We start from the raw sequence: 111,726 nt of genomic DNA on the forward strand, positions 1-111,726 counted from the left end.
TGCGGTCCTCGTCCTTGCCCTCGTCCCGCACGTCAGTCATTCCACCGCCCTGGCCCGACTGCCAGGCCTCCTCGGGGCTGCCCCAGTCCTTGCGGTCCTGGTCCTTGCGGTCCTGGTCCTTGCCTTCGTGGTCCTTGCGGTCCTGGTCCTTGCCTTCGTGGTCCTTGCGGTCTTCGTCCTTGCCTTCGTGGTCCTTGCGGTCCTGGTCCTTGCCTTCGTGGTCCTTGCGGTCTTCGTCCTTGCCCTCGTGGTCCTTGCGGTCCTGGTCCTTGCCTTCGTGGTCCTTGCGGTCCTGGTCCTTGCCCTCGTGGTCCTTGCGGTCCTCGTCCTTGCGGTCCTCGTCCTTGCGGTCCCAGTCCTTGCCGTTCCAGCCCTTGTCGTCCTGGCAGAAGTCAAGGAGATTGACCTGCGGCTTGTCGACGACCTTGCCCACGTACTCAGCCTGTCCGCTGGCGTACGCCGCCCCCGGCGAGAACAGCAGCAGGGTCGCGCCGCCGAGAGCGGCTCCCGCGACGATCTTTCCGAGCATCTTCTTTGCCATGACCTGCGTCACTCCATCCCCTGTTGTCCTTTGAGCCCGACAGCCGAGCTACGCCCGACGTTAGACGGTTTCGCGAACTATACGAGGAAAGATTCGTGTTTAAGAGTTTTTCGGCCTTGGGGCGACTAGAAGTGCTAAGCGGCGTATAGAGGGATTAGAGACCTTCAGTCCATCTATGGCCCGGGCCGGGCTCGGAAGAGGTGTCAGGCCCTTCTGGTGCCATCCTCGGCCGACCTCCGCTGATCTGCCCGGTCCGAGCCGTCTTGCGCCGCTCAAGGGCGAACGAGGCGGTTCATCGCCTGCGACCACCTTGGCGGATATATCGAGACATTGCTATGGAAGCGCTTCCATGAAAGATCGTTCACGCCGCTCGGGAGCACACGGACGCAGGCAGACGTCGAGGGCAACCGGTCCGACCGGACGGCGGGCGGACGGCCACCCGCCGCGGCGGGAGTGCGGCACTTCCGCGGCGGGGTCCCCACGAGCCCCTGGCCCGACCGGTCATCCGGTCGGGCCAGGGGCCTCCGCCGTACCCGACGGCGGCGCTCGTCGGCCGGAAGCCTGCCCGGCCGACGGCGCGGTCAGGGGACCGTCTTCTCGACTGCGGCCCGGCCCTGCTCGGTCAGGTCGCGGCGGGCCCGCTCGAGGTTCTCCGGGGTCAGGTCCTGCCCGCGGGCCATCACCAGGTCCTCCGGCTCCCAGGGCTGTTCGGCCCCGGTGCGGATGTTGTCCCCGCCGGCCCCCGTGCCGGTCCCGGTGGCCCCGGTGCCGGCCGCGTACGGATCGCCGAGCAGGTCCTCGGTCGACGTGTCGCCGGCCGCCCGGCCACCGGGCTCGGTGAAGGACGGGTTGTCCCGGTCGGCCCCGCCCCCGGTGGCCAACTGCGGCACGGTGGTCTCGTCGTCGACCGCGGCGGCCACCTCCGGGCTCTCCTCCAGCGGTCGGCGGTTCGGGTCACGATCCGTCATGGTGCTGACCTCCTGTCCCAGGCGCGTTCCCTGATCTCGCGTACCCCGCCGGGACCGGCCCATGCCGGCGAGGTGGGCCTCGTCGACGGGTGGCGGTGCGGCCGGGCGCCGCCCCTGCCAGGCCGGCGTGAGCGGCACGGGCGCCCCGGCCGGAGGTCCGTGCCGGGGCGCCGGCGGAGGCGTCAGCGACCGAGGACCCGGTCCAGGAAGTCGCGGTACTGCCGCACGGCCACCCGCAGCTGCTCGGTGTCCGCCGAGCCGGCGGACTGCCAGCCGCCGAGCCTCTCCTTCTGCGCGGCGAGCGCGTCCGAGAGCGCCTGGATCGCCTCCTCGACCAGCGACTGGGCCTCGCCGACGGCCGCGCGGGGGTCGTCCACGAAGCGGAGCTGCACCTCCCGCCAGCGGTCCCGGAAGCCCTGGGCCGCGTCCGCCTCGAAGAGCGTCGCCGCGTGGGTGGGGACGTTCGCGCCGGACGGCCGGGCCGCCTCGGCGACCCCGGCCGCCCCGGCCGCCGCGCCACCCTCCGGCGCCTCGGCGTCCGGGTCGACCATGGTCGGTTCGGCGCTGCCGTACCCGGCCGCCCCGGCCGCCGCCGCGTCGCCGTCGCGCCGTACCCCGGTCGGGGTGCCCCCGGCGTGCGCCTCCTCCCACCGCTCGGGGTCGTGGATCCGGTCGGCGGCGGTCGGGTCGGCCCGCTCGTCGTCGAAGGGCCCGGTCTGCCCGGGCGCGCCGTCACCCGGCATCGCGGTGTCCTCCAGCCGGGCGTCCCGTTCGTCCTCCGGACGACCGCCGGCCAGCGCCGACGCGGCGACCGCGTCGGCCACGGAGGCCGCCCCGAAGGCGGTCGGCAGCGGGGCCGGTTCGTGGAACTCCGGCCGCTCGTCGCCGGTCGTCGCGTCGGCGCGGTCGCGCACCTCGTACGGGCGGGTGTCGTCGGGGTCGTCGGCGGGCCGGCCGGCGGTCACCCGGGGGTCGTCGAAGGTGCCCCGGTCGTCCAGCACGTCGTCGGGGATGTCGGCCCGGCCGTTCCGATCGTCCCGGGCCGACCCGGGTGCGGCGTCCCGCGGCGGGACCGGCACCGGGGCGGAGCGGATCGCCTCCGGGTGGTCGGTGCTGCCCTGCTGCTGTTCCTGGCGCATCGCGGCTCTCCTCAGCGGCTCGTCACATCGTGCGAACTGTCCGGTTGGCGCTGCTCCGGCGGCCGGTGCCCGACCGGCTCCGCGCCGAGCAGATCGGCGAAGAGGGCCCGGTAGTGCACGACGGCCCGGCGGAGCTCCTCGGTACTGGCCTCACCACGCTCGTTGCGCAGCCGGATCTCGTGCGCGTCGCGGTAGTGGGTGAGGGTGCGGGCGTGGTCGACGGAGAGCTGGGCGATCTGGTCCGAGAAGTCCCCGGTGGGGTAGCCCCGCTCGGCGATCAGCCGGCTGACCAGCTCGTCGGCGTCGCCCATGGTCTCGCCGGGGGAGTCGACGAAGCGGACCTGGAGCTCCTCCCAGGCGGCGGCGTACCGGGCCCGGGACCCGGGGTCCAGCGGGGTGATGTCGAGCTCCGCGTGCCGGCGTTCCCGGTCGCGCAGCTCCCGTTCGGCGGCCCCCCGGCTGTCCTGCTCCGCGACGACCCGGTCGTACTCGGGGCCGAAGCGGTGCCTGAGCGCGCGTCGGCGGCCGGCCAGGACGGCCGCGGCGACCAGCGCGGCGACCACCAGTACGACGAGCACCACAACGATTACCTGCGTGGGCGACATGGCTCCTCCTTCGTCACCTGGTATTCCCTCCACGCGCTGGCCACCAATCCCGATCCCACGGACTTTCCTGGCTGATTTCCCGTCCGGGCATGGTGCGGCCCACAGGAGGAACCGCCACCAAAACTTGACTCGTTCCAGAAAGCGCGCTTGGGTGGGGTGATGCCGGTCCACTCCGACGCGGAACGCCTCCGGGTGGCCGGGCTGCGCGTCACGCGGCCCCGCCTCGCGGTGCTGGCGATCACCGACACCGACCGGAGGCAGGCTCCCGGGCCCTGCCTCGACCGCTCGGCCGCCGCCTTCGCGGTGGAGTTCGCCGAGGTCACGTACTGGGGGCGCTGCCCCGACTGCCAGAACCGATCAGGAGGAGAGCGATGAGACACCAGGCCGACAAGCCGATCCTCACGACCCGTCAGGGCCACCCCGTGCACAACAACCAGCAGCAGCGGACGGTCGGTTCGCGCGGCCCGGCGACGCTGGAGAACTACCACTTCCTGGAGAAGATCAGCCACTTCGACCGGGAGCGGATCCCGGAGCGGGTGGTGCACGCCCGCGGCTTCGTCGCCCACGGCGAGTTCGAGGCGTACGGGACGATCGGCGACCAGCCGGCGTCGAAGTACACCCGGGCCAAGCTCTTCCAGGCCAAGGGCAGGAAGACCCCCGTCACCATCCGGTTCTCCACCGTCATCGGCGGTCGGGACTCCTCTGAGGCGGCCCGCGACCCGCGTGGCTTCGCGGTCAAGTTCCGCACCGAGGACGGCAACTGGGACATGGTCGGCAACAACCTCCAGGTCTTCTTCATCCGCGACGCGATCAAGTTCCCGGACGTGATCCACTCGCTGAAGCCGGACCCGGTAACCTTCCGTCAGGAGCCGAACCGGATCTTCGACTTCATGTCGGACACGCCCGAGTCCATGCACATGCTGACCTGGCTCTTCTCCCCGTACGGCATCCCGAAGAACTACCGGACGATGCGCGGCTCCGGGGTGAACACCTACCGCCTCGTCAACGCCGAGGGCGAGGGCGTGCTGGTCAAGTTCCACTGGCTGACCCAGCAGGGCGAGCACAACCTGACCGAGGCGCAGGCCGCGGAGATCCAGGCCGCCGACCTCGGGCACGCCTCCAAGGACCTCTACGAGGCGATCGAGCGCGGCGAGTACCCCAGGTGGGAGCTGAACGTCCAGATCATGAGCGACGACGAGCACCCGGAGCTGGACTTCGACCCGCTCGACGACACCAAGATCTGGCCGGAGGAGGACTTCCCCTACCTGCCGGTCGGCATGATGACGCTCAACCGCAACATCACCGACCACCACAACGAGAACGAGCAGATCGCCTTCGGCACCGGCGTGCTGGTCGACGGCATCGACTTCTCCGACGACAAGATGCTGGTCGGCCGGACGTTCTCCTACTCGGACACCCAGCGGTACCGGGTCGGCCCGAACTACCTCCAGCTGCCGATCAACCGGCCGCGCGAGGACGTGCTGGTCAGCACCAACCAGGGCGGCGGCCAGATGTCGTACGGCGTCGACAACCGGGGCGGCAACCCGCACATCAACTTCGAGCCGTCCTCGCTCGCCGGTCTGCGCGAGGCCGACGAGTCCTACCGGGAGTACCGCCCGTTCGTCTCGGGGCAGATCATGAAGGCCCCGATCGAGCGGCAGAACAACTACGCCCAGGCCGGCCGGCGCTACCGCGAGATGGCCGACTGGGAGCGGGACGACCTGATCCTCAACCTGGTCAACAACCTGGCCCAGTGCGACAAGCACATCCAGGAGAGGATGGTCTGGCACTTCAGCCAGTGCGACGAGGACTACGGCCATCGGGTCGCGGAGGGCCTCGGCATCTCCGCCGACAACTGACCGTACCGTCCAACATGACGCCCCGCCGGATCTCCCGGCGGGGCGTCCGTCGTCTCGACGGTCCACAACGGAGTGGTGGACGTGGCGAGACGGACGGTAGTGCTGCGGGCCGGGATTACGTATCCTGCCCAAGGCGCCCGAGCCGGTGCCCGGCGCGGCCGGGACGCTGCCCGGTCGGTGCTGGCGCCACCGCTGCCACCCCTTCGGGCGAGGACTCATGGACACCCGCGACTGGCCGATCCGCGCCAAGCTGACCGCCCTGGTCGTCACCCCGGTGGCCGCCCTGCTCGCGCTCTGGATCTTCGCCACCACGCTGACCTACGGCCCCGCGCTGGACCTGCTCTCCGCGCGGACCCTTCTCTACGACCTGGGCCGCCCCGGCGAGGCGGTCGTCACCGAGCTGCAACGCGAGCGTCGCCTCTCGGTGGTGCAGCTCGCCGGCCCGGCAGCCCTGCCGGCCCTGGCCGACCAGCGCCGCCGCACCGACGTGGCGGTCGCCGAGCTGCGTCGGCGGATCGGCGGGGAGAAGCTGCGCGACGCCGCCGACGACCTGCTCGACGCCCGGGTCGACGAGCTGGTCGCCGCCCTCGACGCGCTGCCGGCCGGACGTGGCTTCATCGACCGCAGGCAGGTGGACCGGGCCGGGGCCGTCGGGCTCTACAGTGGCATGATCTCCTTCGCCTTCAAGGCCTTCGCGGGGATGGCGGCCCTGCCCGACCCGAAACTCAACCGGGAAACGCTGGCGCTCACCGCGCTCGGCCGCTCCCGAGACCTGCTCGGCCAGACCGACGCGCTGGTGGCCGGCGGGCTCGCCGGTGGGCGCTTCGTGGACGGCGAGCACCTGCTCCTGACGCAGACCATCGGCAACGAGCGGTTCCTGGTCGACACGGCCGTGGCCGACCTGCCGGCGGAGGCCCGCAGCGCCTACCAGCGGCTGACGGAGGACCCGGCCTTCGTCAAGCTGCGCGCCATGCAGGAGGGGCTGCTGCGGGCGGACCCGGCCGCCCGCCCGCCGCTGGACGCCCGCACCTGGCAGACCAGCCACGACACCGTCCAGCAGGCACTGCGCGACTTCGAGCGGAACCAGGCCGACGGGCTGGCCGAGCGGTCCGTGCCGGTGGCGGTCGGCATCCTGGTCCGGCTCGCCGTCGCCGGGGTGCTCGGGCTGGCCGCGGTCGTGGTGTCGCTGCTGGTCGCGGTCCGGGTCGGGCGTACGCTGGCCCGCCGGCTGACCGGAGTGCGCAGCGCCGCGCTGGAGATGGCCGAGCAGCGGCTGCCCGACGTGGTGGCCCGGCTGCGCCGGGGCGAACAGGTGGACGTGGCCCGGGAGGCGCCGCCGCTGGAGTACGGCGCCGACGAGATCGGCGAGGTCGGGCGCGCCTTCAACGAGGTCCGGCGGACCGCCGTCCGGGCGGCGGTCGACGAGGTCACCCTGCGCCGTGGCCTCAACGAGGTGTTCCTCAACATCGCCCGGCGCAGCCAGGGCCTGGTGCACCGCCAGCTGGCGCTGCTCGACCGGATGGAACGGCGCGCCGAGGACCCGGACGAGCTGGCCGAGCTGTTCCGCGTCGACCACCTGGCCACCCGGCTGCGGCGGCACGCCGAGGACCTGGTCATCCTCGCCGGGGCGAACCCCGGGCGGGGCTGGCGGCAGCCGGTGGCCGCGCTGGACGTGGTGCGCGGCGCGGTCTCCGAGGTCGAGGCGTACGACCGGGTGGACATCGGGGCGGTGCAGCCCGCCGGGGTGGTCGGCCGGGCCGTCGCGGACGTCATCCACCTGCTCGCCGAGCTGATCGAGAACGCCACCGCCTTCTCCGCGCCGGAGACCCGGGTCGAGGTCGCCGGCCAGCAGGTGCCCCGGGGCTACGTCGTGGAGATCACCGACCACGGCCTGGGCATGAAACCGCAGGCGGTGGAGAACGCCAACCGCCGGCTCGCCCGACCGCCCGAGTTCGACCCGGCCGACAGCGCCCGGCTCGGCCTGTTCGTGGTGTCCCGGCTCGCCGCCCGGCACGGCATCACGGTCACCCTGCGCTCCGAGGTCCCGGGCGGGGTGACCGCCGTGGTCCTCGTACCCGCCGACCTGGTCACCGCCGAGCCGCCGCCCGCGCCGGTCGCCGCGGGGCGGCCCGCCGCGTCGGTCAACCGGCTGGCCACCCTGCCCCGGCCCCGCTCGGCCCGCGCTGGGCGGGACCGGCCCGAGCAGACCGTGCTGCCGTTCGCCCCGGCCCGCACCTCGTCGGTGGAGGCCGCCCCCGATGGCGACGGTTTGCCCCGCCGGGTCCGCCGGCGCGGGTCCGCCGCCCGCCCCCGCCCGCCGGTCGGCGAGGCCCTGACCCTCCGCTCCCCGGAGGAGGCACGCCGGCAGATGTCCGCGCTCCAGGCCGGTACGGCCCGGGGCCGGCGCGAGGGCGCCGTCCGTTCCGTGCCGCCGGGGCGGTCCGACGACGCGGTGGCCGGGCCCACCCCGACCGGCGGCCTCTCCGAGGGGCGGGGCGGGGAGCCCGCGCCACTCCCGCCGCCGGGTGACCCGGCGACGACCCCCGATTCCCCGACCACGACTGAGAGGGACGCCTAGTGGTGGACACGACGAGGCAGGACGTCGACCTCGGCTGGTTGCTCGACGAGTTGGTCGACCGCGTACCGGCTGCCCGTGAGGCCGTGGTGCTCTCCGCCGACGGCCTGCTGCTCGGCGCCTCCGCCGAGCTGGACCGCGCCGACGCCGAGCACCTGTGTGCCCTGGCCTCCGGCTTCTCCAGCCTGGCGAAGGGCGCCAGCCGGCACCTGGCCGGCGGCGGGGTGCGGCAGACCGTGGTGGAGATGGAGTCCGTGTACCTGTTCGTGACGGCCGCCGGGCAGGGCGCGTGCCTGGCGGTGGTCTGCCAGGCCGACGCGGACATCGGCCTGGTGGCGTACGAGATGGCGATGCTGGTCATCCGGGTCGGCGAGTACCTGACCGCGTCCGCGCGGGCGACGGTGGGGGCCGTCGATGCGGGCTGAACCGCCGGGCGCCCAGCCCGAGTGGCTGGACGGCGCGGCCGGCCCGGTGGTCCGTCCGTACACCCTCACCGGCGGCCGGGTGCGGCCGGCCGTCGACGGCTTCGACCTGGTCGCGTTCGTGCTGACCCGCGCGGACGCGGACCCGTCCGGCCGGCCGGGGCTGCAGCCTGAGCACCGGCGGCTGGTCGAGCTGGCCCGGCGCCCCGCCGCGGTGGCGGACCTCGCCGCCGACCTGGACCTCGCCGTGGGCGTGGTCCGGGTCCTCCTCGGCGACCTGCTCGCCCGGGGCCTGGTCTCGGTGCACGAGCCGCCGGCCGCCGGTCTTCCCGACAACGACATCCTCAAGGCGGTGGTCAATGGACTACGCGCGCTCTGACCGGGACTCCTCCGGGGCCCGGTTGCCGCTGGCTCTCAAGATCCTGATCGCCGGGGGCTTCGGCGCGGGCAAGACGACGCTGGTCGGCGCGTTGAGCGAGGTCCGGCCGTTGCAGACCGAGGAGGTGCTGACCGGGGCCGGCATCGGCACCGACGACCTCTCCGGGGTGGAGGGGAAGTCGACCACCACGGTGGCGATGGACTTCGGCCGGATCACGATCAACGAGGACCTCCAGGTCTACCTCTTCGGCACGCCCGGACAGGACCGCTTCTGGTTCCTCTGGGACGAGCTGGCCTTCGGCGCGCTCGGGGCGGTGGTGCTCGCCGACACCCGGCGGCTGGCCGACTGCTTCCCGTCGATCGACTACTTCGAGCAGCGGGGCATCCCGTTCGTGGTCGGGGTGAACTGCTTCGACGGGTCCCGCCGGTTCGGCATCGAGTCGGTGCGCCAGGCGCTGGACATCGACCCGGACGTGCCGATGGTGCTCTGCGACGCCCGGGACCGCCAGTCCGCCAAGCTGTTGCTGATCTCGCTGGTCGAGCACGTCGCCCGGCAGCGGGGTGAGCCGGTCCCGGTCGCCTGACCTGCGCACGGCGGGGTGGCGAGCGGCGACCCCGCCGCCCCGCCGTCGGCGTTCCGCCCGGAAATCCGGGAAAACAGGGCTAACGCCCGGGCCGACCGGGAAGCCTCTGGTTGGATCGACGACAGGATCGGCGGAGGGTGCATCGGTGACGAACGCGATCGTCCACATCGGCGGCTACACGGCGGCCAGCGGCGGGCGGGGGGACGGCATCGTCGCCGCCCGCCGGGATCCCGACTCGGGGGAACTCACCCCGCTCGGCACGACCGCGGTGACCGATTCGCCCTCCTTCCTCGTCCGGCATCCCGTGCTGCCGGTCCTGTACGCGGTGAACGAGCTGCCGGAGGGGCGGATCAGCGCCTTCCGGGTGGGCCGGGACGGCGAGCTGACCGCGCTGGGCGTCCGGCCGACCGGCGGCGCCGACCCCTGCCACCTGGCCGTCGCGCCGGACGGGCGGCACCTCTTCGTGGCCAACTACGGCGGCGGCAGCGTGGCGGTTCTCCCGCTGGACGCGCAGGGCGTGCCGGGCGAGCGCAGCGACCTGGTCGTGCACCAGGGGCACGGGCCCGATCCGGAGCGCCAGGACCGGGCGCACTGCCACATGGTCTCCCCGGACCCGGGGGCCGGGCCGCTGCTCGCCGTCGACCTCGGCACCGACTCGATCTACCGGTACGACCTGGACGCCGACTCGGGCCGGCTGGTGCCGCGCGCGCCCCGGATCCGTACCGCAGCCGGGACCGGGCCCCGCCACCTCGCCCGCCACCCGGACGGGCGGCGCTGCTGGGTGGCCGGCGAGCTGGACGCCACGGTCACCGCGTACGAGTCGACCCCGGAGGGGGCGCTGCACCAGCGGGGGCGGGTGGACGCCAGCGGGCGGGCGGGGCACGTCCAACCGTCCGAGATCGCCGTGGGGCCGGACGGCCGTTTCCTCTACGTCGGCAACCGGGGCACGGGCACGGTCTCCGTCTTCGCGCTGGACGGGGAGCTGCCACGGCTGGTCGCCGAGGTCGACACCGGGGGCGAGTGGCCCCGGCACTTCGTGCTGACCGGCGCCCACCTCTACGTCGCCGACGAGCGGGCCGACATGGTCCGGGTGTTCCGGGTCGATCCCGGCTCGGGCGTGCCGGAACCGGTCGGCGAGCCGGTGCCGGTGCCGAACCCGACCTGTGTCCTGCCCTGAACGGGACCGCCCGGTGTGGACCGCAGGGACGGCGGGAGACTGACTGATCACTCACTGTGGCGAAAATGCGATCAGCGGTTGCTCCTGCGTAACTTTCGTCCGAACGGTTGTGGCACTAACCGAACGAGATACGCAAGATGGTCACCGTGTCTGGCCGCCATCGCATGCGTTCAAGTATCCGTGGAGCAGGAGCCGCAGCCGCGGCCACCGCGCTCGTCGTCGTGGTCGCGGGTTCCTGGTTCGGTTACCAGCAGTTGGCCGGGCCGTCCTGCTCCGGTGAGGTCCAGCTCTCCGTGGCCGCCGCCCCCGAGCTCGCCCCGGCGGTGCAGAAGGCCTCGGCGCAGTGGGTCGAGGACGGCGCGGCGGTGGGCGGCACCTGCATCGCCGTGAACGTCAGCGCCTCCGAGTCGGTGGACGTGGCGGCCGCGGTCGCCAGCAAGCACGGTGTCACCCTCGCGGGCGTCGGCCAGGCCAGCGGCACGGTGGTCACGCCCGACATCTGGATCCCGGACTCCTCCACCTGGCTGCTGCGCCTGAAGAACAACGGCGCGGCCGCCTTCGCGCCGGGCAACGGGGCCTCGATCGCCCGCAGCCCGGTGGTGGTGGCGATGCCGGAGCCGGTCGCCTCCCGGTTCGGCTGGCCGGAGAAGAAGCTCGGCTGGTCCGACCTGCTGAAGGCGGTCAGCACCGGCAAGGGCCTGCGCGCCGGGATCGTCGAGCCGACCCAGGACGCGGCCGGCCTCTCCGGTCTGCTCTCCCTCACCGCTGCGGCGAGCGCCTCCGGCGGCGACAGTCAGAAGGAAACCACCGGTGCGCTGCGGGCGCTGGCCACCGGCCGCTCCGCGCTGCGGCAGGACCTGCTCGCCCGCTTCCCGCGGGCCAACGACCCGACGTCCATCGCCAGCGGGCTCGGCGCCGCCGCGCTCTCCGAGAAGGACGTCATCGCGTACAACAACACCAAGCCGCCGATCCGGCTGGCCGCGCTCTACCTGGTGGAGCCGTCGCCGATGCCGCTGGACTACCCGTACGCGGTGCTGCCCGGCATCGAGCCGGCCAAGCAGTCCGCCGCCAAGGTGCTCTACGAGCTGCTCACCACCCAGGGCTTCAAGAACCGGCTGGCCGCCCAGTCGCTGCGGGCCCCGGACGGCAACTGGGGTGACGGCTTCAAGGCGCCGCAGGGTGCGCCCAGCCCGGCCGGCGGTCAGGCGAGCGGCCCGCCGGCGGGGGTCGGCGCCGCCGGTGGCCTGGACCCCGTCGCGATAGACCGTGCGCTCTCCGGCTGGTCCATCGCCACCCAGTCCGGTCGGATGCTCGCCGTCGTCGACGTCTCCGGCTCCATGAAGACGAAGGTCCCCTCCGCCGGCGGCGCCACCCGGGAGCAGGTGACGGTGGCGGCCGCCACCCGGGGCCTGGGCCTCTTTGACGACTCCTGGTCGATCGGCCTCTGGACCTTCTCCACGGAACTGGTGGGCTCGCGGGACTGGCGGGAGGTGGTGCCGATCAAACCCCTCTCCAGCAACCGTGGCCGCCTGGAGCAGGGCCTCGCCGGAATCCGTCCGTCCAGCGGCAACACCGGCCTGTACGACACCATGCTCGAGGCGTACAAGACGGTGCAGCAGGACTGGGAGCCGGGCCGGGTGAACTCGGTGGTGCTCTTCACCGACGGCAAGAACGACGACAAGAACGGCATCTCGCAGGCCTCGCTGATCAGCCAGCTCAAGCAGCTGAACGACGTGGAGCGCCCGGTGCAGGTGGTCATCATCGGCATCGGCAACGAGGTCTCCAAGGCCGAGCTCGAGTCGATCACCAAGGTCACCGGCGGCGGCACCTTCGTCACCGAGGACCCGAGCAAGATCGGTGACATCTTCCTGAAGGCGATCGCGCTGCGCCCGAACGCGCCGCGCTGAGCCCTCGCACAGCGCAGGCCAACCGCCGCACCGGGAGTTCCCGGTGCGGCGGTTCGCTTTTCCGGCCTCCCGCCCAGGATGCAAAGTGACGGCAACACGTCCGAATCAATCGGCGAGCATCATTGTCAGGGCAGGATGTCCGGTACGCTTCGGCGTCGCGTTCCCGCCGGGGCGGTCGTCGACCGGAGCCGACGCGCGCGATGTGGGGGAGGCTGGGTGACCTCGGCGACGCTGCCCACGTCGGTACGGATCCCGCCGGCCCCGAACGGCCGGCCCACGGGCCCGGTCGCCCGGGCCGGCCAGCGGGCGTACGTGCGGATCCTGGTGGTGCTCGACACCACCGTGCTCTCCCTCGCCGTCCTGGCCGGGTACGCCGCCCGCTTCGGTGACCGGGTGCCGGTCGGCTCCGAGATCCCGTACGTGCTGGTGGCCCCCGGCCTGGTGCTCGCCTGGCTGCTCTCGCTGCGGATGCTGCGCTGCTACGACGACCGGGTGCTCGGCTACGGCGCCGACGAGTACCGGCGGGTGAGCGCGGCCAGCGTGCGGCTGGCCGGCGCCGTCGCCATCGTCGGCTACGTCGCCGACGCCGACGTGTCCCGGGGGTTCCTGGCCATCTCCTTCGCCGTCGGCACGGTGGCGCTGGAGGTGAACCGGTTCGTCGCGCGCAAGCGGCTGCACCGGGCCCGGTACCGGGGCGCCGGCTGGTCCCGTCGGGTGCTGGTGGTCGGGGACACCGCCCACGTGCTGGAACTCGTGCACACCCTGCGCCGCGAGCCGTACGCCGGCTACCACGTGGTCGGCGCCTGCATCCCGGACGCGCTGCTCGCACCGGCGCCGCAACGGCTCAGCGACGTGCCGGTGGTCGGTTCGCTGCGTGACGTCGCCGAGGCGGCCACCGCGATCGGCGCGGACACCGTCGCCGTCACCGCCTCCGGCGAGCTGACCGCGGCCCGGCTGCGCCGGCTCGGCTGGCAACTGGAGGAAACGGGGATCGACCTGGTCGTCGCGCCGGCGCTCACCGACGTGGCCGGCCCCCGGATCCACACCCGGCCGGTCGCCGGCCTGCCGCTGATCCATGTGGAGGCGCCCGAGTTCCGGGGCGCCCGCAAGCTGGTCAAGGAGTTCGTCGACCGGGCCGCCGCCGCGCTGGCGCTGCTGCTCCTGCTGCCGCTGGCGGCGGCGGTCGCGCTGGCCGTCCGGCTGGACAGCCGGGGCCCGGTGCTGTTCCGGCAGACCCGGGTCGGGCGGGGCGGCCGCGAGTTCGGCGTGCTCAAGTTCCGGACCATGGTGGTCAACGCCGACGCTCTGCTGGACGAGCTGGCCGTGCGCAACGAGACCGACGGCCTGTTGTTCAAGATGCGCGACGACCCCCGGGTGACCCGGGTCGGGCGGCTGTTGCGCAAGTGGTCCCTCGACGAGCTGCCGCAGCTGGTCAACGTGCTGCTCGGGCAGATGAGCCTGGTCGGCCCCCGGCCGCCGCTGCCCGCCGAGGTGGCCCGCTACGACGGCGACGTCGCGCGGCGGCTGCTGGTCAAGCCGGGGATGACCGGGCTCTGGCAGGTCAGCGGCCGCTCCGACCTGAGCTGGGAGGACGGCATCCGGCTCGACCTCTACTACGTCGAGAACTGGTCGCTCGCCGCCGACCTGACCATCCTCTGGAAGACCTTCGGCGCGGTGCTGCGGGGGCGCGGGGCGTACTGACCGGGCGGGCGGTCAAGGCTGCGGGCCGGTCCAGGCAGACCACCACCGCGTCGTCGACCAGGTCGCCGGCGACGAACGCCCGCAGGTCGCCGTTGAGCGACCGGACGGCGTCCAGCGGCTCCATCGGGCCGGTGCGGCGATCATCCGGTCCGCTCATCGTCACTCCTCCTGACCGGGGCCGACCACCAGGTACTCCGGGTAGTCTCGGCCCCACCATGGCCGAGGAACGTGGTCCACGCGGACCAGAAACGAGTATGGCCGCCGAGCTCGACGCCGCGGCGGGTGCCCTCCTGTCCGTGTGGGAGGCGGCGCGGGAAGGCACGGCCAGCCGCCTCTCCGCCGCCCAGTTGCGCGCGGTCATGGTGGTGGAGCGGCACGACGGGATCAACCTCCGCCGGCTCGCCACGCTGCTCGACATGCTGCTCTCCTCGGCCAGCCGACTCTGCGACCGGCTGGTGGCGGCCGGCATGCTGGAGCGGGAGCCGGGTCGCCTCGACCGGCGGGAGATCTCCCTGCACCTGACCCCGGAGGCCCGCGGGCTCCTCAGCGAGCTGCGCCGGGACCGCCGGCGGCGGCTGGCCGAGGTGCTGGCCGGGATGAGCGGCGAGGGCCGCCAGGCCCTGCTGCGCGGGCTCCGCGAGTTCGACCGGGTCGCCCGTGACCTGGAGGAACTGGCCCCGCCGGCGGTGCCGTGGCAGGGAACCGGCACCCCGCCCCCCGACGCGTCCCTCGGCGACCCGTCGGCGGTCCGCTCCGCCTGACCATCCGTCGACTCGGACGGCTGTCGCCGACGCGTCCACCAGTTGGGCGACCGCCTCGACCGTCGTCGCCGCGACCCGTGCGCCGGGCCGCCGCCGGTCACGCCGCGCAGACGGCGAGCATGGCGGGCAGGGGTACCGAGGTGGAACGGCGATCGCCCGTTCAGGAAAGCGGGCTCACTGCCGGCCGGGCGAGCCAACCGGACGGCCGGGCGATGATCCGGCGGACCACCGAACCGGCCCCGCCGACCGCCGCCGATGCCGGGCCGAGCGCCGCCGCGCGCACCGTGACCGGTGACCAGGCGGCGGTGAGCACCCGGTCGGTCAGCTCGGCGACGACCGGCGGGCGCAGCCAGGGCGCGAGGGTGGCGTATCCGCCCCCGAGGACCACGGTGTCCAGGTCCAGCAGGTTGACCACGCCGGCGACGGTCACCCCGAGGGCGGTGCCGGCCGCGCGTAGCGCGGCGAGGGTGGCGGGGTCGCCGGCGGCGGCGAGGTCGGCCAGCCGGCGCGCCGCCGTGTCCGCCGGCAGGTCCGCGCCGGAGAGTCCGGCCGCGGCGAGGACGGCCTCCTGACCGGCGTACGTCTCCAGGCAGCCCCGCGCGCCGCAGCGGCACCGCGGCCCGTCCGGGTCGACCGGTACGTGGCCCAGCTCGCCGCTCCAGCCCCGGGCGCCCCGGAACAGCGTGCCGTCGAGCACGATCCCGGCGCCGATGCCGATCTCGCCCGAGACGTGCAGGAAGCTGGCCGTGCCGGGCCCGGCGTGCAGCTCGCCGAGGGCAGCCAGGTTGGCCTCGTTGTCGACCACCAGCGCCGGCACCCCGTCGACCGGCCCGGCCAACGGGGGATGCCCGGCGAGCAGCGCGGGGACGTCGACGTCGCGCCAGCCGAGGTTCGGCGCGAGCCGGACCAGGCCGTGGGCGTCGACCAGCCCCGGCACGGCCAGCGTCGCCCCGGCCAGGGTCAGCCCCTGCCGTTCGGCGGCGGCCCGGGCCCGCCCGGCCAGCTCGACGAGCCGGGCGAGCGCGTCGGCGGGGGCGACCGGGCGCAGGTCGGCCCGGCGTACCTCGTGGTGCCGGACGGCGCCGGCGAGGTCGACCACACAGGCGGCCAGGTAGTCGACGTTGACCTCCAGCCCCAGCCCGCCGGGCCCGTCGGTGGCGAGCCGCAGCCCCCGGGCGGGGCGGCCGGCCCCGCCGCGTGGCGCGGGGTCGGCCTCGGCGACCAGGCGGCCGGTGATCAGGTCGTCCACCACGGCCGAGACGGTGGCCCGGGTGAGGCCGGTCTCGCCGGCGATGCCGGCCCGCGACGGCGGGTGGTCGGCGGCGGCGATCCGCCCGAGCACCACGGCGAGGTTGAGCTCGCGCAGGCTGCCCTGCCGGACGGCGCCGGCGGCGCTGGTGCTGGTCACCCCTTGACAGTGCCACAGCCCGGTCATTTAATCCATCCACTGAACAAATTGCGGACGACACCACCGGAGGTCTGCCATGGCACCCCGTCCCACCCCCGCCGACAAGTTCTCCTTCGGGCTCTGGACGGTGGGCTGGCAGGCCCGCGACCCGTTCGGTGACGCCACCCGTCCGGCACTGGACCCGGTGGAGGCGGTGCACCGCCTCGCCGAGCTGGGCGCGTACGGGATCACCTTCCACGACGACGACCTGGTCCCCTTCGGCGCGGACGCCGCCACCCGCGACGCCCACCTGGCCCGGTTCCGCAAGGCGCTCGACGAGACCGGCCTGGTCGTCCCGATGGTCACCACCAACCTCTTCACCCACCCCGTCTTCAAGGACGGCGGCTTCACCAGCAACGACCGGGACGTGCGCCGGTACGCGCTGCGCAAGGTGCTGCGCAACGTCGACCTCGCCGCGGAGCTGGGTGCCCACACCTTCGTGATGTGGGGCGGCCGGGAGGGCGCCGAGTACGACCTGGCCAAGGACGTCCGGGCCGCGCTGGACCGCTACCGCGAGGCGGTCGACCTGCTCTGCCAGTACGTCGTGGACCGCGGCTACGACCTGCGCTTCGCCATCGAGCCCAAGCCCAACGAGCCGCGCGGCGACATCCTGCTGCCCACCATCGGGCACGCGCTGGCGTTCATCTCCACCCTGGCCCACCCGGAGCTGGTCGGCCTCAACCCGGAGGTCGGGCACGAGCAGATGGCCGGGCTCAACTTCGCGCACGGCATCGCCCAGGCGCTCTGGCAGGGCAAGCTGTTCCACATCGACCTCAACGGCCAGCGGAGCATCAAGTACGACCAGGACCTGGTCTTCGGCCACGGCGACCTGCTCAACGCCTTCGCCCTGGTCGACCTGCTGGAGCACGGCGGCCCGGACGGCGGCCCCGCGTACGAGGGGCCACGCCACTTCGACTACAAGCCCTCCCGCACCGAGGACCTGGCCGGCGTCTGGGCCTCGGCCGAGGCGAACATGCGCACGTACCTGCTGCTCAAGGAGCGGGTCGCGGCGTTCCGGGCGGACCCGGAGGTGGCCGGGGCCCTCGCGGCCAGCAAGGTCGCCGAGCTCGGCACGCCGACGCTGGGCCCGGGGGAGGGGTACGCCGACCTGCTCGCCGACCGGTCCGCGTTCGAGGACGTCGACGTCGACGCGGTCGCGGCGCGCGGCTTCGGCTTCGTCCGGCTCAACCAGCTCGCCGTCGAGCACCTGCTCGGCGCGCGCTGAGGCGGGCCGCCATGCCGCTCGTCGCCGGGGTCGACTCGTCCACCCAGTCCTGCAAGATCGTCGTCCGCGACGCGGCGACCGGCGCCCTGGTCCGGCAGGGTCGGGCGCCGCACCCGGACGGCACCGAGGTCGACCCGCGGGCCTGGTGGGACGCGCTGCGGGTCGCCGTCGACGCCGCCGGCGGGCTGGCCGACGTGGTGGCCGTCTCGGTCGCCGGCCAGCAGCACGGCATGGTCTGCCTGGACGAGGCGGGCGAGGTGGTCCGGCCCGCCCTGCTCTGGAACGACACCCGGTCCGCCGACGCGGCCCGCGACCTCGTCGCCGAGGCAGGCGGCGGGGCGGCGGGCCGCCGGTTCTGGGCCGAGGCGGTGGGCAGCGTGCCGGTGGCGAGCTTCACCGGCACCAAGCTGCGCTGGCTGGCCCGGCACGAGCCGGAACACGCGGCCCGGGTCGCGGCGGTCTGCCTGCCGCACGACTGGCTCACCTGGCGGCTGGCCGGCGCGCCCGGCCTGGCCGCGCTGCGCACCGACCGGGGTGACGCCAGCGGCACCGGCTACTGGTCCCCGCAGACCGGGGAGTACCGCCTCGACCTGCTGGAACGAGCCTTCGGCCGGGTGGTCCGGGTGCCCGCCGTGCTCGGCCCGGCCGAGCCGGCCGGCGTCCTGGACCCGGTCGCGCTCGGCGGCGCGTCGTCGGGTGCCGCGTCCGGCGTGGGGTCGGGCTCCGGTGCCGGGACGCCGGGGTCCGCGCCCGGCGGGATCATGCTCGGCCCGGGCACGGGAGACAACGCCGGCGCCGCCCTCGGCGTCGGCGCCGCTCCCGGCGACGTGGTCGTCTCGATCGGCACTTCCGGCACGGTGTTCGCGGTCGCCGACGCCCCCGCCGCCGACCCGGCCGGCGCCGTCGCCGGTTTCGCCGACGCCACCGGCCGGTACCTGCCGCTGGTCTGCACGCTCAACGCCGCCCGGGTGCTGGACGCCGCCGCCGCGATGCTCGGGGTCGGGCTCGACGGACTGACCGACCTGGCGCTGGCCGCCCCGCCCGGCGCGGACGGGCTGGTGATGGTCCCCTACCTGGAGGGGGAGCGTACCCCCGACCGGCCGCTGTCGACCGGCGCGCTGCACGGGCTCACCCTGCGCACGGCCACCCCGGCGCACCTGGCCCGGGCCGCCGTCGAGGGGATGCTCTGCGCGCTCGCCGACGGGCTGGACGCGCTGACCGCCCAGGGCGCGAGCGTCCAGCGGGTGATCATGGTCGGTGGCGGGGCCCGGTCCGCGGCGGTGCGCCGGATCGCCCCCCAGGTCTTCGGCCGGCCGGTGGTGGTGCCGCCGCCCGGGGAGTACGTCGCCGACGGAGCGGCCCGCCAGGCCGCCTGGGTCGCCCTGGGCGGCGCGGCGCCACCGCAGTGGGCGGTCGCCGGCACGCGGGAGTACGACGGTGAGCCCGTCCCCGCCGTCCGCGAGCGGTACGCCCAGTCCCGGGACCGGACCGTCGACCGGGCGGCGCCGCAGCGCTGACCGGCGGGCCGGCCCCCCCGGTGATCCGTTCGTTACCTGGTCCTGATTGGCTGCCGGACATGACCTTGACCAGGGGTGGGGTGGCGCGGACCTGGGGCGGCGGCGCGGCGCACCGGTTCTACAGCGTCGTGGTCTTCGTGGTGCTCGCCTCGCTGGACAACGTGGCGATCGGCCTGGTCCCGCCGCTGTACGGGCCGATCTCCGGGGCGCTGGGCGTGCCGCAGCGGCTGCTGGGCCTGGTCACCGCGGTGAGCTTCCTGGTCAGCGCGGTGGCGGCGGTGGCCTGGGCGTACGTCGGCGACCGGACGAACCGCAAGCCGCTGCTCGTGGTCGGCACCCTGATCTGGGCGGCCGGCACCGGCGGCAGCGCCCTCGCCCAGGGCTACCCGACGTTCCTGGCCGCGCAGCTGCTGGCCGCGGTCGGGCTCGGCGCGGTCGGCTCGGTCGGGTTCTCCGTGGTCACCGACCTGATCTCGCCCCGTCGCCGGGGGCTGGTGATGAGCTTCTGGGGACTGTCGCAGGGGGTGGGCACGCTGGCCGGCACGCTCGCCGGCGGCATTCTCGGCGCCACCGACTGGCGGCGTCCGTTCCTGGCGCTCACCGTGGTCGGGCTGGCGGCCACCCTGGCCTACCTCATCACGTACGACATCCGGCGCGGGCAGAGCGAGCCCGAGCTGGCCGGGGCGCTCGACGCCGGGGCCGAGTACGACTACCGGATCACCCGGGCCGACCTGCCCCGGATCCTGGCCCGGCGGACCAACCGCTGGCTGATCCTGCAGGGCCTGACCGCGCAGGCGGCGTTCGGTTCGCTGGTCTGGCTGCCGGTGCTCTTCGCCGAACGGGCCCAGGCCCAGGGCTACTCGGCGGCGACCGCCGTCGTGGTGGGCAGCGTCTTCGCCACCCTGTTCCAGCTCGGCGGGGTGCTCTCCATCGTCGGCGGGCTGGCCGGCGACGCGCTGCAACGGCGTACCCCGAGGGGCCGGGCCCTGGTCGCGGCGGTGGGCATCCTCGCGGCCCTGCCGTTCTACCTGGTCCTCTTCTTCGTGCCGGTACGCATCGTGGTGCCCGACGGCGCCGGCGGCGGCGCGGTGGTCCGGGCGGTGCTGGCCAGCGTGGTGACCGAGCCGACGGTCGGCCTGAGCCTGCTCACCGCCGTCGTCGCGCTGGCCCTGACCTCGGCGAACTCGCCGAACTGGTTCGCCCTGATCGCCGACGTCAACCCGCCCGAGCACCGCGGCACCGTCTACAGCCTGGGCAACCTGGTCAACGGGGTGGGTCGGGCGGCCGGGAACGGCCTGGTCGGGGTGGCCTTCCACGGCCTGCGGGCGGCCTTCCCGCCGCCGCTGAACTTCGCCGTCGGGCTGGCCGCCTTCCAGCTCTTCTTCATCCCCACCGGGCTGATGTACTGGCGCGCCGCACGTTCCTCGCCCGGAGACATCGAGGCGGTGCACGACCTGCTGCACGCCCGCGCCGACCGCCTCTGACCGCCCGCCGCGTCGTTCCGGTCGCTCCGGTCGCTCCGGTCGTGGCGTGGACCCGGCCAGGCCGGGGTCGGGTGTGAGGTCCTTTGGAGCTGATTACGTAAACGAATCACCTGTGCTCCGGCCACCGGGAGGCGCGGCGCGGGACCGGCGGCGCCGTACCACCCGCCCCGGACGGCGAAGCCCGTCGATCGGACCGGGCCGATTCGGCGAGCGGGCCGCTCCGACGGAGTCGGGCGATCCGCCGGGCGATCCGCCGGGCGGGCCGGCCGGGCGGGCCGAGAGGACCGGCCGCACAGGAGGTGGCGGGAGCGGCGCGGTGTGCGCCCCGCTACCCGGGCAGGCATCTGACGTCCTGGCAAACCGGCGCAGTGAACCGTCGCCGATCCGTTTACGACATCAGCTCCAAAGGACTCGCACGGCAGATGTCGTCCGCCGTCCGTTCCACCCGGGTGCCGGCCGCGGCGAGCGGGTTGCCGTCAGGTGGCCGGATCGGCGGCCGGGGGCAGACGCGCGGGTCCGCCCGCCGGCCGCCTGCGCTCACGCAGGGGGCCGGCGGGACGCGACGCGGATCAGGCGCGGGCCCAGACCGTCACGTCGGTGGGGACCCGGCCGTCGGCGTCCAGCGGGGCGCTGCTGTGCAGCAGCTCACCGGCCGGCGGCGGGACGGCCGCCGCGCCGAAGTTGGTCAGCACGGTGAGCCCGCCGTTGCGGAAGGCCAGCACCTCGTCGCCGGAGGAGAGCCATTCCAGCGGCCCCCGGGCCAGCCCGTGCTCGCGGCGCAGCCGCAGCGCCGTGCGGTACGTCTCGTACGTCGAGCCGGAAACCCCGCGCTGCCGGTCGAGGGCGTACTCGGCCCACAGCGGCGGCTGGGGCAGCCAGCTGGCGTCGGTCGGCCCGAAGCCGTACGACGGGGCGTCGGCCTCCCACGGGATCGGCACCCGGCAGCCGTCCCGGCCCCGCTGAGTGTGGCCGCTGCGCTCCCAGGTCGGGTCCTGCCGGACCTCGTCCGGCAGCGTGGTGTGCTCGGGCAGGCCCAGCTCCTCGCCCTGGTAGAGGTAGGCGGAGCCGGGCAGGGCCAGCATCAGCAGGGTGGCGGCGCGGGCTCGCCGCAGGCCCAGCGCGGCGTCCGGCTGCGGGTCGCCGATGCCGATGCCGTTGGGCCGGACCGTGCCGACCGGCCGGCCCAGCCGGGAGGCGTGCCGCACCACGTCGTGGTTGGAGAGCACCCAGGTGGTCGGCGCGCCGACCGTGTCGGTGGCCTCCAGCGAGCGGGTGATCACCGCGTACTGGGCGGTCGCGGTCCACGCGGCGAGCAGGTACTCGAAGTTGAACGCCTGGTGCATCTCGTCCGGGCGGACGTAGCGGGCCAGCCGCTCGGCCGGCTCCACCCACGCCTCGGCGACCAGGATCCGCTCACCCGGGTACGAGTCGAGCAGCCGGCGCCAGTCCCGGTAGATCTCGTGCACGCCGTCCTGGTCCCACATCGGGGGCTGCGGCTTCGCCACCTCGTTGCCGGAGAGGATCTCCTGCGGCTCCTGCCAGTCGGCCAGGTCGGCCTGCTTGATCAGGCCGTGCGCCACGTCCACCCGGAAGCCGTCGACACCCCGGTCCAGCCAGAACCGCAGCACGTCCAGGAACTCCTCCCGGACCTCCGGGTTGTCCCAGTTCAGGTCGGGCTGGCCGGTGTCGAACAGGTGCAGGTACCACTGGCCGGGCCGGCCGTCCGGGTCGGTCACCCGGGTCCAGGCCGGGCCGCCGAAGACGCTCTGCCAGTCGTTCGGGGGCTGGTCGCCGTCCGGGCCGAGGCCGTCGCGGAAGACGTACCGGGCCCGCTCGGGGCTGGCCGGGGCGGCGGCCAGGGCCGCGGTGAACCACCGGTGCGCGGAGGAGGTGTGGTTGGGCACCAGGTCGACGATCACCTTCAGCCCCTTGGCGCGGGCCTCGGCGATCAGCCTGTCGGCGTCCTCCAGCCGGCCGAAGAGCGGGTCGACGTCCCGGTAGTCGGCCACGTCGTACCCGGCGTCGGCCTGCGGCGACGGGTAGAACGGCGACAGCCAGACGGCGTCGACGCCCAGCTCGGCGAGGTGGCCGAGCCGGGCGGTGATGCCCGGCAGGTCACCGATTCCGTCGCCGTCGGAGTCGGCGAAGGAGCGCGGGTAGATCTGGTAGATGACGGCCTCGGTCCACCACCCGGTGGCCGGGCCACCGGACTGTTCCTGCTGCGTCGCGTCGGTGTTCAGAGCCTTCTCCCTGTGTCGAGCCGTGGTGCGGTCGAGTGCGTTCAGTGTGCCCGCGGCGGCGCGGTCGATTCACGCACGACCAGCCGAGTGGGCAGGATCACCGGGGGTGCGGGTGTGTCGCCGTGACCGCCGGGCACGCGCTGGTCCTGGAGCTGGCCGGCGTACGGGTCGGTGGTGCGGGTGCCGAGCGGGTCGAGCAGCAGCCGGGCGGCGAGCCGGCCCTGTTCGGCGGCGGGCTGGGCGATGGTGCTGAGCCCGAGCACGCTGGCCAGGTCGTGGTCGTCGACGCCGATCACGCTGACGTCCTGCGGCACCCGCAGCCCCGCGTCGCGCAGCGCGGTGATCGCGCCCATCGCCATCTCGTCGCAGGCGGCGAAGATCGCGGTCGGCGGCTCACCCCGGGAGAGCAGCTCGGCGGTGGCCCGGTTGCCACCGTCGATGGTGAACTGCGATTCGACGTCCAGGCTGGGGTCGGGGCGGACGCCGGCGGCCCGCAGCGCCTCCCGGTAGCCGCGGCGCCGGTCCAGGTGGGTGGTGAAGGCCAGTTCGTCGTCCGGGTCGCCGGAGATGTGGGCGATCCGGCGGTGCCCCAGGTCCAGCAGGTGCCGGGTGGCGGTGCGGGCGGCGGCGACGTCGTCGATCCGGACGCAGGGCCAGCCGGGCACCACGGTGCCGGAGCTGATGGTGATCCCGGGCAGGTCCAGCGAGGCCAGCGCGGTCAGGTCGGCCGGTCGCAGCGGGGTGGCGACCAGCATGATGGCGTCGACGCGCTTGTGCAGGTCGGCGGTGCGCAGCACCCGCTGCCGGATCTGCTCGCGCCCGCCCAGGTTGTACAGGAGCAGGTCGTACCCGGCCTGGTGGAGGACCTCCTCGACCGCCTCGACGACGGTGCCGAAGAACCAGCGGGTGATCCGCGGGACCACCACGGCCACCGTCCCGGTCCGGCCGCCGGCCAGCCGCGAGGCGCTCGGCGAGACGGCGTACTGCAACTGCTCGGCGGCGGCGAGCACCCGGCGGCGCGTCGCGGCCGAGACCGTCGGCAGACCGCGCAACGCCCGGGAGACGGTGGCGGTCGAGACCCCGGCGAGCCGGGCGACGTCATCAATCCTGGTCATGGTGTTCCCCTGCTCCGTGGCCGGCACCGCCGCCGCCCGGCGCGGGCGGCGGCGGTACCAGGCCTCAGCCCTTGACGCTGCCGGCGAGCAGGCCGCGCACGAAGTAGCGCTGCAGGGACAGGAACACGATCAGCGGTACGACGATCGAGACGAACGCGCCCGCGGTCAGCCGCTGCCACTCGTTGCCCCGGGTGCCGGCCATCTCGGCCAGCCGGACGGTCAGCGGGGCGGTCTCGTTGCCGCCCCCGGCGAAGATCAGCGCGACCAGCAGGTCGTTCCAGACCCAGAGGAACTGGAAGATGCCGAAGGCCGCCAGGGCCGGGGTGATCAGCGGCAGGACGATGGTCCGGAAGATCTTGGGGTGGGTGGCCCCGTCGACCCGGGCCGCCTCCATCAGGTCCCTGGGCAGCTGCGCGATGAAGTTGTGCAGCAGGAACACCGCGAAGGGCAGCGCGAAGCAGGTGTGCGCGAACCACACCTGGGCGAACTTCTGCTCGTCCACCAGGTCCCAGGCCGGCATCAGGGTGACGCCGGCGACGGTGACTCCGGTGGAGAAGAACTTCAGCAGCGGCACCAGGGCCATCTGCAGCGGGACGATCTGCAACGCGAAGATCGCGATGTAGAGCCAGTCCCGGCCCCTGAAGTTGATCCATGCCAGCGCGTACGCGGCGAGCGCGGCGAAGGCGAGCGGGAACAGCACCGACGGGATGGTGATCGCCAGCGAGTTGATGAAGTAGCTGGCGAGCTGGCCCGACGAGGAGGATCTGCCGAAGAGCACTTCCTGGTAGTTCTCCAGGGTGAACTGCGGGTCGGTGAAGAACGTCCACCAGCCGGTGCTCTTGATCTGGTTCTCCGGCCGGAACGAGGACACGAACAGGCCGAAGGTCGGGATCGTCCAGAGCAGCGCGATGACGATCGAGACCAGCGTGGCGGTACGGGTGTTCAGCCGCTTGCGGACGCGTCCGGCGGTGGTGATCTTCCCGGTGGCCTGGGTGCCGGCCGGGACCGTGGGCGTGGCGGTGGTCATCTCAGCCCTCCCGCTGCTGACGCAGGTTGCGGATCTGGTAGATCACGATCGGTACCACCAGGATGAACAGGATGACGGCCAGCGCCGAGCCCTGCCCGTTCTGGCCGTACCGGAACGCCTGGTTGTACATCTCGTTGGCGATCACGCTGGTGTCGTAGTTGCCGTTGGTCGCGGTCCGGACGATGTCGAAGACCTTGAGCGTGGCGATCGACAGCGTCACCACCACCACGATCAGCGCGGGCCGGATGCTCGGCATGGTGATCCGCCAGAACATCTGCCAGGGGGTGACCCCGTCGAGGCGGGCGGCCTCCACGATGTCCGCCGGGATCGCCTTGATCGCGGCGGAGAGCACCACCATGGCGAAGCCGGCCTGGATCCATACCATGATCACGATCAGCAGGAGGGTGTTCAGCGGCGACTCGAGCAGCCACTGCTTCGGCTCACCGCCGAGGCTGACCACGATCTGGTTGAGCAGGCCGATCTGCTCGTCGCCGTCGCCCCGGTAGGCGTAGACGAACTTCCAGATGATGCTGGCGCCGACGAACGAGATCGCCATCGGCAGGAAGATCAGCGACTTGGCCACCGCCTCGAACCGGGCCCTGTCCACCATCACGGCGTACAGCAGCCCGAACGAGGTGGCGATCAGCGGGACCAGGATCACCCAGACCAGCGTGTTGAGCAGGACCCGGAAGATCGAGTCCTCGGAGAACATCCAGACGTAGTTGTCGAAGCCCACCCAGTCGTTGCTGCCGCCGTCCATGAAGGAGAGCAGCGTGGTGCGGATCGCCGGCACGACCAGCCCGACGGTTAGCAGCAACACCGTCGGCAGCAGGAAGAAGAGCGCGAAGAGCCCTTCCCGGGGCTTGGTACGGCGGGGGAGTGGGGCGCCGCTGGCGGACGCCGCCACCAGGCGCGTCTCCCGACGGCGGGCGAACCAGGCTGGCACCACGTCGAGGAGCAGGAGCAGACCGCCCACCACCGCGACGAAAGCGATCAGCCCGTACATCAGCATGAGGAACTTGGGCTGTTCCTCAGCGAAGTCGAACTCCATCGACCCTCCTCAAGGGTTCGGGTTCGGCGGGTGGTCCGGTCCGCGCCGCGGACCGGACCACCCGCCCCAGATCACTTCCAGCTGCCCTCGATGCCGTTGAGCACCGTCGCGGTGTCCTTGCCGTTGATCCAGTCGACCATGCCCTTCCAGAAGGTGCCCGCGCCGACCGCGGCCGGCATCAGGTCCGAGCCGTCGAAGCGGAAGACGGTCTTCGGGTCCTGGAGGATTCCGACGGAGAGCTTGTCCACCGGGTTCGGCACGTTGGCCAGGTCGAGCTTCTTGTTCGCCGACACCCAGTCGCCGATCTTGGCGCGGCTGTTGGCGTACTCGCCAGAGGCCAGGTAGGTCTGCACCGCCTGGATCTCGGGACGGTCGGCGAAGGCGCCGACGAACTCGCCGCCGCCCAGCACCGGCTTGCCCTTGGCCGGGTCGACGGCCGGGAAGTAGAAGGCGAAGACGTCGCCGTCCTCGGCCACCCTGGTGCCCTGCGGCCACTGGTTCGCGTAGAAGGACGCCTGCCGGTGCAGGGCGCACTTGCCCTCGGTGATCGGCAGACCGGCCTCGCCGAAGGCGGTGGTGGCGATGCTCTTCACGCCGCCGAAGCCGCCGTTGACGTACTTCTCGTTCTTCAGGATGGTGCCGGCCTTGTCGACCGCCTCGGCGACCTTCGGGTCGTTGAACGGGATCTCGTGGTTGGTCCACTGGTCGTAGACCTCGGGGGTCTGCGTCCGCAGCATCAGGTCCTCGATCCAGTCGGTGGCCGGCCAACCGGTGGCCTCACCGGACTCGATGCCGGCGCACCACGGCTTGGTGCCGCTCGCCGCGATCGTGTCGCTGAGCTTGATCAGCTCGTCCCAGGTGGTCGGGACCTGCCAGCCCTTCTCCTTGAAGGTCTTCGGCGAGTACCAGACGAACGACTTGACGTTCGACCCCAGCGGCGCGCCGTAGAACTGGCCGTTGACGGTGCTGTACTTCAGCCAGTCGGGAGAGTAGTTGGCCTCCGCCTCGGTCTTGGTCGCGGCGCTGACCGGCTTGAGCTTGCCGCTGTCGACGAACCGCTTGAGCAGGCCGGGCTGCGGGATGAAGGCCAGGTCGGGGGCGTTGCCACCGTCGACCCGGACGGGGAGCTGGGCCTCGAACTCGGGAGAGCCCTCGTGGTCGATCTCGATGCCGGTGCAGTCCTCGAACTGCTTCCAGGACTGCGCGAGGCGGTCGGCCTCGAGGTCCCGGATGGACGAGTAGATGGTGACCTTCTTGCCGTTGTGGCCCTGGTACTTCTCGTATGCGGCGCACTCCGCGGAGCCCGCCTTGTCGCTCTTCTTGTCGTTGCCGGTGCCGCAGGCGGTGGCGCCGAGCGCCAGCCCCAGTACGCCGGCGATCGCGAGAGCCTGGCGTGATCTGGCAAACGCCATGCCGTTCTCCTTCCTTGCCGGCGCGTGGAGGGATCGAACCCGCGCCGGTCCGATGGTCGTCTCCACATGTAAGCGCTTGCATCACGTCTCGGTCCACCCCCCTACCGGACACGGCCCGGTAACAATCCCGAAACCCGCCCAACCGGCCGTGGGCGCGCTCCCGCGCGGCAGGTCCGGCGCCACTTCCCATCGATGGAGGTTTCTGCCACTCTGGACGCAAAGCATTGAAGAATCTCGACATTGGAGGTGCTGGATGTATAGACGGTGGTGGAGCCTCGCCGCGGCCGCGCTGCTCGCCGCGGTGGCGCTGGTGGCTCCGGCGAGCCCCGCGATGGCGGCCCCGACCTTCAAGGTGCCGTTCCCCTGTGGCCAGTCCTGGTCGGGGCAGACCCGGTCCGACCACAGCCCGGCGTACGCGATCGACTTCAACCGCACCGACGACCTCGGCGACCCGGTGGTGGCCAGCGCCCCCGGCACCGTCGACCGGGTCACCGACCTCGGCGGCACCAGCTACGGCAAGTACGTGCGGATCGACCACGGTGGCGGCTACACCACCTACTACGCCCACCTCAACGGCTTCAACGTCTCGGTCGGCCAGACCGTCGGCTACGGCAAGGTGATCGGCTGGGTCGGCAGCACCGGCGGCTCCACCGGGCCGCACCTGCACTACGAGCAGCGGCTGAACGGCAGCGACATCCAGGTCCGGTTCAACGGCGCGTTGGCGCTCTACTGGGGCACCAAGAGCTACACCAGCGACAACGCCTGCTCCGGCGGCACCGCCTCCGGCACGGTGAACACCGCCGGCGCCGACCTGACCGTCCGCTCCGGCCCGGGCACCAGCTACGACGCGGTCGGCTCGGTCGCCGACGGCGCCACGGTCACCATCTACTGCCAGACCACCGGTTCCACGGTCACCGGCACGTACGGCACCAGCTCGATCTGGGACCGGATCGGCACCGGCAGATACGTCTCCGACGCGTACGTCTACACCGGCTACGACGGCTGGATCCCGAACGTGCCCCGCTGCTGAGGGCGCGACGAAACCCGGCCGGCACGGTGCCGGGGCCGTCGATTCCCGATCTCCAGGTCTGGGCGGACGGAGATACCGGAAGCGACGACCCCGGCGGGTCCGGTGATGCGATTCCGCGTCAACTGTGGAAGAGGCTGACGCCACCCGGGCCGACCAGCAGGCTGACCACGATGAGGACGATGCCCCACAGGATCTGCCGGCGGAACAGCGCGAGGATGCCGGCGACCACGAGTACGACTGCGAGAATCCAGAGAATCAGCGGCATGGCGGCTGAATACCCGGGTCACTGATTCCGGAAACCTGGGACGATCAATGGAGTTGATCTCCCAGGTGGAAGATGCTGTACGCCTGTTTGATCACCGGGTGCGCGACGTTGCGCACGCGTACCCCGCCGGGGGTGGTGCCCCGCTCGGTGCCCGCGTGGGCGTGCCCGTGCAGGGCCAGCGCGGTCGGTGCCGAGTCGATCGCCTGACCCAGCTGGTACGACCCGAGGAACGGGTAGATCTCCAGCGGCTCACCGGCGAGGGTGTCCGGCACGGGGGAGTAGTGGGTCAGCGCGACCAGCCGGTCGCAGTCCAGCCCGCGCAGCGCCGTGCCCAGCGCGTCGGCGGTCTCGTTGGTGGTGTGGACGAACGCCTTCATCTCCGGCTCGCCGAAGTCGCTGGCACACCGGCCGGCGAAGCCGCCGCCGAAGCCCTTGACCCCGGCCACGCCGAGCCGGCCGCCGGCGCACTCCAGCACCATGCCCGTCCCCTCCAGCACGGTGATCCCCACGTCCTCGAGCACGTTGACCACCTGCGGCACCTCGTCGCACTGGTGGTCGTGGTTGCCGAGCACGGTGATCACCGGGACCCCGAGATTGCCGAACTCCCGGGCCACGCAGCGCGCCTCGGCCTCGGTGCCGTGCCGGGTCAGGTCCCCGGTGAGCAGCAGCACGTCGGCGCAGTCGGGCAGCTCCTCCAGGGCCGGCCGGAACCGGCCGACCACGTCCTCGTCCATGTGCACGTCGCCGACGGCGGCGATCCGGATCATCGTCGGGTCCTCCTCACGGCAGCTCCTCGACCTGGGTCGGCGCCTGCGTCCGGATCACCCCGATGTCGCTGGTGATCGGCACGTCCGGAAAGCGCTCGGAGACCCGGCGGAGGATCTCCTCCCGCCGGTGCGGGCTCTCCACCTCGCCGTAGAGGACGAGCCCGCGTTCCCGGTGGACCACGGTGATCCCCTGCTCGGCGACGTCCGGGTCCTCGGCGAGCAGCCGGTGGATCTCCGCCTCGACGTACTCGTCCGGCGGGCCGGCGCCATGCTCGGTCACGGTGTCTCCTTTCCCTCGGGGGTGCGGGCGTACGGCACGGGCGTGCCGGAGTACGGGACCACGTCGAGCCGGTCCAGCAGCACCAGGAACGCCTCGGCGTACGGCGAGTGCAACGTCTCCTTCCGTACCCGTTCCCAGTCGATCTGTTCCCGCAGCGAACGGGCCAGCGGCAGGCCGCGGGCGAAGTCGCAGTAGTGCTGCGAGAAGCTGAGCAGCTTGTGCACCATCAGCCGGGTCGCGGACAGCACCGGCATGTGGATGGCGTCCACCGGGCGTACCACCGTGTCGGCGAAGGTCTCCTCGGTCACCGGGGTCTCGATCGGCCGGTGGATCAGGTCCACCATCCGCCCCTCGTCGTAGACCTTCACCAGCCAGTCCTCCGGCGGGCGCTCGGCGCTGAAGCCCTCGGCGACCAGCGCCTCCAGCGCCCGCACGACGTCCTCCTCGCGGAGCAGGAAGTCCACGTCGTGCTCGCTGGAGTGGCCGCCGTGCGCGTAGACGGCGAAGCTGCCGCCGAGGGCGAAGGGGATGTCGTTCTGCTTGAGCACGGCGGCGACCCGCTTGAGGGTGTGCAACAGGCTCTCGTCCCCGCGCTCGGCCATCTGGTGCTCCCGTCGTCGTGGAGGTGGACAGGCGGTCGGAAATGACGTTGCGTACCCGGCCCGCCCGGCACCCACACCTTTGCGACGGCCGGACCTGGTCACCGGGTCGGCAACCGGGCAAATCACCGCGAGCGAGCGCGGATCGGATAGCCTGTGCAGGGTGGCGAGATCACTGCGGGCGACCGGCGGCAGGGCCCGACTGCGCCGCGTCGCCCTCGTCGGCATCGACGGCTCGGGCAAGACCACCCAGGCGCACCGGCTCGCCGACGCGCTCACCGCGGCCGGTCGGCCGGCCACCTACCACCGCAACGCCGGCGGCCGGCGCTGGCTCGGCCGCCTCGCCAACCGGCTCGGACGCCGCGACGCGCAGCGGCTCGTGGGGCGCAACGGGGTGCTCGCCGTCGAGTCGGTGCTGCGCTGGCTGGCCATCGCCGCCGCGCTGGTGAGCTGCCTGGTGACCGGCCGCACGGCCGTCATGGACCGCTACTCCGCCTGCCAGTACGCCAGCATCCGGGCGCACGGCGGGCAGCGCTGGGAGCGGCTGGCCCGGGTCGGCTACCGGGTCTTCCCGGCGCCGCAGGTCACCTTCCTCCTCACCGTGGACCCGGCGGAGGCGTACCGGCGGATCGAGCGGCGCGGCGACGACCACGAGACGATGGGCTGGCTGACCGCAGCCGACACCGCGTACCGCACGCTGCCCGAGTACCCGAGCTTCGTGCTGGTCGACGCGGGCGGCGCGCCGGAGGAGGTGGAGCGGCGCATCCGCGCCCAGCTGGCGGCCTGGCTGCCGCCGGGGGCAGGTCCGCCGGCTCCCGACGCGCCGGCCGCCGAGCCAGCCCCGGAGCGGCTGCCCGCTCAGGCCCGCCCGTAGACCGGCACGGCCGCCCCGCTGGTCGGCGCGGACTCGTCCGAGGCGAGGAAGCGGACCACCGGGGCGATCTCGGCCGGGGACACCCAGCGGCGGTGCTCGGCGTCCGGCTGGGCGGCCCGGTTCGCCGGGGTGTCGATCACGCTGGGCAGCACCGTGTTGCAGCGCACGCCGGAGGCCCGGTACTCCACCGCCACCGCGTTGGCGAAGGCGAGCACGGCCGCCTTGGCGGTGGCGTACCCGGCCGCCCCGGGGAACGGCGCGAGCGCGGCCCGCGCCGAGACGCAGACCACCGCGCCGCCGCCGGCCGCGACCAGGTGCGGCAGCGCCGCCTGGGTGACCAGGTAGGTGGGGCGCAGGTTGATCGCCAGCATCCGCTCGAACTCCTCGACCGGGGTCTCGTGCACCTGGCCGCCGCTGGCGTACCCGCCGACCAGGTTGACCACGGCGCGCAGCGGCGCGGCGGGGTCGTCGGCGGCGGCTCGCACGGCCCGGGCGACGTCGGCCGGGTCCATCAGGTCCGCGGTCACCCGGACCGGCTCGGACGCCGCCGGCCCCGCCGGGGTGCCGCTCTCCCGCTGGGGTACGACCACCCGCCAGCCCGCCTCAACGAAGGCGGCGGTGACCGCCCCGCCGAGTCCGCCCGTTCCGCCGGTGACCAGCACGCTGCGATCCGCCATGCGGGACACCGTAGCGTGGTGGTCACCGCGAGGGCAGCGGACGCGTCATGCGGCGGAAATCGCGCACGCTGCCGCGACTCCGCCGCTGCGGGGGATACTTCTGTCGGATACGTGCGGTGATGGTTGACGGGCCGCCGCTCATGAAAGTAAGTTTCATCCGTGGCGAAGAGTCCGAAGATTTCTGCGAGTCACGAGCCGGGTGGGCTGATCGTCCACATCAGCGGCCTGCTCCCCTCGCTGTCGCCCGCCGAGCAGCGGGTGGCCCGGCTGGTCGTCTCCGACCCGGCCGGCGCCGCGCGGCGGACCATCACCGACCTTGCCACCACCGCCGAGACCTCCGAGGCCACCGTGATCCGGTTCTGCCGGTCGGTCGGCATGGACGGTTACCCGCAGTTGCGGATCCGGCTCGCCGCCGAGGCCGCCCGCCGGGTCGAGCCGCCGGACGCCCGGGTCGTCGGCGGTGACATCCCGCCCGGCGCGGACCTGGCGCAGATCATCGCCACCATCGCGTTCAACGACGCCCGAGCCGTGGAGGAGACCGCCGAGCAACTCGACCCGGCGGTCTGCGAGCGGGTGGTGGACACCATCGCCGCCGCCGGCCGCATCGACGTCTACGGCGCCGGGGCCAGCGGCTTCGTCGCTTCGGACTTCCAACAGAAGCTGCACCGCATCGGCCGCACCGCCTTCTACTTCCCCGACGTGCACACCGCGCTGACCTCCGCCGCGCTGCTCGGCAAGGGGGACGTCGCGGTCGGCATCTCGCACACCGGCACCACCTCGGACGTGATCGAGGTGCTGGAGCAGGCCCGGGCGCGGGGCGCCTCGACCGTCGCGCTGACCAACTTCCCCCGCTCGCCGATCACCGAGGTCGCCGACTTCGTGCTCACCACCGCGGCCCGCGAGACGACCTACCGCTCCGGCGCGATGGCCAGCCGGCTCGCCCAGCTCACCGTCGTCGACGTGCTCTTCGTCGGGGTGGCCGCGCGCAACCGGGCCCGGGCCCGCAAGGCCCTGGAGGCGACCGCCGAGGCGGTCCAGTCGCACCGGGTCGGCCCGGGGCGGAGGCGCGGGTGACCGCCGGCCGGGTGGAGCCGGACGAGGCGGCGGTCGTGACCCGGCCGGTGGTCCGGGTCGGTGCCCCGACCGAGCGCCGCAACCCGGACAGCGCCGACCTCGACCTGATGTCGACCCGGGACGTGCTCACCGTCATCAACGACGCCGACCGCCGGGTGCCGGCTGCCGTCGCGGCCGTCCTCGACGAGATCGCCGCGACCGTCGACCTGGCCGTGGCGGCCCTGCGCGGCGGGCACCGGGTGCACTACTTCGGCGCCGGCACCTCCGGCCGGCTCGGGGTGCTCGACGCCGCCGAACTGGCCCCCACCTTCAACTCCCCGCGGGACTGGTTCTGCGCCCACCTGGCCGGCGGCCCGGACGCGATGTGGCGCGCCGTCGAGGACGCCGAGGACGACGAGCCGGGCGGCGCCGCGGAGGCGGCCGAGTGCGTACGACCGGGGGACGTGGTCGTCGGCCTGGCGGCCAGCGGACGCACCCCGTACGTCCTCGGGGCGCTCGCCGCGGCCCGGGCGCGGGGCGCCGCGACGGTGCTGCTCTGCGCGAACCCGGAGGCGGCGGCCGCCGCCTCGGTCGACGTGTTCATCGGGGTGGACACCGGACCTGAGGTGGTCACCGGCTCGACCCGGATGAAGGCGGGCACCGCGCAGAAGTTGGTGCTGAACACCTTCTCCACGGCCGTGATGGTGCGCCTCGGCCGGGTCTACTCGAACCTCATGATCGACATGGTGGCCACCAATGCCAAGCTGCGCGGCAGGATGATCTCGATCCTGATGGAGGCCACCGGCTGCTCGGAGGAGATCTCCCGGCGGGCCCTGCACGAGGCCGACGGCGACCTCAAGACCGCCCTGGTCTCGCTGGTCTCCGGGGCCGAGGTGTCCGCCGCCCGGGCGGCGCTGGCCCGCTGCGCGCACCAGGTCCGCGGCGCGCTCGCCCTGCTCGCCTCCTGACACCCCGTCCCGGTCGGGCCACCCGCCCCGGGTGAGACGCGGAACACGTCGCGGACGGGGACGTCCAGCACCCCTCGGATTGTTGTCCAGGGGGCGGGGTAATCGATATCTCGTGAATGAACCGACCGGTGCGCCGGCGCGTATCTAGCAGTGACCAGGATCGCAGCCGGGTGGTGACGAGGGTCGCTGCGTCGTTGGCGTCGCAATGGTGCGATTGCCCAGGGCGGAGGCCGATTTTCCCTGATCCGCCAGCCTGTTCGTGGTGCCCGCCGGTGAGCACCGGACGGGGTGCTGACAGCAAACATGGACTCGACTTTCAGCTGATACTCAGGCATTCGTGACACTTTCGACTCACGACATGGAATCCCCGACACGTCTCATCTGTTGTGCAGGTGTCAGCGCCGACGGGCAACAGCGGAGGTTACGGGGGAGGGTCGATGGACGTGGGGATGGCAAGGAACCGGGCAACCGGCGCGAGCGAGGGGACCGTGGGCAACGTGGACAAGAACATCGGCATGCGGACCGACGAGGTCGCCGAGGAGCGCGACCTGGTCGGCGTCTACCTGCACGAGATCTCCCGGACGCCGCTGCTGGACGCCGCCAAGGAAGTCGATCTCTCCAAGGCCATCGAGGCCGGGCTCTACGCCGAGCACCTGCTCGGCGAGGACCGCGCCCCCGAGGGTGTCGACCGGGACGACCTGGAGCACCTGGTCGCCGAGGGCGAGCGGGCCAAGGACCTCTTCATCCGGGCCAACCTGCGGCTGGTCGTCTCCATCGCCCGGCGCTACGTCCGGTCCGGGATGCCCATGCTGGACCTGATCCAGGAGGGCAACACCGGCCTGGTCCGCGCGGTCGAGAAGTTCGACTACGTGCGGGGCTACAAGTTCTCCACCTACGCGACCTGGTGGATCCGCCAGGCCATCAGCCGGGCGATCGCCCAGCAGGAGCGCACGGTGCGGCTGCCGGTGCACCTGGTCGAGGACGTCAACCGGATGCGCAACGTGGCCCGGCAGCTCACCCGTGAGCTGGGCAGCGACCCGGAGCCGGAGCAGATCGCGGCGGCCCTCGGCGTCACCGTCGAGCGGGTCAACGAGCTTCGCCGCTGGTCGCAGGACACCGTATCGCTGGACACCCCGGTCGGGGACGACGGCGACACCAAGCTCGGCGACCTGGTAGCCGACAGCGACGCCCCGTCGCCGGAGGAGATCGTCCTCACCGGCCTGGAGCGGCAGCGCATCGAGGGTCTGCTCAACCACCTCGACGACCGGTCGGCCGGCATCATGCGGGCCCGGTACGGGCTCGAGGACGGGCGGGAGCACTCGCTCACCGAGGTCGCGTCGCGCTTCTCGCTCTCCCGGGAGCGGATCCGCCAGCTGGAGATCCAGGCCCTCGGCCGGCTCCGCGAGCTGGCCCGGGCCGAGGGGCTGCAGGCAGCCTGACCTGGTAACAATGACGGCGAACGGCCGGCGTCCGATAGGGGGACGCCGGCCGTTCGCGTGTCCGGGTCGGGTCAGCGGACCCGGCCGTAGCCCTGGATGGGCATGATGTCCATGTCCCGCTGGAGCACGTTGCGCCCGGCGCTGGGCGCGTCGATGATCTGGCCGCCGCCGACGTACATGCCCATGTGGCCGAGGCCGCTGTAGAAGACCAGGTCCCCGGGTCGCAGGTCGCCGCGGCCGATGTGCGACACCACGCCCCACTGCATCCGGACGTTGTGCGGCAACGACCTGCCCGCCGCCCGCCAGGCGGCGGAGGTCAGCCCGGAGCAGTCGTAGCCGCCGGGGCCGTCGGCGCCCCAGACGTACGGCTTGCCGATCGCCCCGTACGCGTAGCGCACCGCGATCCCGGCGCTGCCGGAGACGGCGGGCGCGTCGTCGGTGGCGCGGGCGGCCGGACGGGGGGTGGGTGCCTCGGTGGCCCGGCCGTAGGCCTCCCGGCGCAGCTGGTAGAGCCGGGCCAGGTCGCGCTCGATCTTCTTCTTCGTGGTCGCGATGCCCCGGGCCTGCGCGGCCTCCCGGGCCAGCGTCGCGTCCAGCCGGGTTTTCTCGTCGAGCACCTTCTGCTGGCTCGCGGTGAAGCCGGCGATCCGGTCCTGGCGTTCGCGGGTGAGCCGGTCGATCGTGCTGAGCCGGTCCATCAGCGGCGCGGACCCACCCGGTTCGAGCAGCGCCTGCGCGGTCCGCAGGCCGCCGGTCTTGTACGCGGTCGCGGCCATCTTCCCGACCTCGGCCCGGCTCCGCGCGGCCTGCTCCTCGAGCGGGCCGATCCGGGCGTGCAGCGAGGCCGCGGTCTCCTTGTTTGCCTCGATCTCCTCGTTGAGCTTGTTGTACGACTCGACGACCCGTTCCAGCTCGGTCGAGGACTTCTCGATCCGTGCGGTCAGCTCGGCCACGGACGGCTCGGCCTGAGCCACCGCCGACGGGGCGATCAGCGCGGCCGAGAGGCCGGCGACCGTGAGCGTTCGCACCAGCATCCGTAAGGACGACAAGAGCGGAAGGCTCCTCTCTGCGGGCCCCCGGGGGATGCTGACGCCCCCGGCGGCACCGGCCCGGGGCCATCCGGGCGGATGGCGGCCGACCGTGCCGGCCCGCCCAACCTAACCCGGGACGGGAGTCGCGCGCAGGTGAAGCCGGGGCGAAAGTTGGCAAATGGGCAGGAAAGGCTACTGCGCAACGTGACGTCCGGTGGTGCGGGTGTGGCGTGGTGTGCGGTGTGTCCGGGCCGCTTCGGCACTCTTCGCGGCTTGCGTCGGCTTCGTCGTTCTCGGCGTATGTCGCGGCATGAGCCGGGGTTGATGCCGGACAAAACCGAAACGGATGCCAGATGCGGGCGGCCCGGGAGGCGTGTCGGGCGACGGGGGACCGGAACCCGACCGACACGGGTGGCGGGGCGGCAACAGAATGGAGCCCGGAGCCGGGAATCCCGTCGTGAGCAGGCACGGCACGGTGGGAGAGCCGGCACCGCCGGCCCCTGGGAGGACGCCGTGCAGACAGACCGCTCCGCCACCCGTCCGCCGTACTCGCCGCACGGGACGACGCTGCTCTACGCGCGACCGGGAATCGTGGTGACCACCGAACGGTTCACCATCGGCCGGAACACCTTCGCCGTCGCTGACCTCACCCACCTGCGCACCGCGCGGGGGCCGCACGACCGGCTGGCCGTGCGCGTCGTCGCGATGACCGCCACCCTGATCACCGGCGGCGGCGTGCTGCTCGGTTTCACCGGCGGGCTGCAACGGCTCACCGCCGGGGCGTACCTGACCCTGGGGGTGCTGTTCCTGCTGCCGGTCCTGCTGGTGCTGGCCGGCGACCGCTGGCGACCGCCGGCGTACGAGCTGTGGGGGCACTGCGGGGGCGTCGAGGTGCTGCTGTTCAGCAGCGACGACGAGCGGCAGTTCGGCCAGGTCAGCGGGGCGCTGAGCCGGGCCCGGGAGCTGCACCGGTATCCCGACGCGGAGGACCCGGCCGGGACGGCCGGCTGGTGGCGACCGGAGCGCTGAGGCGTGCCTAGCCCGCGGCCACCGGCTCCGGCGTGCGCGCCTGCCGGTCCGCCAGCTCCCTGCTCACCTTGCGCTCGGCGACGAACGACACGAACGGCACCGTACCGGCGAGCATCACCAGCAGCATCCGCTTGAGCGGCCAGTTCACCCGGCGGCCCAGGTCGAAGGTGGCGGCCAGGTAGAGCATGTAGAGCCAGCCGTGCGCGGTGCCGACGACCGCCACCACGATCGGCTCGTCGAACGCGTACTTCAGCGGCATGCCGATCAGCACCAGCACGGCCAGCGCCACGCCAACGATCCAGGCGATCACGCGGTACCGGTTAAGGGCTCCGCCCACCGTCGTCCGTCCTTCCGCACCGGCCTCAGCCGGGATAGTCACCGGGCCTCGCGCCCGGATTGGCGTTCAACCATGTCAGGTAGCGGTTGTACTCGGTCAGGTCGGCGTCGTCCGGGACGTCGACTGTGGCCGGCACCCGGGCCACGCGCACCGGGCGGCGTACCGCCGGGGCGGCCGGGTCCGGCGTGGCGTCACCGACGGTGACCGCGTCCGGCGCGGCGGCCGGGCCGCGCAGGGTGTGCCGGATCTCACGCCACCAGACGAAGACCACGAAGCCGGCGAAGATCGGCCACTCCACCGCGTAGGCCCAGCTGAGCGTGTTGCCCGAGGCCGCCCGGCTGATCTGCCACCAGCCCAGCGCCAGGAACCCGACGACCAGCACGACCATGGCCACGTGGCGGGCGATCCACGCCGGTGCCCAGAGCCGTTTCATGGCGTCGAGCGTACCGGGACGGCCGGGCGTCTCCGACGTGGCGTCGTAGGAGGGTTTGGTGACACTCGGTCTGGGCATTCGTCTAGACGCCAGCCCAAACGAGCCCAGGGGGGCGACATGACCGAATCAGTACGCCAGTCCGGTGACGCCAGCCCGGAGCAGCGGATGACCGAGTGGGACGGCGACCACGCCCGCGACGCGTCGGCCTCCGGCGCGGACGTCGACGGTGAGCTGCTCGGGGTGGACCCGGCGGAGCTGGGCGACGAGGACCTGATCCGGGAGCTGCAGAGCCTGCACCGCACCCGGCTGGACACCCTGCGCCACGCGGCCGACTCCGCGCTCGCCAACCACCTGCGCCGCACCGCCGAGCTGGAGACCGAGTACCTGGCCCGGCACCCCGGACGCGAGGTCGACCCGAGCCGGCTGCGGGACGCCTGATGGCCACGCACGCCGAGCGGGGCATGTCCGCGCCGCCCGAGGTGGTGTTCAACACCGCGACCGACCCGGACCGGGCCTCGGCCTGGCTGCCGGAGCCGCTGCGGCAGGACGGCGGGGAGCGCCCGCAGGCCAGTGCCGAGCAACTGCGGGCCCGGTGGAGCAGCGGCTCCGCCCCCGGCTGGTCGGCCGAGATCCGGGTGGAGGCGGCCGACGCCGGGGGCTCCCGGGTCCGGCTCGACCTGACCGGTGGGGACAACGGCCTGGCCGACGAGACCCTGGCCAACCTCGCCCGCGAGGTGGCCGACAACCTGACCGCCGGTTGAGCGGACCGTGACGAGGGATGAGGAGACGTCGGTGACCCAGGGCGGCCTGAGGCAGAAGGTGGCGCGGCTGCGCCAGGCGTACGCGCCGCACGAGCACCGGCCGCTGGGCGGCTACCTGGCGGCGATGGGCACCTACGCCACGGTCGCCGCGTCGCTGGCCGGCCTGGTCCGGGCGACCGGGCGACCGGTGCCGGACCGTCCCGCCGCCGGCGACGTGGTGCTGCTCTCCATCGCCACCCACAAGCTGAGTCGGCTGCTTTCCAAGGACGCGGTGACCAGCCCGCTGCGAGCCCCGTTCACCCGCTACGACCGCCCGATCGGCAGCGGCGAGGTGATGGAGCAGGTCCGCGACCAGGGCAGCGGGACGAGGCACGCCATCGGCGAGCTGCTGAGCTGCCCGTTCTGCCTGGCCGTCTGGGTCGCCACCGGCTTCACCGGCGGGCTGGTGCTGGCGCCGCGGCTGACCCGGCTGGTGGCCACCGCGCTGACCGCGGTCGCCGCCTCGGACTTCCTCCAGATGGGGTACGCCGTCGCGCAGCGGGCCGCCGAGGGGCCCCTCGACGGGAAGTGACCCGTACGACGTGGAAGGGGGCCGACGGTGCGCCGGCCCCCTTCGCGTCGTCCTCGTCACGTCGGGGTGGTGCCGTGGTCCTCCCCGGCCCAGCCGCGCGACGACTCCGGCTCCCGCTCGTCGGAGTCCTCGCCGGTGACCACGTCACGGTCGACCGCGGTGCGGTCGTGCTCGTTGGCGAAGTCCGGCTCGGGGAGGGTGTCCACGCCCTCCGGGGGCTCGCCGAGCGCCGGCAGCTTGTCGTGGTGCTCCTCGGGGTCGGACATCTCGTCTCCTTCTCGCGGGGGTCGCCGGGTCAGGTGACCGCACCGCCGAGCAGGTCCGCCGCCTCGTCGACCGCGTACTCACCCTGGGGGAGCGCGGCGATCCGGGTGAGCAGCGCCGCGGGGAGTTCCGCGGCGACGGCCCGGCGGTAGATGTCCGCCTGGCTGATCCGCTCCTGGCCGTGGTAGAGGTCGTCGAGCAGTTCGTCGAGACGCCGGGTGTCCGGCTCGTCGGTGACGGGTGCGTCGATCACGGGAACGTCGTCGGTCACGCCGACCACCTACCCACCCCCGAACCGGTCAAACACCCCCCTCCCCGCCCCTCCCGCCCCTCCCCGCCGGGGGGGTGGGTCAGGCGGGGGTGGGGAGGGTGGCCCGGCGGGTGCGGACGGCGGCGGCCAGGTGGTCCAGGACCTCGGCGGTGGTGTCCCAGCCGATGCAGGCGTCGGTGACCGAGCGGCCGTAGGTCAGCTCCCGGGTGGGGTCCAGGTCCTGGCGGCCGTCGAGCAGGAAACTTTCCAGCATGATGCCGACGATGCCGCGCTGGCCGGCGGCGAGCTGCCCGGCCACGTCGGCGGCCACCCTCGGCTGGTTGCGGTGGTCCTTGCCGCTGTTGGCGTGGCTGGCGTCGACCACCACCCGCTCCGGCAGGCCGGCGGCCCGCAGCAGGTCCAGCGCGCCCGCCACCGACCCGGCGTCGTAGTTCGGCCGGCCCCCGCCGCCGCGCAGCACCAGGTGCCCGTCGGCGTTGCCCCGGGTGTGCATGATGGCCGGGGTGCCGGAGACGTCGATGCCGGGGAAGACGTGCGGCACGCCGGCCGCCCGGATCGCGTCCACCGCCGTGCCGATGCTGCCGTCGGGGCGGTTCTTCATGCCGATCGGCATGGACAGCCCGGAGGCGAGCTGCCGGTGCACCTGGCTCTCCACCGTCCGGGCGCCGATCGCGCCCCAGGCCACCGTGTCGGCGATGTACTGCGGGGTGATCGGGTCCAGGAACTCGCAGCCCACCGGCAGGCCGAGGCGCAGCACGTCGAGCAGGAGCGCCCGGGCGATCCGCAGGCCGCGGTTGACGTCGCCGGAGCCGTCCAGCGCCGGGTCGTTGATCAGGCCCTTCCAGCCCACCGTGGAGCGCGGCTTCTCGAAGTAGACCCGCATCACCACCAGCAGGTCGTCGGCGTGCCGGTCGGCGGCCTCGCGCAGCCGGTGGGCGTAGTCCAGCGCGGCGGCCGGGTCGTGCACCGAGCACGGGCCGACCACCACCAGCAGGCGGTCGTCGGCGCGGTCCAGCACCCGGCCGGCCGCGCGCCGGCCGGCCAGCACGGCCGCGGCCAGCGGGGCGTCCAGCGGCAGGTCGTGCAGCAGCAGGGCGGGGGTGGTCAACGGCACGACGCGGTCGATCCGCTGGTCGATGACCGCGTGGGTCTCCGGAGTGGTCACGGTGGGCATCCTCTCGCCGACCGTGTCCCGGGGCCGGTGCCCGGGTCGAGCCGGCTGCTCGTACGCAGAAGGGCAGGAGCGAGAGCTCCTGCCCGGCCGGCTCGAAAACACAGGTGACGTCAGCTCATGGCGAGGTCACCGGCGTCGGAGCCGGCTGCCTAAACCATCGATACGAGCGCGTCACGCCGGCCAGCCTACCCGACCGGACGGGGAAGGATCACGGGGTCGTCCGGAAAGCCTCGCCTGACGTTCACCTTCGTCGATGCGATCGCCGGTAACGTCACCGGCACACGTCACCTGACCCGGAGGTTCCGATGGACCGTCGTACCGTCCTGCGTGCCACCGCTGCCGGCGGGGCAGCCGCCTTCGCCGGCAGCCTCTGGTCCGGCGCGGCGCTGGCTGCCCCGGCCCAGCCCGGCATCGGCCCGTACGGGCCGCTCGGCGCGGCCGACGCCAACGGCGTCCAGCTGCCAGCCGGTTTCACCAGCCGGGTGGTCGCCCGGTCCCGGCAGGTGGTGCCCGCCACCACCTACGCCTGGCACGACGCGCCCGACGGCGGCGCCTGCTTCACCGCCGGCACCGGCTGGATCTACGTCTCGAACTCGGAGATCAGCCCGGGCGGCGGCGCCTCGGCGATCCGCTTCAACGCCGACGGCAGCGTCGCCTCGGCGTACCGGATCCTCTCCGGTACCAACCAGAACTGCGCCGGCGGCGCCACCCCGTGGGGGACCTGGCTCTCCTGCGAGGAGGTCAGCCGGGGGTACGTCTACGAGACCTACCCGCAGGGCGGCACGACCGCGGTGCGCCGGCCCGCGCTCGGCCAGTTCAAGCACGAGGCGGCGGCCGCCGATCCGGACCGCAAGGTGATCTACCTGACCGAGGACGAGACCAGCGGCTGCTTCTACCGGTTCCGCCCGACCGTCTGGGGCGACCTCTCCGCCGGCACCCTGGAGGTGCTGGTCGGCGGCACTGCCACCAGCGGCCCGGTGAGCTGGACGCGGGTCCCCGACCCGGACGGCTCGCCGACCTACACCCGCCAGCAGGTCTCGGGCGCGAAGAAGTTCAACGGCGGCGAGGGCGCCTGGTACGCCGGCGGCACCTGCTGGTTCACCACCAAGGGCGACAACCGGGTCTGGGCGTACGACGCGGTCAACCAGCGGATCGACCTGGCGTACGACGACTCGCTGGTGGTCGGCGGAGCCGCGCCGCTGACCGGGGTGGACAACATCACCGGCTCCCGCTCCGGCGACCTCTACGTCGCCGAGGACGGCGGCAACATGGAAATCAATCTGATCACGCCGGACGAGGTGGTCACGCCGTTCCTGCGGATCACCGGCCAGTCCTCGTCGGAGATCACCGGCCCGGCGTTCTCGCCGGACGGCGGCCGGCTCTACTTCTCCTCCCAGCGCGGCACCTCCGGCTCCTCCTCCGGCGGGATCACCTACGAGGTGCGCGGCCCGTTCCGCTGACCCCCGGTGCGGCCCGTCCGGCGCCGCCCGGCGTCGCGCCCGAGCGGGCGCGATCTTGCGGGCGTGTCGGGCGGGTCGACGGGGTATGAGGCTCGGATGAGCCACGAGCAGAACGACCAGGAACGGGTGGAATCCCGTGCCCACCTGCTGCCGGAGGAGGCGGCGGTCGGCAGCGAGGACCCGCAGGCGCAGGCCGACGCCATCCTCACCGAGTCCGACATCCGGGAGGAGGACCGGAACGCCGCCCCGGACACGGTGCTGGAGCACCGCACCTCCGATCAGACCGTGACCCCGAGCGAGCCCCCCGACTGATCGACCGCCCCGGGCCGGGCGGGACCCCCGGCGCGCCGGGTGGGCTCGCCACCGGCGACACGTCCCCTTTCCGCCCCGGAGATCGGATAGCGTCGGGTCATGCCCGACAGCGGTTACCCCTGGCCCATCGAGACGACCCGACTGGACAACGGCCTGCGCGTGGTGGTGAGCGAGGACCGCACCGCCCCGGCGGTGGCGGTCAACCTCTGGTACGACGTGGGTTCCCGGCACGAGCCGGCGGGGCAGACCGGCTTCGCCCACCTCTTCGAGCACCTGATGTTCGAGGGTTCGGTCAACGTCGCCAAGACCGAGCACATGAAGCTGATCCAGGGCTCCGGCGGCTCGCTCAACGCCACCACCAACCCGGACCGGACGAACTACTTCGAGACCGTCCCGGCCGAGCACCTGGAGCTGGCGCTCTGGCTGGAGGCCGACCGGATGGGCGGCCTGGTCCCCGCGCTCACCCAGGAGACGCTGGACAACCAGCGCGACGTGGTCAAGAACGAGCGCCGCCAGCGCTACGAGAACGTGCCGTACGGCGACGCCTGGCTACGGTTGCTGCCGCTGCTCTACCCGCCCGGCCACCCGTACCACCACGCGACGATCGGCTCGATGGCCGACCTGAACGCCGCCGACCTGGCCACCTTCCAGGCGTTCCACACGACCTACTACGCGCCGCACAACGCCGTGCTCACCGTCGTCGGCGACGCCTCCGCCGCCGAGGTGTTCGCGCTCGCCGACAAGTACTTCGGCGCGATCCCCGTCCGCGAGGAGATCCCCGCCGCGCCGGACGGCCGCACCGTCGCGGCCACCGGCCGGGCCGCCGTCGAGACGGTCACCGGCGACGTCCCCGCGCCCCGCGTGTACGTCGCGCACCGCACCCACCCCTTCGGCACCCCCGGGTACGACGTGGCCACCGTGCTCGCCGCGGTGCTCGGCAGCGGCCGGGGCAGCCGCCTCTACCAGCGCCTCGCCGACGGGGAACGGATCGCCCAGCCGGACCTGGTCGGGGCGTACGGGGTGGACCTGGCGCACGCCCCCGCGCCGCTGATCGTCACCGCCACCGCCCGCCCCGGGGTGGGCGCCGAGCGGCTGGCCGCCGGCGTCGCCGAGGTGGTCGACGAGCTGACCACCGTGCCGGTGACCCACGTCGAGCTGGACCGGGCCAAGGCGCTGCTGAGCACCGCCTGGTGGCGGCAGATGTCCACGGTGGACGGCCGGGCGGACACCCTCGGCCGGTACGCCACCCAGTTCGGCGACCCGGCCCGGGCCGCCGAGCGGCTGCCGGCCTGGCTGGCGGTGACCGCCGACCAGATCGCCGAGCTGGCCGCCGAACTGCTCGGCGCCGACGACCGGGTGACCCTGACCTACCTGCCGGAGGAGACCCCATGACACTGATCGCCGCCCGTCCCGGCGCGGGCACCCCCCGCCCCTACCGGTTCCCCGCCGTGGTCCGGCGGGACGTCGCCGGCGGCCGGGTGGTCGGCGCGCACCTGCCCGGGCAGAACCTCGCCGTCGCGGTGCTGCTGCTCGACGCCGGGGCCGGCCGCGAGCCGGTCGGCAAGGAAGGGCTCGGCGGGGTGTTGGCCAAGGCACTGGAGGAGGGCACCGCCCAGCGGGACGCCACCACCTTCGCCCTGGCCGTCGAGGGGCTCGGCACCGAGCTGGTGACCGGGCTGGACTGGGACTCCTTCCAGGTCAGCGTCCAGGCCCCGGTGGACCGGCTGAGCGCGGCGGTGGAGCTGCTCGCCGAGGCGGTCCGGACGCCCCGGCTCGACCCCGACGACGTGCGCCGGGTCCGCGACGACGAGGCCACTGCGCTGCGGATGGACTGGGCCAACCCCGGGCCGCGCGCCGACGCCGTGCTCCGCGCCGACCTCTTCGGCGCCGACAACCGGTGGGGCCGCCCGATGTACGGCGACCCGGACTCGGTGGCCGCGCTGGACGTCGAGGACGTCACCGTCTTCCACTCCGAGTGGTTCATCCGGCCCGGCACGCTGATCGTCGCCGGTGACCTGGACCGCCTCGACCTGGACGGGCTCGCCGCGGCGGCGTTCGCCGGCACCGGCGGCGGCCCGGTCGAGCGTGGCGGCCCGATCGAGGTGCCGCTGCACACCGGGCGGCGGATCCTCCTGGTGGACCGGCCCGGCTCGGTGCAGTCCACGCTGCGGCTCGGGCACCCGTCGCCGCACCGCGCCCACCCGGACCACGTGCCGATGACGCTCGCCGGCACGGTGCTCGGCGGGGCGTTCACCTCCCGGCTCAACCACCTCATCCGGGAGGTGCGCGGCTACACGTACGGCATCCGGGGCGACTTCGCCTCGTCCCGCCGGTTCGGCCGGTTCGCGGTCAGCTCCGGCGTGCAGACCGCGGTGACCGCGCCGGCCCTGGTCGAGGCGGTCGGGGAGATCTCCCGTACCCAGGTCGGCGGGGTGACCTCCGACGAGCTGGCGGTGGCCCGCTCCTGGCGGGCCGGCCAGCTGTCGGTGGAGTTGCAGAGCCCGGGGGCGATCGCGTCGGCGCTGACCACCCTGGTGGTGCACGACCTGCCGGACGACTACCACGCCCGGCTGCGCGAGTCGCTGCTCGCCGCCGACGTGGCGCAGGTCTCCGCGGCGGCCGCCGCCCACCTGTACCCGGAGTCGCTGACCCTGGTGGTGGAGGGCGACGCGGCGGTGATCCGCGACGAACTCAGCGCGAGCGGGCTCGGCGAGGTGACCGACGCCACGCTCTGATCGGGCCGAATCCGGTCCGGGCGGTGGGAAAGCGTTCCCGCCCGGACCGGTGGCCTGGGTAGCCTCGCGGGCATGAGGATCGGCATTGTGGGGGCCACCGGCCAGGTCGGTGGCGTGATGCGGCAGGTGCTGGCGGAGCGCGACCTTCCGGCGGAGCAGGTGCGGCTGTTCGCCTCCGCCCGGTCGGCCGGGCGCACCCTGCCCTGGCGCGGCGGCGAGGTGACGGTCGAGGATGCGGCCACCGCCGACTACTCCGGGCTGGACATCGTGCTCTTCTCGGCGGGCAAGGGCACCGCCAGGGAGCTCGCCCCCCGGGTCGTCGCCGCGGGCGCCGTGGTGATCGACAACTCCTCGGCGTTCCGGATGGACCCGGCGGTGCCGCTGGTGGTCGCCGAGGTCAACCCGCACGCCGCCGCCGTACGCCCGAAGGGCATCATCGCCAACCCGAACTGCACCACGATGGCCGCGATGCCGGTGCTGCGCCCGCTGCACTCCGAGGCCGAGCTGGTCGGCCTGGTCGTCTCGACGTACCAGGCGGTCTCCGGGGCCGGCCTGGCCGGCGTCGCCGAGCTGGACGAGCAGGTCCGCAAGGTCGCCGAGGACGCCAGCGCGCTCGCCTTCGACGGCGCCGCCGTGCAGTTCCCCGCGCCGCGCTCCTTCGCCCGGCCGATCGCCTTCAACGTGCTCCCGCTCGCCGGCTCGATCGTCGACGACGGCTCCTTCGAGACCGACGAGGAGCAGAAGCTGCGCAACGAGAGCCGCAAGATCCTGGAGATCCCCGGGCTGAAGGTCTCCGGCACCTGCGTCCGGGTGCCCGTCTTCACCGGCCACTCGCTCCAGCTCAACGCCCGCTTCGCCCGGCCGGTCAGCCCGCAGCGGGCCCGCGAGCTGCTCGACGGCGCACCCGGCGTGGCGCTGTCCGACGTGCCCACCCCGCTCGAGGCGGCCGGCCAGGACCCGACGTACGTGGGCCGGATCCGCGCCGACGAGACCGTCGAGCACGGCCTGGCGCTGTTCTGCTCCAACGACAACCTGCGCAAGGGCGCCGCGCTGAACGCGGTGCAGCTCGCCGAGCTGGTCGCCGCCGAACTCCGCTGAGCCCGCCCGTCTCCCGGGCGGATCGCGCCGTGCCGGCCGATTCGGGTGCGAGCGGCATACCTGACAGGCATATTCATACCTCTCAGGTATGTCGCCCGTGCGCACACCTGCTTCAGCACCAGCCGATGCGGAGGACGTCATGACGGACGAACGGACCCGGCAGGACCTGACCGAACTCATCGCCGGCCGGTGGCTCGGTGTGCTCGCCACCATCAAACGGGACGGCCGGCCGCAGCTGTCCAACGTGGTCTACGCCTTCGACCGGGAGCGCGGCCTGATCCGGGTCTCGGTCACCGACGGGCGGGCCAAGACCGCCAACCTGCGCCGCGACCCCCGGGCCAGCTTCCAGGTGAGCAGCGAGGACGGCTGGGCGTACGCGGTGGCGGAGGCGCGGGCCGAGCTGACCCCGGTGGCGCAGCGAGCGGACGATCCGACCGTCGAGGAACTGGTCGGGCTCTACCGGGCGGTGCAGGGCGAACACCCCGACTGGGACGACTTCCGCGCCGCAATGGTCGCCGAGCGGCGGCTGGTGCTGCGCCTGCACGTCGAGCGGGTCTACGGCATGCCACCGCGCGGCTGACCCCGACGGCGGCGGTGTGCCGGCGGCTGCGGCGGCACCGGTGAGCCCGCGTTACCTGCTGCGGGGCGGCGGGTAGACGGGGCCTGCCGACACCGAGAGGGGAGCACCATGACAACGGTCGGAGAGTTCATGACGACCCGGTTGGTGACGATGGACGGCAACGACACGCTCACCGCTGCGGCGCAGGAGATGCGCGACAGCGCGATCGGCGACGTGGTGGTGACCGCGGGAGACAACGTGGTCGGCATCGTCACGGACCGGGACATCACGGTCCGTGGGGTGGCCGAGAACATGGACCCGAACACCACCAGGCTCGACCAGATCACCAGCAAGGACGTGGTGACGGTCAGCCAGTACGACGACGCGGTCGCCGCGGCCGACCTGATGCGGACGTACGCCGTACGCCGGCTGCCGGTGATTGACGACGGCAAGCTGATCGGTCTGGTCTCCATGGGTGACCTGGCGGTCGAGCGGGAGCCGCAGTCGGTGCTCGCGGACATCAGCGCCGACGAGCCCAACAACTGACCGTCCGCCGCGGTCCTGTGACGCCGGCTCCCGTACCCGGGGGCCGGCGTCCGGCTGCCCGCGGCCCTCAGCCGGCTCCACCCGCACCGTCACGGCGGACGCCCCGCGGGCGAGCCGCTACTGCGCGGGTACGACGGTCGCCGGGACTCACCCGATCCGGGCGAGGTTGACGGCATACCGGACGGGGACCCGGTCGGGGTACGTCGTCATGCCGCGGATCGACGGGGGGAGTGGATGGTGGACCCGACCACGAGGTTCTTCGAGGATCTCGACCGGCGGGGTTACGAGCCCCTGCTGGACAAGACCGCCGGGACATTGCGCTTCGACCTGCACGAGGGGGCGCACACCACGCACTGGCTGCTCCAGATCGACCGGGGCAGGCTGGAGGTCAGCCGGGAGGACCGCGAGGCGGACACCGTGGTCGGCACCGGGCCGGTCCTTTTCGGGGACATCGTCGCGGGCAACGAGAACGCGATCGCCGCGCTGCTGCGGGGCGACATGACCGTCTCGGGCGACCTGCGACTGGTGCTCCAGGTGGAGCGGATCTTCCCCGGCCCGCCCACTTCCCGGGGCCCGCGGCACGAATTCCGCAGGGAGGCCCGCTGATGGCGCAGAGCAACACGATCCGGATCCTGGACGGCAACACGTTCGTCGTCTCCGAGGAGACCGGCGACATCGAGGCGACGCCGAGCGAACCGACCGGCCTGTTCGCCATCGACACCCGCTTCCTGTCGAAGTGGGTGCTGACAATCAACGGCGAGCGCCTGAACGCGCTCTCCTTCGACGACCTGCAGTACTACGAGGCGCGGTTCTTCCTGGTGCCCGGCATGGCCACCCACTACATCGACGCCAAGCTGTCGATCATCAGGCAGCGGGCGGTCGGCGGGAGCTTCCGCGAGGACCTCACCATCCTCAACCACGACGAGAAGCCGGTGGACCTGGAGATCCGGATGGACGCCGGCTCCGACTTCGCCGACCTGTTCCAGGTCAAGGACGAGATCCTGAACAAGAAGGGCGAGATCTACGCCGAGGTGGAGGCGGACCGGCTGCGCCTGGGCTACCGGCGTGGGAAATTCCGGCGCGAGACGGTCATCTCGACGTCCCGGCCGGCCCGCTACGACAAGAACGGCTTCGCCTTCAGCGTCCACCTGGAGCCGAACGAGCAGTGGCACACCGGCATCGACGTGAAGACGCTCGCGATCGGCCCGGGCGGCCGGGACCTGCGGATGGGCCTCCAGGCGCTCGGCACGGAGCGGCTCGCCCTTCAGCATGACCTGGAGGAGTGGATCGCCAAGGCCCCCAAGCTCAACAGCGAGCACGCCGAACTGGCGGCCACCTACCGGCGCAGCCTGGTCGACCTGGCCGCGCTGCGCTTCTCGCCGCTGTCGCTCGGCGGGCAGACGCTGCCCGCGGCCGGCCTGCCCTGGTTCATGACGATGTTCGGCCGGGACAGCATCCTGACCTGCCTGCAGGTGCTGCCCTTCGCCCCCGAGATGTCCAAGACCACGCTGCGCATCCTCGGCGCGTTGCAGGGCACCCGGTTCGACGACTTCCGGGACGAGGACCCGGGCCGGATCCTGCACGAGATGCGCTACGGCGAGACCGCCGCCTTCGAGGAGCAGCCGCACTCGCCGTACTACGGCTCGGTGGACGCCACCCCGCTGTTCGTGATCCTGCTCGACGAGTACGAGAAGTGGACCGGGGACGTCGCCCTGGTCCGCGAACTGGAACGGGAGTGCCGGGCCGCGCTCAAGTGGGTCGACGACTACGCCGACCTGGTCGGCAGCGGCTACATCTGGTACGAGCGGCGCAACACCGACACCGGCCTGGAGAACCAGTGCTGGAAGGACTCCTGGGACTCCATCTCGTACCGCGACGGCACGCTGCCGCCGTTTCCCCGGGCCACCTGTGAGGTGCAGGGCTACGCGTACGACGCGAAGGTGCGCGCCGCCCGGATGGCCCGCGAGTTCTGGGGCGACCCGGGGTACGCCGACCAGTTGGAGCGGGAGGCGGCGCAGCTCAAGGAGCGGTTCAACCGGGACTGGTGGGTGGAGGACGGCGAGTACTACGCCCTCGCCCTGGACCCGGACGGGCGCCAGTGCGGCACGCTGAGCTCCAACATCGGGCACCTGCTGTGGAGCGGCATCGTCGACCAGGACCGGGCCGAGAAGATCGCCCGCCACCTGGTCGGTCCCCGGCTCTTCTCCGGCTGGGGTGTGCGCACCCTCGCCGAGGGGGAGGTCAGGTACAACCCGATCGGCTACCACAACGGCACGATCTGGCCCTTCGACAACTCCTTCATCGCCTGGGGCCTGCGCCGATACGGCTTCACTGAGGAGGCCGCCACCATCGCCAGCGGGATCCTGGACGCCGCCAACTACTTCAACGGGCGGCTGCCGGAGGCGTTCGGCGGCTACCCCCGGGAGCAGACCAAGTTTCCGGTGGAGTATCCGACCGCGTGCAGCCCGCAGGCCTGGTCCACGGGCACCCCGCTGCTGCTGCTGCGGACCATGCTCGGCCTGGAGCCGCACGAGGGGCACCTGGCGGTCGAGCCGGTGCTGCCGGTGGGGATGGGCCGGATCGAGATGCTCGACATCCCCGGCCGCTGGGGCCGGGTGGACGCCTTCGCCCGGGGCCGGCTGGACCTGCACAAGCTGGCGGAGTAACGGTGTTCCGCCGGCTCTCCCGCCGTCGGTCAGGGCTGGTGGGGGAGCAGGCAGAACTCGTTGCCCTCCGGGTCGGCGAAGACCGTCCAGCCGGGCAGCTCCCGGATCACCGTGGCGCCGGCCTCCAGCACGGCGGCCCGCTCCTCGGCGTCGCCGACCAGGTCGAGGTGGATCCGGCCGGGGCCGGGCAGGTCGTCGACCGGGGAGATCCAGATGCCGGGCCGGTGCCGGTGCGGGTCCCGCAGCAGCACCGACTCGCCCGGAGCCAGCGACCGGTCGGCGAGCTTCGCCTCGTCCTCCGGCACCACCGGCAGGCCGGTGACCAGGCTCCAGAAGGGCGCCAGCAGGTACGGGTCACGGCAGTTAATCACGATGGCGTGCAGCTCAGGCATGCGTCGACGGTAGCCCCCGCGGGCCGGGGCGAGGTCTCGGAGCCGGTCAGCGGGTCGGCAGGACGGTGTCGAGGAACGCGCTCGTGACCGCCAGGATGTCCGGCCGGTCCAGGGCCAGGGCGTGGCCGCCGTGGGTGATCCAGCTGTGGGTGGGGTGGCCGGCGGCGACGAGCGCCCCGGTGAGCGCGACCGACTGAGCCACCGGTACGGCCGCGTCGCCGGTGCCGTGCACCAGCAGTACCGGCGCCCCGTTGCCGAGGTGGGTGGCGACGGCCGAGTCGACGGTGGCGGGGTCCCCGGCGGCCGGCGGGTGCCCGAGCAGGTCGGCCCACGGGTCGTCGTCGGCCCGCAGCCGTCGCCACTCGCCGGCCAGCGGGTCGCTCACCGGCCAGTACGCCAGCGCCGCCGCCACGTCGTCCGGCCGGTCGACCCCGCGCAACGCCAGGTGCAGGGCCAGGGTGCCGCCGGCCGAGTCTCCGGCGACCAGCAGCGGCAGCCCGCCCGCGTCGTCGCGGGCGGCCCGCGCCGCCTGCCGTACGTCGTCGAGCTGGGCCGGCCAGTGCGCCTGGTGGGAGAAGCGGTAGGTCGCCGCCACCACCCGCAGCCCCAGCCGGGCCAGGGCCGCGCCGTCCTCGTCCGACCGGCCACGCCATCCGCCGCCGTGGATCCAGAGCACCACTGCGCGTTTCTTCATCCCGCCATCCTGGGGCCGCGTCGGCGGCTGTGGCGAGCCCTGTCTGCCAGCGGCAGAACGGCCACCCGGGCCGGCCTACGACCGGTCGTTCGGGCCCTACGGGTCCGTAACCTACGCGGGGTAAAGTTGCCGGATGCCGGAACTCGTGTACCCACCCGTGATCGCCGCCGCCAAGACGATGTTCCGGGTCCTCGACCTGCGCCTGACCATCGATGGCAGCCACCACGTCCCCCGTACCGGTGGGGCCGTGCTGGCCAGCAACCACGTCAGCTACCTGGACTTCATCTTCTGCGGCTACGGGGCGCACGAGTCCCGCCGGCTGGTCCGGTTCATGGCGAAGCAGGAGGTCTTCGTGCACAAGGTCTCCGGCCCGCTGATGCGCGGCATGAAGCACATCCCGGTGGACCGCCGGGCCGGCGCCGGGTCGTACAACTCCGCGGTGAGCGCGTTGCGGCGCGGCGAGGTGGTGGGCGTCTTCCCCGAGGCGACGATCAGCCGCTCGCTCACCGTCAAGGAACTCAAGAGCGGGGCCGCCCGGATGGCGCAGCAGGCCGGCGTGCCGCTGCTGCCGGTGGCGCTCTGGGGCACCCAGCGGCTCTGGACCAAGGGCCGGCCGAAGAACCTGACCCGCCGGCACACCCCGGTCACCATCCTGGTCGGCGAGCCGATGGACCCGGCGGACTGGCCGGACACCAACGCGATGACCGTCGAGCTGAAGAGCCGGTTGTCGGCCCTGGTCGACCGGGCCCAGCGGGAGTACCCGGACAAGCCCGCCGGCCCGGAGGACGCCTGGTGGCAGCCGGCCCACCTCGGCGGCACCGCCCCCACCCCCGAGGGGGCCGCCGAGTTGGACCGTCGCGGCCGGCGCACCGCCACCTCCTGACCACGCGCCCGCATCACCTACGGCGTCCGCATCACGTGCGGCGTCGGCATCACCTACGGCGTCCGCATCACGTGCGGCGTCCGGTCATCCGCGGCGCCTGCTCAGCCCCTGCGCCCGCTGCCCGGCGCGTTCGCTGCACCGTGCGCCGGTCGTGGCCGTGGCAGCCGCGGGCGTGGCAGCCGTGGGCGTGGCGGTCCCGATCCCGGTGGCGATGTCGTGGCGAGACGCTTTGGAGCGGATGTCGTCAACGACTCGCCGTCGGAGGGACGCGCCCGCAGCGGGCTCGGAGGAAGGGCCGCGAGTGAATCGTTCATGCCATCAGCTCCAAAGGGAACGACACCGCACCCGCGTCCGGCGGGGCTTGCCGAACCTGCCCGGCGGCCGACCTGCCCGGCGGTCATCAGGTCGGTGAGGGCGGCGGAGGCGGCCGAACCTGCCGCCTGCCGGGCCAGCCTCGCCTGCCGGGCCAGCCTCGCCTGCCGGGCCAGCCTCGCCTGCCGGGCGCGCCGGGCCTGCCGGGCCTCCGGGCGCGCCAGGGGCAAGCCAGCCAGCCGGGCAGCCGGGCCTGCCGGGCCTGCCGGGCCTGCCGGGGGAGCAGGGCTGCTGGGCCAAGCGGGGCTGCCGCGCAAGTCGGGCAGCCGGGCCTGCCGGCCAGTGGGGTCGGCCGGGTCGACGGAAGCCGGCGCGGGAGGCGGAGAGGACCAGGGCAGTGACCGGATCGTTCCGCATCCAGGCATGATGGTGTCTGCCGCCCCGGCAGCCACCCGGCCAGGATCAGATCCATGAGCAGAGCAGCACTCGTCGTCATCGACGTCCAGGAGTCCTTCCGTCAGCGACCGATGTGGGCCCACGCGTCGCAGCCCGACATCGTGCGTCAGGTCGACCGGCTGGTCGACGCCGCCCGGCGCCGGGGCGACCTCGTCGTCTGGGTCCTGCACGCCGAGCCGGGCAGCGGAAACGTCTTCGACCCGGCGCTCGGCCACGTCCGGCTGATCGACGGGCTGACTCCGGTGGCCGGCGAGCCCACCCTGGTCAAGACGTCCCACAACGCCTTCACCACCACCAACCTCCAGCAGTTGCTCACCACGGCCGGCGTCCGCGACCTGACCGTCTGCGGCATCCGTACCGAGCAGTGCGTGGAGACCACCACCCGGGTCGGCTGCGATCTGGGCTACGAGACGACCTTCGTGACCGACGCGACCGTGACCTTCCCGACCCCGCACCGGGATCTGCCGGCGACCGCCACCGTCGAGGAGATCCTGGCCGACCCGCGCACCCTCTCCGCCGCGGAGATGACCGCCCGCACGGAGTACGCCCTCGCCGGCCGGTTCGCCACCGTCCGCACCGTCGACGAGGTGACCGGGGCGACCCCGGTCGGCGCGCGGGGCTGACAGCGTGGCCCGGGTCGTCTTCCTGCTGGTCCCGCAGCTGCACCTGCTGGACCTGGCCGGCCCGGCCCAGGTCTTCTCCACCGCCGCCGACAACGGGTACGACTACCGGCTGCACTACGTCGCCGAGCGGGACACCGTGCCGACCGTGCAGGGCGTACCGCTGGGGGCCACCACCGGGTGGCCGGAGCTGGACGTCGACGACCTGGTGGTCGTACCCGGATGGCGGCCGCGCGCGCACGGCCCGGCGGGGCCGGTCGGCCGGGACGACCTGCGGCGCCTGGCCGACCACCACGCCCGCGGCGGCACGGTGGCCAGCGTCTGTGCCGGCGCGTTCGCGCTCGGCCGGGCCGGCCTGCTGGACGGCCGGCGCTGCACCACCCACCATGAGGTGCAGGACGACCTGGCCCGGATCTTCCCGGCCGCCCGGGTGGTCCGCGACGTGCTCTACGTGGTCGACGACCGGGTGGTCACCTCGGCCGGCATCGCCAGCGGCATCGACGTGGCGCTGCACCTGTTGGCCACCCGGCACGGTCCGGCGGCTGCCGCCCGGATCGCCCGCACCCTGGTGGTCTACGCCCGGCGCAACGGGCACGAGCAGCAGGCCAGCGCGATGATGCGGTACCGCTCGCACCTGTCCGACGCGGCCCACCGGGTGCAGGACCTGATCGACAGCCGGTTCTCCGAGCCGCTGCCGCTGGCCGACCTGGCCGCCGCCGGCGGGGTCGCCGAACGCACCCTGGCCCGGCTGTTCCGCCAGGCCACCGGGCTCACCCCGCTCGGCTACCAGCAGCTGCTCCGGGTCGAGCGGGCCGAGCACCTGATCGGGCACGGCGCCACCGTCGAGTCCGCCGCCCGGGCCGTCGGGTTCACCGACGGTCGGATGCTGCGCCGGCTACGGGCCCGGGCTCACTCGCCGACAGCGTCGCGCGCCGAGGGCGTCGGCGTGCGGTAGTAGTCGTCCCGGGAGAGGAACTCCACCGGCAGCGAGCCGGGCAGCGTCACCCGGGCCGTGCCGTCGAGCGGACCGGGTGCGGCCCGCCGGGCCAGCTCGTCCCGTTCCGGTGGGGAGAGTTCCACCAGGCCCGGGCGGGTCAGCCGGAACGCGGCCACCGACCGGCGGACCAGCCGGGCCAGCTCCGTCACCGCGTCGGCCGAGCCGCCGAGGGCGAGCGCCGGCTGCTGGATGGTCCGCAGCGCGTCGCAGACCACCAGCAGCTCCGCGTCGGGGGCCGGCTCGGGCCCGTCCGCCGTCGGCCCGGTGGCCGGCCGCAGCAGCTCCAGGCGGGACGGCCACTGCCAGCGGATCTGCCCGCTGACCAGGCGGGACATCCGTACGCCCCGCCGGTGCCGGGCACCGGTACGGCCGTCCCGTCCGGCGACCACCGACAACTCCGCGCCGGCGCACACGTACGCCAGCCGCCGGTCGGTGACGGTCACCGTGGCCGGCGCCGGCAGCACCCACTGCCGGCGCGTGCCGGTCGGGCTGAGCAGGCAGCCGGCCACCGGGGTGCGCAGTCGCCGCAACACCCGCTCGCCCGCCTCCGGGACCAGCTCGTAGCGCTGGTCCAGCACCGGCCGCAGCTCGTCGTCCAGCGCGTCGAAGCGGTGCGGCGCGATGAAGAACGGGGACGCGTTCTCCTGCATCGGCACGACCTCCCGGCAGTTGGCCTCCTGCCGGTAAGCCTCGCCGAGCCTGCCGGCCCTGTCATGACAGCCGTTAGGGGGTCGGCCGGTCGGCCGCCGCCTGCGACCGGTAGATGCCGATCTCCTCCGGTCGGACGAGGCCGTCCTCGATTGCCCGGGCCAGCAGCGCCGCCTTGGTCGCCGCCGGTCGGCCCGCCCGGGTGTACTTGATCCGCGCCCGGTCCACGTACTGCTTTACGGTGTGCTCGCTGATCCGCATCCGGCGGGCAACCGACGCCTTCGACATCGACTGGAACCAGAGCAGCAGCGCCTCCCGTTCCTTGTCCGACAGGGCCGGCCGGTCCGGGCGTGGATCGCCGACCATCGCCCCGGCCAGCGCCGGCGGCACGTACGGGCGGTCGCTGGCGGCGGCCAGGACGGTGGCCACGCAGTGCTCCCGCCCCTCGTGCTTGGCCAGGAACGCCGCCGCCCCGGCGTCCAGCGCGGCGAGGATCGTGGCCGGGTCGTTGTGCTCGGAGTAGACCACGACCCGCCGGGCGGCGGCGCACAGCTCGGCCAGCTTGTCGATCACCATCCGCCCGTGCAGGCGCAGGTCCAGCAGGACCACGTCGGCGTCCGGGGCGTCCCCCAGCACCTGGTCCGGGTCGTCCCCGGTGGCCAGTACGCGCAGCCGCGGCTCGCCGGCCAGCCAGGCCCGCACCCCGTCGATCACCACCGGGTGGTCGTCCACGATGGCCACCCCGACCGGCCGGTCCCCGCTCACGTCCTGCGCCACCGGGTCTGCGTCCACCTGATCTCCCCGTCCCGATCCTGAACGTGCTCCACCCGACCGTCGTCCTGGACGTGGCTCGGTGGGCCGGTCGCTTCCGGACCGTTCACCTCGGGGGTGACCAGGCTGACCGCCACCTCGTCCGGGCCGGCGACCACGGTCAGCCGGGCCCAGCCCCCGGCCTCGGCCAGCGCGGCGGTGGGCGGGTCGACCAGCCGGCGACGGACGTCCACCGGCAGCGGCGGCGGCGTGCCGATGGCGACCAGCTCGATCGGCAGGCCGTTCCGCTCGGCCAGGTCGGCGGCGGCGCGCAGCTCGTGCAGCAGCGGGTCCGGCACGTCGTCCGACTCGGCGATCAGCCGGCGCAGCCGGGCCGCGGCGAGCACGCACCGGCGCTGCACCAGCGGGTCGGCCGGGTCGGCGCGCCCGTCGGCCAGCTCGGCCAGCACCGCCTCGGCGGCGCCGCTGACCAGGGCGAGCTGGGCCCGCCGCTCCTGCCTGGCCCGCTCGGCCGCGTCCCGCTCGACGACCACGGCGAGGGTGGACGCCGCCGTCGCGGCGCGTTCCCGGGCGAGGGCGGCGATCACCGCCGCGCCGGTGAAGACCGCGGTCGGCAGCGACGAGGTGCCGTAGACGTACATCGCGTACCGGGTCAGGTCGGCGGGGGTGGTCGCGCCGTGGCCGAGCAGGGCGGCCAGGGCGATCAGCGAGTGGGCGGCGAGCAGGGCGAGCAGCCAGGGGACCCGCCGTCCCCAGAGCACCACCACGAAGAACCAGCCGAGGGTGCCCCAGACCCAGTTCGCGGCGGTGAACAAATGCTCCCGCCCGCCGGCCGCGAAGACCGCCGCGTCCACCGCCAGCAGCACCGCGGCCAGCGGCAGCGCCGGCGGCCGGGCGCCGCGCAGCAGCCGGACGCCGGCGTACCCGCCGGTCGCGGCGACGACCAGCCAGCCGGCCCCGACCACCGCCGGCGCGGCCAGCCCGGACCACGCGTCCAGCATTGCCGGCAACCCGATCGCCGTGTGCCAGACCAGCGCGATGGCGACGACCACGATCCGGGCGCCCCCGTCGGAGGCGCGGGCCACGTCCACCCCTGGGACGTCGCCCGGCCGGGGCAGGCTCGCCGGGGGCGGCCCGACCCGGGGCACGACGCCCGGTCCGGCGTCGAGGTCAGCCGACATATGGCCATTCCAGCCGGATCCGGGTGCCCTCGCCAGGGGCGGAGGTCACCTCGGCGCGCCCGCCGACCTCGGCCAGCCGCCCGCGTACCGACTCGCGCAGTCCGTACCGGTGGGCCGGGACGGTGGCCGGGTCGAAGCCGGGACCGTCGTCGACCACCTCGACCACGACGGTGTCCGCGCGGGTGTTCAGCCGCAGGGTGACCGCCGCGCGGGGCGCGTGCCGGACCACGTTCGCCAGCGCGGCGGCGGTGGCGTCCGCGAGCGCCGCGGCGACCGGGGCCGGGGCGGCGCAGGGCGCCAGCTCGGCGGCCACCGCGAGCTCCGGGTGGTCCTCGCGCACCGCCCGCAGCCGCTCGTCGACCGCGACCCGGCCGCCGACCGGCGCGGACCGCGCGTCGGCGAGCCCGACGAGGGTACGCAGGTCCGCCGCGGCCCGTCGGCGCAGCGCCGGTGACCCGTCGGGCACCGCGCCCAACCCGACCATGGTGAGCGTGCCGAGGACCGTGTCGTGCAGGTCCCGGTTCTGCCGCCGCTCCGCCTCCCGCGCGGTACGGGCGACCAGCGCGTCCCGGCGCGACCTCTGGTAGTCGGCGAAGGCCCGGTCGGCCCGGTCGCTCCGCCGGCGCATGACCGCGGTCAGCATCGCCGCCAGGCCGGTCTGCCCCAGCAGGGTCGCCGCGTGCGCGGTGGCCTCGGCGGAGTTGCCAGCGCCGGTGGCGCCGGCAGCGTAGGCGGCGGTGACCAGCAGGCCGGCCGGGACCGACCAGCGGGCCGGGGCGGTCGCCTGCGTGTTGATCACCGTGGTGCTGGCCAGCACCGCGATCCAGCTCCCCTCACCCGGCAGCACCTCCGGCGCGACCAGGTGGGGGATGAGCAGGCACGCCGCCCCGGTGAGCGCGACGTCCCCGGCGACCAGCGCGCCGCCGATCCCGGTGCGCAGCGCACGGACGGCGTAGAGCACCGACCAGGCGGTCAGCACCCCGACCACCACGAGCAGCGTCCCCGTCCGCACCGGCGGGGTGCGCACGGCCAGCGCGGTGACCGCGCCGACCAGCCCGCAGGTGAGCCGCAGCAGGGCCGCCAGGGTGGTGAACATGAGACTGAACGCGCCACCGGCCGGCCGGTCCAGCAGCGACGGCGGCGAGGTCGGAGCGGGTACGGCCGACATCGGGAGGCGTCCTTCGGGCAGCGACCCGTCCGGGTCCGCGCGGCGGTACATCGACCACGGACAATAGCACGGAACGTCCGTTCCGATCACCTTCCGTACGCGTCGAGTCGCTGAAAGGTCAGCGGGCTCCCACCGTCGCGACGGCGAGCAGGTGGCAGCTCGTGCCGATCACCGCCGGGTCGCATTCGAACGCCCGTGCGCAGGCGACCGCCTCGCGGAACAGTGTGGAGTCCTCGCCCGCGCCGAGCGTCTCCAGCATCGGCCAGAGCGGGCCCTCGATGCCGTACAGCGTCGGTGCCGGCAGGCCGGCGGCGGTGAACTCGTCCAGCAACTGCTCGGGGCGGTGGAAGTAGGCGGTGGTGAAGCCGGTGGCCGGATCGTTGACCCCGGTGGCGTACGCGGCCAGGATCGCCGGTCGGGTGGCGTCGTCCACCCGGCCCTGCCGGATCAGGTCGATCATCGGGGTGTTCCGGCTGATGGCGGCGGCGAGCACCGGCCCGCCGGAGCGGGTGACCCGGGCGGCCTCCCGCAGCGCGGTGATCCGCTCGCCCCGCTCGGTCAGGTGGTAGAGCGGCCCGAGCAGCAGCGCGGCGTCCATGCTGACGTCGGCGTACGGCAGGTGCCGGGCGTTACCCGCGCTCGCGCCGGCCACCGGGTGGTCACGCCGGGCCGCCGCCGCGTGCGCTGGCACCAGGTCGACCAGGTGCACCAGGTGGCCGGCGGCGGCCAGCCAGCCGGCGTACGCTCCCGGGCCGCCACCCACGTCGAGCACCGCCGCGGGGGGCGGGGGAAGCAGCCGGGCCAGCAGTTCACGGGTACGCGAGCGCTCCAGCCGCCCCTGCGGTGTGCGGCCCAGCCGGCCAGCCTCGTCGTAGACGTCCGTGTAGTAGCGGCGGATGTCCGGCTCGGCCGGTCGGGGCGGTGTCATCCGTCGATGGTGGAACCCCGGTGCGTCGGCGTCACCCGGATTTCCGCGCCGGTGGCCGCCCCGGCGCCCTTCGCGCATCACGGGTACTGGCTGTCGTCCCACGTCCCGCTAACTCGGTTGCCGCCCGGAGACGGTTGGCTGACGATGACCGCGATGGGCGCGATCAAGATGCATGCCGACGAGATCGAAACCGATGCCGACCTCGTGCGTCGCCTCCTGGCCGGACAGTTCCCGCACTGGGCCGGTCTACCGATCCGCCCGGTCGCGTCGTACGGGACGGATTACGACATCTACCGGCTCGGTCAGCGCCTGGTCGCGCGGCTGCCGCGGATCGGCTGGGCCACCAGGCAAGCGGCAAAGGAGGCGGAGTGGCTGCCGAAGCTCGCGCCGCATCTGCCGCTCGCCCTGCCCGTGCCGGTGGCGATGGGGCGTCCCGCCGAGGGCTACCCCTTCGATTGGTCGGTGTGCGAGTGGCTGCCGGGTGACAACGCGAACGGCACGATCGACGACCTCGACCGGGCCGCGGTCGATCTCGCCTCGTTCGTGGCCGCGCTGCGCGGGGTCGACACCACCGGCGCCTTCCCGCGTCTACCCGGCAGCCGGGGAGCAGCGCTCGCCGAGTTCGACGAGGGCGTCCGACGGTCGGTCGGGCAGCTCGGCGACCGGATCGACGGCGCGGCCACCCTCCGCTCCTGGCAGGAGTCGCTCGACGCCCCGGCGTGGGACGGTCCGGCGGTCTGGGTGCACGGTGATCTGCTGCTGGGCAACCTGCTCGTCGTCGACGGTCGGCTGTCGGCAGTCATCGACTTCGGCGGCCTCAACGTCGGCGATCCCGCCTGTGACCTGCAACCGGCCTGGAACGTGTTCGCCGGCGACAGTCGCGAGCGGTTCCGCGCCGAACTCGACGTCGACGACGCATCGTGGCTGCGAGGCCGTGGGTGGGCGCTCCTCCAGGCCGTGTCGGCGTTGCCCTACTACTGGGAGACCAACCCCGGCATGGTCCGGCAGGCCTCACACGCCCTCACGCAGGTGCTCGGCGACCACCACTGACCCTTCCGCGGTCCCTGGCCGTCGTCAGCTTGGGAATTGGACATGATCGGCCACCACCCAAAATTTTCCGCCGGACAGCCGATCAAACAATTTTGATGTATTCTCCGGTTCATGGCTGCGTCGAGTCAGGCCGCCCCAGCGTTCATGCGGTTGGCCGCCCACCCGCTGCGGTGGCGGCTACTGACCGAACTCGCCGACAGCGACCTGCGGGTCCGCGAGCTGGTCACGCTGATCGGCCAGCCGCAGAACCTGGTCTCCTACCACCTGCGGCTGCTGCGTGACGGCGGCCTGGTCACCGCCACACAGAGCAGCTTCGACGGCCGCGACAGCTACTACCACCTGGATCTGGACCGCTGCGCCCAAGCGCTGGCCGGCACCGGCGCTGCCCTGCACCCGGCCCTACGCCTGGATGGCGCCGCGCTGGCCCCGTCGGTCAACCAGCGGCGGTTGCCCCGCCTCGCCGTGCTGTTCGTATGTACGGGTAACAGCGCCCGCTCACCGACCGCCGAAGCCCTGCTACGCCACCACACCGGCGGACAAGTGGAGGTCAGCAGCGCCGGCAGCCGCCCCAGGCCGCGACTGCATCCCAACAGCGTGCGGGCGCTGCGCGAGCAGTACGGCATCGACATCGCCGGTCAACGCCCCCGCCACCTGGACACCCTTGCCGGCCGCCGGTTCGACTACGTGATCACCCTGTGCGACAAGGCCCGCGAGGACTGCCCCGAGTTCGACGACCACCCTCGCCGCATTCACTGGAGCATCCCTGACCCCGCCTTGGCCGGCGACAGCGACCAGGCCAGCTACCCGGCCTTTGCCCGCACTGCGGCCGACATTGATACCCGCATCCGCCATCTGCTATCCGTACTCGCTATCCGCCCATCCACGAGTCAAGGGGGTTGAGCCATGACGGGACCCGACCAGTACGCCAGCGTCCGTTACCTGGTCGACGACGTCCAGGCAGCCGTCGACTTCTACACCACTCACCTCGGCTTTCAACTGAGGACCAACGCCGGGCCCGCCTTCGCTGACGTGGTCCGCGGCCCGCTGCGGCTGCTGCTGTCTGGGCCCACCAGCTCAGGCGCCCGAGCCACGCCCCAGGGCACCACGACTCCCGGCCGCAACCGCATCCACCTCACCGTCGATGATCTGGATGCCGAGATCGACCGGCACCGGGGCGCTGGACTGTCGTTCCGCAGTGACGTGGTCTCCGGCCCCGGCGGGCGTCAGATCCTGCTGGCCGACCCCGCAGGCAACCTGATCGAACTGTTTCAACCAGCCCGTCAGACCGGCGCCGCGACGGCCACACGCTGACGGTCATGACGGTGGTGCGCCGCGCAGGGCAGGAATTCCACGTCCTTTCTCACGGCCGGGTCAACAACGCCACATGCGCGGCCCGAGGTTCTGGTTGCCGTCGCGGCCACTGGTCAGCGCCTGCCCCACAACCAGCCCGGTGTCGGACACGTCCGCCGCGCGGCTGGTCTGCCCGCTGGGCAGGGCAAGCTCAACGACGGCACCGGCACGCAGCACGGAGCCACCGGCGACGACCCAGCCGGAGGCGTTGACCGCCGTTCCCGGCCCCTCCGTCCCCGATTCGGTCCCTCCTGGTCCTTTGCCCAGCGTGGTCACCTCGCCGGTCCGGAGGTTCCACAGCGCCGTGGACATGGACGGCCACATGCCGCCCGTCGCCCAGTCGCCCCGCGTCGCGTAGGCGGCGCCGGTCTGGCCGGCCGGCAACTCCAGCTTCCGGCCGTTGCCCTGCTGGTCCCAGGCGTACGCCGCAGTGGCGACGCCGTCTCTGTACATTGCGCCGACGATCGTGCCGTCGTCGTTGATGTCGTGGGCGTTGGCCCCGGCGGAAAGCGGCAGCTTGACCGCGGTCGTCGAGCCTGCTTTCCAGAGCAGGACGATGCTGTCCTTGCCCTCCAAGTTTCCGCGCGGCTCCACGTTGATGATGACGTCACCGGCCGCGTTGACAGCCGGGGTCGGGTAGGGGTGCCAGCTCCCCGGTGGGGTGTGCAGCCTCGTGTACGCGCCATTCGCGTAGCGGAAGACGTACTCCTGGCGCTGTGTGTCCTCCACGAGGCCGACCACGATCCCGCTCGCGTTGACGGCGGTCACCTGGACCGACTTGCCGTGCACCGGCAATGCCTGCGGCTGCCCGTCGGTCCACAGGATCGGCCGGAAGTCCTGCCCGACGGTGCTGTTCCCGACGACGTACCTGCCGGTCGGATCCACCGCGTCGGCCGTGGCATCCTTCATCCCGGTCGGCACGGGCAGTTCCGCCGTCTGGCACGGTTCGGCCGGGCCGGCCGAGGCGGTGGCCTCCGCCGAGGCGCTGGCCGGGCCCGCACCCGGCTGCCCCGACGGCTGCGCTCCCGCCCTGGTCAGGATCGACGGCACTGCCAGTAGCATGGCTGTGGCCAGCGCCACGCCCCCGGCCGCTTGTGCCGAGTGGCGGCGAAAGGCGCGCCGGCGCCCGGCGCGGACCAGTACGTCCATCTCGATGCGGCTGGGCGGCACGATGATCGCTTCCAGCCGGTCCCGCAGTTCCTGTTCCTCGTTCATGACTGATCCCTCGCTCCTTGTGCGGTCGTGACCGGATGCCGTGCGTCAAGCGCCCCGCGCAGGGTGGCAAGACCCCGCGAGCACTGGCTTTTGACGTTGCCCACCGAGCACCCGAGGGCTTTCGCCGTCGCCTCGATCGACAGGTCACCAAAGAAACGCAGCACCACGACGGCCCGCTGGCCCTTGGGCAGCGACCGCAATGCCGTCACCAGCGCGTCTCGCTCCTCGACATCGTGGTCGGCAGGTGCGGACAGTTCCGGGACGCGGTCGCCGAGCAGCACCTTCGACCACCCGCGCCGCCGTTCGTCGAGATAGCGCCGCACCATGATTCGGTGCACGTACCCGTCGAGGTTGTCCGCGTCGGCGGCTCGCTTCCAGTTCACGTAGAGCGCCGTGAGCGTCGCCTGCACGATGTCGTCCGCCTGAAATGCGTCGGCGCAGAGCAAGTACGCCGTGCGATGCAGGCGGGGCAACCGCGCCGTCACGTACTCGACGTACTCCCGTTCGAGGTCAGGCCGCATCCTGCTCCCTTTTCCACCCGTGTGACGTTGGGCTCTGGTCGTCTCCATGTCGGAGCCGACCTGGCGAAAGGTTGCATGGCGATCTGCTGCTGCGAGGGTGTCGGGCCGGCAATCGGGAAACTGGTTGGCCGCGCACCATGCGGTCTGGGCGTCGGCTCCGCGCTGATCCGGCTCAGTTGATCGGCAGCACCTTCGGGCCGCCGCCGGCGATCGACCGCGTGAGCTTGCGGCCGCTGGACCAGAAATAGCAGCGCACACCCCGGTCACCGCGAGCCCACAATTCCCGGGACGGCATTCGGTACGCGGTGCCGGTGCGGTACCGCAGGTTACCGTCGACCGGCACCTTGGCGTACCGGGCCACGACCGTGCGGCATCCGGCGTGGACGGTCTGCGCATCCCGCCCGGTCACCTGGTAGGAGCGGTCCGGGGCGGTCCAGATGCCGGCGTACTCGAACTGGTGCGCAACGGTGCAGCCGGCCGGCCGCAGCCGTCCCCATTCGTCCTCGTTCATGCAGCCGTACGTCAGGGGGGAACGGCTGCGCACCGTGTCGCGAAGCGTGCCGGCCCGGTTGATCGCCCGGTCGGAGTCGCCGTTGGCCCCGTCCACCTCGTCCAGCTCGAAGATGTCGCAGCGGTACCAGCGGCTGCCGCCATTCCAACCGGGCGGCGAGGTCGGCGAGACCTGCACCGACAGCCGGGCGTTCCGCCAGTCACCGCCCACGAACTGTCGGGCCCGGGTGTCGCAGTCGGCGAAAGAGGCGCGCATGGCCGCCGATCCCACCTTGGGCGGGATGGGCCGCGCGGCCAGGTCGCCGGTGAAGGTGCCGACGTGGAACGTCTCCACCAGGTGGGTCTTGGCGCAGTCCACCGGCGCGTAGCTGGTGAGGTAGGCGGTCGGCTCGGCGATCACGTGGCACTCGCCGGCCTGCGGGCTGAACTGCTGCGCCGCGGGGATCGGCAGCCAGTCGTCGGTGAGGTCTCCGTCCGTGCCGGCCGGCGTGCCGCAACCCGCCAGCGCCGCCGTGATCAATGCAGCCGTGACCGCCGCCGTGCCCTGGCGTCGCATCTGATTCTCCCGCTGTCCCCTGTGACGACGCGCGCAGCATACGGCAGGCGGACAGCCGCCAGATCGGATTGACGATGAACAGCTACGCCCAGGTCCTGCCGGAGATCGAGCGGGCGGCCGCTGATGCGGCTGCCAAGCACCTTTTCGGGTGATTTGGCGGTACGAATGGCTGTACGGGGGCCATGGTGATCGATTCGACCGGGAGCGACAAGCCGCTGACCTGGGGCAATGGTGGTGCGCCCGGCAGGATTCGAACCTGCGGCCTTGGGATTAGAAGTCCCCTGCTCTATCCGCTGAGCTACGGGCGCGCGGCGTGCGTGTCGCGCCAAGAGGGTACCGCCGTACTCCCGGTCCACGGGGGAACGGGTCCCCGCTCCGGCGCGGTGATCAGCGTCCCACGCCACCGCTGCCCGGTCACCCGGGTTCCGGCCGGGCGCGGCCCGTACCCTCGGCTTCGTGCTGCTGGAACCGGACGCCGAGAACGAGGTCGCCTACGAGCTGTGCCAGCTCCTGGGGCGGGCGATCCTGCCGATCGGCCAGGCTGGCGACGGGGCCGCCGGCACGGCGTTCTTCTTCCAGCACCCGACGGGCGAGTACCTGCTCACCGCCGAGGTCCTGGCCCGCGCCGAGGTGGGGGAGATCGGGCTGCGGCCGAGCGTCACCGAGCCGGCCGGGGTGGCCGCCGACGCGCTGGTCCTGCCGGCCGGGCTGTGGGCGCACCGGCCCGGCGTCGGGGTGGCGGTCATGCCGACCGACGGGCTGCACGAGCGGGCGGCCGGGCAGGGTTGGCGCTGGCGTACCCAACCGGTGCCGGACGTGGTCGCGGCCGGCGCGGACGATATCGCCCGAATCGGCGCGGAGCCGGTCTCCGTCATCGTGCTGGCGCTGGGCGTCCGTGCGGACGGGGCGCGGCCGTTGGAGGTGGCGGTCGAGCGGGCGGTCCGTGCGGGCGGCGGCCTGCGGGTCACCGGCGAGCTGCCCGCCGGGTACGTCGGCGCGCCCGTCTTCGGGGTGCGGGCCGACCCGGCGGGGGAGGTCGAGCTGCGCTGCCTGGGCCTGGTGCTGCCCGGCGAGGGCGGCCACCCGGTGGCCACCTTCGACCGGATCATCGCCGAGCTGTCGCCCGGCGACTGAGCACCGCTCAGCCGGCCTGCGGCGCTCCCGCCGGTTCCGTGTCCCCGGCCGGCTCCCGGCTGCCCGGGACCGCAGCGGCGCGGGACCCGGTCGCGCCGGGGCCCGCCGGGTCCGTCGCGTCGGGGCCGGCGTCCGTCGGGCCCGCGCCGAGGAACGCCTCGGCCCACCGCCCGACCTCGGCGAAGACCTGCTCGCGTACGGCGGGGCCGGAGAGCGTCAGGTCGTGCAGGCCGCCGTCGAAGCGGGCCAGGGTCACGTGCCGGCCGAGCCGGGGCGCCCAGCGGACCATGTGCTCGACGTCGAGGACGGCGTCGGCCAGGGCCGCCGAGTCGTGCCAGCTGGTGCCCTTGAAGCTGCGGGTCGAGCAGGCCAGCAGCACGGGCACCGGGATCTCCAGCCCGGCGCGCAGCTGCCGCTGGGCGGTGCGGATCGCGTTCAGCCAGCCGGCCCGGACGGGGAACCCGGCGAGCGGTTTCCAGGCCAGGTCGTACGTCCACTCGCCGCGGTGCTCGGCGTGCAGGCTCTCGCCGTACACGGTGCCCAGGCCGAAGGGGAGGACCCGGTGTGGCGCGCTGCGGCCCAGCCGGGAGACGGCGGCCGCGAGGGGGCGACGGACCAGCCAGGGGGCGTTGATGTCGAAGAACGGACTGTTGAGGAAGAGCCCGTCGACCAGGCCGGCGTCGCGTCGGGCGTGCGCCCAGAGCGAGATGATCAGGCCGCCGGTGGAGTGGCCCATGGCGAGCAGGGTGTCGTGGCCGTCGTCCTCGCGAATGATCTTGGCGGCGGCGTCCAGCTCGGGGAAGTAGTCGCCGAGGTCGCGGCAGAAGTTCGGGGTCTGGTGCGGCAGCAGGCTGCGACCGTACTTGCGCAGGTCGAGGGCGTAGAAGTCCCAGCCGCGCTCGGCGAAGAAGTCGGCGACGTGGGTCTGGAAGAAGTAGTCGACGAAGCCGTGCACGTAGAGCACGGCCCGCCCGGTGGGGCGCTCGGCGCGCCGCCGGACCAGGGTGGCGACCACCGGTCCCTCGTCGTCGGTGCCCAGGTCGATCGTCTGCCGCTCGTACGGCGGCCCCAGCACGTCCGGTTCCACGAAGGCGACGGTACGCCCGGAAGCTACCGGGCGGTAGCCCCCGACGCCGTCCCCGCCCGGTCGCACCGGTCGGACGGGGACGGCCGAGGTGCCGCTCAGGCCGTCTCGGCGTCGACCCGGGTGAGGTCGGCGTCGGCGTCGGCCACCTGGTCGGGGCCCGGCTGGCCCATCTCCCGGACGTGCTTGTTGTGCCGGGGCTCCTGCCGGGTCTTGGCGTCGTTGAGCCGCCGGCGCAGGTCGTCGCGGGCGTCGTTGAGCGCCGCGCGCAGGTCCTCCTCGCCGGAGGTGGTGACGATCTTCTGCCGGCCGGCGATCCAGCACTCCAGCGTGACCTTCTGCCCGCGCGCCTGGCGGTCCTTGACCGACACCTCCAGCTCGGTGGCGTCGGCGTGGAACGTGGCCAGCCGCGCGTTCAGGGTCGCGAACTGCTCCACGATCCAGTTTCGGTCACCCTGGGAGAAGCCGGCCCCGACGCGCAGGCACTCGGCGACGGTCGCCGGGTTGGTCACCGCGCTCATCGCCGCACCTCCCGCTCGGAGCGGACGGAGCCGGTGGTACGCGGGCTGAGCATCATCGTCACTGACCTCTTTCGTCGGACCTCGTGCCGTGTGATGGCTCTCGGTTGATCAAATCCATACCCGGTCGGGGCCGTTCCCACGCCGGGTGACCCCGCTTCCGATCCTGGTCGCCCCCGGTGCGGCCACCCAGGGCCGCTCGGCCCTAGCAGACCGGGACCTTGATCAGGTCTTTGTCCACAGGTGGCCCCGTCGTCCACAGGCCGGTCCCGTCCGCTCGCGGCGCGGCGCCCACCCGGCCAGGCTCGGCACCGAGTCGACTCGCCACGGCAGGCCCTGGAACCCCTGGGAGGGGACGATGTTCGATACCTACGTCACGATCGTCGGCAACGTGCTGACGGCCCCCGAGTGGCGCCGTACCACGCAGAGCAACACCCTGGTCGCCAACTTCAAGGTCGCCTCGACCGCCCGCCGGCTCGACCGGGACAGCGGCCGGTGGGTGGACGGCAACAGCCTCCGCGTCCGGGTCAACTGCTGGCGCAAGCTGGCCGAGGGGGTGGCCGCCTCGGTGATGGTCGGCGACCCGGTGGTGGTCGTCGGCCGCCTCTACACCCGGGACTGGACCGACGACGCGGGCAACCACCGCACCCTCTACGAGCTGGAGGCGGTCGCCGTCGGGCACGACCTGTCCCGGGGGCGGGCCCGGTTCCTGCGCAACAAGCCGACCATGGCCACCAGCACCGTCGAGGACGCCGAGGCGGCCACCCGGGTGCAGGGCGAGCCGACCGAGCCGGTGCCGCACGAGCAGGCGCCGGCCGCACCGGACGACCGGCCGTTCGACGAGGACTTCGAGTTCTCCGGGTTCGCCGTGCCCCGCGCCGGCCACGAGGTGCCCGGTGCCGGCTTCGAGGGGCTGACCGACCCGTTCGACGAGGAGGCCGACGACGACGAGCCGGCCTCCGGCGACGAGTTGGCCCCGGTGCCGGGGGACGGCGGGGATGCCGCCGGGGACGGCGAGCTGGACGCCGCGCCGGAGGAGACCGCCGGCGCGTCGACCGGGCGGGCTCGACGCGGTCGTGGCCGGGTGCCGGTGCCGGCCTGATCCGGCGGGCCGGAGCCGGTGAACTGCGGGGGTGGACCGGGCTCCGGCCCGACGGGGCGTGCGGACGGGGGCGGGGTGGCGACGGCGACGTCGGTCACCCCGCCGTACGGCTAGGCTGGCCGGCCGGAGGTGGTGCGAGGTGCGTCAGGCGACCGCTGTGGCGAACGCGGCAGGGCTGGTGGCGGGGTACGCCCTGGACGCCCTGCTCGGCGACCCGCGCCGCGGGCACCCGGTGGCCGGCTTCGGCCGCGCGGCCGGTGCCCTCGAACGGCGGGTCTACCGCCCCGACCGTACCGCCGGAGCGGTCTTCACCACGCTCGCCGTCGGCGCGCCGGTGCTGCTCGGCGCCGCCGCCACCGTGGCGACCCGGCGTCACCCGGTGCTGCGCGGTCTGCTCGTGGCGGCCGGCACCTGGACGGTGCTGGGCGGGCGCACGCTGCGGCACGAGGCCGGCGTGATGGGGTCCGCCCTGCGCGGCGGCGACCTGCCGGCGGCCCGACGTCGCCTGGGGCACCTCTGCGGGCGGGACCCGTCCGCCCTCGACGAGTCCGAGCTGGCCCGGGCCACCGTCGAGTCGGTGGCCGAGAACACCTCCGACGCGGTGGTCGCCCCGCTGGTCTGGGGAGCGGTCGCCGGGCTGCCCGGCCTGCTCGGCTACCGCGCGGCCAACACGCTCGACGCCATGGTCGGCCACCGCTCGCCGCGCTACGCCCGCTTCGGCACTCCGTCGGCCCGCCTCGACGACGTGCTCAACCTCGTCCCGGCGCGGCTGACCGGGCTGCTCACCATCGCCGTCGCGCCGACCGCCGACGGCGACCGGGCCCGCGCCTGGCACGTCTGGCGGCGCGACCGCGACGACCATCCCAGCCCGAACGCCGGCCAGTGCGAGGCGGCGATGGCCGGTGCCCTCGGCGTCCGGCTCGGCGGGCGCAACGTGTACTTCGGGCGCTCCGAGGTCCGGCCGTTCCTCGGCGACGGCCCCCGCCCCGAGGCGCGGCACCTCAGGCGGGCCGCCCGGATCTCCGGCGCCGTCGGCCTCGCCGCGCTCGCGATCGCCGCGGCGTACCCGCTGACCGTGGGCTTGCTGGTCGACGCCGCCGGTCGGCGCGCGCTGCGCGGCCGGCGTCCACGGCTGGTCCCGGCAGGGAACGCGCTGCCGGCCCGCGCGGCGGCTGCCGTCCGGCTCGCGGGGCCGCGCGCGGTCGACGCCGCGGCGGGCCGGGGGTGGGGACGGTGAGCGGCGGGCTGCTGGTCGCGGGCACCACCTCCGACGCCGGCAAGAGCGTGCTCACCGCCGGCATCTGCCGGTGGCTGCACCGCCGAGGGGTCGCGGTGGCGCCGTTCAAGGCGCAGAACATGTCCAACAACTCCGCGGTGGTCGTCGGCCCCGACGGCCGGGGCGGGGAGATCGGCCGCGCCCAGGCGATGCAGGCCGCGGCCTGCGGGCTCGCCCCCGACCTGCGGTTCAACCCGGTGCTGCTCAAGCCGGGCAGCGACCTGGCCAGCCAGGTGGTGCTGCTCGGCGAGGCCGTCGACACCGTCACCGCCGGCAACTTCCGGCAGCTGCGGCCGAAGCTCGCCGAGACCGCGTACGCGGCCCTGGCCGAGCTGCGCGAGGCGTACGACGTGGTGATCTGCGAGGGCGCCGGCAGCCCGGCCGAGATCAACCTGCGGTCCGGCGACTACGTGAACATGGGGCTGGCCCGGCGCGCCGGCCTGCCCACCATCGTCGTCGGCGACATCGACCGGGGCGGGGTGTTCGCCTCGATGTTCGGCACCCTCGCCCTGCTCGACCCGGCCGACCAGGCGCTGATCGCCGGCTTCGTGATCAACAAGTTCCGGGGCGACCCGGGGCTGCTCCAGCCCGGGCTGGACATGCTGCGCGGAGTCACCGGCCGCCCGACGTACGGGGTGCTGCCCTGGCACCTCGACCTCTGGCTCGACGCCGAGGACTCCCTCGCGTACGGCCGGGTGCTCGGCCGGCCGGCCGCGCCGCGCGGCACCGACTGGCTGGACGTCGCCGTCGTGCGGCTGCCCCGGATCAGCAACGCCACCGACGTCGAGGCGCTCGCCACCGAGCCCGGCGTCCGGGTCCGGCTGACCGTCGAGCCCGCCGAACTGGCCGCCGCCGACCTGGTCGTCCTGCCCGGCTCCAAGTCCACCGTCGCCGACCTGGCCTGGCTGCGCGAGACCGGCCTGGCCGACGCCGTCGCCGCGCACGCCGCCGCCGGCCGGCCGCTGCTCGGCATCTGCGGCGGCTTCCAGATGCTCGCCCGGGCCATCCACGACCCGGTGGAGAGTCGCCGGGGCAGCGTCCCCGGGCTGGGCCTGCTGCCCGTGGAGATCACCTTCGACCGGCGCAAGACCGTCCGGCAGGCCGTCGGCACCGCGCCCGGAGGCGTCCCGGTGCGCGGCTACGAGATCCACCACGGGTACGTCTCGACCGCCGACCCGACGCTGCCCCCGCTGCTGACCTACGCCGACGGCGGCGGCGAGGGCGCGCGGCTCGGCGCGGTGTACGGCACCCACTGGCACGGCGCGTTCGAATCCGACGAGTTCCGCCGCCGCTTCCTGACCGAGGTGGCCCGGACGGCCGGGCGGCACGGCTTCCGGGTGGCGCCGGACACCGCCTTCGCCGCCGCCCGCGAGCGCTCCCTCGACCTGCTCGGGGACCTGGTCTCCGAACACCTCGACACCGACGCGCTCTGGCGGCTGGTCGAGGCCGGCCCGCCGGCCGACCTGCCGTTCATTCCGCCCGGCGCCCCGGCGACGATCTGACCGGCGCCGACATGCAAGGGTCACGCGGGCTACCTCGGGACCGCGAGGAGGTGGGCCGGTGGTCGCCGGGCCGGCGGCAGTGGGCGTCGCGCGGCGGACCAGCGCCGTCAGGGGCGCACGTCGGCGGGCTCGTCGGAGAGTGGCAGTCCCGCCTCCCGCCACGACTGCACCCCGCCGATCAGGTCGGTCGCGTTGCGCAGCCCCAGCGCCTGCAGGCTCGCCGCCGCCAGGCTGGAGCCGTCGCCGTCCCAGCACACCACGACGATCTCCCGGTCGTAGCCGGTCGCCTCGGGGATGCGCCACTCGCTCGCCGGGTCCAGCCGCCACTCCAGCACCGTCCGCTCGATGACGATCGCGCCGGGCAACTCACCCTGCTCGCGGCGCTGCCGCTCGGTGCGGGTGTCGACCAGCAGGGCCCCGGCCCGCACCGCCTCGACCGTCTCCTGCGGACCCAGCCGGCGCAGCCCCGCGCGGGCCTGTTCCAGCAGGGCGTTCACGCCCGGACTCATCACGTCATGCAGCACATCCAGATCATGCCGGTCACCGGGAGTGGCCGCCCGGCGAACGGCGGGGCGCAGGACGGAACCAGGCTCACGGGGGACAACACCCCGACCGCCGGCGCGACCAGGGCGGCGGCGGCCGGTTCGGGCGTCGGGTCCGGGCGGGCGGCGGCGTCGACCGGGTGGCAGGGGACCGGGAGGACGCCGGTGGGGGATCCGGTCGGGCGCTAGCGTCGGTCGGGTGACGGGGGATCGGGAGGACATCGGCGAAGGGTCCGGCCGGCCGCGGGTGGCGGTGGTCGAGGCGTACGCGGCGCTGGCCCGGCGGGTGCTGGCCCGGCCGGCGCGGCTGGGGCGTACCCGACTGGTGGCCGTCGACGGGCCGAGCGGCGCGGGCAAGAGCGTCTTCGCCGCGCGCCTCGCGGACGCCTTCGCCGCGCTGCCCGGCGGCGACCGGCCACCGGTGGTGAACACCGACGACCTGCTCGACGGGTGGGACGACCAGTTCACCTTCTGGTCCCGGCTGGAAGAGCGGGTGCTGGCGCCGCTGCGGGCCGGGCGACCCGGGGCGTACCACCGCTACAGCTGGGTGCGGCGCGGCTTCCTGCCCCGGGCGGTGCCGGTGCCGGTCGCGCCGGTGCTGCTGGTGGAGGGGGTGAGCGCGGCGCGGGCGGCGATCCGGCCCGAGCTGAGCCTCGCGGTCTTCGTCACCGCCCCGGCGCCGCTGCGGCGGTCCCGGGCGCTGGACCGGGACGGGCCGCAGATCCTGCCGGAGCTGGGCCGCTGGCACGCCGGGGAGCGCGCGCACTTCGCCACCGACCGCACCGCCGCGTTCGCGGACCTGGTGGTCGACGGTGCGCCGGCGCTGCCGCACGACGCCCGGCGCTACTACGTGCGCGCCCCGGCGAGCTGCGGCGACGCGGCCTCGGAGGGTGCGCCGGGGTAAGGCCGGCATACGATGCCGGTCATGACCACTCCGATCATGTCCGAGTCCGAGGTGCGGGCCGCCGTCGAGCGTGAACTGCCCGGTGTCCGCGCCGACCTGGAACGCCTCGTCCGCATCCCCGGCATCGCCTTCGAGGGCTTCGACCACTCGCACGTGGAGCGCTCCGCCGAGGCGGTCGCGGAGCTGCTGCGCGGCTGCGGCCTCGACACCCGGATCGTGCGCTCCGGCGGCCAGCCGGCGGTGATCGGGACGAAGCCGGCGCCGCCCGGCGCGCCCACCGTCCTGATGTACGCCCACCACGACGTGCAGCCGGTCGGCGACCTGTCGCGGTGGGAGTCCGACCCGTTCGAGCCGGTCGAGCGGGACGGCCGCCTCTACGGCCGGGGCGCCGCCGACGACAAGGCCGGCATCATGGCGCACGTCGCGGCCCTGCGCGCCTTCGGCGACCGGCTCCCGGTCGGCGTCGTCCTCTTCATCGAGGGCGAGGAGGAGTACGGCTCCGACTCGTTGGAGCGGCTGCTCGCCGAGCACCGCGACGAGATCGCCTCCGACGTGATCGTGATCGCCGACTCCACCAACTGGGACGTCGGCGTGCCGGCGCTGACCACCTCGCTGCGCGGCATCGTCAACTGCTTCGTCGAGGTGCGCACCCTCGACCACGCGGTGCACAGCGGCATGTTCGGCGGCGCGGTGCCCGACGCGTTGACCGCGCTGGTCCGGCTGCTGGCCACCCTGCACGACGACGCCGGCGACGTGGCCGTCGAGGGCCTGATCGGCCGGGAGGGCGCCAGCGTCGACTACCCGGAGGGCCGGTTCCGTGCCGAGGCCGGGCTGGTCGAGGGCGCCGCGCTCTTCGGCACCGGCCGGATCACCGACCGGCTCTGGACCAAGCCCGCCCTGGCGGTGCTCGGTGTCGACGCCCCGGCCACCGGCGAGGCGCCGAACGCGCTGGTCCCGTCGGCCAAGGCCAAGCTGAGCCTACGGCTGGCGCCGGGCGACGACCCGAAGCGGGCGTACGACGCGCTCCGCACCCACCTCGAGAAGCGCGCCCCGTGGGGCGCCCAGGTGACGGTCAGCTTCGAGCACGACGGCGACCCCTGCGTCATCGACGCCTCCGGGCCGATGTTCGACGCCGCCCGGGCCGCCTTCCGTACCGCCTGGGACGGCAGCGACCCGGTGGACATCGGCGTCGGCGGCTCCATCCCGTTCATCGCCACCTTCCAGGAGATGTTCCCGCGGGCGGCGATCCTGGTCACCGGCGTGGAGGACCCGCACGCGCGGGCGCACGGCCCGAACGAGAGCCTGCACCTCGGCGAGTTCGCCCGGGTCTGCCTGGCCGAGGCGCTGCTGCTGGCCGGCGTCGCCGAGGCGGGGCGCCAGGACGGCTAGGTGTCGGAGCCGTAACTTCGGGGCCGATGTCGGAGTTTGCGGTGTGTCGGGCGCAGGGCTGTTATAGCCTTTCGAACATGCGTACGAACGACGTGATGTCGCGGCTCGAAGCCGCCGTGAGTGCTCTGGGGGACCTCGACGTCTCCGCGTGGCCCGAGGACACGCTCAAGGAACAGCTCGGCGAGCTCTCCGCCGCGCTGGTCGCCCTCGACGGGGTCCTGTCCCGGGTCGCCGACGAGGTGCGCGCCCGGGGGCTGCGCATCGAGGAGCCCGTCTCCGCCTGACCGGCGCCGCCCATCAGGACGGCCCGGGCACGGCAATGTCCGGGTGGTGTCGGGGGTGGCTGGCAGGATGAGGCCGTGCGGTTCCTCGACCTGGCAGCCACCTCCGCGGCCGTCGGCGCCACCAGCGGCCGGCGGGCCAAGGTGGAGCTGCTCGCCACCGCGCTGCGGACGCTCGACCCGTCCGAGGTGCCGGCCGGCTCCGGCTACCTCGCCGGTGAGCTGCGCCAGCGGCAGACCGGCGTCGGCTGGGCCGCCCTGCGCGACCTGCCCGCCCCCGCCGCCGAGCCGACCCTGACGGTGGCCGCCGTGGATGCGGCGGTCGACCGGATCGCGGCCGTGCACGGGCCCGGCTCGCAGGCCCGCCGGCGGGAGCTGCTGGGCGCGCTCTTCGCCGCCGCCACCGCCGACGAGCAGCGGCTACTGGTCGGCCTGTTCAGCGGCGAGCTGCGCCAGGGCGCCCAGGCGGGACTGCTCGCCGACGCCATCGCCCGGGCCGCCGAGGTGCCGGTCACCGCCGTCCGCCGGGCCCTGCTGCTCGCCGGTGACCTGCGCGCGGTGGCGGTCGCCGCGCTCTCCGGAGGTGCCGCCGGGCTGGCCGGCTTCGGGCTCCAGGTGGGCCGCCCGCTCGCCCCGATGCTGGCGCAGAGCGCCCCGTCGGTCGACGCGGCGCTCGACGCCACCGGCGTACCGGCGGTGGTGGACGTCAAGCTCGACGGCATCCGGATCCAGGTACACCGCTCCGGCGACGACATCGCCGTCTTCACCCGCAGCCTCGACGAGATCACCGCCCGGGTTCCCGAGGTGGTCGCCGCCGTGCGCGCGCTCCCCGTCCGGGAGCTGGTGCTCGACGGCGAGGCGATCGGGCTGGACGCCACCGGCCGGCCGCTGCCCTTCCAGCAGACCTCCAGCCGCGCCGCCCGCCGCACCACGCCCAGCACCACCGGCGGGACGCCGGTCGCCCCGGCCGTGCTCGCCGCCGCCGAGACCACCGGCGAGGCGGTGCTGACGCCGTACTTCTTCGACCTGCTGCACCTCGACGGCGAGGATCTGATCGACCGGCCCGGTCGGCAGCGCTGGGCCGCCCTGGCCGCCGCGGTCGACGAGTCGCTGCTGGTCGGGCGGATGGCGGTGGATGATGCCGAGCAGGCCGGCGCGGCCTTCGCCGCCGCGGTCGACGCCGGCCAGGAGGGCGTCGTGGTGAAGGCGCCGGACGCGCCCTACGACGCGGGCCGGCGCGGCGCGGCCTGGGTGAAGGTCAAGCCCCGGCACACCCTCGACCTGGTGGTGCTGGCGGTGGAGTGGGGCAGCGGCCGGCGGCAGGGTTGGCTCTCCAACCTGCATCTCGGCGCGCGGGACCCGCGCACCGGCGACTTCGTGATGCTCGGCAAGACGTTCAAGGGCCTCACCGACGAGCTGCTGCGCTGGCAGACCGAGCGGTTCCTGTCGCTGGCCGTCGAGCGCGGCGACTGGGTGGTCCGGGTACGCCCCGAGCAGGTGGTCGAGATCGCCTTCGACGGGGTGCAGACCAGCTCCCGCTACCCGGGCGGGATGGCGCTCCGTTTCGCCCGGGTGCTGCGCTACCGCGAGGACAAGGCCGCCGCCGAGGCGGACACCATCGACACGGTCCGGGCGATCCACGCCGGGCGGGCCGGCGGCTGAGCCGCCCCCGCCCGCGCCGGCGGGCCGTGGTCGGCGCCGCGGGATCAGAACGTCGACAGCGACCGGGCGTAGTTGACCTGGTTGTTGATGTGCTGCACCTGGCCCTGGTCCACCACCGGGATGCGGGCCACGTACTGGTGGGCCCCGTTGACGACCGTCACCTGGACCGTGCCGTGGTGGCGGGTCTCCTTGACCAGCAGGAAGAGCAGGCTGAAGAAGGTGAGGCAGAAGAAGCCCACGATGGCGCAGACCAGCGCCCAGGTGGCGATCTTCTCCTCCTGCTGCCAGAAGTCCGCCACCTGCCAGGATGCGCCGGCCAGCGGGAGCACCCCGGCCGGCGTACGGATCACCGGCGGGGTCACCACGATCTCGCCGATCTGCACCGCCACCACGTCCGGCCGGGCCGGCTGGTAACCGGCGGGCAGCATCGCCGGCGCGGGCACCGGCGGATGCGGCCCGGGCCGGACCGCCGCGGGCGGCGCCGAGAAATGGGCCGGCGGCACCGGGAACGGGGCCGGGGGCGACGAGAAGGGTGCCGGGGGCGCGGAGAACTGCGCCGTCGCGGGTGGCGCGGAGTGCGGTGCCGGCGGCGGGGCGAACTGCGCGGTCGGTGCGGAGTGCGGCGCCGGTGCGGGGAACTGCGCGGTGGGTGCGGCGTCCGCTGCCGGCGGTGCGGCGAACTCGGCGGTGACCGGCGGGGTGTCCGAGGGTGGCACGGGGCTCCACGGGTTGTGGGCCGGATACGCTGCCGTCGCCGGCTCCGACGTGGGATCAGGGGTCACCGGCTCGTTGATCACGGGCGGACACTACAACGTCCTCCGCTGTCCGGGGACCCACCCGAGTGTCCGGTTCGGCTCGGCCGAGGAGACCGCCGACCGCGCGGTCAGGCTGGGGTGGCCGGTTCGGCGGCCCGGTCGACCGGCCCCTTCGGCACGTCCAGCCCCGCCGCGCGGCGGGCCTCCCGGCGGGCGACCCAGCCGTAGCCGAAGAGCGTCATCGCGGCGAAGAGCCACCACTGGACGACGTAGCCGAAGTTCTGCCAGTTGTTGGCGTGCCCGATCGGGACCGCGCTGAAGGCCGCGTCGTTCGCCGGGGTCTGCTCGTCCAGCAGCAGGTACGCCCCGTGCACCGGGTACGGCAGTTCGCGGGCGAGCTTGTCGACGGTGACCCGGCGGGTCTCCAGCCGACCGTCGCGCCGGTCCACGCCGCCCCCGCCGGTCTCGGTGGGGTGCACCCGGCCGACCACCGTCACGTCGCCGGTGGGCAGGGCGGGCACCTGCGGCATGGCCATCGCGCCGCCCGGCGCGGGCGGGACCCAGCCCCGGTCGACCAGCACGGCCGTGCCGTCGGCCAGCACCAGCGGGGCGAGCACCTCGAAGCCGACCTTGCTGTCGACCGTACGGCCGCGGACCAGGACCACGTTCGCGGCGTCGTACCGGCCGGTGACGGTGACCCGGCTCCACTCGGCCCGCTCGGCGGGGGCCGGGCCGACCGAGCCCGCCCCGCCGGTGGGCGCGGGCAGCGCGTCGCGCAGCGGCGCGGGGGTGCCCCGGCTGCCGGCGTCGATGCGTTCGTTGACCGCCGTGCGCTGCTCGTAGCGGTCCAGCTGCCAGTTGCCGAGCAGCACCATCATCGCGGCGGCGACCAGGGTCAGCGCGAGGATGCCCAGCCAGCGTGGGGTCAGGAGGAACCGGTACACAGCACGAGGCTACCCGCATGACCGGGGCCACTGACCGCGACGGCCCGGTGCTCCGACAAGCGGCGGCCGCCGCGTGTCGGTCTTGGCGGGTATGGTCACGCGAGCGGATCTCCCGTCGGGATCCTTCCGGTCGTCCGCGTACCACCATCCGTCGCCCGCGAGGAGTCGATGATGACCGCCGTGCCGCGCCTCGTGCTCAGCGCGCCGTCCTCCGGACACGGCACCAGCGCCCTCTCCATCGGCCTGCTCGCCGCCCTCGCCGACCGGGGTCTGGACGTCGCCGGCTTCAAGGTCGGTCCGGACCACGTCGACGCCGCGTACCTCGGGCTGGCCGCCGGTCGGCCCGGGCGCAACCTCGACCCGAGGCTCGTCGGCGTCGACCGGCTCGGGCCGCTCTTCGCGCACGGCGCCGCCGGTGCCAGCCTGGCGGTGGTGCAGGGCACCATGGGGCTGTACGACTCGGTGGCCGGGCGCTCCGAGGCGGAGTCCACGGCGGCCGTCGCCACCGCCCTGCGCAGCCCGGTCGTGCTGGTGGTGGACGTGGCCGCGATGGGGCAGTCGGTGGCCGCCCTGGTGCACGGCTTCCGCTCCTACGACGACCAGCTCTGGCTGGGCGGGGTGATCCTCACCCAGGTCGCGTCCCCGCGGCACGAGGCGATGCTGCGGGGGGCGCTCGACGACGTCGACGTCCCCGTCTACGGCGCGCTGCGCCGGCACGAACTGCCCGCGGTGCTGCCCGCCCGGCGGCACGGTGTGCTGCCGGTGGTCGGCGGCGACGCCGAGGCGACCCGCGCGGTGCGGCGCCTCGGCGAGGCGGTGGCCGGCACCGTCGAGCTGGACCGGCTGCTCGCGCTGGCCCGCTCCGCGCCCGCGCTGCCGGTCGAGCCCTGGTCGCCGTCGCCGGCCGCCCCGGTCGAGGGCCGTCCGCTGGTCGCGCTGGCGGGTGGGCCGGGCGGCAGCTACAGCTACGCCGAGACCGCCGAGCTGCTGCGCGCGGCGGGCGCCGAGGTGGTCACCCTCGACCCGCTGCGCGACGAGGCGCTGCCCGCCGGCACCCGCGCGCTGGTCGTCGGCGCCGGCCTGCCCGAGTCGTACGCCGACGAGCTCTCCGCCAACCGCCGGCTCTGCATCGCGGTGGCCGAGCTGGCCCGCGCCGGCCGTCCGGTGCTCGTCGAGGGGGCGGGCCTGCTGTGGCTGGCCCGCGAGCTGGACGGCCGGCCGATGTGCGGGGTGCTGGACGCGATCGGGGCCAGCCGCGACGGCCTGGTCGTCGGGTACCGGGAGGCGACCGCCCGCACCGGCAGCGTGGTCGCCGAGGCCGGGGCCGCGGCGGTCGGCTACAAGCAGCACGGCGCGGTGCTGACGCCCCGGGCCGGCGAGCGCCCGGCGTGGAGCTGGGAGGGTGGCACTCCCGAGGGGTTCGTCTGGCGGGGTGTGCACGCCTCGCAGCTGGGCCTGCATTGGGCGGCCGACCCGGCGATCGCGACCCGACTGGTGTCGGCGGCCGGGATTGCCGAGGGCGTGGGAGCACCCGCGTGATCGGGCAGGTGGCGGTCCGCCGGTTCCCGACGCTGACCGTCTCCACGCCGCGTACGGAGGTGCGTCAGCTGGTGGCGGCGGACGCCGGCGCGGTCGACGAGGTCTTCGCCGACCGGCAGACCCAGCGTTGGCTGCCGCTGGCCGACGCCGCCGGGCAGATCGACGGGCAGGCCTGGTGCACGGACCTGGCCCGGCAGCGGCGCGACAGCGGCGACGGCGACCACTACGCGGTGGTCCGCCGGGAGGACGCCCGGGTGATCGGCTGCCTCTGGACCCGGCGCACCGACTGGGGCGCGCGGCTCACCGAGGTGTCGTACGCTCTCGCCCCGCACGCCCGTGGGTTCGGGCTCGCCGCCGAGGCGGTGGACGCGCTGGCCATCGCGCTGATCCTGGAGCACGGCTTCCAGCGGGTCGAGCTGCGGGTGGCGCCCGGCAACGTGGCGTCCCGCCGGGTCGCCGAGAAGGCCGGCTTCAGCTACGAGGGCCTGCTGCGCAACGCCGGCTTCGTCCGGGGCGCCCGAGTCGACCTGGAGCTCTGGTCCCTGGTCGCCGCCGACCTGCACTGATCGCCCGCCGCTGACCGCGGCCGGCCCGGACCGGAGCCGACAGAGCGCTGCGTCAGGAACCGCACCGTTCCTGACGCAGCGCTCCCGGTCACCCGGGTGGGCGAGCCGTGGTCACCCCACGATCCGGTCGGAGGGTGGGGTGAACTCGCGGGTGCCCGTGCCCTTGAGGCCGTCGCGCAGCGTCTGGGCGACCGCTTCGACGGGGACCTGGGACTGCCCGTCACCCACCGCGTTGAACGGGTTGTCCGGGTCGGCGATGAAGCTCGCCGCCGCCAGTTCGGGGGTGTAGGCGACGAACCAGGCCGACCGGGTGCTGTCCGTGGTACCGGTCTTGCCGGCCACCGGGCGGCCCACCGTGCCCCGGACGCTGTCCGCGGTCGACCAGCCCCCGCAGCTCCCCTTCGCGGGGGTGTCCCCGGTCGGGCAGCGGGCGGCGTCGGTGGCGGCCCGGGCCGCGTCCGCGCTCACCACCTGCCGGCAGCGCGGCTTGGCGACCTCCCGTTCGATGCCGGACGTCGTGCGGTACGTCGTCGGCGTACCGTCCCGGTTGGTGATCGACATGACCGGCATCGCCTCGCAGTACCGCCCATCGGCGGCGACCGCGGCGTACGCGTTGGCCATCTCCAGCGGGGTGGCGTCGGAGACGCCCAGGGTGAACGCGCCCCACTTGTTCGCCCTGTCCGGCGCGGCGTGGTCCCGGTCCACGTCGGTCCGCCAGCGCAGCCCGAGCTGCTCGGCGAGCCGTACCCCCTTGTCCGCGCCGACCCGTTCCTCCAGCTGGACGAAGAAGGTGTTCACCGACTTGCCGAAGCCGGACCACATGGTCTGGCGGCCGGTCATCGCCCCGCTGGCGTTGGACGGGGCCCACCCGTCGTAGATGGCGGACTGGTACCGGTACGGCGAGTCGATGACGGTGGACAGCGGCATCCCGGCGTCGAGCGCGGCCAGCATGGGAAACATCTTGAACGTCGATCCGGCCTGGTAGCCGGGAAGACTGCCGCCGCCGAGCAGGGGTGCCACGGTGTTCGGGTAGTTGGCCTTGACGTTCGGGCCGGCCTCCGGGTTGGAACTCGGCCCGTTCTCGCTGAGGTCCAGCGAGTAGTTCCGGTTCACCGCCATCGCCTTGATCCGGCCGGTGCCCGGCTCGGCGACCACGATTCCGTTGGCGAACGGGCTGCCCACGCTGTCCTTCGCGCCGACGTTGTTCTCCGCCGCCGCCTGGATCTTCGGGTCCAGGGCCAGCACGATCCGGTAGCCGCCCCGGCGCAGCTTGTCCATCCGTTCCAGCCGGTTCTCCCCGAAGGCGGGCTGGGCGCTCCACCAGTTCTTGACGTAGTCGCAGTAGAAGCCCCAGGTGGTGTACTTGCCGGGGATCGAGGCGCAGTCGTTCGGCGGGTTGGTGACCTTGGTCCGGATCGGCTCGGTCTTGGCTGCCGCGACGGCGTCCGGGGACATGTAGCCGAGCTGCGCCATCCGGTCGAGCACGTAGTTGCGCCGCCCGGTGGCGTCCTTCTGGTCGGAGCTGATCGGGTCGTACTCGGAGGGGGACTTGACCAACCCGGCGAGGGTGGCCGCCTCGACCGGGGTGAGGGTGGCCGGGGTCTTGGAGAAGAAGATCTGCGAGGCGGCGTAGATGCCGTACGCCCGGTGGCCGAAGTACGCCGAGTTGAGGTAGCGCTCCAGGATCTCGTCCTTGGTCAGCTCCTTCTCGACGTCCAGGGCCATGCGCATCTCCTTGACCTTGCGCAGGCTGGTCTGCTGGGTGGCCTCCTGGACCTCCTTCGGGGTCTTGGCGCTGTCCCGCAGCGCCATCCGGACGTACTGCATGGTCAGGGTCGAGGCGCCCTGGGAGACGCCGCTGGAGCGGGCGTTGGCCACGAAGGCGCGGGCGACGCCCTTCGGGTCGACGCCGTGGTGCTGGTAGAAGCGGTTGTCCTCGGCGGCGACGATCGCCTGCTGGATGTTCGGCGACATGTCCGACAGCTTCGTGTACTGCCGGTACTCCTCGTAGAACATGGTCAGGATCGACTTGCCGTCGGGGGCGTAGAGGTACGACGTCTCGGCCGGCAGGGCGGTGCGCAGGATGTTCGTCTTCTGCTCCATGGCGTGCGCGGTGGCCTTGGCGCCGATGCCGGTGTACGCGGCCAACGGGTAGGCCGCGGCGGCGACCACGATGGCGGCGATCAGGCCGGCGCGCAGGAGAGGAAGGGAACGACCAGCGGCAGCAAGGGGTCGGTTGCTCACATGGTCAAGTTATGACATTTCCGATTCGGAAATGAGAAGAATTCATAAACGGGCGAGGGGCGCCGCCGGCGGTGACGCGGCCCACGTCGGGATCCGCTGTCCCGTACCGCGGCTTCCCGGCAGGATCACGGACATGCGTGGTCAGCTGATCGAGGTGCCGCCGGGCACCGGGGACGAGCCCGACCTGGGGCACCACGGGGATGCCGAGGCCACCCCCGGCCTGGTCGACCTGGCCGTCAACGTCCGCCGGGACACCATGCCGGACTGGCTGGCCGACCCACTGACCGCCTCGCTGGCCGGCCTGGCCGCGTACCCGGATCCCGGGCCCGCCCGGGCGGCCGTCGCGGCCCGGCACGGCCGTCCCCCGGCGGAGGTGCTGCTCACCGCCGGCGCCGCCGAGGGCTTCGTGCTGCTCGCCCGCGCGCTGGCCGGGGTCCGCCGCCCGGTGGTGGTCCACCCGCAGTTCACCGAGCCGGAGGCGGCGCTGCGGGCCGCCGGCCACGAGGTGGAACGGGTGCTGCTCGACCCGGCCGACGACTTCCGCCTCGACCCGGCGGGAGTGCCCGCCGACGCCGACCTGGTCATGATCGGCAACCCGACCAACCCCACCTCGGTGCTGCACCCCGCCGCCGACCTGGCCGCCCTGGCCCGGCCGGGCCGGGTGCTGGTCGTCGACGAGGCGTTCGCCGACACCACCCTGGCCCCGGGCGTGGCGGGCGAGCCGGAGTCGCTGGCCGGCCGGCGCGACCTGCCCGGCCTGGTGGTGGTGCGCAGCCTCACCAAGACCTGGGGGCTGGCCGGCCTGCGGATCGGCTACCTGCTGGGCGAGGCCGCGCTGCTGGACCGGCTCGCCGCCGTCCAGCCGCTCTGGGCCGTCTCCACCCCGGCGCTCGCCGCCGCCACCGCCTGCGCGTCGCCCACCGCCGTCGCGGCCGAGCGCGCGATCGCCGCGCGGCTCGCCGCCGACCGCGACCACCTGGTCGCGCGCCTGTCGGCCCTGCCCGGGGTACGCGTCGCCGGCCGCCCGGCCAGCGCCTTCGTCCTGCTCCACCTGGCCGGCGCCGACCGGGTGCGGGAGATCCTGCGCGAGCGCGGCTGGGCCGTGCGGCGCGGGGACACCTTTCCCGGGCTGGGGCCGGACTGGTTGCGGGTGGCCGTGCGCGACCCGGCGACCACCGACGCGTTCACCGAGGTACTGGCCGAGATCCTGGAGGCATGATGCTGGAGACCACCATCGCGGCGATCGGGCCGCTGGACGAGCCGGCGATGGCGGCCGCGCGCGACCTCCAGGGCCGGCTGACCAAGCCGGCCGGTTCCCTGGGCGCCCTGGAGGAGCTCTCCGTACGCCTCGCCGGGCTGGCCGGCGCCTGCCCGCCGCCGCTGCCCGAACCGGCCGCGGTGGCGATCTTCGCCGGTGACCACGGCGTGCACGCCCAGGGGGTGACCCCCTGGCCGCAGGAGGTCACCGCCCAGATGATCGCCAACTTCCTGGCCGGCGGGGCGGTGGTCAACGCGTTCGCCCGCCAGGCCGGCGCCTCGGTCACCGTGGTCGACGTCGGCGTGGCCACCCCGCTCCCCGTCGACCCGGACGCCGTCGCCGGTGGGGTCGGCGTGGCCGGGCGGGCGGTCGGGCCCCGCCTGGTCGCCGCGAACGTCCGCCGGGGGACCCGGGACATGAGCGTCACCGCGGCGCTCACCCGCGACGAGGCCCGCGTGGCGGTGGAGACCGGCATCCGGATCGCCGGCGAGCTGGTCGACGCCGGGGCGGGCATCCTGCTCACCGGCGACATGGGCATCGGCAACACCACCCCGTCGGCGGCGCTGGTCGCCGCACTCACCGGCACGGACCCGGCCGAGGTGACCGGGCGGGGCACCGGGGTGGACGACGAGACGTACCACCGCAAGGTCGGCGTGGTGCGGACCGCGCTGGGCCGGCACCGGCCCGACCCGGCCGACCCGCTCGGCCTGCTGGCCGCCGTCGGCGGCCTGGAGCACGCGGCGCTGGCCGGCCTGATCCTCGGCGCCGCCGCCCGCCGCGTCCCGGTGCTGCTGGACGGGGTGATCGCCGCCAGTGCCGCGCTCGTCGCGGCGGCCCTGGCCCCGGACGCGGTCGGCGCGATGGTCGCCGGGCACCGCTCCGCCGAGCCGGGGGCCACCGTGGCGCTGCGCCACCTCGGCCTGGACCCCCTGATCGACCTCGGGCTGCGCCTCGGCGAGGGCACCGGCGCGCTGCTGGCGCTGCCGGTGGTCACCGGTGCGGTCCGGGTGCTGCACGAGGTCGCCACCTTCGACTCGGCGGGGGTCTCCGAGAAGTGAGCGAGCGGAGCGAGCGAGCCATCCGGCTCAGTAGCGCGGCGCCTCGCGCCGCCGCGGAGCGGAGCGAGGCGGCGGCGTGAGCGCCAACCCCCCCTACCCCCTCGGCCTGCGGCTCGCCGGCCGGCGGGTGGTCGTGGTGGGCGGGGGAGCGGTGGCCACCCGGCGGGTGCCGGCGCTGCTGGACGCCGGGGCGGACGTCTTCCTCGTCGCGCCGGAGCTGACCCCCGCCCTGCAGGCCCACGTCGACGCCGGCCGGCTGCGCTGGGCGCCGCGCCGGTTCGCCCCGGCCGACCTGGACGGCGCCTGGCTGGTCCAGGTCGCCGTCGACGACCCGCTCGCCGCGGCCTCGGTCAGCGCCGCCGCCGCCGAGCGCCGGATCTTCTGCGTACGCGCCGACGACCGCTCCGCCGCCACCGCGTGGACGCCGGCGGTGACCCGGCACGGACCGGTCACCGTGGCGGTGTTCGGCGGGGGCGACCCGCGTCGCGCGATGAGCGTCCGGGACGCCGTCCGCGACCTGCTGACCGTGCGCACCGGCCTGGCCGCCGCCGGGCGGGACACGCCGCCGGGCGGGGCGGGGCCCGGGCGGGTGGCGCTGGTGGGGGCCGGTCCGGGCGACCCGGAGCTGATCACCGTCAAGGGCTGGCGGCTGCTCACCGAGGCGGACGTGGTGGTCGCCGACCGGCTGGTGCCCGGCCTGCTCCTGGACGAGCTGCGCCCCGACGTCGAGCTGGTGGACGCCTCCAAGATCCCGTACGGGCCGTCGCGCACCCAGGAGGAGATCAACCGGATCCTGGTGGACCGGGCCCTGGCCGGGAAGGTCGTGGTGCGGCTCAAGGGCGGCGACCCGTACGTCTTCGGTCGGGGTGGCGAGGAGCTGCTGGCCTGCGCCGAGGCGGGCGTACCGGTGACCGTGGTGCCGGGGGTGACCAGCGCGGTCGCCGTGCCGGCGGTGGCCGGCGTCCCGGTCACCCACCGGGCGGTGGCCCACGAGTTCACCGTCGTCTCCGGGCACGTCGCGCCGGACTCGCCGGACTCGCTGGTGCGGTGGCCGGCGCTGGCCGGGCTGCGCGGCACCCTGGTCGTGCTGATGGGACTGCGGAACCTCGCCGCGATCACCGCGGCGCTCACCGCGTACGGCCGGGATCCGGCCACCCCGGTCGCCGTGATCCAGGAGGGCACCACCGGTGCCCAGCGGACGCTCCGCTCGACGCTCGGCGCGGTGGCGGCGGACGTGGTCGCGGCGGGCCTGCGCCCGCCGGCCGTCGTGGTGATCGGCGACGTGGTGGGTGCGCTCGACGCCTGATCCCCCGTGGTCGTGGCGGACGTGGGCGTGATGAGGGACGCGGGGGCGGTCCCACCTCGCCCCGGTCGCTCCGGGTGGCGGGGCTGACCCACCTCACCCGGTCGCTTTGGAGCTGATGTCGTCAACGATTCACCGGTCCGTGGCACCGGCTCCAGTCCACGTCGCCGGACTGGCGGCACCTTGTCCGGTCCCCGCCAGGTCGCCCACCCGGCGTCGATAAGCTCGGGCGCGGCTGGCGTGCCATCGGCCTGAATCGTCTACGACATCAGCTCCAAAGGGCGCGACGGTGCAGCCCCGATCCCGGCCGCCCGATCCCAGCCGCCCGGTGCCGGGCCGCCCGATCCCAGTCGCCGGGTGCCGGCCGCCCGATCCCAGCCGCCGGGTGCCGGCCGCCCGATCCCAGTCGCCGGGTGCCGTCCGCCGGGCCGGGCCGGCGGCTCGCGACGGCCCGGACGTGCGACGGCGGCCGGAGACGTGGGTCCCCGGCCGCCGTCGCGCGCTCAGGTCACTGCTTGAGCATGTTGTCCATGAGCAGCGCGCAGCGGATCAGGCCGAGGTGGCTGTAGGCCTGCGGGTGGTTGCCCAGGCCGCGCTCGGCGAGCGGGTCGTACTGCTCGGGGAGCAGCCCGGTCGGGCCCGCCGTGTCGACCATCTGCAGGAACAGCTCCTCCGCGTCGGTGCGGCGGCCGGTGCGCAGGTACGCCTCGATCAGCCACGCCGTGCAGATGTGGAAGCCGCCCTCCCGGCCGGGCAGGCCGTCGTCCCAGTGGTACCGGTAGACGACCGGGCCGCTGCGCAGGTCCGCCTCGATCTTGAGCACGGTGGAGAGGAAGCGCGAATCGTCGCCCGGGAGCAGCCCCGACAGGCCGATCCAGAGCGAGGAGGCGTCCATGTCCTCGTGGCCGTACGCGACGCTGTACGCCTCGACCTCCTCGTGCCAGCCGTTCTCCAGCACGTTGGCGCCGATCCGGTCGCGCAGCTCCACCCACTCCGGCCGGTCCTCGCCGCCGTGCTGCCGCATGACGTGCAGCGCGCGGTCGACGGTCATCCAGCACATCACCTTGGAGAAGATGTGGTGGCGCGGGGGGAGGCGCGCCTCCCAGATGCCGTGGTCGGGCTCGTGCCAGCGGCGGCGGACCGCCTCGACCATGTTCTCCAGCACCCGCCACTCGTCCTCGCGGACCGAGCCCCGGGCGTCGGCCACGGCGGCGATCAGATCCGCGATCGGGCCGAAGACGTCCAGCTGGAGCTGGTGGTTGGCGAGGTTGCCCACCCGGACCGGCCGGGAGCCGGCGTAGCCGGGCAGGGTGTCGATGACCGCCTCGGCGCCCAGCTCGTAGCCGTCGACGGTGTAGAGCGGGTGCAGCCGCTCCGGGTGGCCGCCGGTGCGCTCGATGCAGCCGTCCACCCAGCGCAGCAGCGCCTCGGCCTCCTCGACCGAGCCGAGGTCGACCAGCGCGCGGGCGGTCATCGCCGCGTCCCGCAGCCAGCAGTAGCGGTAGTCCCAGTTCCGGACGCCGCCCAGCTCCTCGGGGAGCGAGGTGGTCGCCGCGGCCAGGATCGAGCCGGTCGCCTCGTGGCACAGTCCGCGCAGCGTGAGCGCGCTGCGGGCGACCAGGTCGCGGGCGGTGGTCGGCAGCCGCAGCGAGGCCACCCAGGCCTTCCACGGCTGCTCGGCGGCGGCCTGGCGCTCGTGGATCGGGACGGCGTGGTGCTCCAGGCTGTGCGTGCCGAAGCGCAGCTCCAGCACGACCTGGCCGCCGGCGGCGGAGAGGTCGACCACCGCGCGGGCGGTCTCGTACCCGGCGCCGTCGCTGCCGACCTCCCACTCGACGCCGGGGGCGTAGAGCGCGACCGGCTCGTTGGAGCCGAGCACCAGCAGGCCGTCGTCGAGCGGTTGCAGCTGCACCGCCACCTGGCCGAACTCGGGTCGCGGGGCGAACTCCACCCGGGCCCGGCCGGAACCGGTGAGCACCCGGACCAGGGTCGAGTCGCCGGTGATGATCGCCGGGCCGTCGGGGGTGGTCTCCCGCGCCGGCAGGTCCAGCCAGTCGGTGACGGTGAGGCCCGACCAGCGCGTCTCGACGGTCATGGTGCCGTTGCGGTAACGCTGTCCCAGCGGGATCCCGCCCCGTTCGGGGGCGACGCTGAAATGGCCCGCCGGGCTGCCGCCGACCAGGTCGGCGAAGATCGCCGCCGAGTCCGGCTTGGGGTGGCAGAGCCAGGTGACGTCGGCCTCGGGGGTGAGCAGGGCGACCGTCCGGCCGTTGGCGAGCATCGAGTGCCGCTCGATCGGGACGGCCCGCTCGCCGAAGAGCCAGTGCCGGCGGGTCTCCAGCAGCAGGCCCAGGGCGCGGGCCGCGTCGACCGGATCGGTGACCCGGTAGTGGGCCTGGGTGTCACCCGGGCCGATCTTGATGCCGACGTCGGGGCCGTGCAGGTTGCCGAAGGCGTTCTCGTCGGTGACGTCGTCGCCGATGAAGAGCACCGCGCTGGCCGAGAGCTGGGTGCGCAGCTGGTCGACGGCGGTGCCCTTGTGGGTGGCGACCACCGACAGCTCGATGACCTCCTTGCCCTGGGTGACCGTGACGTCGTCCCACTTCGCGGGCCCGTTGCGGACCGCCTCGATGGCGGCCGCCGCGACCTGCGGGTCGACCCCGCGGGTGTGCACGGCGACGCTGGCCGGCTTGCGTTCCAGCCGTACGCCGGGGTGGACCGCGGCGATCTCGCGCAGCGCGTCGCGCAGCCGGGTGCGGACGGCGACCAGTTCGGGGGAGAGCCGCTCGACGAAGCCGATGTCGAACTCGGAGCCGTGGCTGCCGACCAGGTGGACCTCGCTGGGCAGCCGGGAGAGCGCGGCCAGGTCGCGCAGCGCGCGACCGGAGACAACCGCGACGGTGGTCTGGGGCAGCGCGGCGAGCGCGCGGACCGCGGCGACCGACTCCGGCAGCGGCACGGCCTTGCTCGGGTCCGCCACGATCGGCGCGAGCGTGCCGTCGTAGTCGCAGGCGACCAGGAGCTGGGGGACCCGGGCGATGCGCCCGATGGCCGCGCGCAGCTCGGGGTCCATCGTCCCCGCGGGCGGGGTCACGATGTCGGCGGAAGCGTTCACGCGGCCTCCGCCCCGGGGGCGCCCAGCTCGGTGAGGAACGATTTCGCCCAGTGCCCCACGTCGTGGGTGCGCAGATGACGTTGCATGATCCGCATGCGTCGGCGGGCCTCCGGCTTCTCCACGTGTACGGCCCGCAGCAGGGCGTCCTTGACGGCGTCGGGGTCGTGCGGGTTGCACAGGAACGCCTGGCGCAGCTCGGTGGCCGCGCCGGCGAACTCGCTGAGCACGAGCGCGCCGCCCTGGTCGGCGCGCGATGCCACGTACTCCTTGGCCACCAGATTCATTCCGTCTCGCAGCGGGGTCACGATCATCACGTCGGCCGCGGCGTACATCGCGGCCAGTTCGGAGCGACTGTACGACTGATGCAGATAATGCACCGCCGGCACGCCGACTCGTCCGAATTCGCCATTAATCCGACCAACCTCGCGCTCCACCTTGACGCGAAGTGCCTGGTAGTGCTCCACGCGCTCGCGACTGGGCGTCGCGACCTGCACCATAACCGCGTCCGGCACTGTCAACTTTCCGTCAGCGAGGAGTTCTCGGAAGGCTTTCAGTCTAAGCTCGATGCCCTTGGTGTAGTCGAGCCGGTCGACCCCCAGGATGATCGTCTTCGGGTTGCCCAGTTCCTCGCGGATCTGCTCGGCCCGGGCCTGGATCGCCGGGTCGGCGGCCATCCGCTCCATCTCCCTGGTGTCGATCGAGATGGGGAAGGCGCCGGCCTTCACCTGCCGGCCGTCCACCTGGATCATCTGGCCCTCGTAGCGCAGGCCGAGCAGGTGCCGGGCCAGCCGGACGAAGTTCTGCGCGGCCAGCCGCTGCTGGAACCCGACGAGGTCGGAGCCGAGCAGCCCGCGCAGGATCTCGGTGCGGAACGGCATCTGCATGAACAGCTCGATCGGCGGGAACGGGATGTGCAGGAAGAAGCCGATCCGCAGGTCCGGCCGCAGCTCGCGGAGCATCGCCGGGACCAGTTGGAGCTGGTAGTCCTGCACCCAGACCGTGGCGCCCTCGGCCGCGACGTCCGCCGCGGCCTCCGCGAACCGGGCGTTGACCAGGCGGTACGCCTCGCGCCAGCGGCGCTTGTACGCCGGGGTCTCGACCGCGTCGTGGTAGAGCGGCCAGATCGTGGCGTTGGACTGGCCCTCGTAGTAGCGCTCCAGCTCCTCGGCGCTCAGCGGCACCGGGTGCAGCCGGATGCCCTCCAGGTCGAACGGCTCGGGGGCGGCGCCCGTACCACCGGCCCAGCCGACCCAGGTGCCCTGGTGCTCGGCGAGGACGGGATGCAGCGCGGTCACCAGCCCGCCCGGGCTGCGTCGCCACTGCCGTCCCTCGGGTGTGCTCACCTCGTCGACCGGCAGTCGGTTCGCCACTACGACAAAGGAGCTACGGACGGTCACGATCGGCCACCTCCGGGTGCTGACGGGTCCACCGCGATGAGCGTACTGAGCGTAGCTGCGGCGTCTGGGGCCCCGTGCCGGAGTCACCTACCCTGTCCCACGGTCGCTGAACCGTTTCCGTGATCTTGCCGACAATCACCCTGGTCAGAGGTCGATGATCGGCCACACCGGCGGGCTCCTCGTCCGTGATCACGACCCCGGCGCCGGCAAACATCTCGCGCCTCGTCGACGTACCGCTCGGGCGGGGTGATGTGGGCGGAGCGGGCCGTACCTGTCAGGATTGACGACGGCGTGCGCGGCCGGCCCCCGGCCGGCGGCGGCGGGCGGAGGTAGCAGCCCGCGCCGCGCCCGCCAAATCGGCGACAGCAACCGACGGAGGTAGCCCGCACCGTGGCCCAGTTCATCTACGTCCTGGAAAAGGCGCGCAAGGCGCACGGCGACAAGGTCGTGCTCGACAACGTGACGCTGAACTTCCTGCCGGGGGCCAAGATCGGTGTGGTCGGCCCGAACGGCGCCGGTAAGTCCAGCCTCCTCAAGATCATGGCAGGGTGGGACAAGCCGAGCAACGGCGAGGCCCGGCTCATGCCCGGCTACACCGTCGGCATGCTCGCCCAGGAGCCCGCGCTCAACGACGCCAAGACCGTCCTCGGCAACGTCGAGGAGGCGGTCGCCGAGACCAAGGCCAAGCTGGAGCGGTTCAACAAGATCGCCGAACAGATGGCGACGGACTACTCCGACGAGTTGATGGACGAGATGGGCAAGCTTCAGGAGGAGCTCGACCACCTCGACGCCTGGGACGTCGACTCCAAGCTCGAACTGGCCATGGACGCGCTGCGCTGCCCGCCGCCGGACGCCGACGTGACCCAGCTCTCCGGGGGTGAGCGCCGCCGGGTCGCGCTCTGCAAGCTGCTGCTCGAGGCGCCCGACCTGCTGCTGCTCGACGAGCCCACCAACCACCTGGACGCGGAGAGCGTGTCGTGGCTGGAGCAGCACCTGGCCAAGTACGCCGGCACCGTGATGGCGATCACCCACGACCGGTACTTCCTGGACAACGTGGCCAACTGGATCCTCGAGCTGGACCGCGGCCGGACCTACCCGTACGAGGGCAACTACTCCACCTACCTGGAGAAGAAGGCGGCCCGGCTGGCCGTCGAGGGACGCCGCGACGCCAAGATGAAGAAGCGGCTCACCGACGAGCTCGAGTGGGTCCGGTCCAACGCCAAGGCCCGGCAGACCAAGTCCAAGGCCCGGCTCGACCGGTACGACGAGATGGCCAACGAGGCGGAGAAGACCCGGAAGCTGGACTTCGAGGAGATCCAGATCCCGCCGGGCCCGCGCCTGGGCGGCACCGTCATCGAGGCGCAGCACCTCGCCAAGGGCTTCGGCGACCGGCTCCTGATCGACAATCTCAGCTTCTCGCTGCCGCGCAACGGCATCGTCGGCATCATCGGCCCGAACGGCGTCGGCAAGACCACGCTGTTCAAGACCATCGTCGGGCTGGAGCAGCCGACCGACGGTCAGGTCCGGGTCGGCGAGACCGTCTCGCTGTCGTACGTCGACCAGAACCGGCAGGGCCTCGCCGGGGACAAGACCGTGTGGGAGGTCGTCTCCGACGGGCTCGACTACCTGATGGTCGGCAAGGTCGAGATGCCGTCCCGGGCGTACATCGCCGCGTTCGGCTTCAAGGGACCGGACCAGCAGAAGCCGACCAAGGTGCTCTCCGGCGGCGAGCGCAACCGGCTCAACCTGGCGCTGACCCTGAAGATCGGCGGCAACGTCATCCTGCTCGACGAGCCGACCAACGACCTGGACGTGGAGACGCTCTCCAGCCTGGAGAACGCGCTGCTGGAGTTCCCCGGCTGCGCCGTGGTCATCTCCCACGACCGGATGTTCCTGGACCGGGTCGCCACGCACATCCTGGCCTGGGAGGGCGACGACGAGGACCCGGCCAAGTGGTTCTGGTTCGAGGGCAACTTCGAGGCGTACGAGAAGAACAAGGTCGACCGGCTCGGCGCCGAGGCGGCCCGCCCCCACCGGGTGACCTACCGCAAGCTCACCCGCGACTGAGCATGGCGGACCGGTTCGTATACCACTGCACGCTGCGCTGGTCCGACCTGGACGCGTACGGCCACGTCAACAACTCGCGCTTCCTCACCCTCTACGAGGAGGCGCGGGTGGCGTTGATGTTCGCCGGTGGCCGGGCGTGGGGAGTGGGCTCGTTCGCCGACGGGGTCGTCATCCGCCGGCACGAGGTCGACTACCTGCGCCCGGTCGACTACGCGCTCGGCCGGGCCACCGCGGAGGCGGCCCCCACCGTCCGGATCGAACTGTGGGTGGAGGAGATCCGGGCCTCCCGGTTCACCGTCGCCTACGAGCTGTACGACGGCGACGTGCTGGCCAGCACCGCCCGGTCGGTGCTGGTGCCGTTCGACCTGGTGGCCAAGCGGCCCCGCCGCATCACCTCCGACGAGCGGGCCTTCCTGCTGGCGTACGCGCCCTCGGGCGGGGCGGCGTGAGCGACGCGCCCGCCGTGACGCCGGGGCACGGGCTGGACGGGGTCGCCGACGCGGGCGCCTTCCTGGCCCGGCTGGTCCGCTTCGACCCGGCCACCGTGGTCCGGCTCCGCCCGGCCGACGGGGCCGGGCGTACCGCGCTCTGGGCCCGGTTGCCCTGGGACGTGCTGGTGGTCCGCACCGTGGCCGGGGCCGGCCCGGGTGACGTCACGGTCACCGCCGCCGAGCTGCTGGCGCAGCTGGAGTCCGCCGGCGGGGCGCTGCCGGGCCGGCGGGACGACCAGTGGCGCTGGCCCCTGCCGCCGCCGGCGACCCGGCGGGTGGAGGTGCTGCCCGCCGGGGAGCTGCGGCGGATCGTCGAGGCGGCGGCGGGCACCCTGCGGACCGCGGCCACCCAGGGGGTCGGCGGCCGGGCGGTGGGCCAGCGGGTGCTGCGGGACGCGCTGCTCGACCACGTGGCGGTGGTGGTCACCCCGGACGACCCGCCGGGGGAGCCGGTCGAGGTGAGCCAGCGCCTGGTCCAGGGTCTGGTCCGGATGGGGTTCCTCGGGCCGGTCGACGCCCCGGGCGAGGTCCAGGTGCGCGTTGCCGGCCGCTGGGTCGGCCTGGTCGGACCGTACGGAGCGGCATGGTCGCGCAAGGTTTCGGAACTCGCGATCCGACCGGTGAAGGATCATCCGAACGGATGACCCATGGTCATTCTTCTGGACTGGGGCTGTCGTTGGGGGGGTGCTTCAACCCGGCTGTCCGGGTACCGTCCATCCTCGGATCCAACGCACCGTAGGCGTCCGGATCCGCTGGGGAGTGAGGTGCGCGAGCGATGCCGTGGTGGTCATGGCGCCCTGGTCCCGCCGCTGGCGGCGACCCGGAAACTCGAACCGGGATCACAGTGGACAGCACCGTCCGGGTCGGACCACCGTCCCCCCGGCAGCCGGGGGACGACTGCGCGGTCGCCGACCGGCCGGTGATCGCGGACATGCCGGTCACCGTGCAGCCGGTCACCCTGCGCCGGGTCTGTGACGCCCTCGACCTGCTCGACGTGCGGTACCTGGCCGACGGCGACGGGAACCTGCTGGCCATGTGGGAGCGGCACGCGGTGCTGGTCACCCTGGAGGGCCCCGAGGACGAGATCCTGGTGATGCGGGCCCGTCCACACGCGACAGTGCCGCCGGACTGGGCGGACCGGGCCTACCGGGTGGTCAACGAGTGGAACCACACCCGCCGGTTCTGCAAGGCGTACGTCGGCGACCCCACCGAGCGGGGCCAACTGCCGATCTACGCCGAGCTCCAGGTGCCGCTCGCCGCCGGCACCCACGACGCGCTCCTGGTCGAGATGCTCGACTGCGGGGCGGCCGTGGCGACCACCTTCGTGGACTGGCTGCACGACGAGGGCGCCCTGCTCTGAGTCCGACGGTCGGGGCCGGCACGGGCCGGCCCCGGCTCCTCGCCCGTCAGGCGTTCCCGGCCGGATCCTCCATCACGTTGACCATGAAGTACGCGGCGCGTTCGAGGTAGTCCCAGAGCGCCCCGGCGATCTCCGGCGGCAGGTCCAGCCGGTCGACCGCCCGCCGCATGTGGTGCAGCCAGGCATCCCGCTCGGCCGCGCCGATCCGGAACGGCGCGTGCCGCATCCGCAGCCGGGGGTGCCCGCGCTGGTCGGAGTAGGTGTGGGGGCCACCCCAGTACTGCATGAGGAAGAGCGTCAGCCGGTCGGCGGCCGGCCCGAGGTCCTCCTCCGGGTACATCGGCCGCAGCAGCGGGTCGGTGGCGACGCCGGCGTAGAACTCGTCGACCAGCTTGCGGAAGGTGGGCTCGCCGCCGACCGCCTCGAAGAGGGTCACCGACGCACCGGGCCGGTCGGACTCACCTGCGGGATTCACCGTTCCATCCTGCCAGGTGCGCCGCCGCGTACCGCCCGGGGCGGCTGCCGATCACGTCACAGCGTGGCTGCGGCGGCCGTCCGTCGGCGCCCGGCCGTTGCGGGGTCGGGGCGCGTGCGCCGTGTCCCGCGCCGCGGCGTCGTCCTGGTTGGCGCGGTCGGCCGCCGCGACGGCCGCGTCGATGGTCTCCTCGTCCGGCCAGCGCAGCGCTGCCACCAGCATCAGCAGCACCCCGGCCGCACTCCACACGCCGACCACCAGCGGGATGGAGAAGCGGTCGGCGAGCAGCCCGGTGATCAGCACCGAGGCGCCCTGGATCACCTGCATGCCGGTGGCCATCACGCCGAAGGCGCGTGCCCGGTAGCCGTTCGGCAGGGCGCGGACGAAGAGCCCGTTGGCCGTCGGCAGCAGGCCGGCGGCGGCGAACCCGCAGGCGGCCGCGAGCAGGGCCACCACCACCGCCGGCGGGTCGAACAGCGTGGGCACCAGGACCAGCGGGGCGATCACCGCCAGCGGCCGCATCAGGGCGAGCCGGCGGGCCGGCGCGACCATCCGGCCCACCAGCAGCCCGCCGAGGATGAACCCGACCGGATTGGCGGCCATGATGACTGCCTGCGCGGCGCCGCTGTCCAGCCCGCCGGCGGAGCCGTCGCGGGCCCAGGCGGCGGCCAGCCCCTCGGGGACGATCGAGAAGAGCATGGCGCTGAAGACCAGCACGGCGATGGCCCGCAGGACGGGGGTGCCGAAGACGATCTGAAAGCCCTCGCCGGTCTCCCGCAACAGGTGGCTGCGGTGCGCCGCGGTCATCTCCGGCTCCCGGTCGCGGACGCCGAACCGCGTCAGCGCGGCCGACACGGCGAAGGTGGCCGCGTTGACCAGGAGCGCGACGGTCGGGCTCAGCGCCGCCACCGCGGCGCCGAGGAGGTATCCGACGACCTGCGCGGCCTGGGCGGAGCTGGCGTTCAGCGACAGGCCGAGGACCAGCCGGTCGCCGGTGAGGATGGCGGGCATGAGCGCGGACCGGGCGGCCTGGCTGGGCGGGTTGGCCAGCGTGGTGGCGAAGAGCAGGGCGAGGACCGCCCACACCGGCACGTCCGGCACGGCGATCAGCACCATCAGCGCCATCCGGATCAGGTCACAGACCACCATGACCTGCCGGTAGCGGTAGCGCTCGGCGAGCGCCGCGAGCAGCGGCCCGCCGACGAGCCAGGGCAGGTAGCTGACCGCGAAGGCGGCGGCGGTGAGGGCGACCGACTCGCTCTGTTGGTAGACCAGCACGGTGACCGCGGCCTTGGCCAGGTAGTCGCCCACCCAGGACAACACGGTGGCCAGGAAGACCGCCCGGTACTCGGACTGGCCGAACACCGCACGGAATGTGGCCGGCCCGTCCGGAGAGGGTCGCTCGTCGGACACCGTTCGCCTCCATCATGCCCCGCGAGCGGCCACTCGTGACGGCCTGAGGGGACCCCGTCGTCAGATCTACGGATCAGCGAGGACATGCTCACGCTCCGGCGGGGAGCGCGTGCACCGGATTCTGCCCGATCGTCTGACAACTAGCTAGGGCGAACGGATTGATCGTCGCATCTCCGACTGAACGAACGGACGATACCCGAGGGGCCGCGCGGTCCGCGACCCCCAGATTTCGGTTCACGGCGAAGTGGCCCTGACCGCAGGTCAGGTGGCCCCACCCTGGCCGGTGCCCGGCGCACCCACGGTGCCGGGCGCGCCCACGGTGCCGGGCGCACCCACGATGCCGAGCGCGCCGGCCGGGCCGAGCCCGCCCGCCTGCGGCAGCCCGGGGTAGAGCCGGGCGGCCGCGATCTTCGCGGTGATGCCCGAGTTCTCCAGCGCCTCGGCCAGCCGGCGGCGCAGCTCCCGACCCACCGCGAACTGCCCGTCCGCGGTCGTCTTGACCACCGTCCGGATCACCGCGCCGTCCACGGTCATCTGCTCGACGCCCAGCACCTCGGGCGCCTCGACGATCTCCGGCGCCAGCTCCGGGTCCAGCGCCACGGAGGCCGCCGCGGTACGCAGCACGGCGATCGCCTCCTCGGTGCCGGAGAAGCCGATCGGCAGGTCCACCACCACCAGGGCCCAGCCCTGGCTCTTGTTGCCCACCCGGACGATCTCGCCGTTGCGGATGTACCAGAGCACGCCGCGACCGTCGCGGACGGTGGTGACCCGCAGCCCCACCGACTCCACCACCCCGGTCGCCTCACCCAGGTCCACCGTGTCGCCGACGCCGTACTGGTCCTCAATGAGCATGAACAGACCCGCGATCAGGTCCTTCACCAGGCTCTGTGCGCCGAAACCGAGCGCGACGCCGGCGATGCCGGCGCTGGCGAGCAACGGGGCCAGGTCGAAGCTGAACTCGCGCAGGATCATCAGGAGTGCGATGCCGAAGACGAAGGCGGTGACCAGGCTGCGCAGCACCGACCCGATCGCCTCGGCCCGCTGCCGGCGCCGTTCGGGGACGAACTCGGTCGGGTCGAGCGAGGCGGTCGGCACCCGCTCGCGCAGCGGGCGCAGCAGTGTGGGCACGGCCCCCTGGGTGGTGGTGCGGACCAGCCGGTTGATCGTCCGGTGCAGCGCCCAGCGGGCCACCAGGGCCAGCAGCAGGATCAGCACCACCCGCAGGGGCTTGAGCAGGATCCAGTAGCTGCCCTCGGCGAACCAGCCCGAGCCGGTCACGTTGAACACCCACTCGCAGGACGCGCTGCCCTGGCAGTCGGCGCTCGGGGAGGCGCTCGGATCCGGGGCGGCGGACAGGGCGGCAGGCAACCGGCGGAAGGTACTCACCCTGCTTTCGTACCGCAAGCGGGATGGCCGGCCACCGCCGACCCACCCGGCGACCGGTCCGCGCGGCGCCCCCGCGATCACCGGACGCGAACCGGGCATCTTCCCCCGTGCCGAAAGAGCTTCACGAGGGACCCTGGATTAGTACGTGCAATCCGGGGTCTTATCAGGGACGATTGGCGCAACGGACGTCGGTGAGCCCGCCGGTGTCGGCCGTGGTTCCCCGCTGCGCGGGGCGCGGCCGGCGCGGCCAGCGGTGGGAGCGGCTGGACCGGGAGGGTGAGCACGATGCCTGACATACGACCCACGGTGGGCTCCGGCGCGCTGGTTCTCAACGCCACCTACGAGCCGCTGTGTGTCGTGTCGGTGCGTCGCGCCGCCATCCTCGTGCTCTCCGCCAAGGCGGTCTGCGTCGCCGACGGCGACGGCGTCCTGCACAGCGCCCGCGACGCGCTCCCGGTGCCCTCGGTGGTCCGGCTGACCCGTTTCGTCCGGGTGCCGTACCGCACCCACGTCGGGCTCTCCCGGCGGGCGATCTTCGCCCGGGACGGTTGGCGCTGCGCCTACTGCCGGGGTCCGGCCGAGACCATCGACCACGTCTTCCCGCGCAGCCGGGGTGGCCGGCACGCCTGGGAGAACGTGGTCGCCGCCTGCGCCCGGTGCAACCACACCAAAGGCGACAAGACCCCGGCCGAGCTGGGCTGGCGGCTGCACTCCCCACCCGCCGCCCCCAGGGGCACGGCCTGGCGGGTGCTCGGCCACCGGGCGCCCGACCCGCGCTGGGCGGACTGGCTCGACCTGCGCGAGCCCGAGGCCGCCTGAGTCGGACGTCGGCCGCCGGCCCGTCCGGTCACTGGTCGCGCGCCTTCACCAGCGAGGCGTACACCACCACGTTGTCGGCGTAGCCGGTCTCGCCGCCCACCCACCGGCCGCCGCAGGTGATCAGTCGCAGGCCGGGCCGGCTGAAGTCGCCGAATATCTCGTCCACCGGCAGGGCCTCCTTGCCGTAGCGCTGCACGTGGTTCACCTCGAAGACCGCCACCTTCCGGTCCTCTCGGGTCACCTCGACCGTGTCGCCGTCGCGCAGGTCCCGGAGCCCGTGGAAGACCGCCGGGCCGGTGGTGGTGTCGACGTGCCCGACGATCACCGCCGGGCCGTACTGGCCGGGGGTGGGGCCCTGGTCGTACCAGCCGGCCTCCTGGGCCCGGGTGGCGTCGGGCACTCCGATGCTGCCGTCTGCGGCGATCCCGACGTCGTGCACCGGGGCCCGCAGGTCGATCCGCGAGATCGCGATCTGGGTGGGCGGGCTCTCCGACAGCACCGGGAACTTCTTCGGCGGCGGGCGCAGGCCGGCGATGAAGCGGTCCGGCAGCAGGCTGAGGCCGGTCACCTGTTCGACGCCGAGCATCGCGACGATCAGCGCCATCAGGGTGGCGATCACCATGACCGGGACGCCCGGCCCCCGGCCCCGCAGGGCCGTCCGGCGCGCCGCCGGCCGTACCGGACGGGCGTGGGCGACCGGGTCGGCGGTGGTCACGCTGGCGGTGAAGGCCTGGCCGGCCACCCGGCGGAAGCGGCCGGCCGCGCGGGCCGCCAGCCGGGCCGCGGCGCGGACCCGGTCCCGACCCGACTGCGGCGTACGTCTGCGTGCGCGGGTCATGGCGACGTGGGGGTCAGGAGCCGGTCCCGGCCCGCCGACGGCTCCCGCCGAACAACCCGAGCCCGGCCACCACGGCCACCACGGCAAGGCCACCGACCAGCAGCAGCGAACCCATGCCCCGGTCACCGGCGGTGCCGCCGCCCCCGGTCGCCGGGCCCTTGCTCGGCTGGGCCATGTTCAGCACGGTCAGCATGGTCGACGCGGTGTTGCCGTTGGCGCACCGCAGGTCGACCGGGAAGTCGCCCGGCTGCTTGTTGCCCGGGATGGTCACCGCCCCGGTGAGGAAGCCGTTGTCCGGCCGCAGCACCACCCGGCCGAAGGCGTCCGACTGCACGGTGGCCTGCTGGTTGTTGGCGTTGTCGCAGCTGGCCCGGATGTTGACCCGGGTGCCGGCCTGCGCGGTGTTGGGCGTCACCTCGACGAAGGTGTTCTCCCCGGCCCGGGCCGGCGAGACCGTTGCCAGCACGAACGCCGCGACCAGGGCGAACATCGCCAGAACGGCGGAAAAGGCACGATGGTACGCGTTGAGCCCCCGCATGATTCTCCCCTCCCGGCCACGTGCGCCGGAATCCTGCGACGGGTGTCCGGCTCTGCATTCCCGCTCGCCGGGGGGCAAACCCGGTCGGCTCAGCGGCGGCGAACGCCCGGCGCCGGCCTCCCGGTCGGCGAGGGCGGCAGCGGGGTCACCGGGTGCCAGTCCAGCGGGGTGGAGAGCACCATCGTGCTGGACGGCTGGCCGTACGGGGCGAGCCGGTCGATGACCGCCTCGAAGTCGGTGATCGAGCCGGTGGCGACCTTGAGCATGCTGCACGCGTCGCCGGTGATCCGGTGAACCTCCCGGATCTCCGGCCAGCCGGCGACGTCCGGGTCGTGCAGGATGCAGCGCGAGCCGTAGCAGGACATCCGGATCAGCGCGACCACGCCGCGGCCGGCCCGGGCCAGGTCCACGTGGGCGTGGTAGCCGGTGATCACGCCGGACTCCTCCAGCCGGCGGACGCGCTCGGCCACCGCCGGCGGGGACAGGTGCACCCGTCGGGACAGCTCGCTGAACGACAGCCGCGCGTCGGTCTGCAGCTCGCGCAGCAGGGCCCAGTCCATCTCGTCCACGCGTGGACCTTACCCTCTTTAAGCCGAACGGCAGAAGAGCCTTCCACGCCAAAGGCGATCACCCGGGATCGCCGTCGAATCGGCATTCCGTACGCCGTCGTGACCGGGGCATCATGTCGTCACCCGGCTCACGGAGGAGACGAGAAGGTGGATCAGACGGATCTGCGGGTGCCCACCCGGACCGCCGCGGTGCGCCCGGTCACCCCGCAGCAGCGCACCGCGCGGGCGGCCCGCAACGGCGGCGAGCCCACGCTGGAGTTCGCCGACCGGGTGCCCTACGACGCGTACGTGCAGGCCAGCACCCTGCACACCCTGCAACAGCCGCTCAGCGCGGACCCCGGCGAGATGTCCTTCCTGATGGTCAGCCAGATCATGGAGCTCTACTTCGGGCTGACCTGCCACGAGCTGCGCCAGGCCCAGCGGGACCTGCGCGCCGACCGGGTGTGGGAGGCGCTGGCGCCGCTGCGCCGCGCCGCGATGCACCTGGAGGGGCTCAACGCCGCCTGGCGCGGGCTGCGCTGGATGACCCCGGCCGACTTCAACCGGTTCCGCAACCTGCTGGGCGAGGGCTCCGGATTCCAGTCCGCCATGTACCGGCACCTGGAGTTCCTGCTCGGCCTGCGCGACCCGGCGCTGATCCGCCCGTTCCGCCGTCAGGAGCAGGTCCACGACGAGCTGGTCGCCGCCCTCGCCGTGCCGAGCCTCTGGGACGACGTGGTCGCCCTGCTCGCCCGGCACGGCCACGACCTCCCCGCTGACCTGCTGAACCGGGACGTCGCCGTCGAGCACCGGCCGCACCCGTCGGTCGAGGCGGCCTGGGTGGAGATCTACGACGACGGCGGACCGCAGAACCACCTCCGCCTGCTCGGCGAGGCGCTGACCGAGGTGGCCGAGCAGTTCGGTGACTGGCGGTGGAACCACGTCAAGGCGGTGCAGCGCACCATGGGCGCGAAGGTCGGCAGCGGCGGCTCCGCCGGGCTGGCGTGGCTGCAACGCAGCATGGCCCGGGTGGTCTTTCCGGAGCTGTGGTCGGCCCGGACCGCGATGTGAACAGGGAGCAGGACATGCCGATCTCGGAGCAGGAGGCGCACCGCCTCGACGCCGCCGACCCCGGACACCGTCACCTCTTCCACGTGCCGCCCGCCGACGGCGGCCGCTACCCGGAGGCGGCCTACCTGGCCGGCAACTCCCTCGGGTTGCAACCCCGGGCCACCCGCGCGGAACTCCTCGCCGACCTGGACGCCTGGCGCCGGCTCGGCGTCGAGGGGCATCTGGAGGCGGAACGGCCGTGGCTGCCGTACCACGAGCTGTTGACCGCGTCCGCCGCACGACTGGTCGGCGCCCGGCCCGCGGAGACCGTGGTGATGAATTCCCTGACGGTCAACCTGCACCTGCTGATGGTCAGCTTCTACCGGCCGGCCGGGGAGCGGACCCGGATCGTCATCGAGGACAGCGCCTTCCCCTCGGACAGCTACGCGGTGCGCAGCCAGGCCCGCTTCCACGGCCTCGACCCGGACGCCACGGTGGTCCGGTTGACGTCGCGCCCCGGCGAGGACACCCTGCGCACCGAGGACGTGACCGACTACCTGGCCGCCGAGGGCGACCGGGTCGCGCTGGTGCTGCTCGGCGGGGTCAACTACCTCACCGGCGAGCTGATGGACATCCCGGCGGTCACCGCCGCCGGCCGGGCCGCCGGCGCGATCGTCGGCTGGGACCTGGCGCACGCCGCCGGCAACGTGCCGCTGGCGCTGCACGACTGGGACGTCGACTTCGCCGCCTGGTGCTCCTACAAGTACGTCAACTCCGGGCCCGGCGCCCTGGGCGGGGTCTTCGTCCACGAGCGGCACCTGGGCGATCCCCGACTGCCCCGTTTCGAGGGCTGGTGGAGCACCGAGGCCACCACCCGGTTCGAGATGACCCCGGTCTCCCGGCCGCCGGCCACCGTGGAAGCCTGGCAGATCTCCAACCCGCCGATCTTCGCGATGGGTCCGGTGCGCACCTCGCTGGAGCTCTTCGACAGCGTCGGCATGCCGGCCCTGCGGGAGCGCAGCCTCCGGCTCACCGGCTTCCTGGAACGGCTGCTCGACGAGGTGGCCCCCGGCCGTCCGCTGACCGTGGTCACCCCGCGTGACCCCGCCCGGCGGGGCTGCCAGCTCTCGGTGCGCATCGGCACCGGCAGCGCCGCCGAGCTGACCAAGCGGCTGCGGCACGAGCACGGCGTGATCGCCGACGCCCGGGAGCCTGACATCGTCCGGTTCGCCCCGGTGCCGCTCTACTCCACGTACCACGACTGCTGGCGGGTCGCCGACGCGCTGGCCGCGACGGTTTCCGAGGTGCACCCGTGAGCGCGAGGAGTGAGCCGGGTTTGCGAGCCCCGCAGTCGCGAACGAAAGGCAGGCACCCGTGAGCGCGAGGAGTGAGCCGGGTTTGCGAGCCCCGCAGTCGCGAACGAAAGGCAGGCACAGATGAGCGCGGAACGCGACGAGATCGCGGTGGTCGGGGCCGGCCTGGCCGGCTGCCTGCTGGCCTGCTTCCTGGCCCGGCGCGGCTACCCGGTCGCCCTCTACGAGCGGCGGCCGGACCCGAGGAGCGGGCGGGTCGAGCGCGGCCGGTCGATCAATCTGGCGCTCTCCGAGCGCGGCCTGGACGCGCTGCGCCGGATCGGGCTGGACGCGCAGGTGATGGCCGACGCCCTGCCGATGCGCGGCCGGATGATCCACCCGGTCGCCGGCGAGCCGCAGTTCCAGTCGTACAGCGGCTCCGGGGACCGGGCGATCAACTCGATCAGCCGGGGCGCGCTGAACAACGCCCTGCTCACCGCCGCCGCCGAGCTGCCCGGGGTGCGGATCGCCTTCGACCACCGGCTGGTCGGCCTCGACCCGGCCGACGGCGAGATGACCTTCGAGACCCCGCAGGGCAAGGTCACGGCCACCGCGTCGGTCGTCCTCGGCGCGGACGGCGCCGGCTCCGCCGTGCGCGGGCAGCTGCTCGGGTACGGCGTGCTGACCGAGAGCCTGGACTTCCTCGACTACGGCTACAAGGAACTGACCATCCCCCCGCTCGGCGGGGAGTTCGCCCTCGACCCGGCGGCGCTGCACATCTGGCCGCGCGGCACCTCCATGATGATCGCGCTGCCCAACCCGGACCGCTCGTTCACCTGCACGCTCTTCTGGCCCACCCACGGCACCGCCAGTTTCGCGTCGCTGGGCAGCCCGGCGGCGATCGAGCGGCACTTCGCCACCCACTACCCGGACCTGATCCCGCTCGCGCCGAACCTGGTCGACGACTACCAGCACAACCCGGTCGGGGTGCTCGGCACGGTCCGCTGCGCCCCGTGGCAGGTCGGCGGCAGGGTGGCGCTGCTCGGCGACGCGGCGCACGCCATCGTGCCGTTCTACGGCCAGGGCGCCAACTGCGCCTTCGAGGACGTCGTCGAGCTGGACCGCTGCCTTGACGAGTGCGACGACGACTGGTCCGCCGCGCTGCCGCTCTACCAGCGGCGCCGGCAGGACAACGCCGAGGCGATCGCCCGGATGGCGCTGGCCAACTTCGTGGAGATGCGGGACAAGGTCGCCTCGCCGGTGTTCCAGACCCGCAGGCGGATCGAGCACGCGCTGGAACGGGCGTTGCCCGGCCGGTACGTTTCGCAGTACGAGCTGGTCTCCTTCTCCACCACCCCGTACGCGCAGGTGCGCCGCCGGGTGCGGCGCCAGTACGCGGTGGCGGGTGCGGTGGCCGCGGGCGGGCTGGCGCTGCTGGCCGGCGCGGTGGGTGCGGCGATCGGCCGGGGGAGGCGCGGATGACGCTCTGGGACGCGCGACTGATGGCCGGGAGCGCGCCGGACGGGCCGGGGCTGCTGCGCCACTTCGTCGGCGGCGAGTTCGTCGACGCGGGACGGCGCTTCACCAAGCGCAGCCCGGTGACCGGCGAGCCGGTCTTCGAGGTGGTCGAGGCGTCGCGGTCCACCGTGGACGACGCGGTGGCAGCCGCCCGGGCGGCGCTGCGCGGGCCGTGGGGCCGGATGGGGGAGCGGGAACGGGCCGAGGTGCTGCGCCGGGTCGCCGACGAGCTGGAACGGCGCTTCGACGACCTGGTCACCGCCGAGGTGGCCGACACCGGCAAGGCCATTTCGCAGGCCCGCACCCTGGACATCCCGCGCGGCGCGGCGAACTTCCGGGCCTTCGCCGAGATCGTGGCGACCGCCCCGACCGAGTCGTTCACCACGGTCACCCCGGCCGGTGGCCGGGCGCTGAACTACGCCGTCCGCAAGCCGGTCGGCGTGGTCGCCGTGATCGTCCCGTGGAACCTGCCGCTGCTGCTGCTCACCTGGAAGCTGGCCCCGGCTCTGGCCTGCGGCAACGCCGTGGTGGTCAAGCCCAGCGAGGAGACTCCCGCCTCGGCGACGCTGCTGGCCGAGGTGATGGCCGCCGCCGGCGTCCCGGACGGCGTGTTCAACCTGGTCCACGGCTTCGGCCCGGACTCGGCGGGTGAGTTCCTCACCCGGCACCCGGGCGTCGACGCGATCACCTTCACCGGCGAGTCCGCCACCGGCGGCGCGATCATGCGGGCCGCCGCGGACGGGGTGAAGGCGGTCTCCTTCGAGCTGGGTGGCAAGAACGCCGGGCTGGTCTTCGCCGACGCCGACCTGGAGGCGGCGGTGGCCGGCTCGGTGCGGTCCAGTTTCACCAACGGCGGGCAGGTCTGCCTCTGCACCGAGCGGATCTATGTGCAGCGCCCGGTCTTCGAGGAGTTCACCGCCCGGCTGGCCAGGCGGGCCAGGGAGTTGGCGTACGGGTGGCCGGCCGACGAGGCCACCGTCAACATGCCGCTCATCTCGCACCCCCACCGGGACAAGGTGCTCGGCCACTACGACCTGGCCCGGGCCGAGGGCGCCGAGGTACTCGCCGGGGGCGGGGTGCCGCGCTTCGGCGACGCCCGCGACGGCGGGGCGTACGTGCAGCCGACCGTGCTGACCGGGCTCGGCCCGCGGGCACGGACCAACACCGAGGAGATCTTCGGCCCGGTCGTGCACGTCGCCGGATTCGACGACGAGGACGAGGCGTACGCGCTGGCCAACGGCACCGAGTACGGCCTGGCGGCGACGGTGTGGACCCGGGACGTCGGCCGGGCGCACCGGGCCGGAGCCCGGCTGGACGCCGGTATCGTCTGGGTCAACACCTGGTTCCTGCGGGACCTGCGCACCCCGTTCGGCGGGGTGAAGGCCTCGGGCATCGGCCGCGAGGGCGGCGTGCACTCGCTGGACTTCTACTCCGAACTCACGAACGTCTGCGTGGACCTGTCGTGACCGGGCGAGGAATCGGTACGGTGCCCGGGCGGGGCCGGGCGCAGCGAGGAGCGGGCATGAGGGCGGACATCGAAGCGGCGAACCGGGAGCTGGCCGAGGCCCGCAGCAGCGGGAAACCCTGCCCGCCGCTGCGTGGGCGGCTGCTGCCGGAGGGGGACGTCGAGTCGGCGTACCGGGTGCAGCAGCTCCAGGCGCGGGCCTGGCAGGGCCGGGGCGAGCGCCGGGTCGGCGCGAAGATCGGGCTGACCTCCCGGGCGGTGCAGGAGAGCTTCGGCGTCTTCCAGCCGGACTTCGGGGTGCTGACCGACGCGATGGCGGTCGGGGACGGCGTCGAGGTGGCGATCGGCCGCCTGCTCCAGCCCCGGGTGGAGGCGGAGATCGCCTTCGTGCTCGGCGCGGACCTGACCGACGAGCGGGTCACCACCGCCGACCTGCTCCGGGCGGTCGACCACGTGCTCCCGGCCATCGAGATCGTCGACTCGCGGATCGCCGGCTGGGACATCTCCATCGTGGACACCGTCGCCGACAACGCCTCCAGCGGGATGTTCGTGCTCGGCACCACGCCCCGCCGGCTCGCTGACGTGGACCTGCGGTTGTGCGGGATGGTGCTGGAGCACGCCGGCGAGCCGGTCTCGGTCGGCGCCGGGGCGGCCTGCCTCGGCAATCCGCTGCACGCGCTGGAGTGGCTGGTGCGGACGATGTCCCGGGCCGGGGACCCGTTGCGCGCGGGCGACGTGGTGCTCTCCGGGGCGCTCGGCCCGATGGTGCCGGTGACCCCGGGTGCCGCGTACGAGGCGCGGATCTCCGGGCTCGGGTCGGTGCGGACGTGTTTCTCCAAGGAGGTCGGGGCATGACTACCGGGGTGGCGGTGATCGGGTCCGGCAACATCGGCACCGATCTGATGATCAAGGTGCTGCGGCTCGGCGATGACGCTGTCGGGTCGCGACTGCGGGGCTCCGCTTCGCTGCACTCCTCGCGCTCGCCGGCAAGCCTCCGGATGGTGGCGATGGCCGGCATCGACCCGGAGTCCGACGGCCTGGCCCGGGCCCGGCGGCTCGGCGTGGCCACCACCGCCGGGGGCGTGGACGGTCTTGTCGCGATGCCCGAGTTCGCCGACGTGGCGCTGGTCTTCGACGCCACCTCCGCCGGCGCGCACCGGTACAACGACGCCGTGCTGCGGGCGCACGGCCGGACGGTGGTCGACCTGACGCCGGCGGCCGTCGGCCCGTACGTGGTGCCGCCGGTCAACCTCGACGAGCACCTGTACGAGAGCAACGTCAACATGGTCACCTGCGGCGGGCAGGCCACCGTGCCGATCGTCGCCGCCGTCGGCCGGGTCACCCCGGTCGCGTACGCGGAGATCGTCGCCTCGATCGCCTCGAGGTCGGCGGGGCCGGGCACCCGGGCCAACATCGACGAGTTCACCGAGACCACCGCCCGGGCGATCGAGGTGGTCGGCGGCGCGGAGCGCGGCAAGGCGATCATCGTGCTGAACCCGGCCGACCCGCCGCTGCTGATGCGCGACACCGTCTACTGCCTCTGCCCGGACGCCGACGCCGACCGGGCCGCGATCGCCGCCTCGGTCGCCGACATGGTGGCCACGGTCCAGGAGTACGTCCCCGGCTACCGGCTCAAGCAGGACGTGCAGTTCGACCGGGTCGACACGTACGTGCCGTCGCTCGGGCGGCACCTGGTCGGGTGGCAGGTCTCGGTCTTCCTGGAGGTCTCCGGCGCCGGGCACCACCTGCCCGCGTACGCCGGGAACCTGGACATCATGACCTCGGCCGCGCTGCGCACCGCGGAACGGCTGGTGGCTCTGCGAGCCGCGAAGGGGGTGCCCGTGAGCGCGAGGAGCGCAGCGGAGCGGAGCCCCGCAGCCGCGAACAACGGGGGGATCGCGTGACCGACCTGTACATCCAGGACGTGACGCTGCGCGACGGCATGCACGCCATCGCCCACCGCTACACCGTCGACCAGGTGCGCACCATCGCCGCCGCGCTGGACGCCGCCGGGGTGGCCGCGATCGAGGTGGCACACGGCGACGGCCTGGCCGGCTCCAGCGTCAACTACGGCCACGGCGCGGCCAGCGACGCCGACTGGATCTCCGCCGCCGCCGAGGTGATGACGAACGCGAAGCTCACCACCCTGCTGCTGCCCGGGATCGGCACGATCGCCGACCTGAGGGCGGCGAAGGCGCTCGGGGTGACCAGCGTCCGGATCGCCACCCACTGCACCGAGGCGGACATCTCCGCCCAGCACATCTCCTGGGCCCGGGAGAACGGCATGGACGTCTCCGGGTTCCTGATGATGTCGCACATGAACGACCCGGCGGGGCTGGCCGCCCAGGCCAAGCTGATGGAGTCGTACGGGGCGCACTGCGTCTACGTCACCGACTCCGGCGGCCGGCTGCTGATGTCCGACGTGGCGCAGCGGGTCGACGCGTACCGGCAGGTGCTGGAGCCGCAGACGCAGATCGGCATCCACGCCCACCACAACCTGTCGCTCGGGGTGGCCAACAGCGTGGTCGCCGTCGAGCACGGCCGGATCGCCGGCGCCGCGCCGGCCGGCCCGGACGCCCCGCACGGCCGCACCGTCCGGGTGGACGCCTCGCTGGCCGGGATGGGCGCCGGGGCCGGCAACGCGCCGCTGGAGGTCTTCGTCGCGGTTGCCGAGCTGCACGACTGGAAGCACGGCTGTGACGTCTTCGCGCTGATGGACGCCGCCGACGACGTCGTCCGTCCGCTCCAGGACCGCCCGGTCCAGGTCGACCGGGAGACGCTCTCCCTCGGGTACGCCGGGGTCTACTCCAGCTTCCTGCGGCACGCCGAGCGTGCCTCGGCGAAGTACGGGGTGGACGTCCGCTCGATCCTGGTCGAGCTGGGCCGGCGGCGGATGGTCGGCGGCCAGGAGGACATGATCGTGGACGTGGCGCTGGACCTGGCGGGTCGGCGCGAGGAGGGGGCAGCGTGAGCGTGAGGAGTGAGCCGGGTTTGCGAGCCCCGCAGTCGCGAACGAAGGCGACACCGTGATCGGCGTGGACACGGCGGGCATCGCCGAGCAGCTCGGTACGGCGGCCGACACCGCCACGGCCATCCCGCAGCTCGCCGCCGAGACCGGCCTCGATGTCGACGGGGCGTACGCGGTGCAGACCGCGCTGGTGCAGCGTCGGCTGGACCGGGGCGAGCGGCTGGTCGGGCTGAAGATGGGGCTGACCAGCAAGGCCAAGATGGCCCAGGTCGGGGTGGACGAGGTGATCTGGGGCCGGCTCACCGACGTGATGCGGGTCCCCGACGGCGGCACGGTCGACGTCGGCGACTACATCCATCCCCGCGTCGAGCCGGAGGTCGCGTTCCTGCTGGACCGCCTCCCCGAGCCGGGCGAGCCGCTCGGCTCGTTCGCCGACGCGGTCCGCGCGGTCGCCCCGGCGATCGAGCTGATCGACTCCCGCTACGCGAACTTCACCTTCTCCCTGCCGGACGTGGTCGCCGACAACACCTCGGCGGCGGCGTTCGTGGTCGGTCCGTGGTCGCCGGTGCCGGACGGGCTGGACAACCTGGGCGTGCTGCTGGAGATCGACGGGCGGGTGGCGCAGGTCGGCTCGACGGCGGCGATCCTCGGTGACCCGCGCCGGGCGCTCGACGAGGGCATCCGGCTCGCCGGCCGGCACGGGGTGCGGCTGCGCGAAGGCTGGGTCTTCCTGGCCGGTGCCGCCACCGCCGCGGTGCCGCTGCGTCCCGGTGCCCATGTCCGCGCGGTCGTGGAAAAGCTCGGCACTGCTTCTCTCCGGGCTGTCCGATGAGCGCGGCCCTCGTCCGGGTGGGGGTTCCGGTCGTCGCGCAGCCGCCGGGTGGTGGTCGGTCGTGAGTGGCGAGGCGCGTGTGGTCGCGGGCAGGGCCGTGCCGCGCGGGGCGTTTCCGCACGTCAAGGTCGCGGGCGGGTTCGTCTTCGTCTCGGGTACGTCGTCGCGGCGGCCCGACAACACCTTCGCCGGTGTGTCCGTGGACGAGTTCGGCACGACGGACCTCGACATCCGGGTGCAGACCCGGGCGGTCATCGAGAACGTCCGTGACCTGCTGCGCTCGGTCGGGGCCGAGCTGTCCGATCTCGTGCAGGTCACCAGCTACCTGGTCAACATGAACGACTTCGGTGGTTACAACGAGGTGTGGGCGGAGTTCTTCGACGCGTCCGGGCCGACCCGGACGACGGTGGCGGTGCACCAGCTGCCGCACCCGCACCTGCTGATCGAGATCCAGGCCGTGGCTCTGCTCCCCAAGGAGGTCAGTCGTGAGTGAGATCGCCGAGCCGTTCAGTTTTCCGGGGTGGATCGCGGAGAACCAGCACCTGTTGAAGCCGCCGGTGGGCAACAGGGAGATGTTCCCCGGCGGGGACGACTTCATCGTGATGGTGGTGGGCGGGCCCAACCAGCGCACCGACTTCCACGTCGACCCGTACGAGGAGTTCTTCTACCAGGTCAAGGGCAACATGCACATCAACCTGGTGACCCCGGAGGGGCCGCGTACGGTGCACGTGCGCGAGGGGCAGATGTGGATGCTGCCGCGCAACACCCCGCACTCGCCGCAGCGACCCGAGGCCGGCTCGATCGGCGTGGTGGTCGAGCGGGTCCGCGAGGAGGGCACGCTGGAGAAGTTCCAGTGGTACTGCCCGGAGTGCGGGCACAGGCTGCACGAGGTGGAGTTGCAGGTGCGCGACATCGCCGCCGACCTGCCCCCGGTCTTCCAGGCGTTCTACGCCGACGAGTCGGCGCGTACCTGCGGCAGGTGTGGCGCGCTGCACCCGGGCAGGGGCTGATGCGCCCACCGGTCGTCGACGTGCACACGCACGTCGTACCGAAGGGGTGGCCGGACCTTGCCGCGGCGTGCGGCGGGTCCGGCTGGCCCTGGCTGCGGGTGGACTCGGAGCGCGCCGCCATGATCATGGTGGGGGAGACGGAGTTCCGGCCGGTCGGCGCGGAGTGCTGGGACGCGCCGACCCGGCTGGCCGACATGGCCGCCGACGGGGTCGACGTGCAGGTGGTCTCCCCGACCCCGGTCTTCTTCTCCTACGACCGCCCGGCCGATCAGGCGGTGCGGGTCGCCCGGATCTTCAACGACCTCACCCTGGAGGTCACCGCCGCCGGTGGGGATCGGCTGGTGCCGTTCTGTCAGGTGCCGTTGCAGGACCCGGACGCGGCCTGCGCCGAACTGGACCGCTGCCTGGCGGCCGGGCACGTCGGTGTGGAGATCGGCAACCACGTCGGCGACCGCGACCTCGACGATGCCGGCATCGTGCAGTTCCTGACCCACTGCGCCGAGGTGGGTGCGCCGGTCTTCGTGCACCCGTGGGACATGCCGGGCGGGCCCCGGCTGGACCGGTGGATGGCCCGCTGGCTCACCGGCATGCCCGCCGAGACGCACCTGTCGGTGCTGGCGCTCATCCTCGGCGGGGTCTTCGACCGGGTGCCGGAGACGCTGCGGATCTGCTTCGCGCACGGCGGCGGCAGCTTCCCGTTCTGGCTGGGCCGCGCCGACAACGCCTGGCACCGCCGCGGCGACCTGGTACGCGGCGCGTCGACCGCGCCGCCCAGCTCGTACACCGACCGGTTCAGCGTCGACTCGGTGGTCTTCGCCCCGGCCGCGCTGCGGCTGCTGGTGGACACCATGGGCGCGGACCGGGTGCTGGTGGGCAGCGACTACCCGTACCCGCTGGGGGAGCGGCCGGTCGGGCGGGTGGTCCACGAGGCCGACTTCCTCACCGCCGAGCAGCGCGACAAGTTGGTCGGCGGCAACGCCCTGCGGTTCCTCGGCCGGCCGGGTATATAACACTGGCGTTCGACCTGCTGACCGAGGTTGGCGGGCCCCGGTCCGGGTGGGTCGCGCCCGCCGGCACTCTCTCTCCTGACGCCCCGCGGTCGGCGCCGACCCCGGTGGCCCCACCGGCCGTGTCGTCCCGCCAAGCGGCCGTCGAGCGGGCAGGATGACGGGATGGCCGAGCCGCACGACCTGACCGGGCTGGAGCAGGCCGCCGCCGTCGCCCGCGGCGAGCTGTCCAGCGTGGAGCTCGTCGAACACCACCTGACCCGGGTGGACGCGCTCGGCGACACCGTCGGCGCGTTCGTCACGGTCACGCCCGAGCGCGCCCGCGACGCCGCCCGGGCCGCCGACGCCGTGCCGGTCGCGCAGCGCGGCCCGCTGCACGGCGTACCGACCGCGATCAAGGACCTGACCCTCACCGCCCGGGTGCGCACCACGTTCGGCTCGGCGGCCTTCGCCGACTTCGTCCCGCCCGTCGACGCCGACGTGGTCCGGC

The 111,726-nt window shown here is 73.7% G+C and carries 109 protein-coding genes, 1 tRNA gene and 3 pseudogenes (1 of these 113 running past the window's edge); 67 read left to right on the forward strand and 46 right to left on the reverse strand.

Going from position 1 to position 111,726, the window contains the following annotated elements:
• The 4 genes and pseudogenes from AB0I41_RS07085 to AB0I41_RS07100 all read right to left on the reverse strand — a co-directional run.
• Positions 1–541, reverse strand: a pseudogene (locus AB0I41_RS07085) (hypothetical protein); the annotation flags it as partial.
• A gap of 581 nt (positions 542–1,122) precedes the next feature.
• Complete coding sequence (locus tag AB0I41_RS07090) at positions 1,123–1,509, reverse strand: hypothetical protein (protein WP_357102795.1); 387 nt, start codon at positions 1,507–1,509, stop codon at positions 1,123–1,125.
• Positions 1,510–2,186: 677 nt separating this feature from the next.
• Positions 2,187–2,414 (reverse strand): annotated as a pseudogene (locus tag AB0I41_RS07095) (hypothetical protein); the annotation flags it as partial.
• Between the two features lie 245 nt (positions 2,415–2,659).
• A complete protein-coding gene (locus AB0I41_RS07100; RefSeq protein WP_357102798.1) occupies positions 2,660–3,253 on the reverse strand; it encodes a hypothetical protein in 594 nt (197 codons plus the stop codon).
• Between the two features lie 159 nt (positions 3,254–3,412).
• On the opposite strand from AB0I41_RS07100, the gene AB0I41_RS07105 reads away from it, so the two are divergent.
• The 10 genes from AB0I41_RS07105 (at position 3,413) to AB0I41_RS07150 (ending at position 14,617) form a co-directional block, all read left to right on the forward strand.
• Positions 3,413–3,628 (forward strand): hypothetical protein, encoded by a 216-nt coding sequence (locus AB0I41_RS07105; RefSeq protein ID WP_357102800.1) that lies wholly within the window; start codon positions 3,413–3,415, stop codon positions 3,626–3,628.
• The gene (locus AB0I41_RS07110; RefSeq protein ID WP_357102803.1) at positions 3,625–5,112 is read left to right on the forward strand and encodes a catalase; all 1,488 of its coding nucleotides are present in this window, start codon (positions 3,625–3,627) and stop codon (positions 5,110–5,112) included. The genes AB0I41_RS07105 and AB0I41_RS07110 overlap by 4 nt, the downstream gene beginning before the upstream one ends.
• A gap of 217 nt (positions 5,113–5,329) precedes the next feature.
• Complete coding sequence (locus AB0I41_RS07115; RefSeq protein ID WP_357102806.1) at positions 5,330–7,690, forward strand: nitrate- and nitrite sensing domain-containing protein; 2,361 nt, start codon at positions 5,330–5,332, stop codon at positions 7,688–7,690.
• Positions 7,690–8,112, forward strand: coding sequence for a roadblock/LC7 domain-containing protein (locus AB0I41_RS07120; protein WP_357102809.1), 423 nt, complete (start codon positions 7,690–7,692; stop codon positions 8,110–8,112). Before AB0I41_RS07115 ends, AB0I41_RS07120 begins: the two co-directional genes overlap by 1 nt.
• On the forward strand, positions 8,102–8,488 hold the full coding sequence (locus AB0I41_RS07125; protein WP_357102811.1) for a DUF742 domain-containing protein: 387 nt from the start codon (positions 8,102–8,104) through the stop codon (positions 8,486–8,488). Before AB0I41_RS07120 ends, AB0I41_RS07125 begins: the two co-directional genes overlap by 11 nt.
• Positions 8,469–9,071 carry an ATP/GTP-binding protein gene (locus tag AB0I41_RS07130; RefSeq protein WP_357102814.1) on the forward strand — a complete coding sequence of 201 codons (603 nt, stop codon included), beginning with the start codon at positions 8,469–8,471 and terminating at the stop codon, positions 9,069–9,071. The genes AB0I41_RS07125 and AB0I41_RS07130 overlap by 20 nt, the downstream gene beginning before the upstream one ends.
• Before the next feature lie 145 nt (positions 9,072–9,216).
• Positions 9,217–10,248 (forward strand): lactonase family protein, encoded by a 1,032-nt coding sequence (locus AB0I41_RS07135; protein WP_357102817.1) that lies wholly within the window; start codon positions 9,217–9,219, stop codon positions 10,246–10,248.
• A 164-nt stretch (positions 10,249–10,412) separates the two neighbouring features.
• Positions 10,413–12,155: a substrate-binding and VWA domain-containing protein gene (locus tag AB0I41_RS07140; RefSeq protein ID WP_357102821.1), complete on the forward strand. Its 1,743-nt coding sequence runs from the start codon at positions 10,413–10,415 to the stop codon at positions 12,153–12,155.
• A 231-nt stretch (positions 12,156–12,386) separates the two neighbouring features.
• Positions 12,387–13,856 (forward strand): sugar transferase, encoded by a 1,470-nt coding sequence (locus AB0I41_RS07145; RefSeq protein WP_357103146.1) that lies wholly within the window; start codon positions 12,387–12,389, stop codon positions 13,854–13,856.
• A gap of 254 nt (positions 13,857–14,110) precedes the next feature.
• The gene (locus AB0I41_RS07150) at positions 14,111–14,617 is read left to right on the forward strand and encodes a MarR family winged helix-turn-helix transcriptional regulator (protein WP_357102824.1); all 507 of its coding nucleotides are present in this window, start codon (positions 14,111–14,113) and stop codon (positions 14,615–14,617) included.
• Positions 14,618–14,777: 160 nt separating this feature from the next.
• On the opposite strand, the gene AB0I41_RS07155 is transcribed toward AB0I41_RS07150, so the two are convergent.
• On the reverse strand, positions 14,778–16,052 hold the full coding sequence (locus tag AB0I41_RS07155) for an ROK family protein (protein ID WP_357102827.1): 1,275 nt from the start codon (positions 16,050–16,052) through the stop codon (positions 14,778–14,780).
• Between the two features lie 49 nt (positions 16,053–16,101).
• Between AB0I41_RS07155 and xylA the strand changes: the two genes are divergently transcribed.
• Genes xylA through AB0I41_RS07170 form a run of 3 tightly spaced genes read left to right on the forward strand, consistent with a single transcriptional unit; the run spans position 16,102 to position 20,290 of the window.
• Positions 16,102–17,289 (forward strand): xylose isomerase, encoded by a 1,188-nt coding sequence (xylA, locus tag AB0I41_RS07160; RefSeq protein WP_357102829.1) that lies wholly within the window; start codon positions 16,102–16,104, stop codon positions 17,287–17,289.
• An 11-nt stretch (positions 17,290–17,300) separates the two neighbouring features.
• A complete protein-coding gene (gene xylB, locus AB0I41_RS07165) occupies positions 17,301–18,806 on the forward strand; it encodes a xylulokinase (protein WP_357102832.1) in 1,506 nt (501 codons plus the stop codon).
• 59 nt (positions 18,807–18,865) lie between these two features.
• Positions 18,866–20,290 (forward strand): MFS transporter, encoded by a 1,425-nt coding sequence (locus AB0I41_RS07170; protein WP_357102835.1) that lies wholly within the window; start codon positions 18,866–18,868, stop codon positions 20,288–20,290.
• Positions 20,291–20,859: 569 nt separating this feature from the next.
• Here the strand turns inward: AB0I41_RS07170 and AB0I41_RS07175 are convergent.
• The 5 genes from AB0I41_RS07175 to AB0I41_RS07195 all read right to left on the reverse strand — a co-directional run bounded on the left by AB0I41_RS07175 (position 20,860) and on the right by AB0I41_RS07195 (position 27,135).
• Positions 20,860–22,530 carry an alpha-amylase family glycosyl hydrolase gene (locus AB0I41_RS07175; protein ID WP_357103148.1) on the reverse strand — a complete coding sequence of 557 codons (1,671 nt, stop codon included), beginning with the start codon at positions 22,528–22,530 and terminating at the stop codon, positions 20,860–20,862.
• 41 nt (positions 22,531–22,571) lie between these two features.
• Positions 22,572–23,645 carry a LacI family DNA-binding transcriptional regulator gene (locus AB0I41_RS07180; protein ID WP_357102838.1) on the reverse strand — a complete coding sequence of 358 codons (1,074 nt, stop codon included), beginning with the start codon at positions 23,643–23,645 and terminating at the stop codon, positions 22,572–22,574.
• 64 nt (positions 23,646–23,709) lie between these two features.
• On the reverse strand, positions 23,710–24,672 hold the full coding sequence (locus tag AB0I41_RS07185; RefSeq protein ID WP_357102841.1) for a carbohydrate ABC transporter permease: 963 nt from the start codon (positions 24,670–24,672) through the stop codon (positions 23,710–23,712).
• 1 nt (position 24,673) lies between these two features.
• Positions 24,674–25,723, reverse strand: a complete 1,050-nt coding sequence (locus tag AB0I41_RS07190; protein WP_357102844.1) for a sugar ABC transporter permease — start codon at positions 25,721–25,723, stop codon at positions 24,674–24,676.
• A gap of 71 nt (positions 25,724–25,794) precedes the next feature.
• A complete protein-coding gene (locus tag AB0I41_RS07195; RefSeq protein WP_357102847.1) occupies positions 25,795–27,135 on the reverse strand; it encodes an ABC transporter substrate-binding protein in 1,341 nt (446 codons plus the stop codon).
• 253 nt (positions 27,136–27,388) lie between these two features.
• Here AB0I41_RS07195 and AB0I41_RS07200 point away from each other — a divergent pair, with 253 nt between their 5' ends.
• Positions 27,389–28,165: a peptidoglycan DD-metalloendopeptidase family protein gene (locus tag AB0I41_RS07200; protein WP_357102850.1), complete on the forward strand. Its 777-nt coding sequence runs from the start codon at positions 27,389–27,391 to the stop codon at positions 28,163–28,165.
• Positions 28,166–28,283: 118 nt separating this feature from the next.
• Here the strand turns inward: AB0I41_RS07200 and AB0I41_RS07205 are convergent, their stop codons facing one another.
• The 4 genes from AB0I41_RS07205 to AB0I41_RS07220 are packed head-to-tail and all read right to left on the reverse strand — an operon-like array spanning position 28,284 to position 30,304.
• Complete coding sequence (locus AB0I41_RS07205) at positions 28,284–28,430, reverse strand: GPGG-motif small membrane protein (RefSeq protein ID WP_357102852.1); 147 nt, start codon at positions 28,428–28,430, stop codon at positions 28,284–28,286.
• 44 nt (positions 28,431–28,474) lie between these two features.
• Positions 28,475–29,197 (reverse strand): metallophosphoesterase, encoded by a 723-nt coding sequence (locus AB0I41_RS07210; protein WP_357102854.1) that lies wholly within the window; start codon positions 29,195–29,197, stop codon positions 28,475–28,477.
• A 13-nt stretch (positions 29,198–29,210) separates the two neighbouring features.
• Entirely contained in the window at positions 29,211–29,477 is a 267-nt protein-coding gene (locus AB0I41_RS07215) for a hypothetical protein (RefSeq protein ID WP_357102857.1), read from the reverse strand.
• Positions 29,474–30,304 carry a nucleotidyltransferase gene (locus AB0I41_RS07220; RefSeq protein ID WP_357102860.1) on the reverse strand — a complete coding sequence of 277 codons (831 nt, stop codon included), beginning with the start codon at positions 30,302–30,304 and terminating at the stop codon, positions 29,474–29,476. The genes AB0I41_RS07215 and AB0I41_RS07220 overlap by 4 nt, the downstream gene beginning before the upstream one ends.
• Here AB0I41_RS07220 and AB0I41_RS07225 point away from each other — a divergent pair.
• Positions 30,240–30,950, forward strand: a complete 711-nt coding sequence (locus tag AB0I41_RS07225) for a thymidylate kinase (protein WP_357102863.1) — start codon at positions 30,240–30,242, stop codon at positions 30,948–30,950. The two genes, AB0I41_RS07220 and AB0I41_RS07225, sit on opposite strands and share 65 nt — an antisense overlap.
• Here AB0I41_RS07225 and AB0I41_RS07230 read toward each other — a convergent pair.
• Entirely contained in the window at positions 30,935–31,627 is a 693-nt protein-coding gene (locus AB0I41_RS07230; protein ID WP_357102866.1) for an SDR family NAD(P)-dependent oxidoreductase, read from the reverse strand. The genes AB0I41_RS07225 and AB0I41_RS07230 overlap by 16 nt on opposite strands.
• Positions 31,628–31,786: 159 nt before the next feature.
• Between AB0I41_RS07230 and AB0I41_RS07235 the strand changes: the two genes are divergently transcribed.
• The 3 genes from AB0I41_RS07235 to AB0I41_RS07245 all read left to right on the forward strand — a co-directional run bounded on the left by AB0I41_RS07235 (position 31,787) and on the right by AB0I41_RS07245 (position 35,087).
• Positions 31,787–32,701, forward strand: a complete 915-nt coding sequence (locus AB0I41_RS07235; RefSeq protein WP_357102868.1) for a MurR/RpiR family transcriptional regulator — start codon at positions 31,787–31,789, stop codon at positions 32,699–32,701.
• Complete coding sequence (gene murQ / locus AB0I41_RS07240) at positions 32,698–33,648, forward strand: N-acetylmuramic acid 6-phosphate etherase (RefSeq protein ID WP_357102870.1); 951 nt, start codon at positions 32,698–32,700, stop codon at positions 33,646–33,648. Before AB0I41_RS07235 ends, murQ begins: the two co-directional genes overlap by 4 nt.
• A 449-nt stretch (positions 33,649–34,097) precedes the next feature.
• Entirely contained in the window at positions 34,098–35,087 is a 990-nt protein-coding gene (locus AB0I41_RS07245) for a sigma-70 family RNA polymerase sigma factor (RefSeq protein ID WP_357102873.1), read from the forward strand.
• A 71-nt stretch (positions 35,088–35,158) separates the two neighbouring features.
• Here the strand turns inward: AB0I41_RS07245 and AB0I41_RS07250 are convergent, their stop codons facing one another.
• Entirely contained in the window at positions 35,159–36,136 is a 978-nt protein-coding gene (locus AB0I41_RS07250; protein ID WP_357102876.1) for an NlpC/P60 family protein, read from the reverse strand.
• Positions 36,137–36,631: 495 nt separating this feature from the next.
• Between AB0I41_RS07250 and AB0I41_RS07255 the strand changes: the two genes are divergently transcribed.
• Positions 36,632–37,147: a DUF6232 family protein gene (locus AB0I41_RS07255; protein WP_357102879.1), complete on the forward strand. Its 516-nt coding sequence runs from the start codon at positions 36,632–36,634 to the stop codon at positions 37,145–37,147.
• Between the two features lie 7 nt (positions 37,148–37,154).
• Here the strand turns inward: AB0I41_RS07255 and AB0I41_RS07260 are convergent, their stop codons facing one another.
• Both AB0I41_RS07260 and AB0I41_RS07265 read right to left on the reverse strand, forming a co-directional pair.
• On the reverse strand, positions 37,155–37,484 hold the full coding sequence (locus AB0I41_RS07260) for a DUF3817 domain-containing protein (protein ID WP_357102881.1): 330 nt from the start codon (positions 37,482–37,484) through the stop codon (positions 37,155–37,157).
• Between the two features lie 25 nt (positions 37,485–37,509).
• Positions 37,510–37,917, reverse strand: coding sequence for a hypothetical protein (locus AB0I41_RS07265; protein ID WP_357103150.1), 408 nt, complete (start codon positions 37,915–37,917; stop codon positions 37,510–37,512).
• A 117-nt stretch (positions 37,918–38,034) separates the two neighbouring features.
• Between AB0I41_RS07265 and AB0I41_RS07270 the strand changes: the two genes are divergently transcribed.
• The 3 genes from AB0I41_RS07270 to AB0I41_RS07280 are packed head-to-tail and all read left to right on the forward strand — an operon-like array spanning position 38,035 to position 39,249.
• The gene (locus AB0I41_RS07270; RefSeq protein ID WP_357102884.1) at positions 38,035–38,355 is read left to right on the forward strand and encodes a DUF6158 family protein; all 321 of its coding nucleotides are present in this window, start codon (positions 38,035–38,037) and stop codon (positions 38,353–38,355) included.
• Positions 38,355–38,678, forward strand: a complete 324-nt coding sequence (locus AB0I41_RS07275; RefSeq protein WP_357102887.1) for a hypothetical protein — start codon at positions 38,355–38,357, stop codon at positions 38,676–38,678. Before AB0I41_RS07270 ends, AB0I41_RS07275 begins: the two co-directional genes overlap by 1 nt.
• A 31-nt stretch (positions 38,679–38,709) precedes the next feature.
• Positions 38,710–39,249 carry a DUF1360 domain-containing protein gene (locus tag AB0I41_RS07280; protein ID WP_357103153.1) on the forward strand — a complete coding sequence of 180 codons (540 nt, stop codon included), beginning with the start codon at positions 38,710–38,712 and terminating at the stop codon, positions 39,247–39,249.
• A 56-nt stretch (positions 39,250–39,305) separates the two neighbouring features.
• Here the strand turns inward: AB0I41_RS07280 and AB0I41_RS07285 are convergent, their stop codons facing one another.
• From AB0I41_RS07285 to AB0I41_RS07295, 3 genes are all read right to left on the reverse strand, one after another.
• Positions 39,306–39,515 carry a hypothetical protein gene (locus AB0I41_RS07285; RefSeq protein ID WP_357102890.1) on the reverse strand — a complete coding sequence of 70 codons (210 nt, stop codon included), beginning with the start codon at positions 39,513–39,515 and terminating at the stop codon, positions 39,306–39,308.
• A 29-nt stretch (positions 39,516–39,544) separates the two neighbouring features.
• Entirely contained in the window at positions 39,545–39,793 is a 249-nt protein-coding gene (locus AB0I41_RS07290) for a hypothetical protein (RefSeq protein WP_357102893.1), read from the reverse strand.
• 70 nt (positions 39,794–39,863) lie between these two features.
• A complete protein-coding gene (locus AB0I41_RS07295; RefSeq protein ID WP_357102896.1) occupies positions 39,864–40,958 on the reverse strand; it encodes a 3-deoxy-7-phosphoheptulonate synthase in 1,095 nt (364 codons plus the stop codon).
• 305 nt (positions 40,959–41,263) lie between these two features.
• Between AB0I41_RS07295 and AB0I41_RS07300 the strand changes: the two genes are divergently transcribed.
• The 9 genes from AB0I41_RS07300 (at position 41,264) to AB0I41_RS07340 (ending at position 50,334) form a co-directional block, all read left to right on the forward strand.
• Positions 41,264–42,418, forward strand: coding sequence for an alkaline phosphatase PhoX (locus tag AB0I41_RS07300; RefSeq protein WP_357102899.1), 1,155 nt, complete (start codon positions 41,264–41,266; stop codon positions 42,416–42,418).
• A gap of 96 nt (positions 42,419–42,514) precedes the next feature.
• On the forward strand, positions 42,515–42,730 hold the full coding sequence (locus AB0I41_RS07305; RefSeq protein WP_357102902.1) for a hypothetical protein: 216 nt from the start codon (positions 42,515–42,517) through the stop codon (positions 42,728–42,730).
• Between the two features lie 99 nt (positions 42,731–42,829).
• A complete protein-coding gene (locus AB0I41_RS07310) occupies positions 42,830–44,122 on the forward strand; it encodes a pitrilysin family protein (protein WP_357102905.1) in 1,293 nt (430 codons plus the stop codon).
• On the forward strand, positions 44,119–45,465 hold the full coding sequence (locus tag AB0I41_RS07315) for a pitrilysin family protein (protein WP_357102908.1): 1,347 nt from the start codon (positions 44,119–44,121) through the stop codon (positions 45,463–45,465). Before AB0I41_RS07310 ends, AB0I41_RS07315 begins: the two co-directional genes overlap by 4 nt.
• A 72-nt stretch (positions 45,466–45,537) precedes the next feature.
• Complete coding sequence (locus AB0I41_RS07320; protein ID WP_357102910.1) at positions 45,538–46,563, forward strand: aspartate-semialdehyde dehydrogenase; 1,026 nt, start codon at positions 45,538–45,540, stop codon at positions 46,561–46,563.
• Between the two features lie 139 nt (positions 46,564–46,702).
• Positions 46,703–47,143 (forward strand): PPOX class F420-dependent oxidoreductase, encoded by a 441-nt coding sequence (locus AB0I41_RS07325; RefSeq protein ID WP_357102913.1) that lies wholly within the window; start codon positions 46,703–46,705, stop codon positions 47,141–47,143.
• A gap of 108 nt (positions 47,144–47,251) precedes the next feature.
• Positions 47,252–47,668, forward strand: a complete 417-nt coding sequence (locus AB0I41_RS07330) for a CBS domain-containing protein (protein WP_357102916.1) — start codon at positions 47,252–47,254, stop codon at positions 47,666–47,668.
• 234 nt (positions 47,669–47,902) lie between these two features.
• The gene (locus tag AB0I41_RS07335) at positions 47,903–48,274 is read left to right on the forward strand and encodes an SCP2 sterol-binding domain-containing protein (protein WP_357102918.1); all 372 of its coding nucleotides are present in this window, start codon (positions 47,903–47,905) and stop codon (positions 48,272–48,274) included.
• Positions 48,274–50,334 carry a glycogen debranching N-terminal domain-containing protein gene (locus AB0I41_RS07340; protein WP_357102921.1) on the forward strand — a complete coding sequence of 687 codons (2,061 nt, stop codon included), beginning with the start codon at positions 48,274–48,276 and terminating at the stop codon, positions 50,332–50,334. Before AB0I41_RS07335 ends, AB0I41_RS07340 begins: the two co-directional genes overlap by 1 nt.
• A gap of 29 nt (positions 50,335–50,363) precedes the next feature.
• Here AB0I41_RS07340 and AB0I41_RS07345 read toward each other — a convergent pair whose 3' ends face one another.
• Both AB0I41_RS07345 and AB0I41_RS07350 read right to left on the reverse strand, forming a co-directional pair.
• Positions 50,364–50,726, reverse strand: a complete 363-nt coding sequence (locus tag AB0I41_RS07345; protein ID WP_357102924.1) for a VOC family protein — start codon at positions 50,724–50,726, stop codon at positions 50,364–50,366.
• Positions 50,727–50,772: 46 nt separating this feature from the next.
• A complete protein-coding gene (locus AB0I41_RS07350; RefSeq protein ID WP_357102927.1) occupies positions 50,773–51,420 on the reverse strand; it encodes an alpha/beta hydrolase in 648 nt (215 codons plus the stop codon).
• A 133-nt stretch (positions 51,421–51,553) separates the two neighbouring features.
• Here AB0I41_RS07350 and AB0I41_RS07355 point away from each other — a divergent pair, with 133 nt between their 5' ends.
• The 3 genes from AB0I41_RS07355 (at position 51,554) to AB0I41_RS07365 (ending at position 54,646) form a co-directional block, all read left to right on the forward strand.
• The gene (locus AB0I41_RS07355; RefSeq protein WP_357102930.1) at positions 51,554–52,303 is read left to right on the forward strand and encodes a lysophospholipid acyltransferase family protein; all 750 of its coding nucleotides are present in this window, start codon (positions 51,554–51,556) and stop codon (positions 52,301–52,303) included.
• Positions 52,304–53,085: 782 nt separating this feature from the next.
• Positions 53,086–53,694, forward strand: coding sequence for an isochorismatase family protein (locus tag AB0I41_RS07360; protein WP_357102933.1), 609 nt, complete (start codon positions 53,086–53,088; stop codon positions 53,692–53,694).
• A gap of 4 nt (positions 53,695–53,698) precedes the next feature.
• Complete coding sequence (locus tag AB0I41_RS07365; RefSeq protein WP_357102936.1) at positions 53,699–54,646, forward strand: DJ-1/PfpI family protein; 948 nt, start codon at positions 53,699–53,701, stop codon at positions 54,644–54,646.
• Here the strand turns inward: AB0I41_RS07365 and AB0I41_RS07370 are convergent.
• The 5 genes from AB0I41_RS07370 to AB0I41_RS07390 form a co-directional block, all read right to left on the reverse strand.
• Complete coding sequence (locus AB0I41_RS07370) at positions 54,601–55,338, reverse strand: hypothetical protein (protein ID WP_357102939.1); 738 nt, start codon at positions 55,336–55,338, stop codon at positions 54,601–54,603. The genes AB0I41_RS07365 and AB0I41_RS07370 overlap by 46 nt on opposite strands.
• Positions 55,339–55,411: 73 nt before the next feature.
• Positions 55,412–56,128, reverse strand: coding sequence for a response regulator transcription factor (locus tag AB0I41_RS07375; RefSeq protein WP_357102942.1), 717 nt, complete (start codon positions 56,126–56,128; stop codon positions 55,412–55,414).
• Positions 56,098–57,288: a hypothetical protein gene (locus AB0I41_RS07380; protein ID WP_357102945.1), complete on the reverse strand. Its 1,191-nt coding sequence runs from the start codon at positions 57,286–57,288 to the stop codon at positions 56,098–56,100. Before AB0I41_RS07380 ends, AB0I41_RS07375 begins: the two co-directional genes overlap by 31 nt.
• Complete coding sequence (locus AB0I41_RS07385; protein ID WP_357102948.1) at positions 57,278–58,456, reverse strand: ATP-binding protein; 1,179 nt, start codon at positions 58,454–58,456, stop codon at positions 57,278–57,280. Before AB0I41_RS07385 ends, AB0I41_RS07380 begins: the two co-directional genes overlap by 11 nt.
• Before the next feature lie 118 nt (positions 58,457–58,574).
• Entirely contained in the window at positions 58,575–59,384 is an 810-nt protein-coding gene (locus tag AB0I41_RS07390) for a class I SAM-dependent methyltransferase (protein ID WP_357102951.1), read from the reverse strand.
• Positions 59,385–59,537: 153 nt separating this feature from the next.
• Here AB0I41_RS07390 and AB0I41_RS07395 point away from each other — a divergent pair, with 153 nt between their 5' ends.
• The 3 genes from AB0I41_RS07395 (at position 59,538) to AB0I41_RS07405 (ending at position 61,745) form a co-directional block, all read left to right on the forward strand.
• Entirely contained in the window at positions 59,538–60,434 is an 897-nt protein-coding gene (locus AB0I41_RS07395) for an aminoglycoside phosphotransferase family protein (protein ID WP_357102953.1), read from the forward strand.
• Positions 60,435–60,545: 111 nt separating this feature from the next.
• The gene (locus AB0I41_RS07400; protein ID WP_357102956.1) at positions 60,546–61,334 is read left to right on the forward strand and encodes an ArsR family transcriptional regulator; all 789 of its coding nucleotides are present in this window, start codon (positions 60,546–60,548) and stop codon (positions 61,332–61,334) included.
• Between the two features lie 3 nt (positions 61,335–61,337).
• The gene (locus AB0I41_RS07405; protein WP_357102958.1) at positions 61,338–61,745 is read left to right on the forward strand and encodes a VOC family protein; all 408 of its coding nucleotides are present in this window, start codon (positions 61,338–61,340) and stop codon (positions 61,743–61,745) included.
• A gap of 60 nt (positions 61,746–61,805) precedes the next feature.
• Here the strand turns inward: AB0I41_RS07405 and AB0I41_RS07410 are convergent, their stop codons facing one another.
• The 4 genes from AB0I41_RS07410 to AB0I41_RS07425 form a co-directional block, all read right to left on the reverse strand.
• On the reverse strand, positions 61,806–62,999 hold the full coding sequence (locus tag AB0I41_RS07410) for a hypothetical protein (protein ID WP_357102961.1): 1,194 nt from the start codon (positions 62,997–62,999) through the stop codon (positions 61,806–61,808).
• A complete protein-coding gene (locus tag AB0I41_RS07415; protein WP_357102963.1) occupies positions 62,996–63,520 on the reverse strand; it encodes a SigE family RNA polymerase sigma factor in 525 nt (174 codons plus the stop codon). Before AB0I41_RS07415 ends, AB0I41_RS07410 begins: the two co-directional genes overlap by 4 nt.
• 172 nt (positions 63,521–63,692) lie before the next feature.
• Positions 63,693–64,586 carry a septum formation family protein gene (locus AB0I41_RS07420; RefSeq protein WP_357102965.1) on the reverse strand — a complete coding sequence of 298 codons (894 nt, stop codon included), beginning with the start codon at positions 64,584–64,586 and terminating at the stop codon, positions 63,693–63,695.
• A 232-nt stretch (positions 64,587–64,818) separates the two neighbouring features.
• Positions 64,819–64,894: transfer RNA gene (locus tag AB0I41_RS07425), tRNA-Arg, on the reverse strand.
• A gap of 148 nt (positions 64,895–65,042) precedes the next feature.
• Here AB0I41_RS07425 and AB0I41_RS07430 point away from each other — a divergent pair.
• Positions 65,043–65,720 carry a hypothetical protein gene (locus tag AB0I41_RS07430; protein WP_357102968.1) on the forward strand — a complete coding sequence of 226 codons (678 nt, stop codon included), beginning with the start codon at positions 65,043–65,045 and terminating at the stop codon, positions 65,718–65,720.
• 7 nt (positions 65,721–65,727) lie between these two features.
• On the opposite strand, the gene AB0I41_RS07435 is transcribed toward AB0I41_RS07430, so the two are convergent.
• Positions 65,728–66,807, reverse strand: coding sequence for an alpha/beta hydrolase (locus tag AB0I41_RS07435; RefSeq protein WP_357102971.1), 1,080 nt, complete (start codon positions 66,805–66,807; stop codon positions 65,728–65,730).
• Between the two features lie 95 nt (positions 66,808–66,902).
• The gene (locus AB0I41_RS07440; protein ID WP_357102974.1) at positions 66,903–67,325 is read right to left on the reverse strand and encodes an HPF/RaiA family ribosome-associated protein; all 423 of its coding nucleotides are present in this window, start codon (positions 67,323–67,325) and stop codon (positions 66,903–66,905) included.
• 355 nt (positions 67,326–67,680) lie between these two features.
• Here AB0I41_RS07440 and ssb point away from each other — a divergent pair, with 355 nt between their 5' ends.
• The 3 genes from ssb (at position 67,681) to AB0I41_RS07455 (ending at position 71,202) form a co-directional block, all read left to right on the forward strand.
• A complete protein-coding gene (gene ssb / locus AB0I41_RS07445) occupies positions 67,681–68,424 on the forward strand; it encodes a single-stranded DNA-binding protein (protein ID WP_357102976.1) in 744 nt (247 codons plus the stop codon).
• Between the two features lie 139 nt (positions 68,425–68,563).
• Positions 68,564–69,661, forward strand: coding sequence for a cobalamin biosynthesis protein (locus tag AB0I41_RS07450; protein ID WP_357102979.1), 1,098 nt, complete (start codon positions 68,564–68,566; stop codon positions 69,659–69,661).
• Positions 69,658–71,202: a cobyric acid synthase gene (locus tag AB0I41_RS07455; RefSeq protein WP_357102982.1), complete on the forward strand. Its 1,545-nt coding sequence runs from the start codon at positions 69,658–69,660 to the stop codon at positions 71,200–71,202. The genes AB0I41_RS07450 and AB0I41_RS07455 overlap by 4 nt, the downstream gene beginning before the upstream one ends.
• 107 nt (positions 71,203–71,309) lie before the next feature.
• Here AB0I41_RS07455 and AB0I41_RS07460 read toward each other — a convergent pair whose 3' ends face one another.
• A complete protein-coding gene (locus AB0I41_RS07460) occupies positions 71,310–71,711 on the reverse strand; it encodes a rhodanese-like domain-containing protein (protein ID WP_357103155.1) in 402 nt (133 codons plus the stop codon).
• Positions 71,712–71,991: 280 nt separating this feature from the next.
• On the opposite strand from AB0I41_RS07460, the pseudogene AB0I41_RS07465 reads away from it, so the two are divergent.
• The 4 genes and pseudogenes from AB0I41_RS07465 to AB0I41_RS07480 all read left to right on the forward strand — a co-directional run.
• Positions 71,992–72,722: pseudogene (locus AB0I41_RS07465) on the forward strand (hypothetical protein); the annotation flags it as partial.
• Positions 72,685–74,037: a dipeptidase gene (locus AB0I41_RS07470; RefSeq protein WP_357103158.1), complete on the forward strand. Its 1,353-nt coding sequence runs from the start codon at positions 72,685–72,687 to the stop codon at positions 74,035–74,037. The pseudogene AB0I41_RS07465 and the gene AB0I41_RS07470, both read left to right, overlap by 38 nt.
• A gap of 77 nt (positions 74,038–74,114) precedes the next feature.
• Positions 74,115–74,321 carry a hypothetical protein gene (locus AB0I41_RS07475; protein ID WP_357102984.1) on the forward strand — a complete coding sequence of 69 codons (207 nt, stop codon included), beginning with the start codon at positions 74,115–74,117 and terminating at the stop codon, positions 74,319–74,321.
• 75 nt (positions 74,322–74,396) lie between these two features.
• Positions 74,397–75,980 carry an ATP-dependent DNA ligase gene (locus tag AB0I41_RS07480; RefSeq protein ID WP_357102987.1) on the forward strand — a complete coding sequence of 528 codons (1,584 nt, stop codon included), beginning with the start codon at positions 74,397–74,399 and terminating at the stop codon, positions 75,978–75,980.
• A 44-nt stretch (positions 75,981–76,024) separates the two neighbouring features.
• On the opposite strand, the gene AB0I41_RS07485 is transcribed toward AB0I41_RS07480, so the two are convergent.
• Positions 76,025–76,696, reverse strand: a complete 672-nt coding sequence (locus AB0I41_RS07485) for a hypothetical protein (protein WP_357102989.1) — start codon at positions 76,694–76,696, stop codon at positions 76,025–76,027.
• 167 nt (positions 76,697–76,863) lie between these two features.
• Entirely contained in the window at positions 76,864–77,679 is an 816-nt protein-coding gene (locus tag AB0I41_RS07490) for an SURF1 family protein (protein WP_357102991.1), read from the reverse strand.
• Between the two features lie 171 nt (positions 77,680–77,850).
• Between AB0I41_RS07490 and AB0I41_RS07495 the strand changes: the two genes are divergently transcribed.
• Positions 77,851–79,218: a cobyrinate a,c-diamide synthase gene (locus AB0I41_RS07495; protein WP_357102993.1), complete on the forward strand. Its 1,368-nt coding sequence runs from the start codon at positions 77,851–77,853 to the stop codon at positions 79,216–79,218.
• Entirely contained in the window at positions 79,215–79,784 is a 570-nt protein-coding gene (locus AB0I41_RS07500; RefSeq protein WP_357102995.1) for a GNAT family protein, read from the forward strand. Before AB0I41_RS07495 ends, AB0I41_RS07500 begins: the two co-directional genes overlap by 4 nt.
• A gap of 111 nt (positions 79,785–79,895) precedes the next feature.
• Here AB0I41_RS07500 and AB0I41_RS07505 read toward each other — a convergent pair whose 3' ends face one another.
• On the reverse strand, positions 79,896–82,028 hold the full coding sequence (locus AB0I41_RS07505; protein WP_357102997.1) for a transglycosylase domain-containing protein: 2,133 nt from the start codon (positions 82,026–82,028) through the stop codon (positions 79,896–79,898).
• A 133-nt stretch (positions 82,029–82,161) separates the two neighbouring features.
• Here AB0I41_RS07505 and cobC point away from each other — a divergent pair, with 133 nt between their 5' ends.
• The 3 genes from cobC (at position 82,162) to cobA (ending at position 85,650) form a co-directional block, all read left to right on the forward strand.
• A complete protein-coding gene (cobC, locus tag AB0I41_RS07510) occupies positions 82,162–83,247 on the forward strand; it encodes an Rv2231c family pyridoxal phosphate-dependent protein CobC (protein WP_357103000.1) in 1,086 nt (361 codons plus the stop codon).
• Positions 83,247–84,344 carry a nicotinate-nucleotide--dimethylbenzimidazole phosphoribosyltransferase gene (cobT, locus tag AB0I41_RS07515; protein WP_357103161.1) on the forward strand — a complete coding sequence of 366 codons (1,098 nt, stop codon included), beginning with the start codon at positions 83,247–83,249 and terminating at the stop codon, positions 84,342–84,344. The genes cobC and cobT overlap by 1 nt, the downstream gene beginning before the upstream one ends.
• A 76-nt stretch (positions 84,345–84,420) precedes the next feature.
• Positions 84,421–85,650, forward strand: a complete 1,230-nt coding sequence (gene cobA, locus AB0I41_RS07520) for a uroporphyrinogen-III C-methyltransferase (protein ID WP_357103003.1) — start codon at positions 84,421–84,423, stop codon at positions 85,648–85,650.
• A 505-nt stretch (positions 85,651–86,155) separates the two neighbouring features.
• Here cobA and otsB read toward each other — a convergent pair.
• Together otsB and AB0I41_RS07530 are read right to left on the reverse strand one after the other, a co-directional pair.
• Entirely contained in the window at positions 86,156–88,762 is a 2,607-nt protein-coding gene (gene otsB, locus AB0I41_RS07525; RefSeq protein ID WP_357103005.1) for a trehalose-phosphatase, read from the reverse strand.
• Positions 88,759–90,159 carry a trehalose-6-phosphate synthase gene (locus tag AB0I41_RS07530; RefSeq protein WP_357103008.1) on the reverse strand — a complete coding sequence of 467 codons (1,401 nt, stop codon included), beginning with the start codon at positions 90,157–90,159 and terminating at the stop codon, positions 88,759–88,761. The genes otsB and AB0I41_RS07530 overlap by 4 nt, the downstream gene beginning before the upstream one ends.
• A 390-nt stretch (positions 90,160–90,549) precedes the next feature.
• Between AB0I41_RS07530 and ettA the strand changes: the two genes are divergently transcribed.
• The 4 genes from ettA (at position 90,550) to AB0I41_RS07550 (ending at position 94,077) form a co-directional block, all read left to right on the forward strand.
• Positions 90,550–92,226: an energy-dependent translational throttle protein EttA gene (gene ettA, locus AB0I41_RS07535; protein WP_357103010.1), complete on the forward strand. Its 1,677-nt coding sequence runs from the start codon at positions 90,550–90,552 to the stop codon at positions 92,224–92,226.
• A gap of 2 nt (positions 92,227–92,228) precedes the next feature.
• Entirely contained in the window at positions 92,229–92,675 is a 447-nt protein-coding gene (locus AB0I41_RS07540) for a thioesterase family protein (RefSeq protein WP_357103013.1), read from the forward strand.
• Complete coding sequence (locus AB0I41_RS07545) at positions 92,672–93,361, forward strand: hypothetical protein (RefSeq protein ID WP_357103015.1); 690 nt, start codon at positions 92,672–92,674, stop codon at positions 93,359–93,361. The genes AB0I41_RS07540 and AB0I41_RS07545 overlap by 4 nt, the downstream gene beginning before the upstream one ends.
• 131 nt (positions 93,362–93,492) lie before the next feature.
• Positions 93,493–94,077: a YbjN domain-containing protein gene (locus AB0I41_RS07550; RefSeq protein ID WP_357103018.1), complete on the forward strand. Its 585-nt coding sequence runs from the start codon at positions 93,493–93,495 to the stop codon at positions 94,075–94,077.
• 46 nt (positions 94,078–94,123) lie between these two features.
• Here AB0I41_RS07550 and AB0I41_RS07555 read toward each other — a convergent pair whose 3' ends face one another.
• The 3 genes from AB0I41_RS07555 to AB0I41_RS07565 all read right to left on the reverse strand — a co-directional run bounded on the left by AB0I41_RS07555 (position 94,124) and on the right by AB0I41_RS07565 (position 97,252).
• Entirely contained in the window at positions 94,124–94,552 is a 429-nt protein-coding gene (locus AB0I41_RS07555) for a globin (protein WP_357103021.1), read from the reverse strand.
• Positions 94,553–94,603: 51 nt separating this feature from the next.
• Positions 94,604–95,965, reverse strand: coding sequence for an MFS transporter (locus AB0I41_RS07560; RefSeq protein WP_357103024.1), 1,362 nt, complete (start codon positions 95,963–95,965; stop codon positions 94,604–94,606).
• 261 nt (positions 95,966–96,226) lie between these two features.
• On the reverse strand, positions 96,227–97,252 hold the full coding sequence (locus AB0I41_RS07565) for a mechanosensitive ion channel family protein (protein ID WP_357103164.1): 1,026 nt from the start codon (positions 97,250–97,252) through the stop codon (positions 96,227–96,229).
• 384 nt (positions 97,253–97,636) lie between these two features.
• Between AB0I41_RS07565 and AB0I41_RS07570 the strand changes: the two genes are divergently transcribed.
• Positions 97,637–98,170, forward strand: a complete 534-nt coding sequence (locus tag AB0I41_RS07570; protein ID WP_357103027.1) for an HNH endonuclease — start codon at positions 97,637–97,639, stop codon at positions 98,168–98,170.
• Positions 98,171–98,198: 28 nt separating this feature from the next.
• Here the strand turns inward: AB0I41_RS07570 and AB0I41_RS07575 are convergent, their stop codons facing one another.
• The 3 genes from AB0I41_RS07575 to AB0I41_RS07585 all read right to left on the reverse strand — a co-directional run bounded on the left by AB0I41_RS07575 (position 98,199) and on the right by AB0I41_RS07585 (position 100,115).
• The gene (locus AB0I41_RS07575; RefSeq protein ID WP_357103030.1) at positions 98,199–99,008 is read right to left on the reverse strand and encodes a class F sortase; all 810 of its coding nucleotides are present in this window, start codon (positions 99,006–99,008) and stop codon (positions 98,199–98,201) included.
• Positions 99,009–99,021: 13 nt separating this feature from the next.
• Positions 99,022–99,546, reverse strand: a complete 525-nt coding sequence (locus AB0I41_RS07580) for a hypothetical protein (RefSeq protein ID WP_357103033.1) — start codon at positions 99,544–99,546, stop codon at positions 99,022–99,024.
• Between the two features lie 89 nt (positions 99,547–99,635).
• Positions 99,636–100,115, reverse strand: a complete 480-nt coding sequence (locus AB0I41_RS07585) for an Lrp/AsnC family transcriptional regulator (protein ID WP_357103035.1) — start codon at positions 100,113–100,115, stop codon at positions 99,636–99,638.
• 147 nt (positions 100,116–100,262) lie between these two features.
• Here AB0I41_RS07585 and AB0I41_RS07590 point away from each other — a divergent pair, with 147 nt between their 5' ends.
• The 12 genes from AB0I41_RS07590 to AB0I41_RS07645 all read left to right on the forward strand — a co-directional run.
• Positions 100,263–101,165, forward strand: coding sequence for a tryptophan 2,3-dioxygenase family protein (locus tag AB0I41_RS07590; RefSeq protein WP_357103038.1), 903 nt, complete (start codon positions 100,263–100,265; stop codon positions 101,163–101,165).
• Between the two features lie 14 nt (positions 101,166–101,179).
• Positions 101,180–102,460: a kynureninase gene (gene kynU, locus AB0I41_RS07595; RefSeq protein WP_357103040.1), complete on the forward strand. Its 1,281-nt coding sequence runs from the start codon at positions 101,180–101,182 to the stop codon at positions 102,458–102,460.
• 120 nt (positions 102,461–102,580) lie between these two features.
• Entirely contained in the window at positions 102,581–103,918 is a 1,338-nt protein-coding gene (locus AB0I41_RS07600) for an NAD(P)/FAD-dependent oxidoreductase (RefSeq protein WP_357103043.1), read from the forward strand.
• Between the two features lie 20 nt (positions 103,919–103,938).
• Positions 103,939–105,420 carry a 2-hydroxymuconic semialdehyde dehydrogenase gene (locus AB0I41_RS07605; RefSeq protein WP_357103167.1) on the forward strand — a complete coding sequence of 494 codons (1,482 nt, stop codon included), beginning with the start codon at positions 103,939–103,941 and terminating at the stop codon, positions 105,418–105,420.
• A gap of 56 nt (positions 105,421–105,476) precedes the next feature.
• The gene (locus AB0I41_RS07610) at positions 105,477–106,274 is read left to right on the forward strand and encodes a fumarylacetoacetate hydrolase family protein (protein WP_357103045.1); all 798 of its coding nucleotides are present in this window, start codon (positions 105,477–105,479) and stop codon (positions 106,272–106,274) included.
• Positions 106,271–107,323 carry an acetaldehyde dehydrogenase (acetylating) gene (locus tag AB0I41_RS07615; protein WP_357103048.1) on the forward strand — a complete coding sequence of 351 codons (1,053 nt, stop codon included), beginning with the start codon at positions 106,271–106,273 and terminating at the stop codon, positions 107,321–107,323. Before AB0I41_RS07610 ends, AB0I41_RS07615 begins: the two co-directional genes overlap by 4 nt.
• On the forward strand, positions 107,320–108,390 hold the full coding sequence (dmpG, locus tag AB0I41_RS07620) for a 4-hydroxy-2-oxovalerate aldolase (RefSeq protein WP_357103051.1): 1,071 nt from the start codon (positions 107,320–107,322) through the stop codon (positions 108,388–108,390). The genes AB0I41_RS07615 and dmpG overlap by 4 nt, the downstream gene beginning before the upstream one ends.
• 55 nt (positions 108,391–108,445) lie before the next feature.
• Positions 108,446–109,219, forward strand: coding sequence for a fumarylacetoacetate hydrolase family protein (locus tag AB0I41_RS07625; RefSeq protein ID WP_357103054.1), 774 nt, complete (start codon positions 108,446–108,448; stop codon positions 109,217–109,219).
• 61 nt (positions 109,220–109,280) lie between these two features.
• Positions 109,281–109,712, forward strand: coding sequence for a RidA family protein (locus AB0I41_RS07630; protein WP_357103057.1), 432 nt, complete (start codon positions 109,281–109,283; stop codon positions 109,710–109,712).
• Positions 109,705–110,229 carry a 3-hydroxyanthranilate 3,4-dioxygenase gene (locus tag AB0I41_RS07635; RefSeq protein ID WP_357103060.1) on the forward strand — a complete coding sequence of 175 codons (525 nt, stop codon included), beginning with the start codon at positions 109,705–109,707 and terminating at the stop codon, positions 110,227–110,229. The genes AB0I41_RS07630 and AB0I41_RS07635 overlap by 8 nt, the downstream gene beginning before the upstream one ends.
• On the forward strand, positions 110,229–111,239 hold the full coding sequence (locus tag AB0I41_RS07640) for an amidohydrolase family protein (RefSeq protein ID WP_357103063.1): 1,011 nt from the start codon (positions 110,229–110,231) through the stop codon (positions 111,237–111,239). The genes AB0I41_RS07635 and AB0I41_RS07640 overlap by 1 nt, the downstream gene beginning before the upstream one ends.
• A 162-nt stretch (positions 111,240–111,401) precedes the next feature.
• A protein-coding gene (locus AB0I41_RS07645; protein WP_357103066.1) for an amidase crosses the window boundary here: on the forward strand, positions 111,402–111,726 show its 5' portion. It continues 1,139 nt past the right edge of the window; the window shows 325 of its 1,464 coding nt (coding positions 1–325); it begins with the start codon at positions 111,402–111,404; its stop codon lies off the right edge, out of view.

This window comes from Micromonospora sp. NPDC050200 (genome assembly GCF_040656135.1).
Lineage (GTDB): Bacteria > Actinomycetota > Actinomycetes > Mycobacteriales > Micromonosporaceae > Micromonospora.

Excerpts from the sequence above, each read along its gene's own strand:
- AB0I41_RS07090 (WP_357102795.1), bottom strand. The coding sequence starts at position 1,509 with ATGACGGATCGTGACCCGAACCGCCGACCGCTGGAGGAGAGCCCGGAG.
- AB0I41_RS07100 (WP_357102798.1), bottom strand. The coding sequence starts at position 3,253 with ATGTCGCCCACGCAGGTAATCGTTGTGGTGCTCGTCGTACTGGTGGTC.
- AB0I41_RS07105 (WP_357102800.1), top strand. The coding sequence starts at position 3,413 with ATGCCGGTCCACTCCGACGCGGAACGCCTCCGGGTGGCCGGGCTGCGC.
- AB0I41_RS07110 (WP_357102803.1), top strand. The coding sequence starts at position 3,625 with ATGAGACACCAGGCCGACAAGCCGATCCTCACGACCCGTCAGGGCCAC.
- AB0I41_RS07115 (WP_357102806.1), top strand. The coding sequence starts at position 5,330 with ATGGACACCCGCGACTGGCCGATCCGCGCCAAGCTGACCGCCCTGGTC.
- AB0I41_RS07125 (WP_357102811.1), top strand. The coding sequence starts at position 8,102 with ATGCGGGCTGAACCGCCGGGCGCCCAGCCCGAGTGGCTGGACGGCGCG.
- AB0I41_RS07130 (WP_357102814.1), top strand. The coding sequence starts at position 8,469 with ATGGACTACGCGCGCTCTGACCGGGACTCCTCCGGGGCCCGGTTGCCG.
- AB0I41_RS07140 (WP_357102821.1), top strand. The coding sequence starts at position 10,413 with ATGCGTTCAAGTATCCGTGGAGCAGGAGCCGCAGCCGCGGCCACCGCG.
- AB0I41_RS07150 (WP_357102824.1), top strand. The coding sequence starts at position 14,111 with ATGGCCGCCGAGCTCGACGCCGCGGCGGGTGCCCTCCTGTCCGTGTGG.
- AB0I41_RS07155 (WP_357102827.1), bottom strand. The coding sequence starts at position 16,052 with ATGACCGGGCTGTGGCACTGTCAAGGGGTGACCAGCACCAGCGCCGCC.
- xylA (WP_357102829.1), top strand. The coding sequence starts at position 16,102 with ATGGCACCCCGTCCCACCCCCGCCGACAAGTTCTCCTTCGGGCTCTGG.
- xylB (WP_357102832.1), top strand. The coding sequence starts at position 17,301 with ATGCCGCTCGTCGCCGGGGTCGACTCGTCCACCCAGTCCTGCAAGATC.
- AB0I41_RS07170 (WP_357102835.1), top strand. The coding sequence starts at position 18,866 with ATGACCTTGACCAGGGGTGGGGTGGCGCGGACCTGGGGCGGCGGCGCG.
- AB0I41_RS07180 (WP_357102838.1), bottom strand. The coding sequence starts at position 23,645 with ATGACCAGGATTGATGACGTCGCCCGGCTCGCCGGGGTCTCGACCGCC.
- AB0I41_RS07185 (WP_357102841.1), bottom strand. The coding sequence starts at position 24,672 with ATGACCACCGCCACGCCCACGGTCCCGGCCGGCACCCAGGCCACCGGG.
- AB0I41_RS07190 (WP_357102844.1), bottom strand. The coding sequence starts at position 25,723 with ATGGAGTTCGACTTCGCTGAGGAACAGCCCAAGTTCCTCATGCTGATG.
- AB0I41_RS07195 (WP_357102847.1), bottom strand. The coding sequence starts at position 27,135 with ATGGCGTTTGCCAGATCACGCCAGGCTCTCGCGATCGCCGGCGTACTG.
- AB0I41_RS07200 (WP_357102850.1), top strand. The coding sequence starts at position 27,389 with ATGTATAGACGGTGGTGGAGCCTCGCCGCGGCCGCGCTGCTCGCCGCG.
- AB0I41_RS07205 (WP_357102852.1), bottom strand. The coding sequence starts at position 28,430 with ATGCCGCTGATTCTCTGGATTCTCGCAGTCGTACTCGTGGTCGCCGGC.
- AB0I41_RS07210 (WP_357102854.1), bottom strand. The coding sequence starts at position 29,197 with ATGATCCGGATCGCCGCCGTCGGCGACGTGCACATGGACGAGGACGTG.
- AB0I41_RS07220 (WP_357102860.1), bottom strand. The coding sequence starts at position 30,304 with ATGCCGACGAGGGCGACGCGGCGCAGTCGGGCCCTGCCGCCGGTCGCC.
- AB0I41_RS07230 (WP_357102866.1), bottom strand. The coding sequence starts at position 31,627 with ATGGCGGATCGCAGCGTGCTGGTCACCGGCGGAACGGGCGGACTCGGC.
- AB0I41_RS07245 (WP_357102873.1), top strand. The coding sequence starts at position 34,098 with ATGGCAAGGAACCGGGCAACCGGCGCGAGCGAGGGGACCGTGGGCAAC.
- AB0I41_RS07265 (WP_357103150.1), bottom strand. The coding sequence starts at position 37,917 with ATGAAACGGCTCTGGGCACCGGCGTGGATCGCCCGCCACGTGGCCATG.
- AB0I41_RS07270 (WP_357102884.1), top strand. The coding sequence starts at position 38,035 with ATGACCGAATCAGTACGCCAGTCCGGTGACGCCAGCCCGGAGCAGCGG.
- AB0I41_RS07275 (WP_357102887.1), top strand. The coding sequence starts at position 38,355 with ATGGCCACGCACGCCGAGCGGGGCATGTCCGCGCCGCCCGAGGTGGTG.
- AB0I41_RS07285 (WP_357102890.1), bottom strand. The coding sequence starts at position 39,515 with ATGTCCGACCCCGAGGAGCACCACGACAAGCTGCCGGCGCTCGGCGAG.
- AB0I41_RS07295 (WP_357102896.1), bottom strand. The coding sequence starts at position 40,958 with ATGCCCACCGTGACCACTCCGGAGACCCACGCGGTCATCGACCAGCGG.
- AB0I41_RS07300 (WP_357102899.1), top strand. The coding sequence starts at position 41,264 with ATGGACCGTCGTACCGTCCTGCGTGCCACCGCTGCCGGCGGGGCAGCC.
- AB0I41_RS07305 (WP_357102902.1), top strand. The coding sequence starts at position 42,515 with ATGAGCCACGAGCAGAACGACCAGGAACGGGTGGAATCCCGTGCCCAC.
- AB0I41_RS07310 (WP_357102905.1), top strand. The coding sequence starts at position 42,830 with ATGCCCGACAGCGGTTACCCCTGGCCCATCGAGACGACCCGACTGGAC.
- AB0I41_RS07315 (WP_357102908.1), top strand. The coding sequence starts at position 44,119 with ATGACACTGATCGCCGCCCGTCCCGGCGCGGGCACCCCCCGCCCCTAC.
- AB0I41_RS07320 (WP_357102910.1), top strand. The coding sequence starts at position 45,538 with ATGAGGATCGGCATTGTGGGGGCCACCGGCCAGGTCGGTGGCGTGATG.
- AB0I41_RS07325 (WP_357102913.1), top strand. The coding sequence starts at position 46,703 with ATGACGGACGAACGGACCCGGCAGGACCTGACCGAACTCATCGCCGGC.
- AB0I41_RS07330 (WP_357102916.1), top strand. The coding sequence starts at position 47,252 with ATGACAACGGTCGGAGAGTTCATGACGACCCGGTTGGTGACGATGGAC.
- AB0I41_RS07335 (WP_357102918.1), top strand. The coding sequence starts at position 47,903 with ATGGTGGACCCGACCACGAGGTTCTTCGAGGATCTCGACCGGCGGGGT.
- AB0I41_RS07340 (WP_357102921.1), top strand. The coding sequence starts at position 48,274 with ATGGCGCAGAGCAACACGATCCGGATCCTGGACGGCAACACGTTCGTC.
- AB0I41_RS07345 (WP_357102924.1), bottom strand. The coding sequence starts at position 50,726 with ATGCCTGAGCTGCACGCCATCGTGATTAACTGCCGTGACCCGTACCTG.
- AB0I41_RS07350 (WP_357102927.1), bottom strand. The coding sequence starts at position 51,420 with ATGAAGAAACGCGCAGTGGTGCTCTGGATCCACGGCGGCGGATGGCGT.
- AB0I41_RS07355 (WP_357102930.1), top strand. The coding sequence starts at position 51,554 with ATGCCGGAACTCGTGTACCCACCCGTGATCGCCGCCGCCAAGACGATG.
- AB0I41_RS07360 (WP_357102933.1), top strand. The coding sequence starts at position 53,086 with ATGAGCAGAGCAGCACTCGTCGTCATCGACGTCCAGGAGTCCTTCCGT.
- AB0I41_RS07370 (WP_357102939.1), bottom strand. The coding sequence starts at position 55,338 with ATGCAGGAGAACGCGTCCCCGTTCTTCATCGCGCCGCACCGCTTCGAC.
- AB0I41_RS07380 (WP_357102945.1), bottom strand. The coding sequence starts at position 57,288 with ATGTCGGCTGACCTCGACGCCGGACCGGGCGTCGTGCCCCGGGTCGGG.
- AB0I41_RS07385 (WP_357102948.1), bottom strand. The coding sequence starts at position 58,456 with ATGTCGGCCGTACCCGCTCCGACCTCGCCGCCGTCGCTGCTGGACCGG.
- AB0I41_RS07390 (WP_357102951.1), bottom strand. The coding sequence starts at position 59,384 with ATGACACCGCCCCGACCGGCCGAGCCGGACATCCGCCGCTACTACACG.
- AB0I41_RS07395 (WP_357102953.1), top strand. The coding sequence starts at position 59,538 with ATGGGCGCGATCAAGATGCATGCCGACGAGATCGAAACCGATGCCGAC.
- AB0I41_RS07400 (WP_357102956.1), top strand. The coding sequence starts at position 60,546 with ATGGCTGCGTCGAGTCAGGCCGCCCCAGCGTTCATGCGGTTGGCCGCC.
- AB0I41_RS07405 (WP_357102958.1), top strand. The coding sequence starts at position 61,338 with ATGACGGGACCCGACCAGTACGCCAGCGTCCGTTACCTGGTCGACGAC.
- AB0I41_RS07410 (WP_357102961.1), bottom strand. The coding sequence starts at position 62,999 with ATGAACGAGGAACAGGAACTGCGGGACCGGCTGGAAGCGATCATCGTG.
- AB0I41_RS07415 (WP_357102963.1), bottom strand. The coding sequence starts at position 63,520 with ATGCGGCCTGACCTCGAACGGGAGTACGTCGAGTACGTGACGGCGCGG.
- AB0I41_RS07420 (WP_357102965.1), bottom strand. The coding sequence starts at position 64,586 with ATGCGACGCCAGGGCACGGCGGCGGTCACGGCTGCATTGATCACGGCG.
- AB0I41_RS07440 (WP_357102974.1), bottom strand. The coding sequence starts at position 67,325 with ATGAGCGCGGTGACCAACCCGGCGACCGTCGCCGAGTGCCTGCGCGTC.
- ssb (WP_357102976.1), top strand. The coding sequence starts at position 67,681 with ATGTTCGATACCTACGTCACGATCGTCGGCAACGTGCTGACGGCCCCC.
- AB0I41_RS07460 (WP_357103155.1), bottom strand. The coding sequence starts at position 71,711 with ATGAGTCCGGGCGTGAACGCCCTGCTGGAACAGGCCCGCGCGGGGCTG.
- AB0I41_RS07470 (WP_357103158.1), top strand. The coding sequence starts at position 72,685 with ATGTCCGAGTCCGAGGTGCGGGCCGCCGTCGAGCGTGAACTGCCCGGT.
- AB0I41_RS07475 (WP_357102984.1), top strand. The coding sequence starts at position 74,115 with ATGCGTACGAACGACGTGATGTCGCGGCTCGAAGCCGCCGTGAGTGCT.
- AB0I41_RS07495 (WP_357102993.1), top strand. The coding sequence starts at position 77,851 with ATGACCGCCGTGCCGCGCCTCGTGCTCAGCGCGCCGTCCTCCGGACAC.
- cobC (WP_357103000.1), top strand. The coding sequence starts at position 82,162 with ATGCGTGGTCAGCTGATCGAGGTGCCGCCGGGCACCGGGGACGAGCCC.
- cobT (WP_357103161.1), top strand. The coding sequence starts at position 83,247 with ATGCTGGAGACCACCATCGCGGCGATCGGGCCGCTGGACGAGCCGGCG.
- AB0I41_RS07540 (WP_357103013.1), top strand. The coding sequence starts at position 92,229 with ATGGCGGACCGGTTCGTATACCACTGCACGCTGCGCTGGTCCGACCTG.
- AB0I41_RS07550 (WP_357103018.1), top strand. The coding sequence starts at position 93,493 with ATGCCGTGGTGGTCATGGCGCCCTGGTCCCGCCGCTGGCGGCGACCCG.
- AB0I41_RS07570 (WP_357103027.1), top strand. The coding sequence starts at position 97,637 with ATGCCTGACATACGACCCACGGTGGGCTCCGGCGCGCTGGTTCTCAAC.
- AB0I41_RS07575 (WP_357103030.1), bottom strand. The coding sequence starts at position 99,008 with ATGACCCGCGCACGCAGACGTACGCCGCAGTCGGGTCGGGACCGGGTC.
- AB0I41_RS07580 (WP_357103033.1), bottom strand. The coding sequence starts at position 99,546 with ATGCGGGGGCTCAACGCGTACCATCGTGCCTTTTCCGCCGTTCTGGCG.
- kynU (WP_357103040.1), top strand. The coding sequence starts at position 101,180 with ATGCCGATCTCGGAGCAGGAGGCGCACCGCCTCGACGCCGCCGACCCC.
- AB0I41_RS07600 (WP_357103043.1), top strand. The coding sequence starts at position 102,581 with ATGAGCGCGGAACGCGACGAGATCGCGGTGGTCGGGGCCGGCCTGGCC.
- AB0I41_RS07605 (WP_357103167.1), top strand. The coding sequence starts at position 103,939 with ATGGCCGGGAGCGCGCCGGACGGGCCGGGGCTGCTGCGCCACTTCGTC.
- AB0I41_RS07610 (WP_357103045.1), top strand. The coding sequence starts at position 105,477 with ATGAGGGCGGACATCGAAGCGGCGAACCGGGAGCTGGCCGAGGCCCGC.
- AB0I41_RS07615 (WP_357103048.1), top strand. The coding sequence starts at position 106,271 with ATGACTACCGGGGTGGCGGTGATCGGGTCCGGCAACATCGGCACCGAT.
- AB0I41_RS07640 (WP_357103063.1), top strand. The coding sequence starts at position 110,229 with ATGCGCCCACCGGTCGTCGACGTGCACACGCACGTCGTACCGAAGGGG.